Genomic DNA, 115,343 nt, shown 5'->3' with positions numbered 1-115,343 from the left:
TTGGGAGCCGGTGTTCGTCAGCCGGGCGTCGATCAGAAAGGCCCCGCCGGGATCGCGGACGAAGCTCTGCTCGAGCATCACGCCCGACTCATCGTCGGCCAGCCGGATCCTTATCGCGCAGTCGTCCACTGTCACGTCGGCCCGGCCGAATTCGACAATCAGCGCCCTGCCGTCGCGGCGCACCATAAAGGCGGCTGGTCCAAACCATCCAAGCCCGGCGACTGGAGCCGTGCACAGTGGATGATCCTCGTCGAGCGAAAAGCTCGCCGCCGTTCGCGCCATATCGAGCGTTGTGAGAGCATGCGGATCGACCCGGGCGCCCAGGTGCCGAATGAACGGGGCACCATGCTCGCGCAACTCGAGAACGAGGCTTGCCTCTTCGCTGTGCAGGGACACGACGCGCGGCATGATCAGGCCAATTTCATCGTCATTGCTGTGCCGAAAGCCCGCATCCGGAAGACAGTGGCCCGGCGCAGGCAAACAAACGCCTCAGGCGCCCAAACACCCAGATTCGTCTGCCGCCTGCAAGAAAGCGAGAGGAGCTCACAAGACGCCATCGACATCTCCCAACAGGTCGTCAGCCTTGTCTTGACCGTCCATGCCACAACCCGAGGGACCTGACAACAATCGTTTGCAATTTTCACAGTCGATGCCTCGAAACCGTCTATACCCAGGCGCCAAGGCACGGGAAATCAGGCGTTACGCGACGATTGGACAGTCGTGCGGCGGTCCCAGAGCGCTTCCCGCCCGCGCGATTGCGCAGATCATGCGCTTACCGGCTCCTGCCGCAAGGCGTCGCTCGTCTTCCAGCCCTCGCGAACCCAGAGAACAGCTCCGGCAGCAAGGAACATGCACACTCCCGAAACACGCAACACGTTCCGCGGATCGCCGCCGAGCACTTCGTTGTAGGAGCCAAGGCCGACGTGGACGAAGCCGAAGTTGATGGAACTCATGATGAAGGCAAACACCAGCATGGGGATCACGATCATCATGTTGAAGATGCCCATGTAGACCCCCACCCGTTCGGGCGGGATGGCGTTGGAAAGGATAACGTAGGGATTGCCCATGATGCTGCCCCATGCGATTCCAATGCCGATCACGGCAACGAACAGCGTCGCCTTGTCGGTGATGGACGGAAGTATCAGCATGCTGATACCCCCCGCCACCAAGGCAATTGCATGGAGCGGCCCGGCGCCGATCCGTTTGGCAATCGGCACCATCGCAAAGGCCGCAACAAAGGCGATGCCGTTGTAGAACGCTGCCATTTCGCCATTTGTCAGGACGGCTTGACGAAAGCCCGCGCTGGTCGGGTCCGACGTCGCATAGACGCTTCGACCGATAGCGTAGATGACGTAGCCCCAGTAGCCGGACATCGCGAACCACTGGAACATCATCATGATTCCCAGCTTGCGCATTGGCGCCGGCATTTCCCGGATCGCCGATCCGATTTCGCGAAACGTCGCGCCAGCGCCCTTTGGCTGACCCTGGATCCACTCGCGCTCCTTCGCGCTGAGCGGCAGCTCGGGGACCCGCAGCACGGACCAAACGATGGTGGCGAGCGACAAGGCCGCGCCGACCCAGAATACCGTGCGCACGGTGTATGGTATGTTGTTCTCGTCGACCCAGTCGCGGTCCATCCCCATCAGCACCAGTACCGACGGGGTCAGGAAGGCGAGCATCTGGGCCAGTCCCGTGAACGCGCTCTGCGTCAGGAAGCCAGTCTGTCTCTGCTCGGGATTGAGGCGGTCGGCGACATAGGCGCGATAGGGTTCCATCGTCGTGTTGTTGCCGGCGTCGAGGATCCAGAGCCAGGCAACGGCGGCGGTGATCGACGCGGAAAGTGGCATGAACAGCAAGCCGACAGCGCACATAATCGCGCCCACAAGGAAATAGGGCGTTCGCCGTCCGAAGCGCGACAGCGTTCGATCGCTCAACGCGCCGACGATGGGCTGGATGACCAGTCCCGTTATCGGCCCGGCCAGTTGCAGCAACGGCAACTGGCTCTCCTCGGCGCCGAGGAACGAGTAGATCGGCCCCATGTTGCCTTGCTGCAGGCCGAAGCTGAACTGCAGGCCCAGGAAACCGAGATTCATGCTGAAAATTTGCCGAAGCGTCAGGTGCGGCTTTCTGTTTCCGGTCATGTTTTGCCTCTCCAGTGCCAAGGCTATATCGATTTACAATCGATTGCAATGCGCGATTTCATGAGTTACGCCTTACCTCGACCAGTGTGGCTTCCCGCGACGTTCAGGCGAGAAGGCGGGCTCGCTGGCCGAACGGGAGGATCAAGGCCAAGATGCGCATCCTGTTGACTGGAGGAACCGGGTTCATCGGCAGCCATACGGCGGTCGCGCTGGTCGCTGCCGGGCATGAGGTCGTGTGCTTCGACAATCTGTCCAACAGCCGGGCCGAAGTCGCCACGCGGCTTGAGGCCATCACCGGTCGGCCAGTCCCGCTTGTCATTGGCGACATACGAAACCGGGCCGACCTGCATTCCGCGCTGACAGAGCACCTCCCGGATGCCGTGATCCATTTCGCCGGGCTCAAGGCCGTTGGTGAATCGGCGGCCCATCCGCGGGTCTATTACGACAACAATTTCGGGGGCACCCTGACCCTGGTTGAAGCGATGGAGGCGTGTTCGGTGAAGAGGCTAGTCTTTTCGTCGAGCGCAACGGTTTATGGACAGCCGCAATACCTCCCGCTCGATGAACAGCATCCTCGGGCGGCAAGCAATCCCTATGGTCGGACGAAGCTGATGATCGAGGACATGCTGTCGGATATCGCGGCGGCCGATCCGACCTGGCGCGTCGCGCTCCTGCGCTATTTCAATCCGGCAGGCGCGCATGACAGCGGCCTGATCGGGGAGGATCCCAGCGGCACGCCCAACAACCTGCTGCCCTACATCACGCGGGTCGCGGCCGGCCGGCTTGGCGAGCTATCGGTTTTCGGCGGCGACTACGACACGGCCGATGGAACTGGCGTGCGCGACTACATCCACGTTATGGACCTAGCTGCCGGCCACCTCGCGGCACTCGAAACCATCGATCAGAGGGCTGGTGGCGTGTCGACCTGGAACCTGGGGACAGGCCGGGGTTTCTCCGTGCTTGGATTGATCAGCACGTTCGAGCGCGTGAACGGTGTCCAGGTGCCTTATAGGATCGTGGGCAGGCGCCCTGGCGACGTCGCATCCTGCTATGCCAGCGTGGCAAAGGCCGAAAACGAGCTGGGATGGCGCGCGGCGTTCGGACTGGAAGAGATGTGCCGATCGGCCGCCCACTTCGAAAACGGCCGCGGGACGTCAGAAGCCCGGTAAACTACGTCAGCGCACTTCGCCCCAGGGCAATGGCACCGATCAGGCCCGATCCGTCCCCCAGTCCGGGCGGAACGATGTACTGTTCAAGGCCTGGATCCAGCCTGGGTGATTGAACATAGCCGGCAAGCCTGGATTCGGTTGCCTTGCGCAGGGCCGGGATCAGGCCCGGCGTCTTGATGACGCCACCACCGAAAATCAGTCGATCGGGCATGTGGAGCAGCACGAGGCTCGTCGCGAGCTGCGCGAGATAGCCTGCGATCAGATCGACCCTGTCTGCGCCGTCGGCAAGCTCCGACAGACTTTGCCCCCAACGTCGCTCGATGGCCGGGCCCGATGCCAGCCCTTCCAGACAGTCGCCATGAAACGGGCACGAGCCCTGGAAGGGATCGCGTGCAAGATCGTGCGGAACCGGAATGTGGCCGCTCTCGAAATGCGAAAAGCCCGCGAGCGAACGGCCGTCGTGCAGCACGCCCGAGCCGATCCCCGTTCCGATAGTGGTATAGGCAAGGGTGCGGCAATCCTGTCCTGCGCCCTGTTGCCATTCGCCTAGCGCCGCGCCGTTGACGTCGGTATCGACCACGATCGGCGCGCCGAACCGGCCGAGGACATCGTGATACCGGGCGCCCGACCAGCCGGGCTTCGGCGTGGTGGTGAACGTGCCGTAGTGCTTGGAGGCCGGGTCGATGTCGATCGGTCCGAAGCTCGCCACGCCGAACGCGTCGATCGCTCCATGGTACGCGCTCGCCTGTTCGAAGAATGCGACGATATCGGGAAAGCATTCGGCAGGAGTGCGCGTCGCGATCCGCGCCTCGGCCAGGACCGCTCCGTCCGTGCGCGCAAGTGCCAGGACGAACTTGGTCCCGCCTGCCTCGATCGCTCCGATCAGCTGTGCCACCGTCTTACCTCGCCCAATCTTCTCGACCCGATTGCACAGCGTTGCTCAGGAATGCAATCCTTTGCACACGTATTTAGTCGAAACGCCGCGTCGGTGCTGCGACTCCAGGCGAACAGTTTGCCGCGCCTGCACGATGCCGACGCGCTCCAGTCGAACGCGGCATGGATTCCTGCGATGACCGCGAGCGCTAGGCGCTTAGAACTTCGCCGAAGCCTCGACACCGAACAGTCGGCGAGCGCCAGGAGAAATGAACGATCCGCCGAACTCGATCGCCGGGATCACTTCGGCCAGATACTTGCGATCCATCATGTTGTTGGCGAATGCCGCGATCGAGAACCGGTCGGTCTGAATCCCGGCGCGCAGATTGAGTACGCCGAAGGCTTCGCGCCGCGACTGGCAGTAGTTGGCATCGCCCACGAAGCCGGGCAGCGCCAGTGCCGAGATCGGCAGGAGGCCCGAAAAGAGCGAGGGCCTTGTCTGGCACTGCACCGTGCTGAACCACGTCGGTCCGGTGACGCGGTAATCGGCCCGCACCAGAAGCTTCGTCGCTTCGCTGAGCGGTGCGGTGATCTCGGTTCCCAGGTTGATGGTGTAGTCGGCGGTATAAGGCGACTTGTTGCCGATGGTGTAGGGGCGCGAGGCATTTTTCTTGATCTCGCTGTCGGTCAGGTTGCCCGAGGCGAAGAACCGCCAGCCGTCGATCACCTTGAGGCCAAGGTTGAGCTCGGCGCCCTTGATATCGACCTGGTCGATGTTGGAGACCACGCGCAGCAGACCGAAACCACCGACGAAGAATTCGAAGAACTGCATGTCGGTAACGCGGGTGTAGTACCCGGCGAGATCGAAAGTCAGTCGGTCTTCAAACACGCTGCCCTTCATGCCCACCTCGAACGCGCTCGATTTCTCCTTGCGGTACTGATCCTGGACGGACACGCCCGCATTGATAGTGCCCAGGGTGACCCCGTCGTTGAAGTTCTGATTGATCAGCGCGGCCGAGCCCTGGTTGTTGAACCCGCCCGATTTGAACCCGATGCCCCAGGCGGCATAGAGGTTGAAGGTGTTGGACGGACGCCAGCTCAACGATACCTTGGGTTGGAGTTGGTCATAGGTGCCCGACTGCGGGACCAGCGGCCCGAAGGCCTGGCCCGGATTGATCGGTCCGCCGGTAAACGGATCGCTTGCCGTCGGCACGAGCGAACTCGATGTGCGATGCTCGCTGTCGTAGCGCAGGGCGAGCCCGACGCTGAACTGTTCGACCGGCTTCCAGTCGACCGAACCGAAGGCGGCATAGACGTTGGTGTTGAAATCGTCGGCCAGCAGCAGCGAGGTCGGGTTGACGGTATCGGGAGCATTGTAGAGCTGCTTGATCACGCCCTGACCCTCGTCCGCGCCCAGGCTGACGCCGACCGTGCGGTCGATGTGAAGGTAGTACGCACCAAGCTGCCAGTTGAACGGGCCGTTGCCGCTGGACGCCAGGCGCACTTCGCCGCTGATGTCCTTCTGGTTGCGGAGTTGGTACTGGATGCCGTCGCAGGTCGTAGGGCTGTAGGGTCCGAAGGTCGAGCCGCTCGCTGGCGCAAAGATGAAGGGCACGGGGATCGCGCCGATGAAGCCCGGCTGGTTGACCGGATATCCGGTGAGCGCAGCGGTGGAGGCGAAGCAGGCGTCGACCGACGATTGCGCCGCCGGATTCGCCGCGCTGATGTAGCGCGCGAAATCGGCCGAGGTGCCGTCAGCCACAAGGTCCTGCTTGATATCGGAAAAGAGCGCCCAGGCGGTCAGCTTCATCCCCCCGAAGTCATGCTCAAGCTTGGCCGATACGTCGAAGCTCGTCTGGTCGTTGGTAGGGCGGACGTTGCTGTAGAAGTTGAACGGATGGCGGTTGACGTCCTCGTAGAAGGCTGGGTTGACGCCCGCGAACAGCGGCAGCGCGAAGGCCGCGTTGAACGGCAGCGAGGCGCCGTGGTGTTCGCCATAGCGTGCCTTGAGGTCGAGCATTGTGTCGCTGTTCATGCCAAGAATGACCCGGCCATCGACCGACCAGCGCCGGTAGTCGTCGACCACGCTGGCGTCATCGAGGAACGCGTTCTTGTAGAAACCGTCGCTGCGATCATAGCTGCCCGACAGGACGAAGCCCGATCCGGGCATCAGCGGCCCGGCAAGATAGGCCGACCCGCCCCAGGTGTCGTGTTCGCCATAGGACGCCTTGACCCCGCCCGACAGCATATCCGTGGGTTTGAGCGTCTGGACAACAATTGCGCCGGCCGCGGCGTTGCGGCCATAGATCGCGCCTTGCGGTCCTTTCAAGATTTCGACCTGGCGCAAAGTGCCCTGATCCTGGTTCAACTGCGCGGTATTGGTCTTGAGAATACCGTCGACCACCAGCGCGACCGAGCTTTCTGCATCGCGCGCCCCGTTCATGCCACGGATGTTGATCTGCGTGTCGCCGGCTTCCGCCGTGCCGGTCACGATGGTTACCCCGGGGGTAAGCTGGACGAAATCTTCTGCGCGCGTTGCCCCGGTCCGTTCGAGCGCCGCCGAGGTCAACACCGCCACCGAAGCGGGAACGTCCTGCAAACGCTCGTTCTGGCGGCGCGCCGTGACGATGATTGCCCCTTCATCGCCATCGGTGGGGGTCGCGGCGCCGCTCGTTCCGTCCTGCGCCAGGGCGGGAGTCGCTATGACAAGGCCGGCGATCGAGGCTGATACCATCCAGTACGTGGCGCGCATTCTGGTGACTCCCTGTTGAGTGCAGGGCCGCGAAAAAAATATGCCCTCACAACCTTCGCGGCTTGCTAGGTGCCCACCTTATTGTATACAAATGGTTCAGGTCAAGCAGTTTGGGAGCGCCCATGTCACGCGCGAGTGATCGTGCCTACTCCGGAATCCGCAGCATGATCCTGTCGGGCGAACTGCCCGCCGGATCGCAGATCGGGGAAGAGGCGCTGGCCGAACGTTGCGGCGTGTCCCGCACGCCTGTGCGCGATGCCCTGCGCCGCCTGGAAAGCGAGCTGCTGGTAAAGCGGAACGAGGCGCAGCGCAGCTTCGTTGCGGACTGGTCGCTGGACGATATTGCCGATGGGTTCGAGCTTCGCGCCATGCTTGAAGGTCACGCCGCACGCCGCGCTGCCGAGCGGATCGACGATGAGACGCTACAGCGACTCCGGCGCTGCAATATCGAGATCCTCGCGGCCATTCAGACCAACCCGCCCGACGTTACCGGTTTTCTGGATGGCAACCGCGAGTTTCACGCGGTCATCCTCGAAGCCGCAAAGTCGCCCCGGCTGGCGGCTATGCTCGGGGCGCTGATCGAGCAGCCGGTGGTGTGGCGCACCGCTCAGCAGTACGGTCGGGAAGCCTTGCGCCGGTCGCACGGGGAGCATGAAGAGTTGCTGGCCGCGTTTGCCCGCCACGACGGGGATTGGGCGCAGTCCGTGATGACTTCGCACATTCGCCGTGCCTTTCACGCTTACGCCGACGCCCATCAGGGTCTGGCCGCCATCGACGCGGGAAGTGGTTCATGACTGATTTGTATACATCCAAAGTGGAAATGGTCGAGGTCTCGCCGCGCGACGGATTGCAGAACGAGAAGCGCGAGATCGCGACCGCTGACAAGCTCGAACTGATCGGCCGCGCCATTGCGGCGGGATCGCGGCGTATCGAGGTGACCAGCTTCGTCAATCCGCGCGCGGTGCCGCAGATGGCCGATGCCGAAGCGGTCTGCGCCGGCCTGCCCGAACGGAACGAAGTGACCTATATCGGTCTCGTCATGAACCAGCGCGGCGCCGACCGCGCGCTGGCGACCGGACGGATCGACCAACTGGGCGCCGTGGCGGTCGCGACCGACACCTTCGCCATGGCGAACCAGGGCCAGACCAGCGACGGATCGGTCGAAGCAGCAAAGGCGATCATCACAGCCGCGCGCAAAGCGGGCCGCACCGGCCAGGTTACCATCGCCGCGAGCTTCGGCTGCCCCTTCGAGGGCGAGGTGGATGAGGCTCGCGTGGTGGCCATGGCCAGCGCGATCGCCGCGGCAGGGCCGGTCGAGATCGGCCTTGCCGACACCATCGGCGTGGCCAATCCCGCCCATGTCGCGCGGCTGGTCGCGCAGGTGCGCGATGCCGTCGCGCCGCTGCCGGTGCGGGTTCATTTCCACAACACCCGCGGAACTGGTCTAGCCAACGTCTGGGCGGCGCTGGGAGCCGGTGCGACCATCGTTGATGCCGCGATCGGCGGGCTCGGCGGCTGTCCCTTCGCTCCGGGAGCCGCCGGAAATGTCGCGACCGAGGACGTCACCTACATGCTCGAGCGGGCGGGGATCGCAACCGGCCTTGATCTTTCGCGACTAGTTGAGACCAACCACTGGCTGGCCGGCGTGATGGATCGGCGCCTTCCGGCCATGGTTGCCCACACCCCCGCCTTTCCCGCCAGCGCTTAGGAGACTTTAGACATGCGATATCGCCTTGGCGTCGACGTTGGCGGGACCTTCACCGACCTCCTGCTGTTCGACACCGACAGCAGCGCGTTTTGGCGGCATAAGACGCCTTCGACGCCGCACGACAGTTCCGAAGGGATCCTGAACGGAGTCACGGCGATCTGCGCCGAGGCGGGCATTGCGCCAAACGCGATCGACACGTTCCTGCATGGCACGACCGTTGCCACGAATGCCGTTCTGGAGGGCAAGGGCGCGCGAGTGGGCCTGGTCACGACCGAAGGCTACCGCCACATCATGCAGATCGCACGCAGCTTCGTGCCTGGCGGTCTGGCGGCCTGGATCATCTGGCCGAAGCCGACGCCGCTCGCTGCGCTGGAAGATACCGTCACGATCAAGGGCCGGATGAATGCCAAAGGCGAGGAAGTGCGCCCGCTAGACGAAAACGACGTGCGCACCCAACTCGGCGTTCTCAAGGCCCAGGGCGTCGAGGCGGTGACCGTCAGTCTCATAAATGCCTATGCGAGCGGCACGCACGAGGCGCGCGTGGGCCAGATTGCCGCCGATGTGCTGCCTGGCATTCCGGTGTCGCTTAGCCACGAGGTCCTGCCCGAAATGCAGGAATACGAACGGACCCTGACCACCGTGGCCAACGCCGCCGTACGCCCGGTGGTGGGAAAGTACGTGTCGAACTTGCGCGCCAAGCTAGCCGACGCCGGCATGGCGGGCAAACTGTCGCTGCTTCGCTCCGACGGCGGGCTGATGAGTGCGCTCAAGGCCGAAGAGCACCCGGTCAACATCCTGATGTCGGGCCCGGCTGGTGGGGTCACCGGCGCGCTTTGGGTCGGCCGCAACGCGGGCATCCGCAACATCCTGACCCTCGACGTGGGTGGCACCAGCACCGATGTGGCCCTGATCGAGAACCTCGAGCCGCGGCGCCAGCGCACCACCGAAGTCGGCCACCTGTCGGTTCGCGCGTCGGCACTGGACGTCAAGACGGTCGGCGCGGGTGGCGGCTCGATCGCCTATGTGCCGGACCTGACCAAGGCGCTGCGAGTCGGACCACAGTCCGCGGGCGCGGTGCCCGGCCCCGTGGCCTACGGCAAGGGCGGCGAGGCGCCGACGGTGACCGACGCCAACGTGGTGCTTGGCTATCTGCCCGAGAACCTCCTTGGCGGCAGCTTCCGGCTCGATCGCAAGGGTGCGAGGAAGGCCGTGCAGACGATCGCCGATGCGCTTGGAATCGACCTGATGGCGGCGGCGCGCGGGATCATCGACATCGTCAACGAAAACATGTTCGGCGCGCTGCGCATGATCTCGGTCCAGCAGGGCTACGATCCGCGGCACTTCGCGTTGATGGGGTTCGGCGGGGCGGGGCCGCTGCACGTCAACGCGGTCGCGCGGCTGATGGGATCCTGGCCGGCGATCTCCCCGGTCAGCCCCGGCGTACTCTGTGCGCTGGGCGATGCGACTACGCGGATGCGGACCGAAACCGCGCGCAGTTTCTCGCGACTTGCCTCGACAACCGAAGCCGGGGAACTGCTCGTCATTCTCGATGAGATGGCTGCCCAGACGCGCGCCGAACTGTTGTCCGACGGCGTGCCGGACGGCGATATATCCAGCGAATTCGAAGTGGACGTGCGCTACTCCGGACAAGCCTTCGAAGTGCCCCTGACGATCACCGCAGACCAGCTGCGCGCCGACGGTGTGGAGGGCATCCTGAAGCGCTTCGACGAGGAGCACCACCGGCTCTTCACCTTCAACATGGATACCCCCCACGAAATCGTGAACCTCCGCGCGGTGGCGCTGGGTCGCTCGCTCGACTTGCCGGCCGCCGAACTGCCCAGAGGCGATGGCAACCCCATCGCAGCCAAGATGCGCGACCATACGTTGTGGATGGACGGGCGCGAACAGGCGGCGACGATCTACGACCGTACCAAGCTGCGCCAGGGTGATGTCATCCGCGGCCCCGCGATCGTCGTCGAAATGGATTCTACCACGCTGATCGAAAGCGGCTGCGTCGCCACGGTCGACGCCGTCGGCAACATCCTCATCAACCTGGCCTGAAGCGGAGACGAGAGACATGCCTGCTACCATCGTCGAAACCAGACCCGCTCCCTTCGCGAAGATCGCGATTGATCCGGTCACCCTCGACATCATCGAGAACGCGCTACGCAACGCACGGATCGAAATGGACGCCACTCTCGTGCGCACCGCCATGTCGCCTGGCATTCGGGAACAGGGCGATGCCTTTCCGCTGATCGCCGATCACACGGGCAAAATGATCGTCGGCCAGTTCGGCAGCTTTATTGGCGGCTTTCTGCAAAGCTTCGACGGGACGCTGGAAGACGGCGACATGATTTTTCTGTCGGATCCCTATTCCTGCGAAGGCGCGATCAGCCATTCGAACGACTGGCTGGTGCTGCTCCCGGTGTTCAAGGACGGGCGACTTTTGGCCTTTACCGCCATGTTCGGCCACCAGAGCGACATTGGCGGCAAGGTCGTCGGATCGATGCCGATCAACGCGCGTTCGATCTTCGAGGAAGGGGTGAGGATCCCGCCGGTCAAGATCTGGAAGAAGGGCGAATACAACGCGGACCTGATCAAGCTGGTCATGCACCAGACGCGCAAGCCCGACTGGTGCCAGGCCGACCTCAACGCGCTGATCGCTTCGTGCCGGGTCGCGGCGCGACGGGTGATCGAGATGGCCGAGCGTTTCGGCGACGACGTCTACGTTTCGGCAACGCAGGAGCTGCTGGCCCGCAACCACCGCGCCATGGCTGCGCTGATTGGCCTGGCCATAGCCGAGGAACCCGTCAGTTTCGAAGATTACATCTGCGACGATGGGGTCGGTTACGGCCCTTACAAGATCCGCTGCACGATGTGGCGCGAAGGCGAGAAAGTCGTGCTCGATTTCGCCGGGACCGATCCGCAGAGCGCTGCCTCGATCAACTTCTATCTCAATGAGAACATGTTCAAGATGTTCTTCGGCATCTACATGATCATGGTCTTCGACCCGCAAATCCTGTTCAATGACGGGTTCTACGACCTGATCGATGTGCGGATCCCCGAAGGGTCGCTGCTCAAGCCGAAATTTCCCGCGGCGCTTTCGGGCCGCACTCATGCGCTGGGTCGGATTTTCGACATCCTCGGCGGCCTGCTGGGCCAGAAGACGCCCGAGTTTCTCAACGCAGCAGGCTTCAGTTCCTCACCGCACCTGTTCTATTCGGGCAACGACACGCGGCCGGGCAAGAACGGGGAATGGTTCCAGCTGTTCCAGATCGGCTTCGGCGGCATTCCCGGGCGGCCGCTGGGTGACGGTCCCGACGGCCATTCGCTGTGGCCAGGCTTCACCAATGTGCCGAACGAGTTCCTCGAACGTTATTTCCCGATGCTGATCGAGCGCTACGAGACCGAGCCCGACAGCGGCGGCGCGGGGCTGCACCGCGGCGGCAACGGCATACACATGACATACCGCTTTCTCGCTCCCGGCACGATCTCGATCCACGACGATCGCTGGTTTGTGCCGCCGTGGGGGGTCAACGGCGGCCTGCCCGGCCAGCGCGCCCGAAAGGTGCTGGAAAAGCCCGATGGAACGCAGCACATCGTCGGCAACAAGGTCGAGGATGTCGCGGTGGAGATCGGCGATCAGTTGCACTTCATCACCTGGGGCGGCGGCGGCTGGGGCGACCCTCTGGCTCGCGATCCGGCGCTCGTCGGCAAGGAAATCACCCATGGCCTCGTCACACCAGCGGGCGCGCGCGCCTATGGCGTCGTGGCGGACGAACGCGGTGTGATCGACGCGGACGCAACCGAGACGCTACGCGCCGAGATGCGCGCCGGCCGGGGCGAGCTCAAGCTGTTCGACTATGGGCCATCGATCGATGACCTGCGCGTCCGCAGCACGTCCGAGACCGGTCTGCCTGCCCCGATCCAGCCGGTCTGGGCTTGGGCCCAAGCAGCGGAGTAGGCGGCGTGGAGAACAGGGGACCCCTGGCCGACATCCGCGTGATCGAACTGGGTCAGCTGCTGGCCGGTCCGTTCTGCGGTCAGTTGCTGGGCGACATGGGCGCCGACGTCATCAAGGTCGAGCCGCCGGGTGCGGGCGATCCAATGCGCGAATGGGGTCAAGGCGAGGTCAAGGTGCAGTGGGAGGTCGTCGCGCGCAACAAGCGCTCGGTTTCGGCCAACATGCGCGTACCCGAAGGCCAGGCGCTGGTGCGCCAACTGATCCGACATGCTGACGTATTGATCGAGAACTTCAAGCCCGGCACGATGGAGAAGTGGGGCCTTGATCCCGCCCGGCTACTGGAAGAGCAACCTGGCCTGATCATTGCGCGGATGAGCGGCTATGGCCAGACGGGGCCTTATTCACAGCGGCCCGGCTTTGGCGGAATCGGTGAGGCGATGGGCGGCTGGCGCTACATCGTGGGCGAACCGGACCGTGCGCCCAGCCGCATGGGCGTGTCGATCGGAGATACCTTGACCGCGACCTTCGGCTGCACGGGCGTGCTGGCTGCGCTACACCACCGCGACCGCACCGGCCAGGGCCAGGTAATCGACGCTGCGCTCTACGAAAGCGTGCTACAGGTCATGGAAGGGCTCGTCCCCGAATACGACCATAACGACTTCATTCGCGAGCGGTCTGGTTCGATCCTGCCGGGGATTGCGCCGTCCAACGTCTACATCTGCAAGGACGGCGAATACATGATCGGGGCTAACAAGGACTCGCTGTGGAAGCGTCTGTCGAGCGCCATGGGCCGACCAGAACTGGCCGACGATCCGCGCTATGCAACGCATCTGGCGCGCGGGGCAAATCAATCGGAATTGGACGCGCTGATCAGCGCTTGGACCGCAACACTGACGGTCGACGATGTCGATGCCTTGATGACCGAGCATTCTATCCCCGGGGGGCGCGTCTATCGTGCGCCCGAGATGTTGGCCGATCCGCACTTCAAGGCGCGCGAGGCGATCATCGAGGTAGAGACTCAGCGGTTCGGTCCGCTCAAGATGCAGGGAGCTTTTCCCAAGCTGTCGGTCACGCCCGGTTCGGTGCGGCGCCCGGCTCCGGCGATCCCGGGCCAACACAACGCCGAAGTGTATGGCGAACTGCTTGGCCTTGATGCGGCCGAGCTGGAGCGGCTTGCGGCCAGCGGGACCATCTGATGGCCGGGGATCGGTCCGACCTTACCGAAAATTACCGGGTGTTCAACGCGCACCTGCCGGCTCCCAAGCGCCCCGCTCTGCTGATCATCGACGTTGCGATGGCCTATCTCGATCCCGCTTCTCCGCTATACGCCGGTGTCGAGGGCGCGCTGTCCAGCTGCAAGCGGCTCGTTGCCGCCGCGCGCGAGGCAGGGGTGCCGGTGATTTTCACCAATGTCGAGTACGAACCCGGTGGCTTGGATGGCGGCGTGTTCTACCGCAAGATTCCCGTGCTCAGGGTGTTTGACCGCGGTTCGCCACTGGGCGCCTTTCCTCCCAGCCTGCTTCCGAAAGAAGGGGAGTTGGTCATTACGAAGCAATACGCATCGGCGTTCTTCGGCACGCAACTCGCGGCCAACTTGAACGCCATGGGCATCGACGGACTTCTCATCGGCGGCTTCTCGACCTCCGGCTGCGTGCGAGCGACCACAGTCGATGCCTGTCAGAACGGCTTCCTGCCATTCGTCGTGTCCGACGCGTGCGGCGACCGGCACGAAGAACCGCACAGGGCCAACCTGTTCGACATGCAGGCCAAATACGCTGAAGTCGTCGACGGAGAGACCGCCTTGTCCATCATTGCCGCGACGCGCCGTCGCGAAATGACAGCTTAACAAGGCAAAGGGCACCGAGCACGTCCGGCAAAATTCCGTTCCGACCTTTTACTGGGATTGCCCCGGCAAAGGCGTTGATGAGACGCGTAGTTGCCCGAAGGTAACTATAGGAAAAGCGGGGCAGGGGACACCGGCACCGGATGCCCCCTGAAAATCCAAGCCAAGCCGCCGGGCCCATTCGTCAGGCTCAACTCTTCATCCGCGGTCACTCGGCTCGTGGTGAGCAACGGAACTTGGGGAACGGATTGGCTGCATGTCCAGTGCGACGTCGACAATCATGTCCTCCTGGCCGCCGACCATCTTTCTGCGGCCCAGTTCCACGAGTATCGAGCGGGTGTCGATGCCGTAGTCGGCGCTGGAGCCGCGCGACTTCGACGGCCAGCCGCTGATCATGTATTCGCGGCAGGGCGCGGGATATTTCTACCACATTCTGCTGCGCCTGTTCGATGAAGCAGGCGTGACACCCCAATACGTGCAGCACGTGACGCAGATCCATTCGATGCTCGGGCTGGTTCGGGCCGGGCTGGCCGCCGGGAGAACCGCGCTCCTTTGGCGTGACACTGCGCGGGCGTGCGCTGCAAGGTGCGCGCCTTTCTCTTTGGCGATTGTATAGATTGCAAACACGCTAGTTGGCGCGCGGTTTGCCGCCTAGCCATTTCGGCGGGTGCAGGTGCAATGAGAGCATCGCGGCTGGTAAACCAAGAATGGTGAACGCGAAAAATAGGAGCACGCCCCAACCACCTTCCCTGTAGCCGGGTCTCAGCAGCCCAACCAACACGCAAGCAAGGGCACCGGCGGTCGTCGCCCAGCGGATCATTTCCAGTCTGCGACGTGACATTTCCTTACTCCGGCTTCTCCGGCGCTGGCTTGGCCTTCGCGATCTTCTTCAACCGCTCATCCCAGCGCACCTCGTCCGCGTCCGCTTCGTGCTCGCCGGCGGCTTGCTTGAACTTGTCGAGTTGGGTGGTTTTGGCGGCGGTCATATGCCCTCCAATCGGCTTTGTTCGGCTTCTGGCGAAACGATCTTGAGTTCGTACTAGAACGGCCCGCTCCCGCCGTCGCAAATCGATCGGCCGGCCGTTGACGGTCACAGTTCCGTGCGCCGGATCCATCCGCATCGAACCGATTTCGATAACCGGCGAGGCCTCACCGGAAGCGCGGCGCAACAGCGCGCGGATACGCGCCTCAAGCTCGATGTGTTCGAATGGCTTGAGCAGATAGTCGTCGGCGCCTTCGTCGAGGCCGACAACCCGGTCCTCGAGAGCGTCGCGCGCGGTCAGCACGAGAACTGGGGTCCGGGCACCTCTTCGCCGCAGGCGGCGCAAGACCTCAAAGCCGGAGATGTCGGGCAGGACCAGATCTAGAATGATCAGCGCGAACGGTTCAAGCTCGGCCATCATCAACCTGCTTTCACCATCTTCAGCGATATCGACACTTTACCCGGCGTTGCTCAGGAGCGCCGCCACACCGCGCGCCAGCGACGGATTGTCTTCGATCAGACGGAGACGGGCCATGGCTGTTCCTGCGCCTTCGGATGCGAATATGTCCAGATCATTCCTGCAACCTTTCCGGAGTGCTCGAACCGCTGCGCCGGCGTTGCTTCAGGCAATCAAGGCGGCGCAGCGCTTTCTGGAGCGTTCCGGGCGGCAACTTCATGAAATCGCCCTGTTGCGCGATGACGGACTGCCCCCTTCTCGACAGAAGGAAATGCGCAAACGGAAACGCGGATGCCGTTGCATGGGGATCGACCAGCATGTCGATGGTACGCAGCAGCGGATAGCGACCGCTGCGCGCAGTATCGGCCGTCGGCAGGATCGCGGGCTCCCCGTCGCGGTTGATCGCGACGACCCTTACGGCCCCTTCGACGTGGCCCAGTCCGGTGAAGCCGATCGCCTCGGGATCGGCCGCCACGCGGGCCACCACATCCTGATCGTCCCCTGTACCGGGCGCCAAGGTCCAGAGCCCGGTGCGACCTTCGCGCGACAGGACCTGGCGCCGGACGGTGAGGGCCCTTGCGGATTCCTCCTTTGACCATGCATCGCCGCCTTTGATGCGGATCGGGCGATGTCGCCAGCTGCCGCCAAGCCCGAGTTCGCCCCAGGTTCGCGCATTGGGGCCGCCATGCAGCGGGGGCGATGCGTAGATCGAATCGATCTGCCGAAAGGACAGCCGACGCAGGGGATTCTGTCGGTTTACGATGAATGCCACGGCGTCGGCATAGCCAAAGCGCTTCCAGTTGCCGCCCGCTACGGGAACGATGCAGGGTTCGCGGCCGTCGTGTCCGGCCCGATAGCGCGCGAGGTCGGCCTCGGCGATCTCGCGGGTCAGGAAGGCGAAGGCAAGCCGGCCGTCGAGGAACGCGCCGAAGTTGAGGTCCAGTGCTCCCTGCGGTGGTCCGAACGGGGCGGCGATCCGGACATCTCCACCCTGCCGGGCGAAGGCGTCGGCCCATGCTGGAGCCAGTCCGCTCATGATGGTTGGAGCACTGCCCGTCACGGCCTCATTCACGGCGGGTTGCGCGCCCGTTTCCGCCGCCAGCGCGGAAAGCGCAAAGACTGCCGCCCTGATCGACGTCCCCATGGCTTGATGCAGCTTGGTGCGGTCCATGGGCGCCGTCTGGCACTGAAGCGGCCCCCGCAACAATTCGTCATCTGTCCGCAAGGGGGTTTTGAGTCATATGACCTATGCCCCCGAGCATTCGGCGCATAGCGCCTCGCCCCGCTGTCGATCTACTGTCTGCCCGTACCGCCGGTGTGGCGGCGCAACAAAGATTGCCTTTGCAAACACACGGAGAGGAAGCATGACCCACAAACGGAAGACCAGAAAAGTCCGGACGATCCTCGCCAGTGCCGCCATCGTCGGCGTCATCGGGGGGCTTGCGAGCGTGCCGGCGTCGGCGCTCAAATACGCAAAGCGCGAGCACAACATCCATGCCGACAAGCGTATCCCGATGTGGGTGCCGGGCGCACTCGTTACCGAACCCGAGGAAGAGTTCAACGTCGTGGGCGCCGATGTCATGGACGAGATGACGCTGGGCTGGGTCAAGCTCATGCGCAAGGCCTACCCGCGCCTCAGCGTCACCATGGAAGCCCGCGCGTCCGGTTCCGGCGGTCCGGCCCTGACCAATGGCATCGCCCACGCCGCGCCGGTCGGCCGCGAATTGCTGCCGGCCGAGGCCGAGGCATTCCGCAACAAGTTCGGCTATGATGCCACGCCGTTCCGCGTGGCGACCGGCAGCGTCGGTTCGCTGGGCAAGACGGCGGCGTCGATCATCATGGTCGACAAGGCCAACCCGGTGAGCTGCCTCAGCCTGCAGCAGCTCGACTCGATGTACTCGACGACCCGCAACCGCGGCGGCCCGGACATCACTACCTGGGGTCAGGTCGGCGCGACCGGCGAATGGGCCAACCGCCCGATCCACAAGTACGGCCTGCGTTCGCCCAACGGCATCGAATGGTACTTCAAGATCAAGGTCATGGAGATGGGCGCGTACAAGAACGACATCCAGTTCGTGAAGGGCATCGGCTTCAGTCACGCGTTCAACGTGGCCGCCGATGACATGGCGAAGAAGCCCGGCGGGCTGACCTACGCTCTGCTCGCCAACCTGCAGCCCAACACCAAGGTGCTCGCGCTGAGCGAAAAGCCCGGCGGCAAGTGCGTCCTGCCGACGACCCAGTCGGTCTATGACCACACCTACCCGCTTAGCCGCTACGTCTATGTCTATGTGAACCACAAGCCCGGCACGAAGCTGGAGCCGAAGACCAAGGAGTTCCTCCGCGCGATCCTCAGCCGCGAGGGTCAGGAAGCTGCCGCGTCGGACGGCGTCTATCTCCCGCTTCAGCCGCACGTGGTGCAGGAAGAGCTCGCCAAGCTGGCAACGATGTAAGCGTCCGATCCGGATCCCACCCACCTCGGGCGCGGCGCCATTGTGCGTCGCGCCCATTTCTTTTGCCGATCACCGGCGCGCTCGCGACCGCGCAGGCGATCCGATGGGTCGGGCAAGGACCGAGGACTGGCCTTCCCGTCGTCGATCCTTGCCGAGGTGCGCAAGGGATTGTCCAAGCGAGAGGCGTCGGAGGGTGAGGGCACTCGTCACGTCTGACAGGTATCCTGGCGAGGGCCATGCCATCGGGTCTCGCGTAACTCGCACTAGTCAACATGCCGCTTTGCGACAGCATCCACAGGCACGCCCCTGAGCAGTCCTCAGCCATCTCATTGTCCGTGAAATGATGAAGGATCTATTCCGGCGCCACCCCGGCGGCGGCGAGGGTGTGGCTCGTTCGGCGCGGCAAACCCCTGAAAAAAAGAAGGGCGCCGCCGCGCGGCGCCCTTAAAGGCTCAGCAGGGAGTGCCGAACTCAGTACTTGGCGCGAACCGTCAGCGTGAGCAGGCGGGGAGCGCCCGGAACCAGCTGGATATCGCCGGTAAAGCCGGCGCTTTCGATATAGCGCTCGTCGAGAAGGTTGGTCGCCTTCAGCGTCACGTTGATGTTCTCGGATGCCTGGTAGTACATCGCGAGGTCGACAGTGGTGTAGGCGTCGAGCGGAAGCGTGCCGCCTTTGGGACGCGCATCGACTGCAGCCGTCGGCAGAAGGCCGGCGCGCTTGCCGATATACGAGACGCCGAAGCCGAGGCCGAGACCCTTGAGGCCGCCTTCCTCGACATCGTAGCGGGTCCACAGGTTGAAGGCATCGCCCGGTGCGTTGGTCAAGCGTGCGCCCGTCTGTCCCGGCACATTCGACGCGGTCACCCGGGCGTCGATGTGCGAATAGCCGGCGGTGATCTGCCAGTTCGGCAGCGGCGAGGCGCTACCTTCGATTTCAAAGCCCTTGGAGCGTTCGCCCCCGAGCTGGTTCGAGCAGGTGCCGCTGCCTGGTATCAGGTTGCCGGCCGCATCGCGGGGCGCGTTGGCGGGCACCGTGATGTTGTTGGCCGTGATGAACGCGTTGAGCGCCGCCAGGGTAAGTGGACAGCTGAAAGTGTTGATCGTGTCCTTCTTTTTGATGTCGAAATAGGCGGCGGTGAGATTGAGCCGCCTGTCGAACAGCTCGGCCTTGATCCCGCCTTCGATCGAGCTCGCCTTGGTCGGCGTGAACGGATTCAGGCCGAACACGTCCTGCTGCGCGGCCGGGACCGGCACGAACGAGGTCGAGTAGCTCGTGTAGAACGACACGTTCCGCATCGGCTGGAACAGCAGGCCGCCGAAAGGCAGCACCTTGCTGTCCTTCTTGGTCGACGGCACGAATGTCGTCAGACGCAGATCGGCTAGCGTCTGCCGTTCCTTCGAGTAGCGCAAGCCGAACATGGCCTTGAACATGTCCGAGAACTCGATGAAGTCGGATCCGTAGACACCGAGCGATTCCTGGGTGGTGTAGCGCCAGTTGAGGTTCGAGGCCTGGCCCGGGTTGAACAGAGGAAACGTCTGCGGCCCGGGATAGGTGCCATGCACCGGGTTGTTGAGCGCAATGTCGAGCCGGTTGCATCCCGTCGCCCCGCTGCCCGTGCAGTTGTAGAACTGCAGGCGATTGAGGCTCGCCGTCTCCCGGCCACCGGCCACGCCGACGAGCAGCGTGTGCGCGAACCCGAAAGTGTCGAACTTTGCGGTGAGGTTCGCGTCGCCGAAGCTGTAGGTTCGCTTGTTCTCCTGGCCGCGGGCCCGGCGCGTGATGATCGTGTTGGCGGTATCGCGGAAGCCGACTACGTCGAAGTTGCGCTGGGTGTCGATGTGATCGACGTAGCGGTAGCCCAGGTTGAGCTTGAGGTCTGGGCTGAAGCTGTGGCTCAGATATACGTTACCGATCGTGCCGCGCTCGACCAGATAGTCGCCTTCTTCCTGATAGGTGGTGTTGATCGCCGCCACGCGGGTGGCGTCGCGGTTCGGCGCGACCAGATAGGTATCGACATGCGTCTTGATCCAGCGGTATTCGCCCTGCACGGTCAGGCTGGTGTCCGGACCCACGCGCCAGGTCAGGCTGGGTGCCGCGTAGATCGGCTTCTCGTAGGAGAAATCGCGGAAGCCCTGATTGTACCCGCCTTCGCCGACAAAGCGCGCGGACAGCGCACCGTCCTCGGTGACCGGCCCGGTGAAGTCGAGCTGGATCAGGCCGCCTTGCGCGCGATCGAACGTTCCGGCGCCATGGTTGCCCTTGAGCGTTATCTCGAAGCCTGAGCGCTCGCTCGGCTTCTTGGTAATGATGTTGATGAAGCCGCCGGGCTGGGCCTGTCCGTACAGGACCGAGGTCGGACCCTTGACCAGTTCGATGTGATCGACGCCGACGGTCGGCGGCGACCCGAAGCGGACCGAAAGGCCGGGGAGGCCATCGGTCAGGATCGCGTTGCGATCGTTCCCGGATGTCTTGAACCCGCGGAAGGTGATGTCGTAGCCGGTGTTTCCGGCCCGCTGGATTCCGGTCATGTAGCGATAGAGGTCCGAAACGCTCGAGGTCTCGATCGCCTTGAGAAAATTGTTGTTGTAGCTCGCCACGCTGAACGGCGTGTCGAGAACCGGCAGGTCTAGCTTGGTGGCGGACGATGCGCCCGTGTCGAGCAGCTGGCCGGTCACGACGATCTCGCTCTCTGCCGGCGCTTCCTCCTCGGACGCCTGATCGGCCGATTGCGCCCAGCTCATTCCCGGCGTGGCCAGCAGGAGCAGGGCGAGCGCGGTTGTCGATGCTCCCGTGCGCAATCCCGTCAGGTTGGGCTTTTCAAATGACATCGTCTTCCCTCCTCATGTTTCCCGAACCCGCACAGGCGAGTCGCTCCGTTCTTGATCGTTGGTGTCTTCCGCCTCTGGCCTTGGCTGGTCCATCGGCCAAATGACGGAAGGGGCTACATGCAACTAAGTCTCTATTTTTATTGTTATTTTATATGGTCTTTAGGCTCAATGACCGGTCAGCGAGAGAGCGAGATCGCGGCTTTCCTCGACCTGGGATCCCCGCAACGGCAGATAGATGCCGTGCTGCTGCACGACGGCCTGGCCTTCGGCGCTGAGGATGAACTTGATCAGTTCGCTCATCGCCGGATTGGCCGCCGCGGGGGAGCGGGGGTTGGTGTTGAGGTAGATCACACGGCTCAGCGGATAGGCCGCGCTCGCGACGTTCTCGTAGGTCGGCGAAAGCGCAGGCGCCGTGTCCGAAACCTTCACCGGCACGATCTTGACCTCGGAATCGATCGCCGAAAGTCCGGTGTAGCCCAGCGCGTTTGGATCGTTGGCAACACGGCGCGCGACGTTGAAGAACGTCGGGTCGAAGGTGACGTGCTTGCTCCACTCGCCGCGTTTGCCCTTGGTCGACATGACGCGCTGGCGAACGAACTCTTCGAAACCGTTCCACGGCGCGATCCCGTACAAGTGGACCGGTCTCTTGGCCCATTTGCCGCCCAGACCGAGGTCTCCCCAAGTCTTCACTTCCTTTCCGCCGCGATGGCGCGTTGAAGAGAATGCCGCGTCCAGCTGGGCGAAGGTCAGTTGCTTTGCCGGGTTGCTGGGATGAACCATGATCCCAAGGGCATCGAGAAAGCCGAAGTGGCGCCAGCTTCCACCCGAGACCGGCACGGAAAACGGGTCGTAGCCGAACTTGTCGCGAAAGCCCGAAATGTCGGTCGGCTTGAGTTCGCGCGAGACGAAGACGAGATCGAGGTTGCCCTTGATCAGCTCGAGTGCGCCGAGACTTCCGGCCATGGGCCGATCGATCTCCAGCTGGAATCCGGGATGATATGCCCGGAACGCCTTCACCCAGGCCGTGACGAGCGTGGGCAGGATGTCGGACGAGCCTGCACGGAACGTGGCCCTGACCGTCAAGCCCGGCGTCGGCGTGTAGTGAGGCAGGGCAGGATCAAGCGACGGCCGAAGAAGCTCGGGCGTCGGCAGCGGACGGCCGGACTGCTGTGCCGCGGCTTTCTGTTCATCGGACGGAGCGAAGACCTCGCCAGGGGTCGGCTCGAGCCAGGTCGTTTGGCCCGGCCGCACCGGCGGGGCCGGCTTCGAAGGGCCATCGGACGCGAGGCTCGCGCCGGAAACGGTCAGTGAGAGGCAAGCACCAAGGAGGAATATGTTCCGCATCAATTTACTCCAGTGGCGGTTAGGGGTGCGGCATTGCCGTGCGGTTGAGCGTTGCCAGCTGCGAAAGTGAGGCGCTGCGTTGCCCATCCGGAAGCGGCGCGAAAGAGCCGGTCATGCGGGCCTGTCCGGCCGGGCTGAGCGCCGTGCGAACGAAGTCCAGGGCCAGCGACCGGGCGGGCCCGTCGCCGGGCGAGGCGACATAGAGATAGACCCAGTTGCCGCCGCCTCGCCTGCTGATCGTTGCTCCGACGGGAATGCCCACGGGCTGCGCCGCTGGTCCGATCAGCGAACGTTCCTGCGGCGCAAGGGGCCGGGACAGCGGCGCAAGATCGGCCCGCCGGCTGGCAAGCGCGCTCGCTGCTGCGCCGTCCCCAATCAGGACCTGTCGCACGTGAACATGTGGATGCTTCTTGTGGAACAGCGCCGTCCAGTTTCCGATCGCAGCCGTCATCGCCCGCGAACCGACGATGCGGAGATCGCCGGTCTGTTGCGTCGGCGTCGGGCCACCGCTCAGGAAGACATGGATGGCCACTGCCAGCACGGTGTTGAGCGCGCGGGCTGCAGCATTGCGCTGTACAGGGAGGGACCACGGACCGGCCATGCCCCCTTGTGAGGTGCGAATGGCGGTCCGGTCCATGCGTCGGATGGCTCATGCAGCCCTCAGATGAAGCGCTCGAGCACGCGGCCGGCAAGGTCGGACCGGCTTTCGAGCCCGGCCTTACGGTAGATGGCCTGCGCCTGCTGGCGAACGGTCCGCTCGCTGGTGCCGCGAAGCGTGGCGATCTGCTTGAGCGGCAGGCCGCGCAGCATGAACCAGGCCACGTCGCGCTCGGCGAACGAAAGGTTCCACTCGCCGAAATCGTCCTTGATGCCTTCGAGGACCACCGCCGAGCGCGCCGATTTGGCCTCTTCGAGCTTGCTCGACAATTCGCCGCAGCGCAACTTGAGGTCCTGCTCGATCCGCTGGCGTTCGCGCAGTCGGATCAGCAGCTTGCCGGCGGCGGTCGCCAGGGCCATCGCCAACCCGGCGAGTGACCACAGCAGGCCTTGCGGCAGCTGCGCCTCAGCGACGAAGACTTCGTTCCCGGTCCGCATCGGCGGATTGACCAGGGCCGGCCACCGCGACGATTCGCGGTCGATAAACCGCGAGAACGCGGCGGGATCGAGATAGGCCGGAGTCCAGTGCGACTGGGCAATCCGCGCACGCCAGGTCGATGACCGTTCCATTGCAACGATCAGGGCTGACAGCCGGTCCTGCTGCGCGATAGTGAGGCCCGGCGCGCCGAAGACGCCGCGCCAGTTCATCATCGAAACGTCGATCCCGCTTTCACGCAGCGTGGGCACATCCACTTCGGCAAAACGCCTTGGGGCGTCGATGGCGATTGCGCGAAGCCGGCCGCTTTTGAGATGGGGGGCAAATTCCGCAAACCCGCTCACCGCGACATCGGCCCGGTTCGACATGAGCATTTCCGCAGCGTTCCGCCCGCCGACCTTGCCATAATAGAGTACGTTGTCGAGCGGCACGCCAAGCTGACTGGCCATGCTCCAGACCAGCGCCTGGTCCGAGCTGCCCAGCGCGCCGCCCGACCAGCGCAGACCGCCCGGTCCCGATCGCATCGTGCGCTTGAGATCTTCGATGTCCTTGATGGGGGAGTTCGCGGGCACCGCGATCAGGCCCCAGTCGCCTGCCAGCCGCGCGACCGGCGTCACGTCGCGAAGGGAGATTGCTGCGCTATCGGTCAGGGCCGCGCCCAGCATGGTGAGACCGCCCACCAGAAGGACATCGTCCTGACCGCGGTGATGCGCGACGAACTGGGCGAGGCCGACAAGCCCGCCCGTTCCCGGATAACGGACGATTTCGACCGAGCGTACGATGCCTTCGCGCTCGAGCGAGTCCTTCATGGCCTTGGCGGTCAGATCCCAACCTCCGCCGACGGCTCCCGGGACCACCAGAGTCAGGCGTTCCTGGGGGGCACCGGCGTGGGCCGGGGAGGCCAGAAGCGACCACGCCAAGACCAGTGCGGCCAAGGCGCGCTGCAATCGGCTGGAAATGGCGAGGCCTCTCGCAAAGTACGACATGACTCTCTCCCTGCGGTTTGCGCTCCTTCTGAGCGTCTTTCGCAATTCCTGAAGGTTACGAAATGAACCTGACAACAAGCTGTCGTCGGGTCCCGTTAGGCGACGAATGGGAATACCGCCGTCGCGAGGCAGACCAGGAAGAAAACGACAAACGAGCCGATAGCCCACTTGAGCGTGAACTTCTGGTGCTCACCGAATTCGATCCCGACGAAACCGACCAGAAGGTAGGTCGAGGCGACTAGCGGGCTGAGCAGGTGCACTTGCTGGCCAACCAGCGACGCACGGCCGATTTCCGCCGCGGTGACGCCATAGTGCGCGCCGGCCTCTGCCAGGATCGGCAGCATTCCGAAATAAAACGCATCGTTCGAAATGAAGAACGTGAAGGGTGCGCTGATCACCGCCGTGATCGGCGCCATGTACGGACCCCACGAGGCCGGAATGGCCGCGATCACCGACGCCGACATCGCGTCGACCATCTTGGTACCCGACAGGATGCCGGTGAAGATGCCCGCGGCGAAGACCAGCCCGGCGACGGCAAGGGCATTGCCGGCATGGGCGGCAAGCCGGTCGCGCTGCTGGCTGAGGTTCGGATAATTCACGGTAATGGCAATGGCGAAGCTAATCATGAACAGCACCGCGAGAGGCATGGCACCGAGGATCAGCGCCATGAGCAGGCCGGCGGTCAGGGCAAAGTTGAACCAGAAGAGGCCGGGGCGGCGTGCTTCGACGTGACTGTGGCTGTCTTCGGCGATGATCTCGTCTGCGCTCGCGTCCTCGTCGATCGCTTCGGCGGGTAGCCTGGCAAGCCGCGCGCGTTCCTTGAGGCCAAAGCGATAGGCGACGAACAGAACCCAGAGCGCCGTCGCGCCCATGGCCGGGATCAGCGGTACGAAAACTTCGCCCGCTTCGAGCTTGAGGGCGCTCATCACGCGCGCCGTCGGACCGCCCCAGGGCAGGATATTCATCACGGCGCCGGCCATGATGACCACACAGGCCAGCATGCGAACGTCCATCTTGAGATGGCGATAGAGCGGTAGCATCGCAGCTGTCGTGATCATGTAGGTTGTGGCGCCGTCACCGTCGAGCGAGACGATAAGTGCAAGGACCGCGGTGCCGACGAGAACGCGCACCGGGTCACCATGAACCAGGCGCACGATGCTGCCGATCATCGGATCGAACAGACCGACGTCGATCATCAGGCCGAAGTAGAGAATCGCGAAGACGAGCATGACCCCGGTCGGTGCCAGTTCCTTGACGCCGTCCATCATCATCGAACCGAGGTCCCCGATGCCGAAGCCGCCAACAAGCGCCGCGGCAACGACCGCAAAGATGATCGGCACGAGGATCAGCGCGACGATCGCGGATAGCCGCTTCATCATAATGAGCGTCATGAATGTCGCGACCATGGCGAACGCTAGCACTGACAACATAGTCCTACTCCCAATCCATCGGATCCTTCTTGTTCACGACGCTGGCTTCGCCGATCTTGCGCCCCAAGGATCCTAATGCGTGTTCCTGACCGAACCGACAGCCACGACCTGCTCGCCGCTGCGGCCACCGAAGTCTTCCATCCTCCCCCCGGACACTGGTACCGGGAATTTCAGCACGACTAGCGGGCCTAGCTGTCACTTTGCTGTCGTGCCGGATCGGGTTGGGCTTGCGATGAAAAGGCTCAATCGTGCTAAGGGTCGCGTTGCGGGATATGGTCGTCGACGGACCGCGCCCAGGTCGGTGAGCTGCCCGCCCAATTCCGGGCAAAATACCTCAAGGTGCTCAGCCGGGATCATTCCACGCGCCAGTGGAAGTCTGAACTCGAGGCGGGAAGGCGCAATGGACCGGGCCGTCACACGCCGTAGCGCCCCACTGCGTCATCCGACCGATTGGCGAGGGGAGCCTCGATGCGCCAGAGCCATACCATGATCTCCAAAGCCATTTCCTTCGCCCTGCTTTTGGCACCGGCCGCCGCCCAGGCTTCCACTTGCGCAACCGACTGGCTGGAAAGCCGCGTTCCGTCGAGCATCGGCGATCCCGCGATGGGCCCAGCCATGGACCGCCTTCTGTCCGCCTACGCCAAGGCCAATCCCAAGCTGCGCCGGCCGGACGTATGGACGCACAAGAGCGCGGACAGCGCCATGCCCAGCCTGATGTTCGCAAAGGCCGACATGGGGCCAATTACCCGCGCGTTCAGTCCCGCCGAACTGGCGCCCTACGACCACCAGTACCGCGGCGACATGATGAAGGCGCCGTTTGTAGTCACGATCGGTCGCCTGGCGGATCGGTCCGCAACGATTGCCGTAAACAAGCGGCCCGACGCGCCGCTGCCCGAGCGTGTCCGGAAGTTCCTCGATTTCGCCTTGTCGGACAAGGGTCAGGACGCACTGGCGGGCCTGCCTGGCCTCAAGCTTCTAGGCGCCAGCGAACGCCTTGCCGAGCGCGCCAAGCTCCAAGGGTTCGTCGCTCCGCTGGATCCCGGGCTGCCGGCCTACCGTCCGGTAGCGGGGCTGAGCGGCGTGATCCGCAGCGTCGGCAGCGACGGAATGAAAGATCTTGTCGATGGGTGGGAATGCCGCTTTGCGGTGCTTCAGCCCGGCGTCTCCAAGGGCGAACGGTGGGAGCACTTCGGAACCTTGAACGGTTTCCATGCCATGCTGGCGGAGGAGGCCGACCTGGCCCCAATGGGCCGCGAATTGTGGCCGCAAGAGGCCGCAGCCTGGCGGTCGGTCTTCGCCTCGCCATCGCCCGTCGAAATCAGGGTCGCGCGCGGCGGATTCAACACGCCGCAACGCACCACGGCGCAGGCAATCTTCGTCCACCCCGACAACCCGCTCCGGGCGGTCACTCTTGCTCAGCTTCGCGGGGTTTTCGGGGCAAACCCGACTATCACGCGCTGGGGACAGCTCGGCCTGACGGGAGATTGGGCAGAACGGCCGATCGTCGTGCGCATGCCGCCCCGGGTCGCACCCAATGCGGTGTCGTTCCAGATGCTGCTGGGCATGGCCGGATGGAACGCCGCTGCCCGGGAAGCACCGATCCAGCCCACCGCACAAGCCGTGCTGGGCGACCCGGGCGCGATCGCCTTCGGCGGCCTTGAGGAAGGCCTTCCCGGTCTGCGCGCGCTGGACGTCGCCAGGGATGGCGCTCAGCCTCCGGTGGCGATGAACGCGGACAATGCGGCAAGTGGCCGGTATCCCCTGACGCGCTTCATGTACATCAGGCTGGCCAACGGCAAGCCATCGGCCGCGACCCTTCAGTTCCTGCGCTATGTGCTTAGCCGCGAAGGCCAGGAACGCGTTCGCTATTCGGGATATTTCCCCCTCACGGCTGGGGAAGCTGCGCAGGAACTTGCCAAGCTGACAGCCCTCGAAGCCGTGCCCTAGGGTGCAGGTTTCGCCGGAGCCTTGGCCAGGTAGAGCGCGGATAGCGTTACGTTGGGCACGTTTCCGCCGAAATCGCGCTCGGCGATGCGGACAATTTGGTCCATCAGCGCTTGGCGGCGCGCTGGCGGCAGCGCGCGAATGTACGAATAGCTGGCGTAGAGTGCGTGAATCTGGTCCGTGGTGAGAACACGCTCGCGGCGGAAGAGAAACGGTTCGAACCTTTCGAACCCGGCACTCTCGATCGCTTGCCGATGGTGATCCACATCGAGCGAATAATGCTGGTCCACGCCTTCGGACGGCGGCAGCTCGATCCCGGCCAGGAGCGGCGTGACGGCATCGGAGAACAGATCCCCGATTCCCGTTACGCGATAGGCGTTCCACCACAATGCGAGCGTTCCGTTCGGGACAAGCAAAGTGCGCAGGCGAGCGAAGGCGGCGCTGGGCTCCAACCAGTGGAACGATGCGGCCGAACACGCCAGTTCCACTTGCGTATCGACCGGCGCGTTGACGAAGTCGCCACAGGTTACCGTCACGCGCGGATCCGCGATCGTAACCTCGAGATGCCGGGCAAGCGCGGCATCCGCTTCGACAAGGATCAAGCGCTGGGGCGCCAGGGTTGCCAGGATCTCGCGTGTCGCAAGGCCGGTTCCGGGTCCGATCTCGAGCGCCGTCCCGAGCGGAAACCGGATACTGCCTTTGATGGCCTCGTAAAGTTCGGGAGGATAGCCGATGCGGCCGGCCTCGTAGCCCTGTGCGTCTGCGCCAAAGACCGATCTGCCGATAGTGCGGGCCAGCCGAGGGGAAGAAGCATCGCTCATGAACTGACCTTTTCGATCCGGGGGCCATCGACCCAGCGGGCTGATCGCCTGCCCATGGCCTTCCGACCTGTCAGGATGCTGTCGCGGACGGGGACTCCGGCGACTGGCGTGCCCGGCAGCAGCGCCTGACACGGCTTATCCGCGCGTCTCCAGGCAGGTCATGTCTCGAGGCTACCAGGAGGCAGGCAGTTCTTCGGGGCGTCCGCCCGATCCGCCAAGGCCGGTCGATTGCCCTGCCAACTGCAGCATGGGCACGAATGGTGTCGTAGAAAATTCGAGGACCGTCATGCCATCGCGCGCAGCCGTCCGCCGCATATAGCCCTGCTCGCCTTCCACGAATTCGGGACCCACACGGACATGGCCTACGGGCACGGCAATAGTGATGCGCGGTGTATCCAGTGCATCCGATCTCGGTCGATCCGGCCGCGCCGGATCTGTCTGACCTTGCCCCGTCTCGATCGCAGTGCCGGTCGGGGAGGCGGGACCCGCACTTTTCGTCACTTGGGCAAACGCAACCGGGGCGGCGCCAAGAACAATGAGGCCAAACGCCATGCTCCCTGCCCGAAGGAACCGGCGAAAAGGCGCTCGTCGCGCGTGCCACATGGTCATTCTCCTGCTTTCTGCTCAACGGCGTCAATTCTTCGGCAAGCGCATTCACAGAGCGCCGCTCTGCCGCTCAGCCGCCCTGGCCGAGTGACAGAGCCTGCAGCTCGAACGAAGTGCGCCTACTCGCGACCTTCCTGCCGGCATTGGCCGGGCGGGCCGCAGTTGAAGAAGTTCCTGTCGACGTAGTTCGCCACCGATTGACCAAGCAAGGCCCCGTTTACGTCGGCCCTGCGGAAGTGCAGGCCGCCCAGAATCCGCGCCTCGATCATGTCGTCGATCACATCGGTGAATCGGCTGTAGTACCGGGTCGAGCCCGTCCCGGGACCGGTGCCCGGGCTCGTTATCGAGAACGACGCCTGGTCGCTGCCGAAGAACGCCTTTGCGCTGTGCATCAGTCCGCTGAAGACGCAGTTCGCCCCAGAGGGTTCGTCAGGGTACGGCGGCACGCCGATGAGGGCGGACCAGGTCGGATCGGGTTCGGTAGCCGGGTTGCCATCGGTGCCGGCGAGCTGGATTGCCGTCGTCGGTCGCCAGAAGTTCCAATGGGCCTTTTCCGCGAAGCAATTGATCAGGCTGTCCGCCGCGGTCATGGTGGTCATGGCATAGAAGCGTGCCTCTTCAGAGATCGTCAGTCCCTTTGAAGCCGCGACCTGCCGCAGTGCCGTGTAGGTCATCGGAACCGGATGGGCAGCCGCCCAATAGGCCAGTTCGGTCTGAGCTGACGTTCGCGTGGATCCGCTTGCCGCGCCCAGCGACTTCACTTCGTTGAACTCGGCCGTGTACTGGGCGCTTGTCAGGGCTGCCGGTCCCGACGTGTGGAAATATTCCGAGCTGGGCAGAGTGAAGGGCCGCACGCTGCGGACCCATCCATTGGGATCATTGACAGGGGCGGGGCGCCATTCTCCCGGCCCGGGCACGGCGGGGACCGGAAAGCCCGGCGCGCCGAAGCGCCCGTCGCCCTGGCGATTGGCCAGCATCGCGGCTGCCGCGGCGGCGCCGACCGCGATCCCCTTGGCCTTTGCCTGGCCTGACGCAATTTCCGCTAGCGAGGCATCATACTGCGTATCGAGGCGGCCCTTGATGGCCGACTTGACGGTGGTGGTGAGAGTAGCCGTCACCGGTGCCTGATCGACGAGCGCGATCAGGACATGATGCGCCGCCGTCGCAGCAGCAGCGCCTTTGGATGCACTGGTCGCTGCCTTTAGCCCCTTAAGATACGGGTCATGCCCTCCCTTGATGGCGTTGACGGCGTCATAGACGGCGCCCTGGACTATCGCGAGATTAATGAACGCAACCGGAGGGGAAAATTGGGTGCCAGGCGTTGCCGCGGCAGGGCCATTGGTGAGGGTTTCGACCGCCCTTGCGTTCCAGAGGCGCACCGCTTCGTTCTCGTTGGCATCGGCCTGGCCCGGAGCGAACGTCACGGCGGCGAAAAGCGCGATCGCCAAGGATCCGCTGCTCCACCTGATCGAACTCTTACGTCGCTGGCGACTGTCCGAGCTGCTCGTGCCCTTCGAAGAATTGAACGAATTCAATATGCTGCCGAATTTCGAGATCATCATCGGACGTCCTCCTCGATATGTGTTTTCTGCCTCGCCATGTCGAAACTGCGCGTCGAAATTGCGCGCATGACCACAGTGGCTGACGCCTGTGTCATGGACGATTGGATTGTCTGGCTTTTCGTTTCGGCGCGGCGCGGAAATCGAGAGGGCGCGCGCGAAAACCGCTTATGGGCTTCCCGAACCCTGGCGATACCATCTCTGTGTTACGGCGTAAAGGGATGTTCCCCAGGGCCTGACCGGAGGGGCCAATTATGGGACACCTCACGCAGGCTCGCGCTCGGACGGGTCAGGCTTCGCAATCGACTGGCGTCAGCGCCAGGGCTGGACCACGATCTTGACGTCGTTGCCAGGCGAGGCCAGCCGTTCGAAGGCCGCCGCGGTCTCATCGAGGCTTACCTTGCCGGTCAGGAAGACTTCGGGGTCGATTTCGCCTTCACCCAGTGCGTGGAGGGTTTCCGCGAACTCGTCTGGCGAATAGGCGAAAACGAAACTGAAGCGCAGTTGCTTGTTGATGGCGAGGACCGGCAGGATCGTATCATCTTCCGCACAGGCGCCGACGACCACCACGTGCGCGCCCGGAGGCGCGCCTTCCATCAGCGATTGCAGCATGCCGGGCACGCCGACGCATTCGAAGATGATGGCATCGCGCAGCGTACGTCCGGCCATCTGGGCGAGGCCCATTTCGGCGAGCGTAGCCGGGACGTCGAACGACGACCAGGCCGCGTGGGGCGACGTTTCGGCGGGATCGACCACGATATCCGCACCAAGCCGTTCGGCCCTGGCGCGCCGCGTGGGCGAAAAATCAGCGGCGATGATCGGCCCGACGCCGCGGCGTTTGAGCGCGACGATCACGGCAAGGCCGATCGGCCCGCAGCCGATCACCAGGGCAACCGAGCGAGGCCCGGGATCGCCGACTGAAACCGCGTGCGTGCCGACGGCCAGCGGCTCGGTCAGCGCGGCGGCTTCCGGAGCAAGGCCGTTCGGGACCGGGAGGAGCAGCGCTTCGGTCAGCACCAGGCGTTCGGCAAAGGCGCCGCGGTACCGGGTCGAAAAGCCGATCAGTTCGGGGCCAAGCGGTCCGAAGGCAAAGGGCGTCGAGACGACCTGGGTGCCGGGCTTGAGGCGCTTGTCGGTTTCCGGCCCGTAATCGAGGATCTCGGCGCAGAACTCGTGCCCAAGGACCAGGTCCCGTGCCGGATCCAGGGTATTGGCCGCGCCCGAGCGCAGGCCCATCTCGATGCTGTGTTCGAGATGGTGGACGGCATGCAGGTCCGACCCGCAGATCCCGCAGGCAAGGGTCTTCGCCACGACCTGTCCCGCCTGTGGCACGGCTTCGGGAACATCGGCCACGTGTAGCCGGGGGCCGCGCCTGACAACTGCCTTCATCGTCTGCCGACCTTTACCGAGGCATCTCGAACGGGCGACGTTCGTCGGCCCAGTTCGGCCGGACGTCTTCCAGCGACTTGACGGTCTTGTCCCAGAACGCCTTGGTCTTTCCGAGGAAGCGGATGTCGAACGTGTCGGCGGTGCGGAATTCCAGCACTTCGACCCCTTGCGGTCCGGGCGTGTAGAAATAGGGCACATCGCTGCCGACAAAGAAGCCGTCGCCCGCGCCAAGCTCCTCGGTGCCGATCTTCAGCGAGCCGGCCACGATGTAATAGAGGCAGTCGGCGTTGTGGCTATGGAGGGGCAGGGGGAACCCGCTCTTGAACCAGGCGTAGGTCAGGCTCATCCCCGGCATCGAGAACAGTACCTTGACGAGGTTGCCCTCGTTGGCGCCGGCTGCGGTCGCCCGCTCGATCCCCTCGGCGATGATGTCGCTGACGCCAACGGCTTCCATGCAGTTGAGCTCGTCGATGTCGGGCGCCTCGGCCGCGCGATAGATCGCGAACTTGGGCGGAGTTGCAGTCGTTTCAGCAGACGTGGCCATGATCTCTTCTCCTTGGTCAGGCGGTAGCGGCGGCGAGGCGGGAACGAAGGTCGGGCTGGCCGGTGTGGGCGGTCAGGCCGCCATCGACGGGAACGGAAACACCGGTGACGTAACTGGCGTCGTCCGAACAGAGGAAGGCGGCGACGGCGGCGATCTCTTCGGGGCGGGCAAAGCGCTTGGCCGGAACGATCGCTTCCCATTCCTGCTTGAGGCCGGGGATCGCGCTTACGCCGTCCATCAGTATCGGCGTCTCGACGGGGCCGGGGCAGACCGCGTTGGCGCGGATGTTGTCCTGGGCGTGATCGATGGCAAGGCTGCGGGTGTAGTTGATCACGGCGGCCTTGCTCGCGTTGTAGGCGGTGAAGCCGAAGTCGCCGGCCATGCCCGATGCCGACGCCGTGCTGACGATCGCGCCGCCACCTCGCTTGCGCATATGGGGGATCGCGGCGCGGCAGCCATAGAACACGGCGTCGAGGTTGACCGCGATGACCCGGTGCCACTCTTCGATCGAAAGATCGGGGGTCAGTCCGAAACAGCCGATCCCGGCGTTGTTGAACAGAATGTCGAGCCCGCCGAAGCGCTCCACGCAGGCCTCGACAAGTGCGCTGACCTGGGCTGCGTCCGAGACGTCGACAACGCGGAACGCGACCCGTTCGCCAAGTTCCGCCGCCAGCGACTCACCCTTGTGCGCGTCGAGGTCGGCGATCATCACGCTGGCGCCTTCGCCATGGATGCGGCGCACGAAGGCGGCGCCGATGCCCGACGCCCCGCCCGTCACGATGCCGACTTTTCCTTCGAAACGCGCGTTTTGCGCCATTGTCCACTCTCCCGAGGATTGCCGGACAAGGCGCCTTGCGCGTTCTCGTCCCATCCGTTGCCGCCCGACTTGGCCGGGTCGTTGTCAGCCTATCAGGACAGACTTCGCAGCGAAGGTCAAGAAAAACTAATCAAGCTTGACTACTTTTTGCAGAGATCCTCGCAAACCTGCCGGTGCTGCGCCTTCATCACCTCGATCGCCTCGAGAATCATGGGGCGTTCCGGGTTGAGCTTGTGTTCGATGATGAGTCCGCGCACGCTGGCCAGAAGAAGCCAGCCATAGGGAACGAACGCCTGGGGATCGGCGACCCCGGCTTCACGGGCGAGCTTCAGGAACTCGTCCTGGATCTGCAACTCGATCTCGCTGGTGACCGGCAGCAGGGCCTGGGCAAGATCGGCATCCCACCGGGTGGCCAGCAGGATGTCGGTAACCGCCAGGCCGTGCGGATGGCTGTGATTGGCCCAGAGGTTGTCGGCATAGCAGGCGAGGCGATCGTAAGGATCGTCGATCGCCGCGGCAAAGGCGCGGCCGGCGTCCATCATCCGGCGCATGGCATGTTCGGCGCTGGCGACGACAAGCTCCAGCCGGGTCGGGAACTGATGCAGCACCGACCCGCGGCTGAGGCCGGCTTCGGCCATCACGTGCTCGACCGTCGTCGCCGCAAAGCCGGACCGCACGATACAGGCGATCATCGCGGTGACGATCCGTTCGCGCGCGTTGGCCCCGCGCTGGGTCAGCTTGCGCGGTCGAAGCCGGGGCGGCGGTGACAGGGCGACCGACATGCGCCTTGCATCGTCAGGAACTTCGTCCGCGTCAACAGTCAGCATCGTTGCACCTCCCGGTCTGTTTGCTTGCGCCATCGCCGCCCCTGTTGACATGATAGGCAAGAATAACTAGTCATAATTGACTAAAAATAACCGTGGGAGAAGAAAATGCGTTTCGAAACAATGCGATATGCGACGTCCATGCTGGCCATGTCGTTCGGCGCCCTGACCGCCGTTCCGGTGGCGGCGCAAACGCAGGACGAGCAGGCCGACCAGTCCGGCGGGATCGAGGACATCGTCGTCACCGCGCAGCGCCGCGAAGAGAACATGCAGGACGTGCCGGTGGCGATCACCGTCGCCAACGCCGAGAGCCTGGCTGCAGCGGGCGTCAACAATGTCACCAACCTCAACGCGCTGTCGCCGAGCATCTCGTTCCGCGCCACAAACATGGCGTCGAGCACGTCGAACATCCAGATTCGCGGGATCGGGACTACGGGCAACGCGCGCACTTTCGAGGGCGCGGTCGGAGTGTTCATCGACGGCGTCTACCGGACGCGTTCGGGCCAGGCGCTGTCGAACTTTCTCGATGTCGACAGCCTGCAGATCCTGCGCGGGCCGCAGGGTACGCTGTTTGGCAAGAACACCGCCGCCGGCGCGGTGCTGGTCACCAGCGTCAAGCCCGACATCGACGAAACCCGCGTCAACTTCGAGGCGTCCTACGGCAACTATGGCACCTACCTGGTGCGCGGCGCCTTCAACACGCCGCTGTCGGACAAGGCTGCGCTGCGCATCGCGGCCGTCGGTTCGGGTACCAAGGGCAACATCCGGAACCCCAACAGCGGCTGGACCAATGCCAACGATGACTGGGGGGTGAAGGGACAGTTGCTGCTCGAGCCGACCGACACCTTCTCGCTGCGCCTCATCGCCGACTATGCCAAGTCGACCGGCGACTGCTGCTATGGCACGGTCGATTACAACGCCAACGAAGCGCCGACGCAGGGCTACATCGACTTCCTGTCGCTGCAGAACGGCCTGACCCCGCCGTCGCGCGACATTTCGCGTCGCGAAGCGGTGGTCAATCCGTACACCGCCAACCTGATCAAGGACTATGGCGGCACGCTCCACGCCGATCTCGACATCGGCAACGGAACGCTGCGCTCGGTCACCGCGCTGCGTCGCTACAATGTGTCGAACGAACAGGACGCCGACTTCTCTGGCGCGACTATCATGAACAACCTGGAAACGTTCAATTCCAAGTTCTTCTCGCAGGAATTGACCTATTCGGGCGAATTCGAAGGCGGGCTCAGCGCCAAGTATGTGCTCGGCGGATTCTATTCGGACGAAAAGCTGAGCATGGACCGCGACTTGTGGCATGGGTCGCAGGCGCAGTCCTATTGGGACCTGGTGTTCGATACGGTGGTCGTCCCCGCCAGCGGCACGACCCCGGCGGTCCTGCTGCGCGACGTGCTGGGCGATCCTGACGCCAGCGGCTTCGACGGGAACGGCTTCTTCGGATCGGAACGCTTCAACGGGACAGCCCGCTCGCTTGCCGCCTTCACCCACTGGGACTTCGCGCTTGGCGATTCCTTCAACGTCATCCTTGGCGCGCGTTACACCAACGAACGCAAGACCGGGACGGCCGTGTTCCACGCGATGAACCCCGCCGATCCGCTGGCGCTGCTGGGCGTGATGCCCGGTGCGCCCTACAGCCAGGTCACGACCAACGAGGCGCTGAGCGGGACCGCAGGCGTCCAGTTCCGCCCGGCCGACGGTGCGATGATCTATGCCACCTTCAACCGCGGCTTCAAGGCGGGCGGCGTCAACCTTGACGTCAACGCGTTCGGCGTTCTCGGCAATGTCGGCGCCGATGCGACCGCGATCTACAAGCCCGAGACGATCAACAGCATCGAGGCGGGGCTCAAGCTCGACTGGCTCGACCGTCGTGCCCGCACCAACGTCGCGGTGTTCTACAACAGCATCAAGGACCTGCAGGTCGCCCAGTTCCTCGGCCTGCGCTTTGCCATCGTCAATGCGCCGAGCGCCGAGGTCTATGGCGTGGAGCTCGAACAGACCTTCAAGCTGGCGGATGGCGTCACCTTGAACGGTGGACTGACCTGGTTGCCGACCGCGAACTATGGCGACGATGCGATCATCGGCAACCTTGCCGGGCGCCGCTTCTCGACCGCACCGGAACTGGCCGGCAACGTCGCGCTGACCGGCGAGACGCCGATCACCGACAAGCTGGCGGTAACGGCGCGCGTCGCGATGCAGTATACCGGCCGGGTCTACACCAACCCGGTGACCGATCACCAGGAGCGCCCGCTGGCGCTGGTCGATGCGAACATCGGGATAAAGTCGCTCGACGCCGATTGGCGCATCGAAGGCTTCGTGAAGAACCTGTTCAACACCACCTACGTCACGTCGCACTTCAACACCCCGCTGCAGACCGGTGACATCAACGCCTATCTGGGCGCCCCGCGCACTTACGGGGTGACGCTGCGCGGCTCGTTCTGACGATCGCGAGAGCGCGAGGGAGATCCTTCGCGCTCTCGTCTCGTTGGCGGATCGATCCCTGATCGAACGGCGCCGTTCGAGCGTCCGCACCTCGCCGCACCGCTCTTGGCAAGCGATGCGACCTTGCTTATGGCTATTCTGCAAGGGCTTGAGGTCGCCATAGCGACGACCTGCCAGCGATAAGCGCAGGGGTCGGCCGTGAAGTCTGCAAGCGCGACAGGGCAGGGCTGGGGGCGCATCGCGCTGCATGTCCTGTCACTGGCCAGCGCGTCCCTGGTCCCTTCCGTCGCCGTCGCTTCGCAGGCGGGGACAGGCCAGCCAGCGATATCGGCCACGTCGGCGCCGACCGTCCCTTCTCCTCCGGCCGATGCCGTGCTGCCAGCGGTCGAGCCGATCGTTCCCGACAAGGAGTTCGACGCCGCCATTCCGCCGATCGCGCCGGAAGATGACCCCGAACTGGCCGCTCCGCTCGAAACGGTCGAAGCGTTCGAACAGCGTCTCGCCGCTGACAAGGTGGCCAGTGCCGCACCCGCGCCAGTCGCTCCCTCGGCAGCCGGCGTTTCCAGCGTTCCGCCTGCCTTGACCACGATGCCGGCGACCGACGCGCAGATCGCCGCCCCGTTGCCGCCTCTCGAAAGCTTCGAGGTGATGCCGGTAACCTTTGCCGAGGACGCGCAGGACGAGGCACCGACCGAAGTTGCCTATGCCATTTCGCTGAACGGGCTGGCCCCGGCGGACGAGGCTACGCCTGCCGATCTGCTCGACCAGTACGAGGACAGGTCTGCGCTGCGCCAGGGCAAGGGCAAGGTGGCCAACGTCGCGCAGTTGACCAGCCGGGTGAATGAGGACACCGTCCTCATCAAGAAGCTTCTCGCTGCCGAAGGCTGGTTCGATGCGCGGGTCGTCACCCGGATCGACCGTGGCACGGCCGAAGGCGCCGCGCCGCTTACCGCCGTGATCGACGTGACGCCGGGCAAGCGCTTCACCTTTGCGGCGATTGCCATCGCCGCTGATGAGACGGTGCCGCAAGATCTGATCCGCGACAACCTGGCGCTGACGCTGGGTGATCCGGTGATCGCCGCCGACGTCCTGGGGGCCGAGGCCAAGGTTGCGCTGGCGTTGCCCGAGAACGGCTACCCCTTTGCCGAAATCGGCCAGCGCGACGTGCTGCTCGATCAGGACAGCGGCGCGGCGGACTATACCCTGCCCGTCAAGACCGGGCCGCGCGGCACGTTTGGCCCGATCGTCAGCGACGGTCACGAAGCCTTCGGCGCAGACCACGTCGGCAAGCTTACCCGTTTCAAGGAAGGCGAGCCTTACGACAGTCGCAAGGTCGACGATCTGCGCCAGGCGCTGATCGCGACCGGCCTGTTCAAGGCGGTCGGCGTGGAACCTCGGCGCAGCGGAGAAGCAGGGCCCGACGGAACGGAAAAGGTGATCCTGGCGGTCCAGCAGGATGCAGGTCCGCCGCGCATTCTTGCGGCAACCGGCGGCTATGGCACGGGCGAGGGTTTCCGTGCCGAGGCGAGCTGGACCCATCGCAACCTATTTCCCCCCGAGGGCGCGCTGATCGTCAGCGGGGTTGCCGGCACCCAGGAACAAGGCGCCAGCGTGGTGTTCCGCCGCTCCAACGCGGGCAAGCGCGATCGCACCTTCGAACTGGCCGCCGAAGCGTTCCATTCCACTTACGATGCGTTCTCCGCCTACACCGGGCGTCTCGCCGGACGGGTCAGCTACGATTCGACGCCGATCTGGCAGAAGCGGCTGACCTATGCCTATGGCGCGCAGTTCATCGGCACCAACGAAAGCGTGTTCAACTTCGCTACGCTTGCGCGCGAGCGGCGAACCTATGCGATCGGCGGTCTGACCGGACAGATCGGCTTCGACACGACCGAAGACCTGCTCGATCCGGCCAGCGGGTTTCGCATTACCGCGCTGATCGAGCCGGAAGGATCGCTGCGGCGGGGCTTTGCCCCCTATGTCCGCGCCCGGATCGACGGATCGGCCTACTATCCGGTGGGCAGGAGTCTGGTCCTGGCGGCGCGCGCGCGGGCGGGGACGATCCAGGGCGTGCCGCTTGACGATCTGGCTCCTTCGCGCCGGCTCTATGCCGGTGGCGGCGGGTCGGTCCGCGGCTTTGCCTATCAGAAACTCGGACCGCTCGATCCCGCCGGCGATCCGACCGGTGGGCGCAGCTTGAACGAAGCCTCGTTCGAGGCGCGCTACCGGTTCGGCGAGTACGGCGTCGTGGCCTTTGCCGATGTTGGCCAGTCCTATGGCAGCGACGTGCCGCGCCTTTCGGACCTCCGCGTCGGGGTTGGGCTGGGCGCACGGATCTATACCAACTTCGGACCGATGCGGCTCGACGTCGCGACCCCCCTTGGGCGCCGCCCGGGCGAGAGCCGCTTCAACATCTATGTTTCGATCGGGCAGGCGTTCTGATGGCCGGCGAGGAGCCCGAGGCCGCCGTGCTGCCCGTGCGCCGGCGCTTGTGGCCGCGCGTGGCGAAGTGGACGGCGCTGACGCTGCTGGGCCTGGTGGCGCTGCTTGTCGCCCTTGTGATCGGCTTCAACAGCGGTCCGGGTCGCGATTTCCTCGGCCGGCAGTTGTCCGACACGACCTTCGCCAACGGGCTGCGCATCAAGGTCGCGCGGATCGAGGGCTCGCTCTATGGCAAGGCCAGGCTGGTCGGGGTGGAGGCGTTCGACACCCAGGGGCGCTTCCTCGTTGCCCCGGAAGTGCGGGTCGACTGGCGGCCGCTGGCCTATTTCCGGAACCACATCGACCTTCGCAGCGCCGCCGCTCCGCTGGTGACGCTGGAGCGCGTGCCCGCTTTCAAGCCCAGCATGGATCAGGGGCCGCTGCTCCCCGATCTCGACATCGACGTCGGAAGGCTGACCATCGACCGGCTGGTTTCCGAGCCCGCGGTGAGCGGCGAGCGGCGCGTGCTACGCGTCGACGGCAAGGCTCACATTGCCGACCGCCGCGCGCAAGTGACCGCGCGGGTGGATACGATCGCTGCGCCGGGCGGGCAGGGCGGCGACCGGCTCGACCTTGTTCTCGACGCCGTGCCGGACAAGAACCGGCTGGCGCTTGACCTTCAGGTCGATGCACCCAAGAGCGGCGTGATCACGGCACTGGCCGGCCTGCCCGACGCCCTGCGCCTGTCGGTCGTGGGCAAAGGGGACTGGGCGGCCTGGAACGGGCGGATCGATGCCCGCCTTGCCGGTCAGCGACTAGCCGCGCTTGCGGTCACCGCGCGCAATGGCACGATCGGCCTCAGGGGACCGGCCGAACTGGGCCGCGTGCTGCGCGGGGTTCCCGCGCAGCTGTTCGATGCGACGACCCTGCTCGACATGACCGCCGTGCTTTCGGGCCGCCGCGCGAGGCTTAGCGGGGCGCTGCGTTCGGATGCGCTGGCGGTGATGCCCGACGGCACGGTCGATCTGGCCGCCAACCGCTTCGACGATCTGAAGCTGGCCGTGGTCCTGACCCGACCCGGTGCGATCGCGGCCAACGTTTCGGGCCGGACGCTGCGGGCCGACCTGACGCTCGATGGCGCCTTTGCCGCGCCCCGGGTCGACTACGTGCTGACCGCCGCCATGCTGGCACTGGACGACACCGTGCTTGAAGGCCTGCGCGCGCGCGGCGCGGTGCGGGTCGATCCCGACCGCCTGGTCATTCCGGTCGAGGCCAGCGTCGCGCGGATCGGCGGGCTCGACACGGTGGCCGGCGGGTCGCTGGTCAATGTGCGGCTCGACGGCGATCTTGCGGTATCGGGGGCGCGCATCCTGTCGGACAACCTGCGCATCCGGTCCGACCGGATCGATGCCAAGGCGGTGCTTCTCGCCGATACGGCCAGGGGTTCCTACACCGGCGCGCTCGAAGGCCGGGTGGACAATTATCGCATCGACGGCGTCGGCACCTTTGCCTTCACCACCACGGCCGATCTCAGGCAATCGGGAAGCGGTTTTGCCCTGACCGGCACGATCCGCGGCCGCTCGCTCCGGCTCGACAATGCGGGGGTGCGCGATTTCCTCGGCGGCAATGCCACCGCGTCGAGCGTGATCGCCTATTTCACGGACGGGGTGATCCGCTTTTCGAACCTGCGCCTTGCCGCGCCGCTGCTGACCGTGACCGACGGGCGCGGCAGCTATGTGCCGGGCGGGGCGATCGCGATCACCGCCAATGCCCGCTCGACCAGGTACGGCGCCCTGGCGGTCGAATTGAACGGAACGCTGGAAGCGCCGCGCGCGGTGCTGGTGGCGAAGAACCCGGGCTTCGGCATCGGCCTTGCCAACCTGCGTGCGACGATCATCGGTTCGCAGGGCTCCTACCGCTTCGATGCGAAGGGCGACACCGACTACGGGCCGCTCAGCGCCGATGTCACGCTTGTACAGGGACGGGGAATGACCTTGCAGGTCAATCGCGGCGACCTTGCCGGGATCGGCTTCAGGGGGCGGTTGCAGCGGTCTGCCGCCGGGCCGTTCACAGGGCGCCTCGATGCCGAGGGGCAGGGCCTTGCCGGCGTCGTGCGGCTCAATGGCGCCGGGCGATATCAGGAAGCGCTGGTCAACCTTCGCGCCAGCGACACCATCCTGCCAGGCCCGGCAAGGCTCGCCATCGGCAGCGCCATCGTCGATGCGCGCGTCGTGCTGTACGAGCGGCCCTGGATCGTCGCCGACGTGCAACTGGCGCAGACCAGGCTGCGGAATTTCAACCTGACCGCCGGGCGCGCCAGGGTCGACTACCGCGACGGGCGCGGTGCGGCGCAGTTCCTTGTCGAAGGCATTTCGGGCGTGCCCTTCCGCGTGGCCGGCAACGCGCAGCTTACGCCGACCTTGTGGCGCGCCGCGCTCGATGGACGGGTACGCGGGATTGCCTTCAGGACCGCCAGTCCGGCGCGGATCGTACCGGGCCAGGACGGTTACGAACTGCTGCCCACGCGCTTCGATTTCGGCCAGGGCAACGTGCGGCTGGCGGGCAAATATGGAGAGGGCTTGACGGTGCAGAGCCGGCTCGACCGGATGGACATGGCGATCGTCAACACGTTCCTCCCGGGCTACGGCATCGGCGGGCGGGCGACCGGCAGTCTCGATTTCGCGCAGGCCAGCGCAAATGCCTTCCCGACCGCCAAGGCCAGTCTCTCGATCAACGATTTCACCCGCACCACGGCGGCCACTCTCAGCCAGCCGGTCGACGTGAACCTGGTCGGCCGGCTCTTTGCAACCGGAGGCGATGCGCGCGCTGTGATCCGCCGTCGCGGTGCGGTAATCGGGCGGCTCGTCGCCACGCTCCAGCCATTGGGGCCGGGTGCGGGATCGTGGGTGCAACGGATCAGCGCCGCGCCGCTGGGTGGCGGGATCCGCTACAACGGCCCGGCCGAGACGCTGTGGTCGTTCGTCGGTCAGACGACACAGACCCTGTCCGGTCCGATCGCGGTCGGCGCCGACTTTTCAGGCCGGCTGCAGAACCCGCAACTGCGCGGTATCGTGCGCGGCGAAGGCCTCGCCTATGACAACCAGACCTATGGCACCCGGCTGACCGGCATGACGCTTTCGGGCCGTTTCGCCGGGGATCGCCTCCAGGTCGAGCGGCTGGCCGCGACCGCCGGTGCCGGCAAGATCGACGGACAGGGCTTCATCAGCCTGTCGAGCGCCGCGGGCTATCCCATGGACATGACCTTCGCGCTCGACGACGCGCGGCTGGCGCGCAGCGATGCGCTGTCCGCCTCGGCGACCGGGCAATTGCGGCTGAGCAAGGCGGCGGGGGCCGACGCCGTACTGTCCGGCGCCCTGCGCTTGCCTGAAGCGCGCTACGAACTGGTCCGCCAGGGCAGCGCCGAACTGCCCGAATTGACCGGCGTGCGATTCAAGCCGCCGCGAGGTCGCCCGCGCATCACCGGAAACGAACCGGCGGTGCCCAGCGGCGGCTTGATCGATGCGCTGCGCCTCGACATCGCGCTGACCGCGCCCAACCGGCTCTATGTCGGCGGCATGGGCCTCGACAGCGAATGGAGCGCGGACCTGCGCGTTGGCGGCACCAGCCGCGATCCACGGCTGAGCGGCGCGGTCGACCTGGTGCGCGGTTCGCTGGGCTTTGCCGGTCGACGCTTCGAATTGCAGGAAGGGCGCGTTCTGTTCACCGGCGGGGCGAACGCCGACCCGCAGATCCAGCTGAGCGCGACCGAGGACATAGACGACGTCGCAGTGACGGTGACGGCCAGCGGCCGCGCGCTGAACCCGCAGATTGCCTTTACCGCGAACCCCAGCCTGCCCTCAGACGAAGTACTCTCGCGCATCCTGTTCGGCAATTCGGTCGGCCAATTGTCGCCGCTACAGGCGGTGCAGCTCGCCGCTTCGCTCAATTCGCTCAGCGCGACGGGCGGCGGGCTCAACCCGCTGGGCAAGCTGCGGGCCGCGACCGGCGTTGCGCGGCTGCGCATCCTGGCCCCTGACGAAGCGACCGGGCGCGGTACGGCCGTCGCGGCCGGGCGCTACATCACCAACAACATCTACGTGGAACTGATCACCGACGCGCGCGGGTTTACCGCGACCCAGCTCGACATCAGCCTCAGCCGCACGTTGTCGATCCTCAGCCAGGCCGGCGGATCGGGCGCCAACAACTTCAACCTGCGCTATCGGAAGCGCTACTGATGCTGCGCTACGCCATCCTTGGCGCGCTCATCGCCCTCAGCGGCTGCCAGCGCGAGCCCACGTTCGACGAGGCTTTCAAGGCCAACGAGGCCGATCTAGCGAGCAAGGCCGCCGCCATCGATGCCGAACTGGATGCCGCGCAGTCCGACGCGGCGATGGCCGAGGAGACGGGGGCAGGCGAAGCGCCGGCCGATTGAACCATCGCGCTGGCCGGGATGATGGCCCGGCCCGCGCGCGCAATCGTTCAGGCGGTGGCCCTGACGATCAACTGAGGCGGTAGGACCAGGCTTTCGGTGTCCTCGCCCTGCAGGCGGCGCAGCAGAAGGTCGACCAGGCCGCGGGCCCCGCCGGCGATGTCCTGGCGGATCGTGGTCAGCGGCGGCATGGTCTCGGCGGCGATCGGCAGGTCGTCGAAGCCGACCAGGCGTACCTGTTCGGGAACCCGCACGCCCCGCTCGTGCAGTCCCTTGAGGCAGGCCACGGCAAGCGAGTCGGTGGCGGCGAAGATCGCGTCGAATTCACCCAGATGGTGATCGAGATGCGCTGCAATTTCCTCTGCCGTGCGATCGGCGGACAGGTGCGTGGGATAGGCTTTGATCGACACGCCCATTCGCCGCGCGACGTCGCTCGCCCCGGCAAAGCGAGCCGCAAACTCGATCGGCTCGGTCGCGCCGAAGAAGGCTAGACGCTTCGCCCCACCCGCGATCAGGCGCTCGGCGGCGAGCTTTCCGCCCAGCCTGTTGTCCGAGCCGACCACGCAATGGCGCTGACCTTCGCTATGGTTGCCCCAGACGACCATCGGGCGATAACCGTCGGCCACGTCCTCGATGCGCTCGAACTGGTCGGACTGTCCGATCACGATGACCCCGTCGATCATGCCCGAACCGATGAAGCGGTCGAGCCAGTCCACGTCCCGGTCAGGCAGCACGCGTCGCAACATCAGGTCGTAGCCGCGCTCGGTCAGCTCGTCGGCCAGATAGCCGAGCAGGGTCATGAAGAAGACGTCGGAGATCTGCTGGCGACGGTCGTGGCCCAGCGGAATGGCGACACCGATGACGCCGGTGCGCTGGCGGCGCAGGTTGCTGGCTACCTGGTTCAGCTGGAAGCCATGTGACCGGGCGAGGTGCTGGATGCGTTCGCGGGTCTTCACGTTGACCAGCGAATTGCCGGCCAGCGCCCGCGACACGGTTCCCGCCGAAACCCCCGCCAGCCGGGCAAGGTCGGTGATCGTGCGGACCGGTCCGCTTTCTGCTTCGACGTCTACGCGCTCGTCCTTGCTCATGGCTTCATGCGACAAGGATGGGTTTGGACATGCAGCGTGGTGTGGTTCTGGATCAACATCGGAACCACACTGAACATGCGGACGACGCTCATGTAAATACTGTTGCGTTCCGGCGGCATGAAATCGACCGGCGTGGCGATGGCAGACCGTCGCATTCGGACCAGTCCGAAAATCGTCCTGTCCGAGGAACCTTTTGCCTGCTCCTGCGTATCTGCACGATAAGCGGTAATCCGTATCGGGATTTCCGTCGCTGCAAAAGCGGGCAGATCTCGCCCGTTCGAGCGTTTGGTCGGCCCGGTTCGGGTGAGTGGGGAAAGTCAATTGCGTCAAGAGTTGGGGGGCCGTTTCTGGACGGTCGTGGGTCTCGTTACCGGACTGGCGTTCTTTCTGGTCAGCGGTGCCCTGTCGTGGACGAATATCCAGCTTCTTCGCAACGCCGATCGGGAGGTTCGCGAAACGCACGAGGTGCTGATCGCCCTCGACAGCCTGATCTCGACCTTGAAGGACGCGGAAACCGGCCAGCGCGGCTATCTGCTGACCAAGCGAGAGGCTTACCTCGAACCCTATACGACAGCCGCAGCGCTGGTCCCGACGCGGCTTGCGAAAGTTGAGCAACTGGTTGCGGACGATGCCTTCCAGACCGCGAACCTCACCGACCTCAAGCCGCGCATCGCGGCCAAGTTGGAGCTGCTACGGAAAGGGCTGGATGTCCGTCAGGACGAGGCGTCCGGCCTCGATCAGAACCTGGCCTTGGGCGACCGTGGCAAGATCGAAATGGACGCGATCCGCAACCAGATCAGCATCATGAGTCGCGAGGAGCTGCGGCAGCGCCAGCTTCGCATCGCCGAGATGTCCGTCGCGTCGCGCAGCGCGCTGACCAGCAGCGTGGTCATGGCGCTGATCGGTGCGGCGCTGACGATCGCGATCTTCCTCCTGGTGCGTCGCGCCATGGGCCAGCGGCGGCGGCAGGACTGGCTCAGTGCGGGCCTAGTCGGCCTTGTCACGGCGACACGCGGCGACAAGACGATCGAACAGATCGGCCATGACGTCCTGGTCTACCTGGCACAGTATCTTGGGTTCGAGGGCGGCGCCGTGTTCAAGGGCGAGGGCGGGACCTTCCGCCGCATTGCCACCTTGGGCGTGCCGGCCAGCGTCGTCATGCCCGACGCCTTCGGATACGGCGACGGGCTGCTCGGCAAGGTCGCCGAAAGCAACCGGGCCGTCGTGCTGAGCGATGTGCCCGAGACTTATCTTTCGGTCGGCTCCGCCTTCGGCAGCGCGCAGCCGCGCCATATCGTCATCGCCCCCGCAACCGCCGACGGGACGGTCAACGCGGTGATCGAACTTGGCTTTTTCAGGCCGGTTCCGGAGGACACGCTGGCCTTGCTCGAACAGGCGTCGGACAGCCTTGGCATCGCGCTTCGTTCGGCGCGGTTTCGCGCACGGTTGCAGGATGCACTTGAGGAAACGCAGCGCCAGGCGGCCGAGCTCCAGGCGCAGAGCGAGGAGCTCCGCGTTTCGAACGAGGAGCTCGAGGAGCAGGGTCGCGCGCTCAAGGAATCGCAGGCGCGGCTCGAGCAGCAGCAGGCCGAACTGGAACAGACCAACAGCGAACTCGAAGAGCAGGCCCAGCTTCTCGAAACGCAGCGCGACCAGCTGGAGAAGGGGGCAGGAGCCCTGGCCGTCAAGGCGCGCGAACTCGAACAGGCGAGCCAGTACAAGAGCGATTTCCTTGCCAACATGAGCCACGAATTGCGCACCCCGCTCAATTCGCTGCTGATCCTCTCGAAGCTCCTGGGCGACAACGGCGAGGGCAACCTGTCCGACGACCAGGTCAGGTTCGCACGGACGATCGAATCCTCGGGCAACGATCTCCTCACCCTCATCAACGACATCCTCGACCTCTCGAAGATCGAGGCCGGCCATGTCCAGATCCAGCCCGAAGTGGTGTCGTTGCAGCGGCTGACCGCAGATCTCGAACAGGTCTTCGCCCCGGTGGCCGACCAGCGCGGCGTCGCGTTTGCCGTCGAGCTGCAAGGCGGATTGTCCGACGCGGTCGAGACCGACCGTCTGCGGCTGGAGCAGATCCTGCGCAACCTGTTGTCGAACGCGTTCAAGTTCACCGAGCAGGGCAGCGTGAAACTGCGGATTGCGACGGTGGACGAGGGCAGGCTGGCCTTTGCGGTGGAGGACACTGGCATCGGCATCTCGCGCGAGCAGCAGCAGTCCATTTTCGAGGCGTTCCAGCAGGCCGACGGGACGATCAGCCGACGCTTCGGCGGAACCGGGCTGGGCCTGTCGATTTCGCGCGAGCTGGCGCGTCTCCTCGGCGGTGCGATAACGCTGGATAGCACGCCGGGCAAAGGCAGCACCTTCACCCTTACCGTGCCGGTCAACTACGATCCGTCGAAGGTGGCTGCCCGTACTGCCGTGCCCGTGGCGCCGGTCGCCATTCCGGCGGGGCCGCCCGCCGCGGCAAACCTTTCCACCACGCGCCAGCCGCGCAAGGTCGTTCGCGACGATCGCAACACGCTCGACCCCTCGCGCCGCATTCTGCTGGTGATCGAGGACGACGCGGACTTCGCGTCGATCGTTGCCGACCTGTCGCAGCAGATGGGTTTCCAGTGCATCGTCGCCAGCACTGCCGAAGAAGCGGTTCGGCTGGCCGGTGAGCATCGGCCGAGCGCAATCGTCCTCGATCTCGGTCTGCCCGATCAATCCGGCCTGACCGTGCTCGACCGGCTCAAGCATGACGAAGCCACTCGCCACATTCCGGTCCACGTCATTTCCGGAAGCGATTACAGCCAGACCGCGCTGTCGCTCGGCGCGATCGGTTATCACATCAAGCCGATCCGGCACGACGACCTGGCCCAGGTGCTGGGCAATTTGCAGGACCAGCTTTCGACCACGATGCGGCGTGTGCTGATCGTCGAGGACAACGAGGTCCAGCGCGAAGCCGTGCGCGAGCTGCTCGGTTCGGACGAAGTCGAGACCGTCGCCGTGGGGACTGCCGCGGAATGCCTCGACCAGCTCGGTCAGCAGACATTCGACTGCATGGTGCTCGACCTGAACCTGCCCGATGCTTCGGGATTCGACTTGCTCGAGACGCTGAGCAGCCGCGAGGATCGGAGTTTTCCGCCGGTCATCGTCTACACCGGCCATGACCTTGGCCCCGACGACGAGCAGCGCCTGCGCCGCTATTCCAGCTCGATCATCATCAAGGGTGCCAAATCGCCCGAACGTCTGCTCGACGAAGTGACCCTGTTCCTCCACCGCGTGGTGGCCGATCTGCCGCCTGAACAGCGACAGATGATCCAGAAGGCACGCTTCCGCGACGCGGTGCTCGAAGGCCGGCGCATCCTCATCGTCGAAGACGACGTGCGCAACGTGTATTCGCTGACCAGTGTTCTCGAGCCGCGCGGTGCCGCCATCGCCATCGCCCGCAACGGTCAAGAGGCGATCGAAGCGCTTGCCGCTTCGGCGAACGATCCGGGCAAGGCCATCGACCTGGTGCTGATGGACGTGATGATGCCGATCATGGACGGCCTTGCCGCTACTCGCGCGATCCGCAAGGACGCCCGCTGGCGCGACCTGCCGATCGTCATGCTGACCGCCAAGGCCATGCCCGACGACCAGGAAAAGTGCCTCGATGCCGGTGCCAACGATTACATGGCCAAGCCGATCGATGTCGACAAGTTGTTGTCACTGGTTCGCGTCTGGATGCCGCGTTAGGGCCATGACCATCTCCGCACCCGTCGAGGATATCGAGATCGAGCTGCTGCTCGAGGCCTTGAACCAGCGCTATCACTACGATTTCAGGCACTACGCGCGTGCGTCGATCCGGAGGCGGCTCACCCAGGCGCGGATTCAGCTGGGCTTTGCCAGCCTGTCGGCCATGCAGGAGGCGCTGCTCCACGATGCGGCCCTGTTGCCGCGGCTGCTCAATTACCTGACCGTGCAGGTCAGCGAAATGTTTCGCGATCCCGGTTATTTCCGGGCGCTGCGCGAACAGGTGGTGCCCCACCTCAAGACCTATCCGTCGCTCAAGGTCTGGGTGGCGGGCTGCAGCAATGGCGAGGAGCTCTATTCGCTGGCGATCCTGCTGCGCGAAGAAGGACTTTACGATCGCACCCTGTTTTATGCCACGGACATCAACCCCAACGCCTTGGTTGCGGCGGAAACCGGGATCTATTCGCTCGACCTGATCCGCCGCTTTACCGAGAACCACCAGAAGTCGGGTGGGCGATCCTCGCTGTCCGACTACTACCGCGCCGATCATGGCCGCGCTGTCTTCGACCGGACCCTGCGCGAACGCGTGGTGTTTTCCGATCACAGCCTGGTTACCGATGCCGTCTTTTCGGAAATGCACCTTATTTCCTGCCGCAACGTACTGATCTATTTCGATCGCGACCTGCAGGACCGCGCCGTGGGTCTGTTCCGGGATTCGCTAGTCCGGCATGGTTTTCTCGGGCTGGGATCGAAGGAGAGCCTGCGCTTTTCGGCCCACTCTGCCGCTTTCACGGAGTTCGTTCGCGACGAGAAGATCTATCTGAGGCAGGGCGCATGATCCCGGGGCCGATCCGCGCGGTGGTCGTCGGCGCCTCGGCGGGGGCGGTCGAGGCGTTGCTGACGATCCTGCCGCAGCTGCCCGATGGCTATCCTGCGCCGGTCTTGGTTGTCGTTCATGTGCCCCCGGATCGGGATCATGCGCTGGTAGCGCTGATGGATCCGCGCTGCCGGGTGAGGGTCAAAGAGGCCGAAGACAAGGAGCTGGCAGAGCCTGGTACGGTCTATTTCGCACCGGCCGATTATCACCTGCTGGTCGAAACCGAAGGGACTCTCGCGCTCTCGTCGGACGAGCTTGTCAACTACAGCCGTCCGGCAATCGACGTCCTGTTCGAAAGCGCCGCCCACGCCTTCGGCCCCGACCTTCTGGCCATCGTCCTGACGGGCGCCAACGAGGACGGCGCGGAAGGGTTGCTGGCAGTCTGCCAAGCCGGGGGAACGGCGCTTGTCCAGGATCCTGCCAGCGCGATGGCGGCGACCATGCCCCAAGCCGCGCTGCGCGCCTGTCCCTCGGCGCAAATTGCCGACATGGATGGCATTGTCGCGGCCCTGCGTGCCGCGGGAGGGGCGGCATGATCGCGCAGGGTCCGATCCATTTCCTGCTGGTCGACGACCTTGAGGAGAACCTGCTCGCGCTCGAGGCGCTCCTGCAACGCGAGGGCCTCGTCTGTCTCAAGGCACGGTCGGGAGAAGAGGCGCTCGAACTCCTCCTCGTTCACGATGTCGCGCTGGCCTTGCTCGATGTGCAGATGCCCGAAATGGATGGCTTCCAGCTCGCCGAATTCATGCGCGGCAGCGATCGCACGCGCCACGTGCCGATAATCTTCCTGACTGCTGGCAGCGCCGACCGCCAGCGCCGCTTTCGCGGCTACGAGGCCGGCGCGGTCGATTTCCTGCAGAAGCCGATTGAAGCCGATATCCTGCGCTCGAAGGCTGCCGTTTTCTTCGACATGTTCGAACAGCGTCGCCGCATCGTCGCCCAGCGCGACGAGCTCGACCGTTTGACCGGCGCGCTGAAGGAAGCCGACGCCAACAAGAACCGTTTCCTTGCGGTTCTAGGCCACGAATTGCGCAACCCGGCAACCGCCCTGGGGGCCGGGCTCAACCTCCTCGAGAAGCGCGAAGGTACCGGTGACGCGCGAGAAATCCGCGTCCAGATGCGACGCAGCGTCGATCATCTGTCGCGGCTGGTCGACGATCTGCTCGACATCGCGCGGATCGACCAGGGCAAGATTTCCCTGCGCCTTGGCACGATCCTTCTTGCCGAACTGGTCGACTTTTCGGTTTCGGCTGCTTCGCCGGCGATCGAGGCGCGCCGCCACCGGCTGACGGTCGACCTGCCGCATGACCCGGTCGAGCTGACCGGCGACCACGCCCGCCTCGCGCAGGTGCTGATCAACCTGCTGAACAACGCGGCCCGCTATACCGATAGTCCGGGCACGATCGCGTTGTCGGCGCGGCAAGAGGGCGATGCGGTGACGATTGAGGTGAGCGACAGCGGGGTGGGCATTCCCGCCGACCAGCAGGACGCGATCTTCACGCTGTTCGCGCAAGGCCCGGCCGCCAGCGGCAATTCGCGCGACGGGCTGGGGATCGGCCTTGCCCTGGTGCGGCAACTGGTCGAACTGCACGGCGGCACGATCGAACTGGCGGCCAGCGCGCCCGGCAAGGGCAGCACCTTCCGCGTCACCCTGCCGCTTTCCGGCCCGGACTGACGCGGCAGGGCCTGGCGCGGGCTAGCGGGCCACAGCCTCGCGAATCTCGCGCCAGGATACGAGCTTGAAGTTCTGCGCGGCGGGCTGGTTGTGCCCATCCTGTGCAACGAACAAACCTTCGGGATAGAAAGGGCCGAAATTGCCGAGTGCCAGGTCGATTCCGTCGGTCTCCTCAGCTGCGCCTACACTGCCGGGCGCAATGCGAAAGCGTCCGGCCGGTTCCAGACCCGGAAGACGGAACAGCGCGTAGGCGTTGTCGCCCTGGCTCGAGGCGATCAGCCAGCCGCCGTCAGAGCCTTCCGGTGCCAGGGCGAGACCTTCGACGTCGGCGACCAGTTGCCGGCCGTCGACCGCGGCAACCAGCCTGCCATCGGCCGATCCTTGCCGCCTTGCGTCGAAGGCCCAGATGCCGCGATCTTCTTCGCCCACGAAAAGCGTGCCGCTGCGCACGTCGGCCACGCAGCCTTCGGTCTGTGTGGCGAGCTTGAGGCTGCGCACGATCGTGCCGGTTGGCGCGGTGCCCGTGAGGTTGATGGCGATCTGGTGGACGTCCCCGGCCTTGAGCACGGAAAAGGCGTAGAATCCGCCGTCACCGTGCATCAGGCACACACCATAGCCTTCACCCGCCCCGCCGCTCACCGTGCCGAGCGAGGCCAGCCTGCCGGTCCCGGTGTCGAGCCGGTAGAGCCGCAGGCGCGCTTCGACCGGATCATTGCGATCGCTCGCGACGACGATCACGCCTTGCTGCCCCAGATCGATAAGGTCGACGTTGTTCAGTCGGCCCGCCGCTTCGAACGAGCGCACCGCGCCGTCGAGCCCGTAGACATAGAGGCCCGCCTTCTTGTCGGTTGCGACGATAAGGCTGCGCGCCGGATCCGCCGAATTGCGCCAGATCGCCGGATCGTCGGCAGCGTCGGCCTTGTCGGTGCCCACCGGAGCGGTTTCGGCGGCTGCCGTCACCGTGCTGGCAGGCGGCCGGATCGGCGACGGGACACTGGCGCATCCCGCCAGCAGGGCCGCCGCCATGATGGCCGCTCGGCGCATCAGAACGCGAACCGCGCTACGACCTGGAAGACCGGGCCGGCGGTTTCGGTTTCGAGCTCGTATTCGTCGAAATCGCGGGCGATCTGGCTGGGGATGGTGGTGAATTTGTTGAAGGCCTCGTCCTTGCTGGCGTTGAGCAGGTTCGATCCGACGCCGCGGATCGTGAAGCTCTTGCCGAAGCGCTTTTCGATGAACACTTCAAGATCGGCGCCATAGGTGGTGCGGATCTCTTCGCCGACGATGCGATCATAGGCCGGGCCCTGTTTGCGGTAGGTCGCACCGAAGCTGGCACCAACCGAGGGGAGATTCTGGATCACACCGAAGTTGTAGACGTAGGACGATTGGCCGTTGAAGCGCCGCGATCCGAACACGTCGGCGACCTTGCTGTCGATCAGGCTGAGGTTGCCGAACACGCCCGTGTTCCTGAGGCCGAAGGCGCCGAGGCTGGCCGAGAGGTCGAACTCGACGCCCCATACCTCGCCGGTGCCGGCGTTCCGCGGCTGGAGGACGAAAGTGTCGACGTCGGCCGGATCGCTGTTGGCCGATCCCGGTACCGGATTGCCGCTCGCGTCGAGCACGGTCGCCAGTTCGATGAGGTTTTCGACCCGGCGATAGAACAGGTTGACCCCGATAACGCCGGTACGGCCGAGGCGGTATTCGTAGCCGAGGTCGCCGCCCCAGGCAGATTCGGGCTTGAGCGCAGGATTTCCTAGGAAGTCGTTGTCGCCGTACTCCTCTTCCAGCGTTGCCGGAACGAGGTAGTCGAGGCGCGGACGGCGCACCGTGCGCGCCGCCGAAGCGGTGATCCGTCCATCGCCAAGCTGCAGCTTGAGCGAGGCGGAGGGCAGGAGGTAATTGTAGTCGGTGTCGATCGTCGCGGGCGCCGCCAGGTCAGTGATCGAGACGTCGGTGTTTTCCCAGCGCAAGCCAGCCTCGAACAGCAGCGCGCCGGTGCCGCCTTCGACCAGGGCGAAGAGATCGCGGCGATCCTCGGCAATGCGGTTCAGCCCGCCCGGAATCGCAACCGAGGTGCCTGCGCTTGTCACGTAGTCGTCGGGCACGTTGTTGGCGACCGAATAGGCGTTGCGGATGGTGTTGCTGATCGAGACGCGATTGCGCGGGTATGACGGGTTGTCGTTGCTGCGCAGGTCCGTGTCGCGATCCTTGTTCTGGGCAAAGCCGCCGAATGCCAGGCTCAGTCCGTCCGACAGCGGCACCTCGTGCGACAGTTCGAGCGAAAGCTCCTCGTCGCGGAAGCGGCGATCGAAGGTGTCGGCCGTCAGGCGCGCGGTCGACCGGTCGAAGTCGATCTCGTTCTCGAATTCATCCTGGGCCTCGTCGAAGCGCGCGAAGCCGGCCTTGAGCTTCGTTTCGCCCAGGCTCCATTCCTTCGACAGCTTGCCGGAAACCGACCAGCTTTCCTGGTCGATGGCGTTGACGTTGTGGTTGTCGGTCAGGAGATTGCCCGGCACGGTCGCGCGGACCGGGCCGTTGACCGCGGTCAGGCTGTTGTATTCCTGCGAGCGTTCGTCCTCGACCCGCTCGGTCTTGACGTAGTTCCCGGCAATCTCGAACCTGGTGGTCTCGCCCTCGATCGCGTAGCTGAGGTTGCCGGCATAGTCGGTGCCGTTGCGTACGTCGGACTGGTCCTCGCGGTTGACGAAGGCGCCGTTCGGCGCGGCATAGCGCAGGCTCTTTTTCACCTTGGGATTGTAGCGACCCTGGACGTTGACGCCCCCCAGCACGCGGCCGGGACCAAGCGGGCCGCCGTAATAGAATCCGCCGTTGGGCTTCGTCTTGCCGTCGTCGAAGAACAGCGCGCCAGCCTTCACATAGCCCCCATCCATGGCAAAGGCATCGCGCAGCACGATGTTGAGCGAACCTGCGACAGCGTCGCCGGTGCGCCGCGCCGAGGACGAGCGCACGATCTCCACCTGCTTGATCAGTTCGGCCGGAATGCGGTCGAGGAAGAAGGAGCGATCGGCCTGCGATCCGGGCACCTTGTCGCCGTTGATGAGGATCTGGGTGTAGCCGGGCTCAAGCCCCCGCAGCCGGGCCCCGTCGCTTTCGATGACGTCCGACAGGAAGGTGACCGAGGGCACGCGCTTCAGCGCGTCGCCGGCGGTCAGCGGTTCGAAGCGCTGGAAATAGGTCTCGTCATAGACCAGCACGGGTTCGACCGCGTCCTCGTCGCGGTTGCCATAGCCGATCTCGGCCTGGACGACGATCTCGCTTGCCGATCGGGTCTGTTCGTCCTCAACCGCTTCGACCTCCGCAGCTTCGGCGGCGAAAGGCAAGGTGGCGCCGATGCCGCAGAGCAGCATGGCACGAAGCGAGCGGAAGCTGGCCGAGTGGTCGCGTGAAACAGACATGAACAATTCCCTGTTGGCGTGTGACGTTGCGTCGGAGGCCTAGGGAGCGATCGTGACTGCCTCGGGTCTGTTTCTTGACCGCGGCGCGGCACAACGGTGAAGGTCCTGTGTCCGTCATGCTGCCAAAGTGCCTGCAATCTGCGACCAGCCTTCGCTGCAGTGCGGCATGGGGACCTGACGAAGCCGCCTGTTTCTGCTATTCGAATCGCGATGACCACCGAAAACATCGTCCGCGACGTCAGCGTGCACGAGGCTCTGGCTCGCGCGGCCCGCGCCAAGGCGGACGGCAGCACCGATGCCGATCTGGCGCGCCGCCTGCGCGAGGCGGCGATCAAGCACGAACGCATGGCCCGGCGCCTGCGCCGCCAGCGGGCCGAACTGGGCGGCTCGAACGGACCCGAAGCGGGCTGATTTCGAGCCATCACTGCGCAAATTCACCCGCCGACTATCGTCAATCTCTTTGACATGAACCTGCCGATCCCTAGAACGCACTGCTGAACGCATCGGACGACAGCTCCGCAAACACAGTGGTCCAGACAGGCGGGCAGGGCAGGGGGTAAATCGATGGTCCGTATCGTCGAAGTGCGCGAAATCGCGGTCCGGTTCGACCGCGCCATTGCCAATGCCGTGGTCGATTTTTCGCGCCACACCGTCTCGCTGGTCGCGCTGATCACCGACCAAGTGCGCAACGGCCAGGCGGTCGCCGGGGTGGCTTTCAATTCGATCGGCCGCTTTGCCCAGTCGGGCCTGCTGCGCGAACGCATGATCCCGCGCCTGCTGGCCGCCGATGCCGAAGACTATGGCGACGGCCAGGGTCGGATCGATCCCGCGCGGGTTGCGGCGGTGGCCATGCGGGACGAAAAGCCCGGTGGCCACGGCGACCGGGCGGCGGCCGTGGGCGCGCTCGAACTCGCCGCGTGGGATCTCAGGGCACGTCTGGCCGGGGAACCGGCGTGGCATGCGATAGCGCAGGCTTTCGGATGCGAACCACTGCGCGACGTGCATGTCTATGCTGCCGGCGGCTATTACCATCCTGAAGACGGGCTTGGCCGGTTGTGCTCCGAACTGGCCGGCTATCGCCAGGCCGGCTTCACCCACGCCAAGATCAAGATCGGCGGCACCGATTGGGCCAGCGACGCGGCACGGATCGAGGCCGCGATTGCCGAACTGGGCTCCGGTGCAAACCTGGCGGTCGATGCCAACGGTCGTTTCGCGCGCGATCAGGCCATAGCGGTGGGCAGCAAGATCGAGCCTTATGGTTTGCGCTGGTACGAAGAGCCGGGCGATCCGCTCGACTATGCGTTGATGGCCGATCTCGCTGGGCGCTATGGCGGCCCGCTGGCGACCGGCGAAAACCTGCTCTCGCGCCAGGACGTGGTCAACCTCCTGCGCCATGGCGGGATGCGGGCCCGTCTGGACGTGTTCCAGATGGACGCGGGGCTAAGCTACGGCCTCACCGAATATGCCGCGATGATTGCCGCGCTCGAGGCGGCCGGACACCGGCGCGAGCAGGCTCTGCCGCATGGCGGGCACCTCATAAACCTGCATATCGTGGCTGGGCTGGGGCTGGGCGGATGCGAGGCCTATCCCGGCGTGTTTCAACCGTTCGGCGGCTATCTGCCCGACTTGCCGGTTGAGGACGGACGGATTGGCCTGCCGCAGCATCCCGGCTTCGGGCTTGAGCGCAAACCGGGTCTTGCACCGCACATCGCCCAGCTGCTGGCCTGAAGCATCAGCGCTGCGCCGCTTCGTGCTGGCGCACCAGGGCCGCGAGGGTGCGATTGACCGGTGCGGCAAGCCCGGCCCTCTCCGCTTCGCGGGCAACCGCTCCGTTGATGAAGTCGATCTCGCTGGGCCGTCCGGCCTCGATATCCTGGAGCAATGACGGCTTGGCCCCGGCGACCCGTTCGGCAAAGGCGCGGATGTGTGCCTCGGGGTCCTCGATGGCGATCGCCACGCCAAGGCGCCTGGCGACCGTCCACGCCTCGCGCCCCGCGGCAAGGCAGACCGCGCCAAGGTCCTTGTCGGCCAGCGCCGCGCCCACGGTCAGCCCGCTGAGGCCGCAGGGAGCGCTGAAGCTGGCGTTGCAGATCAGCTTTTCCCACTGCATCGTGAGGATGTCGTCGGCCGCTCCGGCGGCAAAGCCGGCCTCCTGCCACGCCTCGACCGCGCGCAGCAGCAGAACCTTGGGAAGGTCGCCATAGGCGCCCAGCCTGATCGCTTGCATCGCCTTGTGTTCGCCTCGGCCCGGACCGGTCAGCTGCGCGCCAAACGCCGCCGCGATGCCGATGACGAGCTGGTTTGCCGGCAGCGACAGCGCAATCAGGTCGGCCGCGCCGATGCCGTTTTGCATCGCGACGATGACCGTCTCTGGGCCGATCAGGGGACGCAATGCGCGCGCCGCGGCTGCGACCTGTGTGGCCTTGGTTGCGATCACCACCATGTCATGCACTTCGGCGGGAGGCACGGCTTCCGCGCGCAAACGATGCCTGCGCTCGCCATCGGGCCCTGCCAGGTTCAAGCCGTGCGCGCGGATCGCGTCGAGATGCGCGCCTTCGCGCTGGATCAGCAGCACCGCGTGACCGGCTTCCGCGAAATGGACCGCGAAGACCGATCCCATGGCGCCCGCTCCAACGACGGCGATCTTCATCACGCGCGCGACTTGATCCAGTCCGCCATCAGGTCGGCGGCGCGGTTGCGCACGGCAGGGCCGTCCTCGAAATAGTGTTCGCCCGGGATCAGTTCGAGCGCCTTTTCGTTCGATCCGATGAAGGCGTGGATGGCGTGGGCATCGGCGGGGAACACACCTGTATCGCCCAGGCCCTGGATCACCAGCGAGGGGATGCGGAACTTTTCGAGGTGCGGCTTGCCCTGACATTTCGAAGTTTCGAGGCTCCACATCGAAAGCCACGTCTTGCAGAAGTTGACCCGACCGATCGATGGGGTGCGATTGGCGACGCGCGGCTCGCCGCGGTAGCAAAGGTTGGGCTTGCGGTCCGACGGATCGATCGCGGGATCGATCATGCGCAGGTCCGCCCAGCAGCGGAACAGCGGGAACAGCCGGTCGGGCACGCCGTGGCTGTTGAGCCGTTCCAGCTCCGCCTTGGCAAAGGCGGTGATGCGCGCGTTCCGCGCCCGCTGCGCCGCGCGGTACTTCGCGATGAAGGCAGCGGAATAGGGCGGCCCGTTGTCGGGATTGAAGGGATCGAGTTCGGGATCGGTGGCGACGGGATCGGTCTCGTCGATCACCGAGGGGTCCATCCAGTCGGTCAGCACTTCGGGCCGTCCCTGGTGCGCGTTCAGCGAGATGTAGAGATCCGCGCCCGGCAGGCTGGCAAGCACCTCGCCTCCGGCACCCTTTACCCCGGCGGACAGCGTGGGGGCCGTCGCCTCACCCTGATAGGCGCCCATCAGCGAGCCGCCGCCAGAATTGCCGAGGATCACCACCTGCTCGACTCCGGCTTCCTCGCGCAGCCACTTCATGCCGACCGAGATGTCGATCAGCGCGTGTTCGAGCAGGAACTGGTCCTCGAAACCGCGATACCGCGTGTTCCAGCCGAGGAAGCCGATCCCTCGCCGGGCGAAGTAGGGGGCCAGGTAATGTTCCGAAAAATCGACGTTGTAGTGTGTCGCGATGACGGCGACCTTCGGCCGCGATCCGCGTTCGGTCCAATAGATGCCCTGGCACGGATGGCCGCCGGCCATGATGCGCGGCGCGGTGGCAGATGTGCGGCCGATGAACTGGGCGTCGAGGCCGTCTATCCTGTCGTCGTCATGCATTTCTGGCATCTCCCTTGTCCGGCTGCCCGGCCACGTCGAACGGCAGCGTGTAGCCGGTCAGGCCGGCGCGGATTTCCTTCTTGTCGATCTTGCCGGTCGGGCCGAGCGGGATCGACGGCACGATCAGCACGTCGTCGGGCATCCACCACCGCGCGATCTTGTCGCCAAGCCATTCGCGGAACTCGTCCGGTCGGGCACTGACCCCGTCGCGCAGCTGGACCAGAAGGATAGGGCGCTCGTCCCACTTGGGGTGGGTAACGCCTATCACCGCAGCCAGCGCGACCTTGGGATGGCCGGCAACGATATTTTCGACGTCGATCGAACTGATCCATTCGCCGCCCGACTTGATCACGTCCTTGGCGCGGTCGGTGATCTGCATGTAGCCTTGTTGGTCGAGCGAGGCGATGTCCCCGGTGTCGAAGAACCCTTCGCCGTCGAGCGCCGATCCGGCCTCGTTGCCGAAGTAGGCAGAGCAGATCGTCGGGCCCTTGATCATCAGTCGCCCGGGTGTGCGGCCGTCGTGTGGCAGGCGCGCTCCCTCGTCATCGACGATCTTGAGATCGAGCCCGGAAAGCAGCCGCCCCTGCTTGAGCTTGTAGGCAAGCTGGCCCTGCTGATCGAGCGCGGCGACCGCCGCGTTGGGGATCGAGACCGTGGCCAGCGGACTGGTTTCGGTCATGCCCCATCCCTGGATCACGTCGACACCGTAGCGATCGCGGAACGCGGTCACGATCGCTTCGGGCAGGGCCGATCCACCGACGACCACCCGTTCGAGCTGGCCGAGGCCGAGGCCAGTTTCGTCGAGATGGGTAAGCAGCGATTGCCAAATGGTCGGCACCGCGGTCGAATAGGTGCAGCCTTCGGCAACGATCTGTTCCTGCAAAGACGGCCCGTCGAGCTTCTGTCCTGGGAGGACCAGCTTGGCGCCGACGGCCGGCGCCGAATAGACGATGCCCCAGGCGTTGGCGTGGTACATCGGCACGACCAGCAGGATGCTGTCGCGCGCGTTCAGCGCCAGCGCATCGCGCTGCAGCGTCATCAGCGCGTGCAGGTAGTTCGAGCGGTGCGAATACAGCACGCCCTTGGGATTGCCGGTGGTTCCGCTGGTGTAGCACAGCCCGCAGGCGGTGTTCTCGTCGAACTCGCCCCATGCTGCTTCACTCGCCTCGCCAGCGATCCAGTCGTCGAAGGCGATCCCCTGGGCGGTGCCCGCCGGCAATTCTTCTGCAGCGCAGAACCAGATCACGTCGCAAATCGAGGGGGCCAGCGGGAGAAGCTGGTCGACGAGATCCGCGACTGATGGATCGGCGATCAGCATCCTGTCGCCGGCGTGGTTGGCGATGTAGGCAATCTGTTCGAGGAACAGCCGCGGGTTGAGCGTGTGGCAGACCGCACCCATCGACTGGATTCCGTACCAGGCCGCCAAGTGGCGCGCGCCGTTCCAGCCCATCGTCGCCACCCGGTCACCGGGCTGAACGCCCATGCGGCGCAGCGCATTGGTTACCCGCTTCGCATCGGCGTGAACCGCGGCATAGGTCGATCGCGTTGTGCGTCCTTCGAAGTCACGCGAAACCACTTCGGTATCGCCGTGCCAGCGCGCTGCGTGATCGATCAGTTTGTCGACCGTCAGCGGCCAGTCCTGCATCAGTCCAAGCATCCCCGTCCTCCAAAAGCGCTGGAAACATTGCGTCCGGGACTTGCTTTCGCGCGCCTCGCACCCCACGAGCGGGCAATGATTGCACCTTCCTGCAGACCGACGGAATGACGCCTGCTGCGCTCGAACTGATGCCGCGGATCTTCCAGCGCCTCGTCTGGCTGGACGAGGGGCTGCAGAAGCGGTTGCACGACGCCGGCTGGCCCGATGTCAGCCGCGCCCAGTCGATGGTCATGCTCAACGTCACCAGCGGTAATGTTCGTCCCGCCGACATCGCGCGCAGCCTCGGCGTGTCGCGCCAGGCCGTTCATGTCACGATCGGCCAGATGAGCGAACTGGGCATCCTCACCCTTGTTGCCGATCCCGCCAACGGCCGGAACAAGCTGGTGCAGCTGACTGCCTTTGGCGAAGAGATGCGCCATGCCGCACAGAATGCGATGACCGGGATGCTGGCCACGTTGGAAGCGCGGATCGGCGAAGGCCGCCTCGCCGCGCTGACCGACGCGCTGAACGCGGACTGGGGCCCCAACGACTAGGACGGCAGGATTCACGGTCGGAGCCTTTCGGCAAGATCGACGAGGCTGTCGCAGGCAAGCGCGATCTGTCCGGTAAGCGCATCGGGCACGTCACCGCCGAACACCGCAAGGGCATTGCCGACGCGCAGTTCGATCGGCAGCGCCAGCATCTGCAGGGCCTGCACGATCTGGCGCAAGTGGCCCAGCACGCGGATGCCGGCGCCAGGGCCCGGCGTGGCGCTGGCCAGAAGCACCGGCTTGCCGCGAAAGGCACTGACCGCCAGCGCCATTTCGTCCCCGGTCGAGCGCGAGGCCCAGTCGAGCGCGTTCTTGAGCAGCGGCGCGACCGATGAATTGTATTCGGGAGATACCAGCACAAGCGCATCGCAGGCGGCGATACGCTGCTTTAGCGCCAGCGCCGCCGCGGGGAAGACGGTGCGTTCAAGATCACCGTGAAAGATAGGCAGGTCGAGGTCGGCATGCGACGCCTGCCAAACCGCTTTGCCGCCTTGGGCAAGTCGTTCCGCGATGAGCTCGGCAAGACGGACGTTGAGCGAGCCTTCGCGCGCGCTTCCGGCTATAATTCCGATCGTGGTCGCCACCGCTCTCTCCCGAATTGCTTAGTATACTAAGCGTATCACTAACGGATTCGTCAACCCCTTTGACGGATGATCAGGCCGAGACGTCGTTGAGATCGGGCAGCTTGCGCTCTTCATCGACCAGGTTGGCGTGGACCCGGCGCAGAAGGTTCTTAAGCGTTTCGACCTCGGCGTCGGACAGGCCCGCGGTGGCGATGTCATGGACCTCGGCATTATGCGGATTGAGTAGGGTTTCGAGCGCCCGGGCGTGGTCGGTCAGGAAGATGTGCGTCTTTCGCCGGTCGTCCACACTGCGTTCGCGGCGGATCAGGCCGGCGGCTTCAAGGCTGCGCAGGGCGACCACGGTGGTCGGTTCGCGCATTCCGACCTTGTCGCTCAACTCGCGCTGGGTCAGTCCGTCCTCGACCCACAACTGGCGCAGGAAGCGCCACTGGCCGGCCGAGACGCCGTGTTCCATCGTCCGCCTCTCGAGCACGCGCGAAAAAGTGCGGAAGACGATCCGGCTCAGGTAGCCGATGCTGTTTTCCGGCCTGGCGTAATGCTCGGGCGGGTGGCGTGTCGTCATGGGCTTTTCGGTCTCCCGTTCGTGCAAGGCGGGTCTGTCCCGCGCGTCTGCCCCATCGGCAGGGGATGGACAACTGCCCGTCCCGGCAATAGTTAGTATACGAAGGATACAAGGGAAAGGGTGTTGCCGCAATGACCGCCGCCGTCGATCGTCCTGTGGAGGCGCGGGTACACGTGGCCCTGTTCCTGCTGGTGCTGACCGGCGCCTTGAACTTCGTCGACCGGCAGATTGTCGCGGTGCTGATCGAGCCGATCCGGGCCGAACTGCATTTCTCCGATGCGCAGTTCGGGCTGCTGACGGGATTGGCCTTTTCGCTGTTCTACGCGCTGTTCGGACTTCCCGCAGCGATGCTGGCGGACCGCTGGAGCCGCATCCGCCTGATCGCAGCTGCCTGCGCGGTGTGGAGCCTGTTCACCGCGCTGACCGGCAGCGTGCGCTCGTTCGGCGAGATGGCGGCCGCGCGGTTCGGGGTCGGGGTGGGCGAGGCGGGCGGCACCGCGCCTTCGCTCTTTCTGCTGGCCGACTGCTATCCGCCGCAGCGCCGCCCATTGGTGATTGGGCTATTTACCCTCAGTGGTCCGATCGGGGTCTTCGCCGGGGCGGCCTTTGGCGGTTGGGCGGTCGAAGCGATCGGCTGGCGCAACGCCTTTGTCGTGCTCGGCGTTCTCGGGCTGGTTCTGGCGCCATTGCTGCTGGTGGTGGTGCGCGAACCGGCGCGCGGAACCTTCGACGCCGGCGGTCCGGTCAAGGTCGAGCCGCTGGGCAAGACCTTTGCCCATTTCGTGCGCGATCCCTCGTTGCGGCTGCTGGGCATTGCCAGCGGGCTGTCCTCGTTCCTCAGCTACGGGATGCTCAACTGGATTCCGGCCTACCTGATGCGGGTCGAGGCCATGCCCATTTCGGCGCTGGCGACCTGGTTCGCACCCGCCGCGGGCATAACCATGGGCATCGGCATGGTGACGGGCGGCTGGCTGGTCAACCGCTTCATTCGCCGCAGCGCGGCGGCCTACGCACTGATCCCCGGCCTTGCCACGGCGGTGTTGATACCGATGTTCGGCGCGGCCCTGCTGGTCGAGGGCTGGGCGCTGTCGCTGACGCTGATGCTGGTGCCCATGGTATGCTGCACGATGTTCACGCCGGCCTCGCTCGCCCTTGCGCAGGAGCTTGGCCACGCCGGGGCGCGCGCCACGGTCACCGCGATCCTGCTGCTGATGTACAACATCGTCGGGCTGGGTTGCGGACCGCTGTTCGTGGGCGTGGTCAGCGACGCGCTGGCTCCGGTCCACGGCAATGACAGCCTGCGCTATGCGCTTGGCGCTCTGCTGGTCCCCGCGCTGTTGGCGGTCGTCGCGCATCTGGTTCTGGCACGGCGACTGCCGACGGTCTTTGCGCGCCGGGCTGCTGCTGTCGGCTGATCTGGTCAGTCGGCGGCGTCGCCCAGCCAGCGGCGCAGCACCTCGTCAGTATCCTGGCCGATCCTCGCCGGGGCGGGACGGCGGATCGCCGATGGCGTGCGCGACAGGCGCGGCACCGGAGCCTGCATCGGCACCGGTCCCAGCACCGGGTCGTCGACCGTCACGATCGACTGGCGCGCGGCAAAATGGGGATCCGCCAGCATCGTTTCCGCATCGAAGATCCGGCCGGCCGGCACGGCGTGTTCGATCATCAGCGCTTCCAGTTCGGCCACCGTCAGTCCCCTGGTCCATTTGCCGATCAACGTATCGAGTTCGTCCTGGTTGCGTCCGCGCGACAGATGGTCGGCATAGCGCGGGTCCTTGGCCATTTCAGGCCTGCCCATGGCATCGCACAGCCGACCGAACACTGCGTCCTGGTTGGCGCCGATCAGGTATTCACCGTCCGAACAGGGATAGACGTTCGAGGGGGCGATACCGTCCAGTTTGGACCCGCTGCGACGGCGCTTGTGGCCGTTGATGGCCCATTCGGGGACCATGCTCTCCATGACCTGCAACACGCTCTCGTAAAGCGTCGCGTCGATAATCTGGCCCTTGCCGCTGTGCTGGCGTTCGTTGAGCGCGGCCAGCGCGCCCATGCAGCCATAGGTCGCGGCCAGGGTATCGCCGATCGACACGCCCATGCGCGATGGTGGGCGGTCGGGATCGCCGACGATGCCGCGCCATCCGCCCATCGCCTCGCCGATCCCGCCGAAGCCGGCGCGCCCGGCATAGGGTCCGGTCTGGCCGTAGCCCGAGACGCGAACAACGATCAGCCGCGGGTTCTGGCGGCACAGTTCGGCAGGATCGAGGTTCCAGCGCTCAAGCGTTCCGGGGCGGAAGTTCTCGATCAGGATGTCGGCCTTGGCGATCAGCCGGCGCACACGGTCCTGCCCTTCGGCAGATCGCATGTCGGCTTCGACCGAGTATTTGTTGCGGGCGATCACGCGCCACCAGGTCGGCGTCTTTCCCTGGCCCCAGTCGCGCATAGGATCGCCGGTGCCGGGGGCTTCGATCTTGACCACCTCGGCGCCCATATCGCCGAGCAGTTGCCCGCAGAAGGGACCCGCGATCAACTGACCCAGTTCGACGACGCGAATTCCGGCGAGCGCACCCTGGCGCCCTGCGCCCGCGTTCGTCCCATCACCCATCGCCATCCACCCCGTCCTGCATCTATTGAATGCAATTTGCGCGAACTGGTGCGGTTGGCAAGCTCAAAATGCCATAATTGCATCCACAGACGGCTAATGTGGCGCGTGTTGACGGTCCCCCCACAGGATCGAGCGATGCTCATCGGTGAAGCCGGTCAGCCCCCCTTCGACCGTTTCGGCACGGGCCACGCCCGCTGCCATGCCCGTCCGTACGGCCGGTCGCTCCAGCATCGCGGCGGCCCAGCGCTCGATCCCGGGATAACGGCCCGTCTCCTCGATCAGCTTGCGGCGCAGATAGGGCAGGGTGGCCATGTCGGCAATCGTATAGCTGTCCCCGGCCAGCCATTCGGCTTCGGATAGCCGCTGGTCGAGGACGCGCAGCAGCCGCGAGACCTCGCGCGAGTAGCGCTCGATCGCGTAGGGGTGCTTTTCGGCGGCATAATGGGTGAAGTGCACCTCCTGCCCGAACATCGGGCCGATGCCCGATACCTGGAACATCAGCCACTGCCAGGCAACCGCGCGCCGGGCCGGATCCGCTGGCATGAAGTGGCCGGACTTTTCGGAAAGGTAGAGCAGGATCGCGCCTGTTTCCCACAGAACGAAGCGGCCACCCGGCCCGTCGCTGTCGACGATCACCGGGGTCTTGTTGTTGGGGTTGAGGGCAAGGAACTCGGGCGTCAGCTGATCGCCGGCCAGTATGTCGATCGGCACGAGTTCCCAGGCGAGGTCCATCTCCTCGAGCGCGATGGCGATCTTACGGGCGTTGGGCGTCGGCCCGCCATAAAGCTGGATCATGTCTGCTTCTCCCTGATCTTGTTTCGCACGGTGAGCGGCGGACCCCAATCGCGGCGCAGCGCAGCGCTCAGACCGGCAACGGAGTCCTTGCCGATCCGCTGTTCCAGTTCGTCCACGAGCCGGGTCATCGCCGCGCGCGAATCGGCGCGGCGGCGTTCGCCTTCAGCACTGATCCGGACGATCTTGGCGCGCCGGTCGTCGGGGTCGGTGGTCAGTTCGATGAGGCCCGCCGCGACCATTTCGGCAATCGTCGCGCCGGCTGACTGGCGGGTGATGGCCAGCGTACGGGCAATTTCGGCAGGGCGCGCGATCCCCTGGCCGACAGCGATCAGCACCATGGTTTGCGGGCGGGATACGGCATCCCATCCGGCCTCGCGGAGGAGCGTCTGAAGGCCTTCGTCGAACCAGGCAAAGGCCCAGAACAGCGGGATCAGGATTGTTTCGCCCTGGTCGGTCATTGTGCTCCCAGCGTCAGTGCGGTTGACAGATATTGTCAGGTAGACTTACTAATTCGCAACGACAAGGGAGATTTTGCCATGGCGCTGCGGTTCGGCACGTTCCTCGCCCCCTATCACTCGCATCGCGAAAATCCGACGCTGGCGCTCGAACGCGACATGGAGCTGATCGAGCATCTCGACCGGCTCGGATACGATGAGGCCTGGATTGGCGAGCACCATTCCGGCGGATCGGAAATCATATCCTCGCCCGAACTGTTCATCGCCGGGGTCGCGCCGCGCACGCGGCGGATCCGCTTCGGTACCGGGGTCAATTCGCTTTGCTATCACCATCCGCTGATCCTGGCCGACCGCATCGTCCAGCTCGATCACCAGACGCGAGGCCGGGTGATCTTCGGGGCAGGGCCGGGGCAATTGCCGACCGACGCCTACATGCTGGGGATCGAACCGGCCAATCAGAGGCGGATGATGAACGAAGCGCTCGAATGCCTGATCGACCTGTTCGAAGGGCGGAGCGTCGACCGCCAGACCGACTGGTTCACGCTGCGCGACGCGCGGCTGCAGCTGCTGCCGTTCAAGCGTCCGCGGATGGAGATGGTCGTGGCCTGCGCGGTGACGCCGTCAGGTCCGGTGACCGCCGGCCGGCTGGGGCTCGGCATGCTGTCGCTGGCCGTGTCGACTCCGATCGGTTTCTCCGCGCTGGGCGACCACTGGGGCGTCTACGAGGAAGCGGCGCACAAGGCGGGCCATGCGGTGTCGCGCGACAGCTGGCGGGTCGTCGTCAACATGCACCTTGCCGACACGCGCGAGCAGGCATTGGCCGATCTCGAATGGGGGATCATGGACAACGTCGCCTACACCCGCGCGCTGCGCGGCCTTTCTCCGGGCGACGGCAATGTGCTGTCCCGGATCGAAACCGCCAAGGACGCGGTCAGGCTGATGACCACTGAAGGCCTCGGCGTGTTCGGCATTGCCATGGCAGGCACCCCTGACGACGCCATCGCGCATATCGAGCGCCTGCGCGACAAGGCCGGCGGGTTCGGCACCGTTCTGTTCATGGGGCAGAACTTTGCCGACCAGGCGGCGACGCGGCGCAGCTACGAACTGTTCGCCCGCTACGTCATGCCGCATTTCAGTGGCGCGACCGCGCCCATGCAGGCGTCGATGGACTGGTGCCGCGAGCGCAGCGGGACCACTTACACCGGTTTCGTCGCGGCGATGCAGCAGGCGATCAAGGACCATGCCCCCGGCTGACGCTGGCTGTCAGGGGCGGCCCGGCACCGCCGAGTGCATCCTGTCGCCGAACATGTTGGACCATTGCGCGGAGCTGAGCCTTGCGTTCAGCTGCATGTACTTGTCGGGGAAGGCCTTGTCGGCGCTGCGACCGCGCTGGACGGCAGGGCGCGCGGCGATCGCCTGGTACCAGCGGTGGGTGTTGGGAAATCGCGCCAGGTCGATCCCGACGACCCCGGCAGCCGACCGGCCCGGCCAGATCGCGATGTCGGCAATCGAGAACTCCGCCCCGGCGAGGTACTCTGCCTGGCCCAGCCGGTTTTCGAGCACCTGCATCAACCGGTCGAGTTCGCGCGAATAGCGTTCGATCGCATAAGGAATAGGCTCGGGCGCATAGCGGCGGAAATGCGAGGCCTGCCCGCCCATCGGGCCGAGCCCGGCGACCTGCCAGGTCAGCCACTGCAGCGCCACCGAACGGGCGCGGGGGTCGTCGGGCAGCAGCATGCCGGTCTTATCGGCCAAGTACTGCAGGATCGCACCGGATTCGAACACGGCGTGCGGCTCGCCGCCGAACGGCGGATCGTGATCGACGATGGCTGGCAGCTTGTGGTTGGGATTGATCCGGTCGAATTCCGGGGTGAGGTGATCGCCCTCGAAGATGTCGTAGGAGATCAGCCGGTAGTCGAGACCCATTTCCTCCAGCGCGATCGATATCTTCTGGCCGTTTGGCGTGGCGCTGAAATGAAGATCGATCATCAGAAGGCCTTTCCTTGCCCGCAGGGGCGTTCAGTCGGATGTGCCGCGCATCAGGGTCTGGCGCGCGGAGCGAATGTGGGCGGTCATCACCGCATTGGCCCAGCCGCCGTCGCGGGCCTCGATCGCATCGACCAGTTCGCTGTGCTGGATCGCGCTGCGGCGCAGTTCGTCGCGCGAGTAATTGCGGAAGGTAACGAGAACCAGGGGCATCTCGGTCAGCGATCCGATCAGCTCGCGCAGGCGGCTGTTGCCGCAGGCTTCGAGCACGGCGCGGTGGAAGCGACTGTTGATCTCGGCGATCTGGCCGTGATCGAGTTGGTCCTTGTCCACCGCCTCGGCCATTTCGCGTGCGAGCGTGCGTAGCTCGGCAATCTGGTCATCGCTGGCACGGTCGGCTGCGGTCTGGGCCGCAAAAGCTTCGAGCAGGATGCGAACCTCGTAGATCTGCTCGATCTCCGCCCGGGTCCAGCGCGACACGAAGGCACCGCGATTGGGAATCAGACGGATCAGCCCCTCGGCGTCCAACCGGCGCATGGCCTCGCGCACAGGGGTGCGGCTGAGTCCGCTCGATTCCGCGAGTTGCTGCGCGGTAAGATGCGAGCCCTGCGGAAACTGCCCGCTGACAATGCCGTCACGGATCGTGCGATAGGCGTTGTCGACCGACTTGCTCATGTCCCGGCTCATCCTGCTGCTGCTGTGCCAGTCGTTCTATGGGCCGGGCCGCAGCGGGTCAAAGTCCCTCGGTCAGGATTACCCGATAATCTGCCGATCCCTGGCGCAGCTTGGCCGCCTCCTGGTAGGCGGGCGAGTGGTACCAGGCCCTTGCGGCATCCATGCTTTCGAACTTGATGATCGCGACGGCATCGGCCGGTTCGCCCTCGACCGTCTCGCTGGGATTGTAGAACACGATCGGTTCAAGCTTGTGATCGCCGCGTGCCGCGCGGGCTGCGGCACCATAGGCGTCGAACCCGTCCTGGTCCTTGATGCTGTTGCGGATGAAAACGGCATAGGCAGGCATCGTTCGGTCTCCCCGATGTATCTTGTCTGCCCGGATAGGTCGGAGCCAGACGATTGGCAATCGGCAAATGCCAAATCGTATGCAAAAAGCCTAGCACACTAAGTAAAATGCTGACATGATCGTGCCGGGTACGAGGACCACGGAAGGAATTGCTGCATGACGCCGGTTGGCAAGCATGCCCTGATTACCGGAGCGGCAAGCGGGATCGGGCGGGCCACCGCGCTCCGCCTTGCCGCGGCAGGGGTGGGGCGGTTGACCTTGCTCGACAGGGATCGGGCCGGGATCGACGAAGTGGCTCGTCTCGTCGCTGCGGCCGGACCGCAGGTGGCTTCACTTTCCTGCGACGTATCCGACGTGGCAGCCCTGACGGCCGCGTTCGACGAAGCCGCAGCCAGCGCCCCCATCGACATGGTCTTCAACAACGCGGGCGTCGTTACCGGCGCACCGTTGTTTCCGGCCGCCACAACGCAGCGAATCGCGCAGGTTTTCGCCATCAACGTAACAGGCGTGGTGCTGGGCACCCAGCTGGCGATCCAGCATATGAGCGGGCGTGGCGGCGTGGTGATCAACACGGTGTCGACATCGCACGACAACGCCGGATTTCGCGATGTCCTCTACACGACGTCGAAGGCCGCGGTGTACCAGTTCACGCGGGCCTGCGCCCAGTTCCTCGAGCCAACGGGTGTGCGGGTCTGCGGCATCAGCCCCGGACTTGTCGATACGCCCATCCTCGATACCACCGGCGGTGATCGGCGGGCGGAATGGATGACGCCGATCCTGGCCAACAATGTCGCGCTTGCGCCCGGGGCGATCGCCGACGCTGTCCTGGAGGCTTGGCAGGACGACAGCTTCATCGGCGAGGTGCGCGCGGTGCGGGCCGAATAGAACGGTCGCCCAGACGAACCGCTTGCATGATTGCATGCAAATATGTAGCTCACTTCGGCTGATCCGCAAGCCGGTGTCGAATGAAGGACGGGAGAGAAACGGGTCATGACGCAGATCCACGACAAGACGGCATTCGTGACCGGCGGGGCAAGCGGCCTCGGCCTCGCCATGGCCACGGCACTGGCGAAGGAAGGCGCGCGCGTGATCCTTGCGGACTGCGACCGGGCCGGCGCGGAACGCGCAGCGGCAGCACTGCGGAACGCCGGCGTTGATGCGATCGGCCTGGAACTTGACGTGACCGACGAGGCGGCCTGGGCACGGGCGGGCGAGGAGGCGCGGGCCTTCGGTCCGGTGCGGCTGCTGGTCAGCAACGCCGGGGTGGGCGGCGGCGCGGGATCGTTCGAGACCTATGACACCGAGGTGTGGCGCTGGAACTATGCGGTCAACGCCCACGCGCATCTTTACGCCTGCCGCACGTTCCTCGGCGAGATGAAGGCGAGCGGCGAAGCCTCGCACCTGCTGCTGACTTCGTCGATGGTGGCAATCGTGCCACCGCCGATCTCGGTCGCGTACATCAGTTCCAAGTACGCGACCCTCGGGATCGCCATGGCGCTGCGCAACGAACTGGCGGAAACCTGCGTCGGCCTGTCGGTGCTGATGCCGGGGATGACTGCGACGCGGATCGTCGAGACGACCCGCAACCTGCGCCCGGGCGAAAGCGAGCAGGGCGGCGCGGCCGCGACCTCGCAGGCGATGCAGGGCGTGCTGGCCGGCGGGATGCCGCCTGAAAAGAGCGCGGCGATGGTCGTCGAGGCAATCCGCGACGACCGGTTCTGGATCTTCACCCACCCCGAATGGAAGCGGATGGCCGAATTGGTGACCGCCGACATGCTGGCGGGCTTCGGCGCGAGCGCCGATCCCGACTATCGGGGCGATGATATCGATGCGTTGATTGCGGCCAATGGCGGCCGGATGTTCGGCGCCCAGGCTGCAAGAGGATGACCATGACCCAGGACGACGATGCCATCCGTGCGATGGCCAAGCGATTCTTCGACGCGATCGAGCAAGGCGATATCGCCACCATGGGCGCCTGCTTCGCGCTCGGTGCCGAGATCTGGCACAACACCGACGAACTGACCGTCACGGTCGAGCAGACCAAGGCCACACTGGCCGGGATGGTCGAACGGATCCGCGAGCGTAGCTATGCCGAACGCCGGCTGCAGGTCTTTCCGGGCGGTTTCGTCCAGCAGCACGCACTCGAAGGCGTGCGGGTTCACGATGGCGAGAAGGTGCGCCTGCCCTGTTGCATCGTCTGCCAGGTGAACGGCAACCTGATCACCCGCCTCGACGAATACTTCGATTCCGCCCACGTCGCGACCTTCCGCAAGTTCGCGTCCGCCTGAAAGGATTGCCCATGCCCGTTTTGCGCCAGGTTCCCCGCTCCGAAATCACCGACGACGTCATCAAGGCCTATTTCCAGCGGCTGTTCGGCGACAAGGATCCTATCAAGGAGCCCGGCACCGCAACCGGCACGCCGGGCGACTGGTGGAGCGTGTTCGCGCTGTGCCCCGATATTTTCCGCCACGCGGTCGACGGGTTCGCGCTCTACCGCAGCCCCTCGCGGCGGATCGACCCGGTGCTGCGCGAGCTGGGCCAGACCCGCGCTGGTTGGAACAAGGGCAGCCAGTTCGTCTTTTCGCAGCACTGCAAGTCGCTGCGCGGCCTTGGGGTAAGCGAGGATAAGATCGCCGCCGTTGCCCACTGGGCCGTGGCCGATTGCTATGACGACCAGGAACGCGCGGTTCTCGCCTATGCTGATTGCCTGACCCAGGCGAACGGTCGCACGCCGATCGAAGTGTTCGACAAGCTGCGCACCTTCTGGGACGATCAGCAGATCTTCGAGTTCACCTACATTACCACGCTTTACGACATGCACGCGGTGATCACCCGCGCGCTGCGCATGGAGTTCGATGACCGCGACGAACCGATCGTCGAGGTCGCGGCGCCCGAAGGCTTCGTTGCCGCAGACTTCCTCAGCGCGCCGCGACCCGCCAAGACCTGAAGCGGAGCGCGGTCGATGGAACTCAGCCAGATGCTGCGCCGGGCGGTGCAGGTCAACGGATGCGGCATCGCCACGATCGAAGGCGGGAACCGCCGAACCTGGGCTGAGGAGGGTGACCGGGTCGCGCGGCTTGCCGCCGGCCTTGCCGCGCAAGGCGTGAGCGAGGGCGACCGGGTGGCGATCCTCGCCGGCAATTGCGTCCACTACTGGGAGGCCCTGTTTGCGCTGTTCCAGTTGGGCGCCGTAGCGGTTCCGCTCAACACCCGGCTGACGCGGGCCGAGCTTGCCTACCAGCTGGACGATGCGGGTGCGATCATGCTGTTGGCCGGGGCAGGCTTCGGCGATATGGCGCAGGCGCTGCGCTGCACAACGCTGCGGACGCTGATCGGGCTGGAAGACCAGCAGCTCGACGCCACGATCGAGAACCTGATTGCCTCGAGCGAACCCCGGACCGCCTTCGTCATGGGGGATGATCGGCTGGCCGGCATCTACTACACCGGCGGCACTACCGGGCTGCCCAAGGGCGTGATGCTCAGCCACCGCAACCTGGTCGCGATGGCGAGCAACCTGATCATGCACCTCAAGGTCGATTGCCGGTCCGTGGTGCTGCATTCGGCGCCGATGTTTCACCTCGCCGATTTCGCGATCTTCGTGGCGACGATGGTCGCCGGCACGCACGTTGTCATCCCGCGCTTCGATGACGAGACGATGCTCAAGGCCATCGCCGACGCCCGGGTGACGCACAGCTTCACGGTTCCGCTTATGATCGACCGGATCGCCCGCCATCCGCGATTGACCGAATTCGACATTTCTTCGCTGCAGGTGCTGGGCTACGGCGGCGCGCCGATGCCGCGCGGGACCTATGAACACGCCCGCGCGACACTGCCGCAGATCGAGTTCTGCCAGGGCTTTGGCATGACCGAGATGCCTGCGCACACGTTTCTCGACATGGAGGCGCACCGCGATCCGTCGGATTCGCCGCGGCTGCGGTCGGCGGGGCAGGCGGGTTATCTCTACGAAGTGCGGATCTGCGATGCCGAGGGGCGGACGCTTCCACCGGGTGAATTCGGCGAGATCGCCGGTCGCGGCGACAACGTTATGATGGGGTATTGGAACAAACCCGACGAAAGCGCAGCGGTACTCCACGACGGGTGGATGTTCACTGGCGACGCAGGCTTCATGGACGAACAGGGCAACGTCACGATAACCGACCGGTTCAAGGACATGATCGTCACGGGCGGCGAAAATGTCTGGACGATTGAGGTCGAGAATGTCGTGTCGCGGTATCCCGGCGTGCTCGAATGTGCCGTGATCGGCCTGCCCGACGAGCGCTGGGGGGAGCGCGTCCACGCCATCCTCGGGCTGGCTCCCGATGCCGATTTCGATGCGGCCGCCTTTGACGTCTACTGCCGTGACAGGCTTGCCGGATACAAGCGCCCCCGTTCGGTCGAAGTGGTGCGCGAGCCCCTGCCGCGTTCGGGAGCGGGCAAGATCCTCAAGCGCGACCTGCGCGCGACCCGGCAGAACGTCAACTAAGACTGACAAGATTGGCAACCGCGCGCCAGCAATCGCGTGATTCGCCTTGATTGTATGCAGATATGGCAAAGTGACGGTTTTTTTGGTCCGGCCAGGGAAATTGCGGGATTGCATAGTCGAGTTGGTCATCAATCCGCAGAAAGTAGCGCATTTTCAGTATATTATGGTGGCCTCGGATTGAGTCGATATCCTCGCGGACAAATCGTCAATCCAGTTGACAGAGAATTCGATTGTGTGCAAACTTGCCCAACAACAGATGGGAGGATGCAATGCGCGACACACGTGCAGGATTGCTTGGAGGGACTGTTCTGGCCTCGCTGATGGTGGCGAGCGTGCCGGCGATGGCGCAGGATGCCGGCGACGCCGATACTGCCACCGGCGCCGAAATCGTGGTCACCGCCACCAAGCGCGAAGAGAGCGTGCAGAACGTTCCGATCTCGATGTCGGTGGTCAGCGGCAAGCAGCTTGCCGACTTCCAGGCGACCGACGTCAAGTCGATCATGAATTCGGTGCCGAACGTTTTTGTCCAGCAGACTGCGGGCAACGACGTCGTCTACATCCGCGGCTTCGGCTCGCCGCCGTCGAACTTCTCTTTCGACCAGTCGGTGTCAATGTACATGGACGGCATCTATGCGGGCAAGATCCGCCAGGCGCAGGCTCCGTTCTTCGACGTCGGCCGCGTTGAGGTGCTGCGCGGGCCGCAGGGCGCGCTGTTCGGCAAGAACACGGCTGCCGGGGCCATCAGCATCGTGTCGGCCGGACCGACCAAGGAACTGGAGGGCGGCGTGACCGCGCTCTACAATTTCGATGAACCCGGCTTCGACGTTACCAGTTACGTTTCCGGCCCGATCAGCGACACGCTGTCGGCTCGCTTCGCCGTGCGTTTCCAGGACCAGGACGGCTACATCAAGAACCTGTTCAACGAAAAGGACGAGCCGCACAGCGAGATGTTCATGATGCGCGGTACGCTCAAGTGGGAGCCGAGCGAGCGCTTCGACACGACCGCAAAGTTCGAATATGCCAATCTCGAACGCACCGGCGGTTACAACTCATCGGGATCGGTGACCGCGCGCGAAGAGCCGCGCTACACCCGCTACAGCACGCAGAACCCGATCGGCCCCGAAGGGATCACCAACCGTTCGGTCATCGCGTCGAACACTGCCAACGTCTATTTCGGCGAACACACGCTGACCAGCGTTACCGGCTATTCGTGGTATGACGGTGCCGTGGTCAACAACTTCGACCAGCTTGTGCCGGGCACCACGACCACGGTCGCTAACTCGGTCTACAACAGCTATCCGGAGAACTTCCGGCAGTTCTCGCAGGAATTGCGCCTGCTTTCGCCAGCGGGCAAGATGATCGAATACATCGTCGGTGCTTATTACGACAACAGCAAGTACCAGCTCGACCAGCTTGGCGGGTTCAACATCGCGTCGCTGAGCTACTTCGGCCTTCTCCACACGACCTACAAGCAGAAGGCGCACAGCGGCTCCGTGTTCGGCCAGGTCACCGTCCGACCGGTCGAGCGCGTGCGGGTGATCGGTTCGCTGCGCTACACTTCCACGCACAAGGAAGGCGACTTCCGCGGCAAGCTGGAATATGGGCCCTATGCGCTGCGCCCGGTCAACACGGTCGCGGTTGACGAGTTCACCGAAAGCAACACCGACCCGTCCATTACCCTGCAGGTCGATGCGGCCGAGGGCGTAATGCTCTATGCCACCTATGGCCGGGGGTCGAAGTCGGGTGGTTTCGTGTCGAATACCTACGGCACCACCAACGCGACATTCCGCTACCTGCCCGAACGGTCGCGCAACTATGAGGCGGGGGTGAAGTTCACGCTGCTCGACCGCCAGCTCGTCGGCAACATCTCGGCCTACAACACGCAGTTCAAGAACCTGCAGGTGTCGGTCTACAACCCGACGATCTCGACCTATGTCACCGGCAACGCGGCCAGCGCGACCTCGAAGGGCGTGGAAGGGGCGCTGTCGTTCCGGCCGTCGCGCCACTTCGACTTCACGCTGACCGGGGCCTATCAGGATATCAAGTACGACGATTATCCGGGTGCATCGTGCCTTGCGACGCAGCCGGTTTCGGTCTGCAACCCGGGCCAGACCGATACGACGCAACCTAATCATCCGCGCTTCAACAACCTCGCTGGATACCGCCCGCCCTACACCTCGAAATGGACGGGTTCGGCGACCGTGCACGGTCAGCTCGACCTTTCCGACACGATGCGGCTCGACCTGACCGGCGTCGCGGCGGGGCGCTCGTCCTACAACGCGTCGGACAACCAGGACCCGATCTTCGGTTACCAGCCGGGCTACGTTAAGATCGATCTCCGCGCGCAGATCGGGCCGGAGGACGGCAAGTGGCACTTGGCCGTGGTCGGCAAGAACGTGACCAACGAGAAGACGATCGGCAGCGCCTTCCGCCTGCCGTCGCCGATCACCAGCGTGCCGCGCGCGATCAAGTACCTCGAACCGCCGCGCAGCATCGCGGTCGAGGCCGGGTTCAAGTTCTGACCTTGCCGCTTGTCACGGGCGGGCCGGAGGCTCTGGTCGTCGGCTACGCCTGCGCGCTCGACCAGCGCGACTGGGCCGCCTTCCGTTCGCTGTTCGGCGAGAGGGTGCGGCTCGATTACGGGGCGATCGGTTCGGTTGTCGGGCCGATCGCCGCCGATCTGTGGACCCAGCGGTGCCGCGCGCTCGAGGGGTTCGACGCCACCCTGCACCGCATCACCAACATGCGGGTTACCCGGGCCGGCGATACCGCGGTCGTCGACAGCTATGTCGATGCGCTGCATTTCATCACGATTGGCAGGGTCGAGCTGGTCGGGCAGCTTGCCGGCACCTATCGTCACGAACTGGTTCGCGCCGCTAAGGACAGGTGGCAGATCGCCGCCTGCACGATTCGGGCGGCGGGCTTTCCCGGCGGACGCGTCGCCTTCGACCGCGCCTTTGCCGCTGCCCGCGCACGCAATTCCGGAGTTACCGCATGATCGACCTGCATTTCGTGCCCACGCCCAACGGCCACAAGATCTCGATCATGATGGAGGAAGTGGGACTGCCCTACACGGTCAAGGCTTACGACATGCTGGCGGGCGATCACCTGAAGCCAGAGTACCGCGCGATCAATCCCAACGCGCGCCTTCCGGCCATCGTCGATCTGGCGCCTGCTGATGGGGGCGAACCCTTCGCAGTGTTCGAAACCGGCGCAATTCTCGAATACCTTGCCGAAAAGACCGGGCAATTCATTCCGACGGACCTGCGCGGCCGCAGCCTGTGCCAGCAGTGGCTGGCCTGGCAGATCTCCGGCTTCGGGCCCAGCCACGGCCAGGCGCACCACTTCATCCGCTATGCCCCTTTGGGGCAGGACTACGGCGTAGCCAGATACCGCAACGAGGCGGAGCGCCTGTTGCACGTGCTCGACCGACGGCTGGGCGAGGCCGAATACCTTGCCGGGGACTATTCGATCGCCGACATGGCAACCTGGCCCTGGGTTCGCGCCACCCGCGCGATCGAGCTTAGCCTCGAACCCTTCGCCAATGTCCGGCGCTGGTTCGACGCGATCGGCCAGCGACCGGGCGTTCAGCGCGGGACTTCGATCACCAACGCGCCCAATCTGTCCAGCCTGCGGCCGCAGCTGAACGAGCAGCAATGGTCCAATCTCTTCGGCGAAAACATGCTGGCCAGTGCACGCGACGCTTGATCGTCAATCAAATTGACAGTATAAGCGCGGTCAAGAGAGGAGATTTGCCATGAGTGCCAATCGCAACGAAGTCTTCGAAATCCGCGGAGTCAACCATCTTGCCCTGGTCTGCAAGGACATGGCCCGGACGGTGGAGTTCTACCGCGACGTGCTCGGCATGCCGCTCACCAAGACGATCGACCTGCCGAACGGCAAGGGCCAGCACTTCTTTTTCGACATCGGCAATGGCGACAGCCTTGCCTTCTTCTGGTTCCCCGATGCGCCCGAAGCCGCACCGGGCGTGGCGGCCCCTTCTGCGCTGCCGACGCGCGGCAATATCGCCAGTGCGCACGGTTCGATGAACCACATCGCGTTCGACGTTCCGGTGGAGAAGTTCGACGAATATGCCGCTCGCCTGAGGGAGCGCGGGGTCGATGTGACCGACGTATTCAACCACGACAATTCGGAACGGCAGGCCTCGCCCGATGTGACCGACGACGTGTTCGTGCGCTCGATCTATTTCTTCGATCCTGACGGGGTCTGCCTCGAATTTGCGGCCTGGACCCACGCGCTGGGGCCCAAGGACATTGCTCATGACCCGGTTCGGGCCGACGGGACCAAGGCTGTCGGGGTGATCCTCAAGGATGCGATCACCGCCGAATGATCGCGAGGCGGCGGCGCCTAGAGCGTCGTTGCCAGCAACGCGAGAAGCGAACCGCCCGCGATCAGGAACAGGCCGATCACTTCGGCGCGCAGCGGTCGTTCGCCCAGCATGAGGTGTGACAGGACCACGGTAAAGACCAGCTCGATCTGGCCGAGCAGCCGGACCAGCGCGACCGGGGCCAGCGCGAAGCCGGTGAACCAGCAGGCCGAACCGACCGCCGAGAGAAATCCCACGACGCTCGATTTGCGCCAGGCCCCGACGACGGCGATCAGCGTTGCCGGCTCGCGCCTGGCGATCCAGCTCCCCTGCATGACGGCCTGAAGCGCCAGAACCACCGTCAGGGTGTACAACGCGGCGCCCAGCGGGTCGGCAATCCCGCACGCGACGGTCGCCGCTTTGACCAGAACGGCGGTCAGCGCAAAGGCCGTGGCAGCTCCAACGCCAAGGCGGGCGGCCGGTTCGGACAGCAGGGCCAGCGTCAGCGGACCCGATGCCTTATCGCGCAGGCTCAACGCCATCATCAGGATGCCGGTGACGCCCACGACGATGCCCAGCCAGGCCAGCGCCGGCAGACGTTCGTGGAGCAGAATGGCCGAGGCGATCGCGGCGATCAGTGCCTCGAGCTTGGACAGTGCCGTCCCGAACACGAAGCCGCGCCGGTGCGATGCAGCGATGAGCATCTGCGTTCCGAAGATCTGGGCGAGGCCGCCAAGCGCCGCGTAGCCCCAGAAAGCCATGTCCGGCCGGGGCAGCGGTGTGCCGGTCGTCAGGAACCACATCGTTGCCATCGCCATGGCAAAGGGCAGCGCATAGACATAGCGGATCAGTCCGGCCCCGTTGATGGTCAGCGATTGGCGTAAGCCGACCTGGATCGAACTGCGCAGCGCCTGGAATATCCCGGCGAGCAGCGAGGCCGGTATCCAAAATGCCGTCAGGCTCATCGCAACCAACCCACTCCAGTGGAGCCTCTCTCACTCCTGGTGCGATTCATTAGAAGGCTAAGTATTCTGCGCAAGTGGTTTCGAGCGCAGAGACGTGCCGTTCGTCAATTTGGTTGACAAGGCGGCGGCCATGACCAGACTGATCCCCAATCAGGACGGAACGGGAGAAATGCCGATGGGCGACGTGACGCTCGACATGGAAGTCGTGGCCGAAGGGCTTCTCTTTCCGGAAGGTCCGATCGCCATGGCCGACGGCAGCGTCCTCCTGGTCGAGATCCAGCGCGGCACGCTGAGCCGCGTGGATCCCGATGGGAAGGTAACCGTCGTGGCCGATCTCGGCGGCGGGCCGAACGGAGCGGCGCTGGGGCCGGACGGCGCGGTCTATGTCTGCAACAACGGCGGCTTCACCTGGACCGAAATCGCCGGAGCGCTGATCCCCAACGGCACCCCGGACGAATACGTGACCGGGTCGATCCAGCGGGTCGATCTCACCACTGGCGCAGCCAGCGTGCTGTATGACAAGGTCGACGGGCGGCCGTTGCGCGGGCCCAACGATCTGGTGTTCGATGCCCATGGCGGCTTCTGGTTCACCGACCATGGCAAGCCGCGCGCGGATCATTCGGAACACGGTGCGATCTGCTATGCCAGGGCAGATGGTTCGGCGATCGAACTGGCGATCGATCATCTCCACGGACCCAACGGCATCGGTCTCTCGCTCGACGGGACCACGCTTTATTGGGCCGAAACGCCGACCAGCCGCGTATGGTCGCGGCGGCTGACGGCACCCGGCAAGCTCGCGCCGCCCGACAACCCGCTGATGCCCGGCGAACTGGTCTTCGCGATGCCCGACTACCGTCTGTTCGACAGCCTGAAGATCGAACAGGGCGGGGCGGTTTGCGTCGGTTCGCTGGTCCAGGGCGGTATCGCGGTGATCTGGCCGGGCGGAGACTGGGACTTCGTCGCCTTGCCCGAAGTGGCGGTGACCAACCTGGCCTTCGGCGGCGGCGATCTGCGCACCGTCTGGGCCACGGCCTCGACCTCTGGCCGGCTTTATCGGATGCGGTGGCCGCGTCCCGGTCTGCGGCTCGAACATCAGGCAACCTGAACAGGCGCGCTTGTTGGCGCAGATTTGCGGATCGGTTTCAAATTCTGCATTCCACCGCAAATTGTGGTCAAATAAGTTGACAAACTACGTCAATCTAATTGATGTTCTTTGTACGGCTGAAGCCGGAAGCAAGCGGACCCTTCGATCAAATGAGGGCCGCTGGAGGAGAGGATACTATGCGCAAGCCGATGTTGCCGCACGCCTCGGTCACGACCCTGGCCATCGCCACCGCCCTGTTCGCGTCGACGGCCGTGTCCGCCGCGGCCCAGGATGCCGCCCGGGCCGACCCGGCTGCCGACGATTCCGATCAGGTCGCCGACATCATCGTTACGGCCCAGCGGCGGGAGCAGCGGCTGCAGGACGTCCCGGTTTCGGTCACGGCGTTCGATTCGGGCGCCTTGGAATCCCAGGCCGTCCAGAACCTGACTGACCTCAACGCCAAGACGCCCAACGTGGTGCTCGCGCCTGTCGGCGCCTATCCCTATGCCAGCGCCTTCTTCATTCGCGGGCTGGGTTTCGCCGACGTTGAATCGACCTTCGAACCGGCTGTCGGGGTCGAAATGAACGGCATTTACCTCGCCCGCAATTCGGGCGCGCTGCAGGACTTCTTCGACATCGAGTCGGTCGAAATCCTGCGCGGCCCGCAGGGTACGCTCTATGGCCGCAATACGATCGGCGGGGTGGTGTCGGTGCGGACCAAGCGCCCGGGTAAGGACGCCGGTGGGCAGATTATGGCGACGGTCGGCGATCACGGCCGCCGCGAACTGCGCGCTGCCCTCGAAACGCCGGTGGGCGATACCTTCGGCGTGCGCGTCTCGGGACTCTACAAGAACTACGACGGTTACAACTACAACGCGACGACCCAAAAGCGGGTGGGCGACAATGAGGTGTTTTCCGGCCGGGTGACCTTCGTTGCCGAGCCGAGCCCCGATTTCGAAGCCGCGCTGGTCATCGACTACGACCGCGAACGCGGATCGGGCGCGGCGTTCCGCAACGCGTCGCTTCCCGGCAACGTCTATTACCACTTCAGCCCCGACACCGGCACGCCGACCCCGGTGGTTCCGGCAGGCAACTCGGATCCTACCGACCCCTACACGATCTATTCGAACACGCCGCTGTTCGCCAAGCTCGACACCTGGGGCCTGGCCTTCAACGCGGACTGGCACCTGGGCGGAGCGACGGTGACCGCGGTTACCGGCTACCGCGAGTTCTACGACAAGGTTCAGAGCGACTACGACGCCAGCGCGCTCAACTTCTTTTCCGCCTATCGCGAACAGGATCACAACCAGTTCAGCCAGGAAGTGCGCATCGCGTCGGACGGCGCCAACATGATCGACTATGTGGCCGGGGTCTATTTCCTCAACCAGAGCTACGCGATCACCAACACGCAGACGGGCATAATCTATGGCGGGGCGGTCGTCCCTCAGATCGCCAGCCAGGCCAACAACGCCTATGCTGCGTTCGGCCAGATCGACGTTCACCCTGTCGAGGCGCTGACCCTGACCGCGGGCGGGCGCTACAGCTACGAGAACAAGACCTTCACCAACCGTCCCCTGTTCTTCCCAGTGGCGCGAACCTACAAGGCCAACTGGGACAATTTTTCGCCGAAGCTGGGCGTCAGCTACAAGGTTTCGCCCGACGTGATGGTCTATTCCAGCTGGTCGAAAGGGTTCCGCAGCGGCGGGTTCAATGGCCGCGCGGCCAGCTACACTTCGGCAGGTCCCTACGCGTCGGAAACCGTGTCGAGCCTCGAGGCCGGCTTCAAGTCGGACCTGCTCGATCGCCGCGTGCGCTTCAATATGGCGGCCTTCCGCGCCACCTACAGCGACATGCAGGTCGGTTCGCAGGGGCTGACCTCGGGCGGGGTCTACGAATCCATCGTGACCAATGCCGGCAAGGCGCGGATCGACGGGGTCGAAGCCGAAACCCAGATCGTGCTTGGCGCCGGCTTCCGCATCAACGCGAACGCCGCCTGGCTTAACGCGCGGTTTCTCGAGAACATGACCGACCTCACCAGCGACGGGGTCGACAACCCCACCGACAACAGCGATTTCCCGATCGCCTATGCCCCCAAATGGTCGGGTGCGGTCGGGCTGATGTGGGATCACGAAACCGGGTTCGGCAAGGTCAACGGGTCGGTCAACGCGGTCTATCAGGATGACCAGTACACTTCGGGCGGCGCGGCCAACCGGACCTCCAACGTCCAGATGCGCCCAGCAAACGTGCTGGTCGATGCGGCGCTGGGGATCGACCTAGCCGCGGGCATCCACATCGGCGGGTGGGTCAAGAACCTGCTCGACAAGACGGTGATCAACAACACCTTCGGTCTCGGTCCGCTCGGCTTCCTGCGCATTTACGCGCCGCCGCGCACCTTCGGTGTCGACGTCGGGTTCAAGTTTTGAACGCGATTCCGACCACGCGCGGATCCGGTAACTCCCATACCGGATCCGCGCTGACTCCACCGTCGCCGCGCGAGCGGCGCTGGGCGCTTGCCCTGCTGCTCGCCGTGGCGACGGTGGCCTTCATCGACCGCACGATCCTCAACACCGTCGGAGAAGCGGTGAAGCGCGACCTGCAGCTGACCGATCTTCAACTCGGCATCCTCGGCGGGGCGGCCTTCGCCCTGCTGCACGGCCTGCTCGGCATTCCCGTGGCCCGCCTGGCGGAACGCAAGAGCCGCGCGAAGATCATCGCCGTTGTGGTCGGCCTGTGGTCGGGCATGACCGCGCTGTGCGGCGTGGCCAGCGGCTTTGCCGGCCTGCTTGCCGCGCGCATCGGCGTCGGCATCGGGGAAGCCGGGGCGGGGGCGCCCTCGCAGTCGCTCCTGGCCGACTATTTTCCGCCCAACCGCCGTGCCACAGCTTTCGGGATTCTCGGGCTGGCAACGCCGCTCGGCATCATCATCGGCGCGATCGGCGGAGCAATTGTGGCCGAAGCGTTCGGCTGGCGTGCAGCGTTCCTGATCGTCGGCTTGCCTGGCCTCGCGCTGTCGGCGCTGGTCTGGCTGACGCTGAAGGAGCCGGCGCGCGGCCTGTCGGACGGCAAGCTGGCCGCCGAGGAAGCGCCGCCGCTCCGCGAGGTCGTGCGCACGCTGGCCGCGAGCCGCGCGTTCCGCTGCATTCTCGTGGCGGGGACGGTGGTCAACTTCGTCGGCTTTTCGGGGATGAGCTTTGCCCATCCGTTCTTCGTGCGCACCTTTCCCGTGGGCTATACCGAAGCGGCGGTGGCCTTCGCCCTGATCAACAGCGTGTCGCTCGCCGGCGGCTATTACCTCGGTGGCGCGTTGACCGACCGCCTCGGCAAGCGTGACGTGCGCTGGTACGGCTGGCTGCCGGCCGTCTGCATGATGCTGGCGGCGGTGACCTATGTCGTCGGTTTTTCGCAGACGACCTGGCTTGCGACCATCGTCCTCCTGACCCCGCCAGGTCTGTTTTCGGGCATGTTCTATGCGCCTACCTTCGCCATCACCCACAACCTGGTCGGGCCGCGAATGCGGGCTTCGGCCACCGCGATCCTCGCGCTGACCATGTCGATCGTCGGCATGACGCTGGGTCCCATCGCGACGGGCCTGCTGAGCGATGCCTTTGCCGCCGGCGCCTTTGCCGGTGATTATGCCTCGGCCTGTCCCGGCATGGGGACTGCCCTTGAAGCCGCGTGCAAGGTGGCCTCGTCGCACGGCCTGCGCCTGGCACTGATCTCGGTCTGCGCGTTCTATGTGGTCGCAGGGCTTGCCTTCCTCCGCGCGGCAGGCAGCCTGTCGACGGAACTGGCACATATGAAGGAGAGCGCGGCATGAGCGAGGAGAGCACGGTCCTGGCCGTGGCCGAACGGTTCTTTGCCGCGGTCGAGGCAGGAGACGCGGCGACGGTGCGCGACAGCTATGCACCCGACGTGGTGATCTGGCACGGCCACACCCGCCAGCAGCAGGACCGGGAAACCAATGTCGACACGCTGACCCAGTTCATCGCCCTGACCGGTGATCGCCGCTATACCGACCGCAAGCTGCGGTTCTTTCCGGGCGGCTTCGTGCAGCAGCACCTGCTTATCGCTACCAGCAACGGTGGCGCCGTGCTGGAGCTGCCGGCGGCACTGGTCTGCGAAGTCGCGGACGGGCGCATCACCCGGCTTGAGGAATATTTCGACAACGCGGCCGTGATAGAATGGTCGCAGGCCCCCAATTTCGCATGACAGGGAGTTCGGTGCGATGAAGACAATCGGCATCAACCACGTCGCGCTGGTTGCGCGCGATATGAAGGAAACGGTCCGTTTCTATACCGAAGTGCTACAGATGCCGCTGACCAAGACGGTGGAACTGCCGGGCGGCGGGCAGCATTTCTTTTTCGATTGTGGCGGCGGTTCGGCGATCGCCTTCTTCTGGTGGAAGGATGCGCCGCCGGCCGCTCCGGGCATCGCTTCGGTCAGGAAGTTCCCGAGCGATGACAAGACGGCGGTGGGATCGATGAACCACATGGCGTTTCACATGGCGGAAGACGAACTCGAAGCTTCGATCGCCCGGCTGAAGGAGCACGGGGTCGAGGTCATCCCGGTGGTCGTCAACCACGACGACAGCGAGCGTACGGTCTCGGCGGAAATGCACGACGGGGTGTTCATCCGTTCGGTCTATTTCACCGATCCCAACGGGATCATGATGGAGTTCGCCGCCAACACCAAGGTGCTTGGACCCGAAGACGTACGGCACGAGCCGGCGACGCTCGACGCTGGCTGACGGCCGGCGCTGCCGGTCAACGCTTGACCGGCACCACCGGCGGGCTTCCCCAGTCCATCTCGAAAGCTTCGCGCAGTGCGCGTACGCGGCGCTTGCCGATCCGCGCCTCCAGTTCGGCGACAAGCCCGTCGACGATCGCGTTGGCGTCGTTGTGCATCGCCATGCCCCGTTCGGCGAGGACGAGAATCTTGATCCGTCCGTCCTCGGGATCATCGACCCTTGCAAAAAACCCGGCCTCGACCAGCCCGTCGATGGTCGAATGCACCGCCTGGCGTGACAGCCGCAGCGCGCGGGCGATGTCGGCCGGGCGGTTGGTCCCGGTCAGGACGTGCATGATGACCATCGATTCCGAACGCGTCACCGGGGCCCATCCGGCTGCCTTCAAACTGCTCTGCAAGCCGTCGTCGAACCATTCGAACCCCTCCATCAGCGGGGTGATCAGATAGCGCGTCGGCTGCAAGAGCGTCTCCTCGAAGTCGTTTGCGCCGCGGCGCAGGTCTGGGCGACTTGTGCATCCTCGAACGCCGCTGTCAAAGCCAGATTGTCGTCGTGGTCCGTTCTGGTCAGCAGCGCAAAAGTCGTGATACGTTTCCCCAATCCGCTACGTACCTTTGGCGTGAGGGACGGGTTCGACACTTGAACACATGGGCAGGCGATGCAGGACACCTATCTAGGCACCCGGATCGATTTTTCCGGACCCTTGGGCGAACCGGCCCTGCTTGCCCCCGATTCCGTCCAGTGGCGGATCTACAAGAACCAGATCGCGCTGGGCATCGGCGGCATCGCCGCCGTCCTGCTGGAGTTTGCAGACGCGCGCATCCGTTCGGGGGTGTGGGATCATTCGACCTACAAGGCCGATCCGATCGGCCGATCCCGCCGCACCGGCACCGTCGCACTGCTGGCCTGCTATGGCCCGGCCAGCGCGGCGAAACAGGTGATCGGGATGGTCAACCGGATGCACGGCAAGGTGAAGGGCGAGACGCCTTCGGGCGAAAGATATCGCGCGCTTGACCCGGCCCTCCTCGACTGGGTGGCGGCGACGGCATCCTATGGCTTCCTCTCTGCCTACGACCGGTTCGTCGCCCCCTTGTCGGATGCCGACAAGGACCGCTTCATGCGTGACAGCGAGGCGATCGGCCGCGAATTCGGTGCGCGCCGCACACCCGCCTCGATCGCAGAGTTCATGGCAATGCTCGAAGAGCTCGAGCCGCGCTTCGAACCTCATCCGATCATCTTCGAATTCCTGGCCATCATCCAGTCGGGCGAGGCCGCACCAAGCATTCCGCGCTTTCTCCATCGCGCCGTAGCCCGCGCCGCGGTGTCGCTGTTGCCGCCATCGGTGCGTCGGCGGCTCGAGCTGGGCCGCGAATACGACCTGACCTGGCTCGACAACAGGATGCTGCGGCTGGCGGGCCTTGCGGCCGATCGGCACCGCGACCCCAATGGCGCACCCAGTCAGGCCGCCGTGCGGCTGGGGCTGCCGGCCGACTTCCTCTATCGCAGCGAACGCGAACAGCGTCGCCTGCTGGCCGCCGCAGGATAGGCCGAGCCAAAAAAATACCACGCCGGACCGGATGGTCGGCGTGGCGGGAAAGGTAGAAGACTCAACTGTCTTCGGGTCGCAGGAACACCATTACACCCAGGCCGATGCCGGCGCGAGCGCCGATTTCTGCTCATCCCGTAGCGGGACGGCTCCGGCAAATCCGGTTAACGCTTGGCGGCCAAGGGGGACGAGCGTTTGTATCGCACTGTTACAAGATATATCTTGAAACGGTCTATGTTTCTCTCTATTTCACCTTCATGACAATCAGACAGGAGAAAACCACGATGCGTGGATGTCACCGGGGCCGCAATCCGGCCCGTATCGCAGCCCTTGCTGCGGCTTTTGCCGCCGGCGGCGGCTTCGAGGGCCGCAGTCGCGGCAGGCATGGCGGCTTCGGCGGGCCCTTCGGCGAAGGTGGTGGCCGGCGCGGCAAGCGCTTTTCGGGCGATGAACTGCGACTGTTGGTGCTGGGACTGCTCGCGCAGGACGCGCCGCAGCACGGCTATCAGCTGATCCGCAGCTTTGCTGAGCGAAGCGGCGATGCCTACAGCCCCAGTCCGGGCGTGCTCTATCCGCTGCTCACCTTGCTGGCCGACATGGACCTTATCGCCGAACAGACCGACGAAGGCAGCGCTCGTCGCGCCTATGCGCTGACCGCCGCGGGCAAAGCGGAAGTCGCCGAAAAGCAGGCTGAAATCGACACCGCCTTTGCTCGCCTCGCAGCGATGGCCGACCAGGCGGGACGGGCCGACCCGGCGCCGGTGCGGCGGGCAATGATGAACCTGCGCACCGCAGCGGTCCAACGGATGACGACGGGCAGTGCCGATGCCGAAACGGCCTTTTCCATTGCCGAGATCCTGGACGAGGCGGCGCGGAAGATCGAACGGCTGTGAGCATGGCAACAAGCAGCACCGCTATCGTGCCGACCGATAAGGCCAGCCGCTATCTGCAGCAGTTGTGCAAGCACTGGGCCCACAACCTTGCCGTGACTTTCGACGAAACCCACGGCGAAGTGATTTTCCCCGGGAATGCTCGTGGGGCCGACTGGCCCGGCGACGCACGGTTCACGATGGACGCTGGCGACGGCGCCTTGACCTGCCGGATCGCGGCCTCGGCCCCGGGACAGCTCGACGGGCTCAAGGGCGCGGTCGAGCGGCATCTAGATCGCTTCGCCTTCCGCGAGGGCGAACTGGTCTTTGACTGGCAGGACGCCTGAACGACACCGAATCGGGCTTGATCAATCGGCCGCGCCTCCCGATCATGGCGCAAATGACGCGACAGGGAGTGGATCTGCGTGGCCGAAATCATCCTGCATCAATACGATACGTCGCCGTTTTCGGAGAAGGTCCGGCTGTGCCTCGGGATCAAGGGGCTGGCCTGGCGCGCGGTCGATCAGCCGGTCGTCATGCCCAAGCCCGATCTGGTCCCGCTGACCGGTGGTTATCGGCGCATCCCGGTGCTGCAGATCGGTGCCGACGTCTATTGCGACAGCGCCCTCATCGTGCGCGAAATCGACCGCCGCTTCGCAGGGCCGCCACTTTACCCAAAGGGATGCGAAGGCTTCACCGGAACGGTCGAGTTCTGGGCCGACAAGGGCCTGTTCCAGGCGGCGGTCATCGCCATTTTCGGCGCACTTGGCGACGCGGTCGATCCAGCCTTCATCAAGGACCGCGAAGCCTTGAGCGGACAGCCTTTCAACGTTGCGGCGATGAAAGCCATGGTGCCTCATGCCCTGTCCCAGATCCACGCCCATGCAGCGCTGCTGGCCCGGCAACTGGACGATGACCGTCCCTTCCTTGCAGGCGAAGTGCCCAGCCTGGCCGATGCGGCGGCCTTCTACAATTTCTGGTTCATCCGATCGTTCAGCCCGGGCGTGGCCGACAGCTTCCCGGCTTTGCCGCAGATCGATGCGTGGTACGACCGGGTGTCGGCGATCGGCCATGGCCAGCGTTCCGCCATGAGCCGGGACGAGGCGCTGGAGGTTGCTCGCACCTGCGAACCTGAAGCGCTCGGCGTCGTTGAAGGTGACAGGGGGCTGGTGGGCATCCCAGTCACCCTTTCGGCAACCGATTATGGCCGCGATCCTATTGCCGGCGTTTTCGCCGGATCGACCGCCTACAGCATGACGGTCCTGCGCGATGATCCGCAACTGGGCCGGATCGCGGTGCATGTGCCGCGCCTGGGCTATGCACTGAACGCCGGATAGCACCCCTCTTTTGCGATTGGCGACTGGAACGCCAGGGCAAGCCGCACTAGGGCGGTGGCGACAACAGGCAGAGTGGAGCAGGATACATTCCATGACCATCGAAGTAACCGCCACCAGAACCGGCCATATCGGCGAAATCCGCTTTGCAAAGCCGCCGTTCAACTATGCCTGCCCCGAACTGCTGCGCCAGATCGCCGACCGGATCGACGCCTTCGACGCCGATCCCGACGTGCGCTGCCTGCTGCTCTCGTCCGAGGGCAAGAGCTTCTGCGCCGGGGCCGACCTTGCCGGCGACGAGAGCATTACTGCGGCCAACGGGATGGATTCGATCTCGGATCTCTACAGCCAGGCGCTGCGCATCTTCGCGCGCAGGAAGCCGATGGTTGCCGCGATCCAGGGTGCCGCGATTGGGGCCGGCCTCGGCCTTGCGATGAGCGCCGATTTCCGCGTTGCCGCACCGGCCGCGCGCCTTTCCGCCAACTTCGTCCGGCTGGGCTTCCACCCCGGCTTCGGCCTTACCCACACGCTGCCCCGCGCGCTCGGCCAGCAGCGCGCGGCCTGGCTGATGCTGTCTGCCACCCGGGCCAAGCCCGACGATGCCCTGGCCTGGGGTCTGGTCGATCGCTTGTCGGGCGACGCCGACCTTATGGAGGTTTCGCGTGGCTTTGCCGGCGAGATCGCGGACAACGCGCCGCTCGCGCTTGTCTCGGTGCGCCAGACACTGCAGGCCGGCCTGATCGAGGATCTGCGCAGGACCCTGGCCCACGAACACCACGAACAGACCATTCTCAAGGCGACGGCCGACTATGCCGAAGGCGTCGCTTCGGTGTTCGAACGCCGCGAGGCCAATTTCACCGGCACGTGAGCAGGGCACCCGCCGCGCCTGGTTTCACGCCTCGAGCGGTTCGGTGGCAAGCCCGAGTTCGGGGATGGTGACCGAGCGACGGCCGCTGAAGTCGGTGCGGACCACGATCAGCCCCGCCTTCTCGTAGTGATCGAGCAGGCGGCGGATGCGGCCGGGCGAGCTTGTGCCATAAATCCGCGCCAGTTCTTCGTCGTCAGGGCAGGGGAGGCCCTGCTGCGCCGCGCCGGCGATGGCCAGGAACGGGGCAAGGAGATCGTCGGCCAGCGCCTTGCCGACGCGCAGGATGTCGCTCCACGGCGCCTTGTGCGGATCGCTTACGCCGGCCACGGCCATGGCGAAGCGGCGGCGGAACTGTGCCATGTCGACCTGTCCCGCGGTCAGTCGCTGCATCCGGCAGCGCACCGCAAAATCCTGAAACAGCGTGGCGGCGGGCTGAAAGGTGCAACCTTCTTCCGCGGCCATGTCGGCCAGGATACGGTCGACGGCAGCATCGATTTCGGTTTTCGAGGGACCGAACAGGACGGGCTGCTCGACCTCTTCCTCTTCCACATCGTGCGCGCTCGCCATTCGATCGATCAGTTCGTCCGCTGCGGGCTGGGGCGACGGCGGCGAAGGTTCGGGAACGTCCTCGTCCAGATGTAGCCCTGTATGGAGCAGCGCGTGAAGATCGTCGGCCGAGGCGGTCGGCGGCGGGCCCAGCTTGGGCGCGGCGGTCTTCACCCCGGTGCGCACCGTGCCGATCCTGACCGCCACCGGGCGGCGGCTGATCGCCGGACCCAGGCCCAGGAACTCGCCCCGGGCCAGGTCGCGGATCTGTTCGGCCTGGCGGCGTTCCATGCCGAGAAGGTCGGCGGCGCGGGCCATGTCGATGTCGAGGAAGGTGCGCCCCATCAGGAAGTTCGACGCTTCGGCCGCCACGTTCTTGGCCAGCTTGGCAAGGCGTTGGGTGGCGACGATCCCGGCCAATCCGCGCTTGCGCCCACGGCACATCAGGTTGGTCATGGCCGAGAGACTGAGGCGGCGCGCTTCGTCGCTCACCTCGCCGGCCACGGCGGGGGCAAACATCTGCGCTTCATCGACGACCACGAGGGCAGGAAACCACTGCTCGCGGGGGGCATCGAACAGCGCGGAGAGGAATTGCGCCGCGCAGCGCATCTGCGCTTCGATCTCGAGACTGTCGAGCACCAGCACGACCGAGGCGCGGTGCTCGCGCACTCGCCGGGCCAGCCGGGTCAGCTCGTCTGCCGAATAGGCCGCGCCGTCGACCACGATGTGGCCGAACACGTCGGAGAGCGACGCGAAATCGCCTTCGGGGTCGATCACGACCTGCTGCACGATCCCGGCGCTTTCCTCGAGAATCCGGCGCAGGAGATGCGACTTGCCCGAACCGCTGTTGCCCTGCACCAGCAGGCGGGTGGCCAGCAATTCCTCGATGTCGATGGTGACCGGCTTGCCGCGTTCGTCGGTGCCGATTTGGATCAGTGCGCTCACGCGGCCGGGATTACCGGTGGCAGGCCCATCCGTCCAAGCGCGCCAGGCGGGTTTTCCATAGATTTGGGCAGGCCGCACTTCTATTGCGTCAGGGCAAGGAAGAAGATGACACGGTGACTACCGGACCGCGACTGGACGAGATTTTGGCCGCGCACGCGGGGCGCGACGGCGCCTTGCTGCCGATCCTGCATGACGTGCAGGCGGCATTCGGCTGCGTCGATGCGGGGGCGGAGGCCGAGGTCGCCAAGGCGCTGAACCTCAGCAGGGCCGAGGTCCACGGCGTGGTCAGCTTCTATCACGATTTCACGCCGTCGCCCGATCCGCGCCCCGAGGTGCAGATCTGCCGGGCCGAGGCCTGCCAGGCGCGCGGAGTCGAGGCTCTGGTCCTGGCCGCCGAGGCGGCGGCGGGATCGCGGGTGCGGTTGAAAACGGTCTATTGCCTGGGCCTGTGCAGCGTCGGGCCCAGCGCGCGAGTGGGCGATACGCTCCATGCGCGCCTGGACGAAGCGGCGCTGGTCGCGCTGGTGCGCGGCGCATGACAGTGGTGCGGATCAGCGACGACGCGCTGGCGCTTGCCTGCGGGGCCGATGCCGTGGCCGAGGCCTTTGCCAAGGCCGGGTGCACGGTGGAGCGGGTCTCGTCGTGGGGGATGCACTGGCTCGAACCGCTGGTCGAGGTGGACGGGCTGGGCTTCGGCCCGGCGACGCCTGTCGACGTTGCGGCGATCCTTGCCGGCAGCAGCGCCAAGGCGATCGGGCCGATTGCCGATCATCCCTTCATTGCCAGGCAGCAGCGGCTGACCTTCGCGCGGGCGGGGCGGACCAGGCCGCTCAGCCTCGACGACTACGCCGCGACCGGCGGCTGGGCGGGGCTGGATCGGGCGCGCCGAATGCCTGCGGCCGATGTCGTGGCAGAGATAATGGGGTCAGGCCTGCGCGGCCGAGGCGGGGCGGGCTTCCCTGCGGGGATCAAGTGGCGGACCGTCGCCGAGGCGCCCGGTGCCCGGAAGTACGTGGTCTGCAACGCCGACGAGGGCGACAGCGGCACCTTTGCCGACCGGATGCTGATGGAGGGCGATCCCTTCGCCTTGCTGGAAGGCATGGCGATCTGCGCCCATGCCGTGGGGGCTAGCCGCGGCTACATCTACGTGCGCAGCGAATACCCCCATGCCATAGCCAAGCTGAACGCGGCGATCGGGCTTGCCGCCGCGCGCTTGGCGCCCTTCGTCGTCGAGGTGCGCGTCGGCGCGGGCGCCTATGTCTGCGGCGAGGAAACCAGTCTGCTCAACTCGATCGAGGGCAAGCGCGGCGAGGTGCGGGCCAAGCCCCCGCTGCCGGCGCTGGAAGGGCTGTTCGGCTGTCCCACCGTCGTCAACAACGTGCTGACGCTGGCCGCCGTGCCACATATCCTGCACGAGGGCGGTGCTTCGCTTTACGACAGCCTCGGCGTTGCCCGCTCAAAGGGCACCATGCCGATCCAGATCGCCGGGAACGTCAAACGGGGCGGCCTGTTCGAAACCGCCTTCGGGATCACGCTGGGCGAGCTGGTCAACGACATTGCCGGCGGCACGGCATCGGGACGACCGGTCAAGGCGGTTCAGGTCGGCGGGCCGCTCGGCGCCTATCTCCATCCCGACCAGTTCGGCTTGCCGTTCGACTACGAGACCTATGCCGCAGCCGATGCACTTGTCGGCCACGGCGGGATCGTGGTGTTCGACGACAGCGCCGACATGGGCGCCATGGCGCGCTTCGCCTTCCAGTTCTGCGCGGCGGAAAGCTGCGGCAAGTGCACCCCCTGCCGGATCGGCGCGGTGCGCGGCGCCGAACTGATCGATGCGATCCGCAGCGGCAGTCCGCGTGGACCCGATGCGGTCGAGCGCGCCCCCCAAATGCACAACGCGCCCAAGGCCGGGCGGACACGGGCAGAGCAACTTGGTCTGCTCGAGGATCTGTGCGACACCATGCAAAGCGCCAGCCTTTGTGCGCTGGGCGGGTTTACGCCCTATCCGGTGCGCAGCGCGCTGAAGCACTGGCCAGAGGATTTTGGCGATGGGCTATGAATCGCAGGCTGATTTCGGCACGCCCGAAGCGGCGGGCACACCGGTCACCCTGATGATCGACGGGCGCGCGGTGACCGTACCCGCCGGCACCAGCGTGATGCGTGCGGCAAGCGAATGCGGGGGCTCGATTCCCCGGCTCTGCGCCACCGACAGCGTCAAGGCGTTCGGATCGTGCCGGCTGTGCCTGGTCGAGATCGAGGGGCAGCGCGGCACGCCCGCCAGCTGCACCACGCCGGTGGCCGACGGCATGGTGGTGCACACCCAGACCCCGCGGCTCGACAAGTTGCGCAAGGGGGTGATGGAACTCTACATCTCCGACCACCCGCTCGATTGCCTGACCTGTTCGGCCAACAACGACTGCGAATTGCAGGATGCCGCCGCGCAGGTCGGCCTGCGCGACGTGCGCTATGGCTATGAAGGGGCGAACCACCTCGGGCTCGCCACGGATACCTCGAACCCCTATTTTGACTTCGACCCGTCGAAGTGCATTGCCTGCTCGCGCTGCATTCGCGCCTGTGACGAGGTGCAGGGCACCTTCGCGCTGACGATGGACGGGCGCGGCTTTGCCTCGACGATCAGCGCGGGCCAGGCCGGCGACGATTTCATGGCAAGCGACTGCGTAAGCTGCGGCGCCTGCGTCCAGGCCTGCCCGACCGCGACGCTCAACGAAAAGGCCATGGCCGCGATCGGCAAGCCCGAGCGCAGCGTGGTCACCACCTGCGCCTACTGCGGGGTGGGTTGCACCTTCCGCGCGGAAATGCGCGGCGAGCAACTGGTGCGGATGGTGCCGTGGAAGGACGGCAAGGCCAACCGCGGACACTCCTGCGTCAAGGGGCGCTTTGCCTGGGGCTATGCCAACCACCGCGACCGCATCACCACGCCGATGGTGCGCGACAGCATCGACCAGCCGTGGCGCGAGGTAAGCTGGGACGAGGCGCTGGGCTTTGCTGCGGAACGGCTCAAGGCGATCAAGGCGCAGTTCGGACCAGGGGCGCTCGGCGGGATCACCTCCAGCCGTTGCACCAACGAGGAGACCTACCTCGTCCAGAAGCTGGTTCGCGCCGGGTTCGGATCGAACAACGTCGATACCTGCGCGCGGGTGTGCCATTCGCCGACCGGTTACGGCCTCAAGACCACCTTCGGAACCAGCGCCGGGACGCAGGACTTCGACAGCGTGATGGCGGCCGATGTCATCCTGGTGATCGGCGCCAACCCCACCGACGCGCACCCGGTCTTCGCCAGCCGGATGAAGCGGCGCCTGCGCCAGGGGGCCAGGCTGATCGTTATCGACCCGCGGCGGATCGACCTGGTCAAGAGCCCGCATGTCGAAGCGGCGTATCACCTGCCGTTGCAACCCGGCACCAACGTCGCGGTGCTGACTGCCATGGCCCACGTCATCGTGACCGAGGGACTGGCCGACGAAGCGTTCATCGCGGCGCGCTGCGATGCCGACGAATACGGCGACTGGGCGGCCTTCGTCAGCGAGGTTCGGCATTCGCCCGAGGCTCTGGAGCCGGTCACCCGCGTGCCGGCGGCCGACCTGCGCGCGGCGGCGCGGCTTTTCGCCACCGGTGGAAACGGAGCGATATATTACGGGCTGGGCGTCACAGAGCACAGCCAGGGCAGCTCGACCGTGATGGCCATCGCCAACCTTGCCATGGTCACCGGCAACATCGGCCGGCCGGGCGTCGGCGTGAACCCGCTGCGGGGTCAGAACAACGTCCAGGGCGCCTGCGACATGGGCAGCTTCCCGCACGAACTGCCGGGCTATCGCCACATCTCTGATGCCGAAACCCGAGCGCTGTTCGAGAGGGACTGGGGCGTCACGCTCGATCCCGATCCCGGGCTGCGCATCCCCAACATGCTCGACGCGGCGCTCGATGGCTCGTTCCGTGCGCTCTACGTGCAGGGCGAGGATATCCTGCAGTCCGATCCCAACACCCGCCATGTCGCGGCGGGCCTAGCGGCGATGGATTGCGTGATCGTCCACGACCTGTTCCTGAACGAAACCGCCAACTACGCCCACGTTTTCCTGCCCGGCAGCACCTTCCTCGAAAAGGACGGCACCTTCACCAACGCCGAACGCCGGATCCAGCCGGTGCGCAAGGTGATGGAGCCGGCCAACGGCATGGCCGACTGGGAAGTGACCCAGGCGCTGGCCAACGCGCTGGGCCTTGGCTGGGCTTACACGCATCCGGCGGAGATTCTCGAGGAAGTCGCGCGGCTTACACCCAGTTTTGCAGGCGTGTCCTGGGAACGGCTCGACCGCGTCGGATCGCTCCAATGGCCGGTCAACGCAGCCTTCCCGGATGGCGCGCCGGTGATGCATGTCGATGGCTTCGTGCGCGGCAAGGGCAAGTTCGTCGTCACCGAATATGTGCCGACCGACGAGAAGACCGGCCCGCGCTATCCGCTGCTGCTGACAACCGGCCGCATCCTCAGCCAGTACAACGTCGGCGCGCAGACCCGGCGCACCGACAATATCGTCTGGCATGAGGAGGACCTGCTCGAAATGCATCCGGCCGATGCCGAGAACCGCGGCCTCAAAACGGGCGACTGGGCGCGCCTCGCCAGCCGCACCGGCGAGACGACGCTGCGCGTCACGGTCACCGAGCGGGTCGCGCCGGGCGTGGTCTACACCACGTTCCACCATCCCGCGACGCAGGCCAACGTGGTGACCACAGACTATTCCGACTGGGCCACCAACTGCCCGGAATACAAGGTCACCGCCGTCCAGGTCCTGCCCAGCAACGGGCCTAGCGACTGGCAGGAAAGCTATGCCAGCTGGTCCGAGAAGAGCCGCCGCATCGTGGCCGAGCCGGCCGAATAATGGACGAGACCAAGCTTGTCCGCATGGCGAACGACATCGCCCGCAACTTTGCCGCCCAGCGGCACGAGGACGCGGTCGCGGCGGTGGCCGATCACATCACCATGTTCTGGGAACCGCGTATGAAGGCTGGGCTCTATGCTGCTGACCGAAAGGCACTTTTGCCCTTGGCGGCCGAAGCCGTGGCGCTGCTTGAACGCGGCGCAAAGGTTCCGTCCCAGACCCGAGCGACGCGATTCAACGCCGCCGACGAAAGCCACCGCTCCGACGGGGCCTGAGCCGTCAGCCGAGAATCCCCGGCAGGTCCAGGCCCTTGTCGCGCGCGCAATCCCTGGCGATGTCGTAGCCGGCATCGGCGTGGCGCATGACGCCGGTGGCGGGATCGTTCCATAGCACCCGTTCGAGCCTCCGGGCCGCCTCGCGGGTGCCATCCGCGACGATGACCATACCTGCGTGCTGCGAGAAGCCCATGCCGACTCCGCCGCCGTGATGGAGCGACACCCAGGTCGCGCCGCTTGCGGTGTTGAGCAGCGCGTTCAGGAGTGGCCAGTCGCTCACCGCATCGCTGCCGTCCATCATCGCTTCGGTCTCGCGGTTGGGGCTGGCGACCGAGCCGGAATCGAGGTGATCGCGCCCGATCACCACCGGCGCTTTCAACTCGCCCTTCGCGACCATCTCGTTGAAGGCAAGGCCGAGCCGGTGGCGGTCGCCAAGGCCGACCCAGCAGATCCGCGCCGGCAGGCCCTGGAACTTGATTTTCTCGCGCGCCATGTCGAACCAGTGGTGGAGGTGCGCGTCATCGGGCAGCATTTCCTTCACCTTGGCGTCGGTCTTGTAGATGTCTTCGGGATCGCCCGACAGCGCGGCCCAGCGGAACGGGCCGATCCCGCGGCAGAACAGCGGGCGGATATAGGCGGGAACAAAGCCGGGGAAGGCAAAGGCATCGGCCACGCCCTCGTCGAAGGCGACCTGCCGGATGTTGTTGCCGTAGTCGGTGGTCGGAACGCCCGCCCGCTGGAAATCGAGCATCGAGCGGACATGGACCGCCATGCTGGCCTTGGCCGCTTTGGCCACAGAAGCCGGATCGCTTTCGCGCGCCGCGATCCACTGGTCGACGCTCCAGCCGATCGGCAGGTAGCCGTTGACCGGATCGTGGGCGCTGGTCTGGTCGGTCAGCAGGTCCGGGCGAATGCCGCGGCGGTACAGCTCGGGCAGCACCTCGGCCGCGTTGCCGAGCAGGCCGACCGAGATCGGCGTCTTCGCCGCGCAGCTTTCCGCGATCAGGTCCAGCGCATCGTCGATCGAGGTCGCTGCCTTGTCGAGGTAGCCAGTGCGCAGGCGCATCTCGATCCGGCTCGGCTGGCATTCGATCGCCAGGCACGAGGCGCCCGCCATCACCGCCGCCAGCGGCTGCGCGCCGCCCATGCCGCCAAGCCCGGCGGTCAGCAGCCACTTGCCAGCAAGGTCGCCGCCGTAATGCTGGCGGCCCATTTCGACGAAGGTCTCGTAGGTGCCCTGCACGATCCCTTGCGTGCCGATATAGATCCATGAACCGGCGGTCATCTGGCCGTACATGGCCAGGCCCTTCCTATCGAGCTCGTTGAAGTGCTCCCAGGTCGCCCAGTGCGGGACGAGGTTGGAATTGGCGATCAGCACGCGCGGGGCATCGGCGTGGGTGCGGAACACGCCGACCGGCTTGCCCGACTGGACCAGCAGGGTTTCGTCATCGCCGAGGCGGCGCAGGGTGTCGACGATCCGGTCGAAACTTTCCCAGTCGCGCGCGGCGCGGCCGATCCCGCCATAGACGACCAGTTCCTCGGGCCGTTCGGCCACGTCGGGGTGCAGGTTGTTCATCAGCATCCGCAACGCAGCCTCGGTCAGCCAGCTTCTGGCGGTACGCTCGGTGCCGATGGCGGGCCGGATCACGCGGCTGTTGTCGAGTCGGGTCATGCGGAGCCTTTCGCGAAATCGAGGCACGCGGTCAGCACCGCGCGAAGGGTGGGGAGTGCCGGAGGCAGGTCGAGCAGCGGGGCCGGCCAGTTGTCCGGCTTCACCGTGGCGGGTTCGGCCATGTAGCCGCGCATGGCCAATTCCATCTGGATGGCGTGGACGCCCCGGTCAGGCTGGCCGTAATGGCGGGTCGTCCAGCCGCCCTTGAAGCGTCCGTCGACGACGCTGTCCTGACCGCAGCAGGCGGCGACGGTCTCGGCCAGTTTCGGCGAACAGCTTGCCCCGGAATTGGTCCCGATGTTGAACTGCGGCAGTTCGCCATCGAACAGGCGCGGGATGCGACTGCGGATAGAATGGGCGTCATAAAGCACCACTTTTCCGTGACTTGCACGCAATCGTTCGAGTTCGCCGGCAAGTGCGGCATGATAGGGGTCGAAGAAGGTGCGGCGGCGCCAGGCGATCTCGTCCTCCTCGGGATCGTAGGCGCGGTAGAGCGGCTCGCCGTCGAAGGTGGTGGTCGGGCACAGTTCGGTCGTCGCCATGCCGGGGTAAAGCGAGGCACCCGAGGGATCGCGGTTGACGTCGATCACGCTGCGGCTGACGGCGGTTGCCACCGTGGTTGCGTCCATTTCGCGGGCGAAGGCATAAAGTTCCGCGATCCACCAGTCGGCGTCGCGGCGGGCCAACCAGGGCGAGACGAAGCGGTCCTCGATGCCGCCCAGTTCGGTCCCGCCATGTGGAAAGGCGATGACCAGCGGTGCCTCGCCGCGCTGGACCGTCAGCCAGTCGCTCACGCCACACCCGGCAGGCTGGCGACCGCCGCGACCAGCGCGCCGCTGCGCACCAGGGCACAGGCGGCTTCGATGTCGGGGGCGAAATGGCGGTCCTCGTCGAGCGCGGGTACGGCGCCGCGGAGCAGTGCGTGGGCCGCCTCGAGCGTATCGCTTGAGCGCAGCGGGCGGTGGAATTCGATCCCCTGCGCCGCGGCAAGCCATTCAAGCGCGATGACGGCCTCCACATTGGCGGCCATCGCGTGCAGCCGTCGCGCGCCGTGAGCGGCCATCGAGACGTGGTCCTCCTGATTGGCGCTGGTCGGGATCGAATCGACGCTGGCCGGGTGCGCGAGGCCCTTGTTCTCGCTGACCAGGGCGGCGGCAGTCACCTGCGGGATCATGAAGCCCGAATTGAGGCCGGGGTGGGGGGTGAGGAAAGCGGGCAGGCCCGACAGCGCCGGATCGACCAGCATGGCAAGACGCCGCTCGCTGATCGAGCCGATCTCGCACAGGGCGATCGCGATCATGTCGGCGGCAAAGGCGACCGGCTCGGCGTGGAAGTTTCCGCCCGACAGCGCTTCGCCGGTGTCGGTGAAGATCAGCGGGTTGTCGCTGACGCCGTTGGCCTCGGCCTCGAGCGTCGCGGCAGCCTGGCGCAGCAGGTCGAGGCAGGCGCCCATCACCTGCGGCTGGCAGCGCAGGCAATAGGGATCCTGCACGCGCAGATCGTCCTCGAGGTGGCTCGCGCGGATCGCGGAGGCCGTCATCAGGCAGCGCAGCGCCGCCGCCGTCTCGATCTGGCCAACGTGCCGGCGCAACGCGTGGATGCGCGGGTCAAAGGGAGTGTCGCTGCCCTTGGCGGCCTCGGTCGAAAGTGCGCCAGTGACCAGCGCCGATTGCAGCGCGCGTTCCGCCGCGAAAAGGCCGGCCAACGCGTTGGCGGTCGAGAACTGCGTGCCGTTGAGGAGGGCGAGACCCTCCTTGGGGCCAAGCTCGAGCGGCTTGAGGCCAATGCGGGCAAAGGCCTCGGCCACGGCCATGCGCTCGCCCTTCAGCCACACCTCGCCGACTCCGATCAGCGGCGCGGTCATGTGGGCCAGCGGAGCAAGGTCGCCGCTGGCGCCGACCGAACCCTGACAGGGCACCACCGGGATGACGTCATGGGCCAGCATCGCCTCCAGCAGAGCGATGGTCTCGGGCCGCATGCCCGATGCCCCCTGGGCGAGGCTGGCGAGCTTCAGCGTCATCATCAGGCGCACCACGGGGGCGGGGCTGGGATCGCCGGTGCCGGCGGCATGGCTCAGCACGATATTGCGCTGGAGCGCGGCGAGATCGGCGGCCGCGATCCGCACCGAGGCGAGCTTTCCGAAGCCGGTGTTAATCCCATAGACGGCGTCGCCGCGCGCCAGGATCGCCTCGACGGTTGCGGCGCTTTTCGCGATCGCCCCGGCCGATCCCGGATCGAGGGTGGCCTGAGCTCCGTGATAGATCGCCCGCCAGTCGGCCAGCGACACCTGGCCGGGTGTCATCACGATCATAGTCATTGTCCACTCCACACACGGGCATGGAGCGGGTTGAAGCCCATGCGGTAAACCAGTTCGGCGGGCATCTCGACGTTCCAGATGGCAAGGTCGCAGCGCTTGCCGGCTGCAAGCGTGCCAAGGCACTCGGAAAGGCCGAGCGCGCGCGCGGCCTGGACCGTCACGGCGCGCAGGCATTCCTCGACCGTCAGGCGGAACAGGGTGGCGCCCATGTTCATCGCCAGCAGCAATGAAGTCAGCGGCGAAGTGCCCGGATTGCAGTCGGTGGCCAGCGCGATCGGCACGCCGGCGTCGCGCAGGGCGTCAACCGGCGGAAGTTTGGTTTCACGGCAGAAATAGTAGGCGCCGGGCAGCAGGACGGCTACGGTTCCGGCGTTGGCCATGGCCTTGACCCCCGCCTGGTCCAGATGCTCCAGGTGGTCGGCCGACAGCGCCCCGAACCGCGCGGCGAGGGCTGCCCCGCCAAGGTTGGAAAGCTGCTCGGCGTGAAGCTTGACCGGAAGGTTCGCGGCGCGGGCAGCAGCGAAGACGCGCTCGATTTGCGGCGGCGTGAAGCCGATCCCCTCGCAGAACCCGTCAACCGCGTCGGCCAGGCCATCTGCGGCGATGCGCGGGATCAGGTCATTGCAGAGCATGGCAATGTAACCATCGGCATTGTTAGTATATTCCGGCGGCAAGGCGTGGGCGCCAAGGAATGTCGTGCAAACGGTCACACGGCGATCCTTCGCCATGCGCCGCGCCGCGCGGAGCATGGCGATCTCGCTTGCCGCGTCGAGCCCGTAGCCCGACTTGATCTCGATGGTGGTGACCCCTTCGGCGATCAGGGCGTCGAGCCGGGGCAGACTGTGTGCAACCAGTTCGTCCTCGCTTGCAGCGCGGGTCGCTTTCATGGTCGAGACGATCCCGCCGCCGGCGCGTGCGATTTCCTCGTAGCTGGCGCCGGCAAGCCGCAACTCGAACTCGCGCGCGCGGTTGCCGGCATGGATCAGATGGGTGTGGCAATCGATCAGCCCCGGGGTGATCCAGCGTCCCTCGCAGTCGATGAATTCCGCGCCCGGTGTCGGCGGCAACGCATCGCGCGGCCCGGCATAGGCGATCGTTCCGTCCGCGCTGGCAATCGCGCCATCTTCGACCACGCCAAGGCCGTCGCCGGTCATCGTGGCGAGGCGGGCGTTGGTCCAGACATGGTTGATCATGGGCTGCGACTCCTCTCGCTGCCGACTATTGCAGAGGTACCATTTAATGTATAGACATAATTGAATTCGAGAGGATCGCAGCCATGACCCACGCCGTCCATGCCGCTTCGGCTCTGTTGCCCCGGGGCTGGGTCGACAACGTCCGGATCGAGGTTGAGGGTGGTCTGATTGGGCGGATCGCGTGCGGCGTCGCGGCCGAACCCGATGACGAGCGGGCCGACTGGCTGATCCCGGGCATGCCGAACCTCCACAGCCACGCCTTCCAGCGCGCCATCGCCGGCCGGGGCGAGATGCGCGGGCGCGGCGAGGACAGTTTCTGGTCGTGGCGGCAGGCGATGTACCGCTTCGTCGAGAGGCTCGACCCCGAGGCGATGCAGGCGATCGCCGCCATGGCCTATGCCGAAATGCTCGAAGGCGGCTTCACCCGGGTTGGCGAGTTCCACTATCTCCACAACGCCCCGGACGGCGCATGCTATGCCGATCCGGCGACAATGGCCGCGGCGCTTGTCGCGGCGGCGGACGAGACCGGCCTCGCGCTTACGCTTCTGCCGGTATTCTACGCTCACTCCGGCTTTGGCGCCCAGCCGCCACAGGCCGGGCAGGCGCGGTTCGTGAACACGCTGGATAGCTTCGCGCGGCTGCACGAGGCCTGCGGCGCGGCGCTGTCTGCCTTGCCCGATGCCCAACTCGGCGTCGCACCGCACAGCCTGCGAGCGGTCGCCCCGGACGAGCTAGCCGCGCTAACGGCGCTGGCGGGTGAAGCCCCGATCCACATCCACATCGCCGAACAGGTGGGCGAAGTCGAGGACAGCCTGGCGTGGAGCGGCCAACGCCCAGTCGACTGGCTGCTCGATCATGCGGAGGTCGGGTCGAACTGGTGCCTGGTCCACGCGACCCACATGACGCCGGACGAAACCGCCCGTCTTGCCTCGAGCGGAGCAGTGGCGGGGCTGTGCCCGATAACCGAAGCGAACCTTGGCGACGGATTGTTTCCTGCATCCGCCTACCTCGGCGCGGGCGGCGCGTGGGGTGTCGGAAGCGACAGCAACGTGCGGATCGACATGTTCGAGGAGCTGCGCTGGTTCGAGTACGGCCAGCGTCTTGCGCTGCGTAAGCGCAATGTCGTCGCATCCGGAGAAGGGCAGTCGACCGGGGCTGCGCTGTTCGACCAGGCCGGGCAGGGCGGGGCCCGGGCACTGGGCGCGTCGTTCGGCCTGGCGCCGGGACACTCGGCGGACTTCGTCAGCCTCGATTCCCGCCACGGCGCTTTTGCTGCAATGCCCGAGGCCCTGCGCGTCGATGCTGCAGTCTTCGTCGCCGGGCGTGAGGCGATCGACGGCGTCTGGCGGCGCGGCCGCAAGATGGTCAGCGAAGGGCGCCATCATGCGCGTGCGGAAATCGCGGCGCGCTATGCCGCGACACTGGCGCGGCTGGTGGTATGACCCGTCCGCTCGGCGACAGGATTCGTGTGCAATTCGAACGCCAGATCCTGTCCGGTGACCTGCCTCCCGGCGCGCGACTGCCGACCGAACAGGAGATCATGGCGCGGTTCGGCTGCTCGCGCATGACCGTCAGCAAGGCGCTGTCCGCCCTGGCGACCGCCGGGCTGATCGAGCGGCGCAAGCGGGCCGGCACCTTCGTCGCGCGGCCGCGCGTTCATTCGATGGTGCTCGAGGTGCCTGACCTTGCGCCGCTCATTGCGGCGCGCGGGCAGACCTATGCCTTCCGCCTGGACCGAAGCGAGGAATTGGCCGTGCGCGAAGGGCACCTCGCCGGCCGGCCCGCGCGGCACCTGGTCGGGGTCCACTTCGCCGATAGACAGGGCATAGCAGTGGAGGACCGCCTGGTCAGCCTGGCGGCGGTGCCCGATATCGCCCGTGCCGACCTGGCGCGCGAAGCGCCCGGAACCTGGCTGCTGCGTCACGTGCCCTGGACCGAGGCCGACACCCGCATCACCGCCGTGGGCGCGGCCCCGCAGGAAGCGTCGCTCCTGGGCCTGTCGCCAGGCGATCCCTGCCTGTGCGTCGAGCGCAGGACATGGCGCGGCCGCGATCCGATCACTTTCGTGCGCCAGGTTTTCCGCGGCGACAGCTACGAACTGGTCGCTCATTTCGGTCCCGGGGCGTCATAGCTGTTGCCAAGTTTAATTGAGCGGTTAAATGTCTCTCCAAACAGGTGTGGAGAGGAATCATGGCAATCAGGACGCGCATTACCGACATGCTGGAGATCGAGCATCCGGTCGTCCAGGGCGGGATGCAATGGGTGGGCGTGGCCGAAATGGCCAGCGCCGTGTCGAATGCGGGTGGCCTCGGCATCCTGACCGGCCTGACCCAGCCCGACGCCAAGGCGCTTGCCGCCGAGATCGAGCGCTGCAAGAGCATGACCGACAAGCCGTTCGGCGTGAACATGACCGTGTTTCCGACGATCAATCCGCCCGATTACAAGGCCTATACCCAAGCGATCATCGATTCCGGGGTGAAGATCGTGGAGACGGCCGGCACCCCTGCGGTGCGCGAACTGTGGGAAATGATGAAGCCCCACGGCATCAAGATTCTGCACAAGTGCACCGCCGTGCGGCATGCGCTCTCGGCTGAGAAAGCCGGGGTCGATGTGATCAGCATCGACGGCTTCGAATGCGCCGGCCACCCGGGCGAGGACGATATTCCCGGCCTCATCCTGATCCCCGCCGCAGCCGACAAGGTCAAGATTCCCTTGCTTGCGAGCGGCGGCTTCGGTGACGGGCGCGGCCTTGCCGCGGCGCTGGCGCTGGGCGCCGACGGCATCAATATGGGCACCCGCTTCACCGCCACGGTCGAAGCGCCGATCGCCCAGGCCTTCAAGGACCTGATGGTCGCCAACGACGAACGCTCGACCGACCTGATCTTCCGAACCTATCGCAACACTGCACGCGTCGCCAAGAACGAGATCAGCCAGCAGGTCGTAGCAGCCGAACGCGAGGGCAAGCCGTTCGAGGAGGTTGCCTACCTGGTCAAGGGCGTGCGCGGCCGCGAGGGCCTCCAGACCGGCGACACCAACCATGGGATCTGGTCGGCCGGGATGATCCAGGGCCTGATCCATGATATTCCGACCTGTCACGACCTGGTCACCCGGATCGTCGCCGATGCCGAAGCCATCATCCGCCAGCGCCTGACCGGCATGCTGGTCTGACCCCCATTTTCGAAGGAGACCCTCCCATGTCCGAAGCCTATATCATCGACGCCGTCCGCACCCCGCGCGGGATCGGCAAGCCCGGCAAGGGCGCGCTGTCGCACCTGCACCCGCAGCACCTCGCGGCGACCGTGCTCAAGGCGATCAAGGAGCGCAACAACCTCGACACGACGACGGTCGACGACATTATCTGGTCGACCAGCAGCCAGAACGGCAAGCAGGGCGGCGACCTGGGCCGGATGTCGGCGCTGGCTGCAGGCTATGACATTTCCGCCAGCGGCACCACGCTTGACCGCTTCTGCGGCGGCGGGATCACTTCGGTGAACCTGGCCGCGGCAACGGTCATGTCGGGCATGGAAGACTGCGTCATTGCCGGCGGAACCGAGATGATGAGCTTCACTTCGGCCTATGGCGCCGAACTGGCCAACGCCGGGATCAAGCCGCTGGGCATGGGCGCGGGCAACCCCGAGCTCGATGCGCTGCACCCGCAGAGCCACCAGGGCGTGTGCGGCGATGCGATTGCCGCGCGCGAAGGGATCGACCGCCACGCGCTCGACGCGCTGGCGCTGGTCAGCCAGGAACGTGCCGACCGGGCAATCCGCGAAGGCCGTTTCGACAAGTCGGTGGTCACCGTCTACAACCCCGACGGCACCGTCGCGCTGGACCGCGAGGAGTTTCCGCGCCCCGAAACCACGATGGAAGGCCTGTCGAGCCTCAAGGCCAGCTTTGACGGGATCGCCGATTTCGACCTGGGCGGCGGGACCACCTTCCGCAAGCAGATCACTCGCCGCTATCCCGAACTGGAATGGAAGGGCGTGCATCACGCCGGCAACTCGTCGGGCGTGGTCGATGGCGCCGCGGCGCTGCTCATTGCCAGCCCGGCCTATGCCGAAAAGCACGGGCTCAAGCCGCGCGCGCGGATCGTTGCCTATGCCAACCAGGGCGATGATCCGACGCTGATGCTCAACGCCCCGGTTCCGGCGGCGAAGAAGGTGCTGGAAAAGGCTGGCCTCAAGAAGGACGATATCGACGTCTGGGAAATCAACGAGGCTTTCGCCGTGGTCGCCGAAAAGTTCATCCGCGACCTCGAGCTTGACCGCACCAAGGTCAACCCCAACGGCGGCGCCATGGCGCTGGGCCATCCGATCGGGGCGACCGGTTCGATCCTGATCGGCACCGCGCTGGATGAACTGGAACGCACGGGCGGCCGCTACGGCCTCGTCACGATGTGCGCGGCGGGCGGCATGGCCCCGGCGATCATCATCGAGCGCATCGAAGCCTGACAAGGGCCTGCAGGAGGGCCTGACATGAGCGCCATGACCTACGCCGTCGCCGATCACATCGCGACCATCACGCTCAACCGGCCCGAGCGGATGAACACCATTTCGTCCGCGATGCTCGACGAACTGACGCAGACCCTGGTCCGCGCCAACGAGGATGACGACGTGCGCGTGGTGATCCTCACCGGTGCGGGCCGGGCGTTCTGCGCCGGGCTCGACCTCAACGAGGCGTCTGCCGGCGAAGGGATCGGTGGCGGGCAGCGCAAGGCGCCGCCGACGCTCGATCTCCGAAACACGCCGCCTACCGTGCTGTTCGCGATGGACAAGCCGGTGATCTGTGCGCTCAACGGATCGGCTGCGGGGTACGGCATGGACCTCGCGCTGGGCTGCGACATTCGCATCATGGCCGCCGACGCGAAGTTGGCCGCGGCCTTCGTCAAGCGCGGCGTGCTGCCCGAAAGCGGCGGAACCTGGTTCCTGCCGCGGATGCTCGGCTGGGCCAAGGCGGCCGAGATCATCTTTACCGGCCGCACGCTGACGGCCGAGCAATGCCTGGCCGAAGGGCTGGTCAATTCCGTCGTCCCGACCGACCAGGTGGCGGGTGCGGCGCTGGCCATGGCCCGCGAGATCGCCGCCAACGCGCCGATGGCCGTGCGCGCGGCCAAGCGCATGATGCGCATGGGCATGGACGAAACCTTCGATACCCACGTGCAGCACGTTTACCTGCAACTATTACCGCTGTTCGCCAGCGACGACTTCAAGGAAGGTGTGACGTCGTTCCTCGAAAAGCGGCCAGCTGCCTTTACCGGTCGCTGATCGACCGAAGCCCGTTCCGCTTCCCCCTTGCAGTGCGGGGTTTGCGCTTTATGGCCCGGTGAATGGATGGAGGATCGGCAGGCCATGAAGTTTGACGTCGTGATCGTGGGTGCGGGGCAGGGTGGTGCGGCCGCCGCGATCCAGTTGCGCCAGCAGGGCTTTGCCGGCAGCGTCGCCATGATCGGACGCGAAAGCGAACCGCCCTATGAACGCCCGCCGCTGTCGAAGGAATACCTCCTCGGGGATAAGACCTTCGAACGGCTCTATGTTCGTCCGCCCGAGTTCTGGCCGGGCAAGGACATCCACCTGATCCTGTCGACCGAAGTCACCGCGCTCGATCCCCGGGCGCATGAGTTGACCCTGTCGAGCGGCGAAACCGTAACCTACGGCCATGTGATCTGGGCAACCGGCGGCGATCCACGCCGGCTGATGATTCCCGGTGCGGAACTGGCGGGCGTCCACGGCGTGCGCACAAGGGAGGATGCCGATGCGATCCTCTCCGCGCTTGGCGGGGTGGAACGCGTGGTCGTCGTGGGCGGCGGATACATCGGGCTGGAAGCCGCCGCAGTCCTGCGCAAGCTGGGCAAGGCGGTGACCTTGCTCGAAGTCCTGCCGCGCGTGCTGGCGCGGGTCGCCGGACCGGAACTGTCGGCGTTCTACGAGGCCGAACACCGCGCCCACGGTGTCGATCTGCGCACCGAAACCGGGATCGACGCGATCCTCGGCGAAGGTCGCGTCACGGGCGTGCGGCTGGCCGATGGCAGCGAGATTGCCTGCCAGATGGTCATCGTCGGTATCGGCATCGTTCCAGCGGTGGGCCCGCTGCTGACGGCGGGCGCGGCCGGGGGCAATGGCGTCGATGTGGACGAACTGTGCCGCACCAGCCTGCCCGACGTCTTCGCGATCGGCGACTGCGCCGCCCACGCCAACCGCTTTGCCGATGGCGCGGTGATGCGGCTGGAAAGCGTCCAGAATGCCAACGACCAGGCCGTGACTGCGGTCAAGGCGCTGCTTGGCGGGAGCGAACCCTACAAGGCGACGCCGTGGTTCTGGTCGAACCAGTACGACCTGAAGCTGCAGACGGTCGGTCTGTCGACCGGCTACGACACCGAGATCGTGCGGGGCGACGTGGCCAGCCGCAGCTTTTCGGTGATCTACCTGAAGCAGGGCCGGATCATCGCGGTCGACGCGGTCAACGCGATCAAGGACTACGTTCAGGCGCGCAAGCTTGTCGAAGAAGGGGCGTCGATCGCGCCCGCGGACCTCGCCGATGCGAGCCGCCCTCTGAAGGAACTCGACCGGCTCTAATTCCCGTCGCGGTTGTAGCTCGGCAGCGCCAGTCCCCGCGCGATGGCGAGGCCGCGCAGGGCAAAGCCGGCCAGCGCGGCCACGATCCACACCGGCGGACGCGGCAGGTCGGCGAGATTGCCAGCCACGACGATCGCCGATGTCAGCGCAGCGGCGGTGATGTAGATCTCGGGACGGATGATGATCGACGGCCGCGCGGCGAGCACGTCGCGGATCACCCCGCCGACGCAGCCGGTGATCACCCCCATCATCATCGCCGGGACCGGAGCAACGCCAAAGGCCAGCGCCTTGGCTGTTCCGAGCACCGCATAGGCGGCCAGCCCTGCGGCGTCGGCCCATTCCAGCAGTTGGCCCTCCCACCAGCGGTGCGGGGTAAACCAGGCGACCAGGGCTACGCCCAGGCAAACTGCGGCCACGTAAGGATCGCGCACCCAGAACACCGGCGCCCCGATCAGCAGGTCGCGAACCGTCCCGCCGCCGACCCCGGTGACCAGCGCGAAGAAGGCCATGGTGACGAACGTCTGCCTGAGGCGGGCAGCCAACAGCGCTCCGCTCAGCGCGAAGATCGCCGTTCCCGCAAGGTCGAGGACCGGCGGCAAGCTTGGCAAGGCGGCGGGTTCCATCGACAGTACCGGCAGGCGGGTCAGTCTTCGATCAACTCTTCGAGCCTGGTCTTGACCGCCAGGATGCGCTGGGCCGCTTCGGTGAAGGTGGCCACTTCCTCGCGGCGGTTGTTGCCGCGCGCTTCCTTGGCGGCTTCGACATAGCCTTCCATGTCGGCTTCGAGGGCGTCGACAAGAATCTCGATCTCGTCGCTGGACAGTTTGATGGTGTGCGTATCGGCCACGGGGCGCTTCCTTTGTCGGCAATTCGGGTTTGGCGCCCTTCATAGTGTCCAGCGCCCGCCGGGAAAGGGGAAAGGCGACGAAATGCCGGGGAAAGCGCGTCAGTGCAGCACGCGGATCGCCGCCGTTCCCGTGCCCCAGACCGGCAGGTAAAGCCCGTTCCCCGCCGCTTTGAGCGATCCGGTTCGCACGTTGTCGATCCGCGCCTGGATGGCCAGCTTGCCTTCGCGCTTGTCATCGATCGCGCGGCTGATCTTGCCGAGCAGTTCGTTGTAATCCCTGGTGAAGTTCTGGGCCAGCGCTTCGGCAATGGTTTGCGAAAGCGCCGGCGAATTGGCCAGCTTGAGCAACAGGTTGGTACCGGTGCTGTCGGTGGCGCCGCTGACCTTGACGTCGGTGAACATGACCTTCTGCGTGTTGGGCGGGTTGATCGGCAGTCCGGTGAGCCATACGGTGCCCTTGGCGGCTTCCTTCCCGCTGGCCGCGTCGGCGGCGGCGAACTGCAGTCCCACGGCAATCCGCCCGTCGGTTGTGCCATAGGCGGTGACCTTGCCGAAGCTGGCGTTCACCGGCCCGTACCCCGGAATGTCGAAGGGGCGGTCCGACCGCTTGACCAGCGCTTCGGAAATAACCGGCTCGAGCTCGGCATAGTCGGCGATCACCGGGATGAAGAATTGCAGGCTGCCGGTATTCGCATCGAGCGGACGCACAGGGGGCAGGGGGCTGCTTGGCGGGTCGGCCGGACGATCGCCGACGAAGGTTTCGGTCTGGGCCTTCATGCCGAGCCTGAGGGTCAGCTTCGTGCCCGTCAGGTTGTATCCCCCATACTGCAGTTCCTGGGGAGTGATGCGCATCCAAACCGGCGGGTTGTCGCGGTTGAGAGGGACCGAGGTAAACGCCTCGCCCCACGCCTTTTCCACCTGCTGACGGAAGCCCAGCTTGTTGATTTCCACAGGCACGGTGCGTTCGAGACTGGCGACAACGCCGGCAAGCTTGTCGTTCGCCGTATGGGTGAGGTCGATGGTCTGGCCCAGGAACTCGACCCCCGGCTGCTTGGTCCAGGCATAGTTGATGTCGACCTTGCTGCGCGGGTTCCAGTCGCTGGCCAGGTCCATGCGGACCGCGATGCGGACCTGAGCGCGGGCGGTGGCGGTTTCCTGTTTCAGGATCCCGCCGATGTCCTGTGCGCGAATCACGGCGCTGACCGGCATGGTGACGATCAGGTCGCGTCCCGAACCGCCGATCGAGAGCGCGCCGCGTGTCACCTGGCCGACCAGGCGGCACTTCAATGTCGGGGTCTTGATCTTGACGACCAGCACCTTGACCTTCTTGGACGGCACGCAGACCTGGTCCGGCTTGTCGATGGTCCACAGCTGACGCGGCACCTCGCGTTCCAGCGCGGCGCGCAGGGCGCCGATATCGGCCTCGATCGGGACGGCGATGATCGAACTTTGCGGGGGAGATGTGATTGCGTCAGTCGCGCGCGGCGGCGCGCCATCACCGGCGCTGCGATTGCACGCGGAAAGTCCGCCCACGGCGGCAATGGCCAGCGCGGCGCCGGCAACCTTCTTGAACGTCGTCATTCGCGCCCCCTGTCTGCGCCGGTGAAACGCAAACGAAGGGGCGGAAGATCAGTTCCTTACATGTGGATCGGCTTGCCGGTCACGGCCATGGCCGCTTCCTTGATTGCCTCGCTGTGCGTGGGGTGGGCGTGGCAGGTGTAGGCGATGTCCTCGCTCGTCGCGCCGAATTCCATCGCCTGTGCGGCCTGGGCGATCATCGTGCCGGCAACGCTGGCGATGCACCACACGCCCACGACCCGGTCGGTCTTCGCATCGGCGATGACCTTCACGAAGCCATCGGGTTCGTGATTGGTCTTGGCGCGGCTGTTGGCCAGCATCGGGAACTTGCCGACCTTGATCTCGCCCTGTTCCTTCGCCTGGTCCTCGGTCAGGCCGACCCCGGCGATTTCAGGCCAGGTGTAGACCACCGACGGGATCACCGCGTGGTTGACGATGCCAGTCTGCCCGGCGATGTTCTCGGCCACGGCGATGCCCTCGTCCTCGGCCTTGTGGGCCAGCATCGGCCCCGGCACGACGTCGCCGATGCCCCAGATGCCTGCGACCTTGGTGCGGAAATCGTGGTCGATCTCGATCTGGCCGCGAGCGTTGACATCCAGCCCCGCCTTGTCGAGCGCGAGGCCGTCAGTGTTCGGACGGCGCCCGATCGACACCAGCACGCAGTCGGCTTCCAGCGTTTCGGTCGCGCCGCCGGCAGCGGGTTCGAGCGTCAGCGTGGCCGTGTTGCCCTTGACCGCAACGCCCGTCACCTTGGTCCCGAGCTTGAGCGTCATGCCCTGCTTCTTGAAAATCTTGGCCGCTTCCTTGCGCACGTCCATGTCCATGCCGGGCAGCAGCGCATCGAGGAATTCGACGACGATCACCTCTGCGCCCAGACGGCGCCAGACCGAACCGAGTTCCAGTCCGATCACGCCGCCGCCGATGACGACCATCTTCTTCGGCACCTTGGGCAGTTCGAGCGCGCCGGTGCTGTCCACCACGACCTTCTGGTCGATCGTTACGCCCGGCAGCGGGGTCACGTTTGAGCCGGTAGCGATGACGATGTTCTTCGCGCGATAGCTCTTGCCCGCGACCTCGACGGTGTCGGCGGTGGTGAACTGGGCATAGCCCTTCAGCCAGTCGACCTTGTTCTTCTTGAACAGGAATTCGATCCCGCCGGTCAGCTGCTTGACCGCGTCGCGGCGCTGGGCGTGCATGGCTTCAAGGTCGAGCTTGGGCTCGACCAGGACGCCCATCTTCGCCATCGAGCCGTTGGCGGCGGCATCGAAGTATTCGCTTGCGTGGAGCATCGCCTTCGACGGGATGCAGCCGACGTTGAGGCAGGTGCCGCCAAGCGTGTCGCGCCCTTCGACGCAGGCGGTCTTGAGGCCAAGCTGCGCCGCACGGATCGCCGCGACATATCCGCCGGGGCCCGCGCCGATGATGAGGACGTCGTAATCGTAATCAGCCATTGGTCTATCCTCAGAGATCGATCAGTAGACGGGTCGGATCCTCGATCGCTTCCTTGATCGTCTTCAGCGCGGTCACTGCCTCGCGTCCGTCGATCAGGCGGTGGTCGTAGGACAGTGCCAGGTACATCATCGGGCGGATAACGATCTCGCCGCCCCGGACAACCGGGCGGTCCTCGATCCGGTGCAGGCCCAGCACCGCCGACTGCGGGGGATTGATGATCGGCGTGGACATCAGCCCGCCGAAGATCCCGCCGTTGGAAATGGTGAAGGTGCCGCCCTGCATGTCCGCCATGGTCAGCGTGCCCTCCTTGGCGCGCTTGCCAAGGTCACCGATCGCCTTTTCGATATCGGCAAAGCCCATCTTGTCGACGTTGCGGACCACCGGCACGACCAGACCGTTCGGAGCCGACACCGCGACCGACAGGTCGACGTAGGGGAAGTAGACGATCTCCTCGCCCTGGATCTGGGCGTTGACGCCGGGAAAGTCCTTCAGTGCAAGGCAGGCCGCCTTGGCGAAGAAGCTCATGAAGCCAAGCTTCACGCCGTGCTTCTTCTCGAAGCTGTCCTTGAACCTCTCGCGCGCGGCCATGACGGCCGACATGTCGCAGTCGTTGAAGGTGGTGAGCAGGGCGGCGGTGTCCTGCGCTTCCTTGAGCCGCCGGGCGACGGTCTGCCGCAGGCGGGTCATCTTGACCCGTTCCTCGCCGCGGTCGCCCGCCGGAGTGGCGGGTGCGGGCGCGGCCGGAGCGGCGGCCGCAGGCGCCGGTGCCGCGGTTTTCGCCTGGGCGGCGGCAAGCACGTCCTCCTTGGTCAGGCGGCCGTCCTTGCCGGTGCCCTTGACCGAGGCGGGGTCGATCCCGTGTTCGAGCACGGCGCGGCGCACAGCCGGCGACAGCGCGGCTGCGGCATCGGCACTGGCGGGCGCCGCGGGCGGAGCAACCGTGTCCGAGGCGGGAGCGACCGGCGCTTCCTTGCGTTCGGCAACCGGTTCGGCGCCGGCGGACGGCGAGCCATCCTCGATCGTTGCGATCACCGCGCCGACGGCGACGTTGTCACCGACCTTTGCGACATAGTTGCCCATCACGCCTGCGACCGGCGCGGGAACCTCGATGGCAACCTTGTCGGTCTCCAGGCTGGCGATCGGTTCATCCAGCGCGACCGCTTCGCCCGGCTTCTTGAGCCATTCGCCGATCGTTGCTTCGGCAACGGATTCGCCCAGGGTGGGAACTTTGACTTCGGTGGACATGGCTTTTCCTCAGGCCTTCTTGCGGCGGCGGATTTCGGAGCGGACCGAAAGGCCCAGGGCATTGCCGAGCAGCGCGCCCTGTTCGGCTTCGTGCCGCTTGGCGAGGCCCGTTGCCGGCGAAGCGCTGCCAACGCGGCCAGCATAGCGCGGGCGGGTGACATTCCGCTTGGCTGCGATCAGGGCTTCCTCGATGAACGGTTCGACGAAGAACCACGAGCCGTTGTTGCGCGGCTCTTCCTGGCACCAGACGACCTCTTCCAGGTTCGGCATCTTCGAGAAGCGCAGGGCCAGCGGCTCGCCCGGGAAGGGGTAAAGCTGTTCGAGCCGGACGATCTGGGTGTCGGTGATCTCGGCGGCGTCGCGGGCTTCCATCAGGTCGTAGGCGACCTTGCCCGAACACAGGATGACGCGCTTGGTCGCCTCGTCCGGCGACCCGTTCCGGTCCGACAGGATGCGCTTGAAGTGCGCCTCGCCGACGAATTCGCTCGCCTCGCTCTTGGCCATCGGGTGGCGCAGCAACGACTTGGGCGTCATGATGATCAGCGGCTTGCGGAACGGACGGTGCATCTGCCGGCGCAGCACGTGGAAGTAGTTGGCCGGGCTGGTGATGTTGCACACCTGCATGTTGTCTTGCGCGCAGAGCTGCAGGTAGCGTTCGAGCCGGGCAGAACTGTGTTCCGGTCCCTGGCCTTCGTAACCGTGCGGCAGCAGCAGGACGAGCCCGTTGGCGCGCAGCCACTTCGATTCCGAACTTGCGATGTACTGGTCGATCACGATCTGCGCGCCGTTGGCAAAATCGCCGAACTGCGCTTCCCACAGCACGAGGCTCTTGGGATCGGCGCTGGCATAGCCGTATTCGAAGCCGAGCACGCCGTATTCGCTGAGCGGGCTGTCATGCACTTCGAACTTGCCGTGCGGCACGGTCGACAGCGGCACGTACTTGTGCTCGTCGGTCTGGTCGACCCAGACGGCGTGGCGCTGGCTGAAGGTGCCGCGGCCCGAATCCTGGCCCGACAGGCGCACCCCAAAGCCTTCGGAAAGAAGTGAACCGAAGGCAAGAGCCTCCGCGGTCGCCCAGTCGAAGCCCTGGCCCGAGGTGAACATCTCGCGCTTGGCGTCGAGCACGCGGGTCAGGGTCTTGTGGATCTGGACGCTGTCCGGAACCGTGGTCAGCGTGCGGCCCAGGCTGTCGAACAGCTTCTGTTCGATCCCCGTGTGGATGTTGCGGCGCGCCGTTTCCGGATCAGCCGGGGCGTGCAGCCCGCTCCACCGTCCGGCGAACCAGTCGGCTTCGTTGGCCTTGTAGCCCTTGGACGCATCGAATTCCTGTTCGAGCGTCTGGGTGAAGCGCATCTCGACTTCGGCGCCATAATCCTTGTCGATCACGCCCTGCTGGATCAGGCGCTGGGCATAGAGCGCGCTGACTGCGGGATGCTTCTTGATCTGGGCGTACATCAGCGGCTGGGTGAACGACGGTTCGTCGCCCTCGTTGTGGCCGAAGCGGCGGTAGCACCACATGTCGACCACGATGTCGCGGCCGAAGGTCTGGCGGTAATCGATCGCCAGCTTGCAGGCGAAGGTCACGGCTTCGGGATCGTCGCCGTTGACGTGCAGGATCGGTGCCTGGACGCCCTTGGCGACGTCCGAAGGGTAGGGTGATCCGCGGCTGAACTGCGGGCTGGTGGTAAAGCCGATCTGGTTGTTGATGACGAAGTGGATGCAGCCGCCGGTGTTGTAACCCTTGACGCCCGAGAAGCCGAAGCATTCCCAGACGATGCCCTGGCCGGCAAAGGCCGCGTCGCCGTGGATCAGAACGGGCAGGACCTGCTTGTGCTTGCCCTGGCCGATGTCGTCGCGGAACGCCTGCTGCGCGCGGGTCTTGCCCAGCACGATCGGGTCGACAGTTTCGAGGTGACTCGGGTTGGGCTGCAGGCTCATGTGAACCTTGATCCCGTCGAACTCGCGGTCGGTGCTGGTGCCGAGGTGGTACTTGACGTCGCCCGATCCGCCGACATCCTCTGGATTGGCGGTGCCGCCCGAAAACTCGTGGAAGATCACCCGGTAGGGCTTGGCCAGCACGTTGGCGAGAACGTTGAGGCGGCCCCGGTGGGCCATGCCGTAGACGATCTCCTTGACGCCTAGCTGGCCGCCGTACTTGATCACGGCTTCGAGCGCCGGGATCATCGATTCCCCGCCGTCGAGGCCGAAGCGCTTGGTGCCGACGTACTTCTTGCCGAGGAACTTCTCGTACTGTTCGCCGCGAATGACCGCGCCGAGAATGGCTTTCTTGCCTTCGGGGGTGAAGTCGATCGACTTGTCGCCGCCTTCGATCCGGTCCTGGATGAAGCGACGCTCCTCCACGTCGGCGATGTGCATGTATTCGTAGCCGACCTTGCCGCAGTAATTGCGCTTCAGGACGTCGACCAGTTCGCGCACCGTGGCCCACTCGAGACCGAGCGTGCCGCCCATGTAGACCTTGCGATCGAGCGCCGCGCCGGTGAAGCCGTGGTAGGCCGGGTCAAGGTCGGCCGGCAGGTTCTGGTGACTCAGACCGAGCGGGTCGAGATCGGCCCCAAGGTGACCGCGCACGCGATAAGTGCGCACCAGCATCATCGCGCGGATCGAATCCGCGGCCGCTTCCTCGATCGCCTTGGGATCGGACGGCGCGCCGGCCTTGCCGGCCGCAGCCTTGACCGCGACCTGCATCTGCGTCGGATCGAGCGCGGCCGTCAGGTCGTCTGCGACGCCGCGCCAGTCCGGGCGGCCCCAGCTCGGACCCGGCTGGGGATCGTCGGGGAGGAAATCGTGTGCTTCGTTGCCCATCGTGCCTGTCCTGGGGAGGGAAGGCCGGGCGGAACTCCAAAGTTCCCGCCCGGGTGTCCGGATTCAGCCCTTGAGCGCTTCGGCGAGTGTTTCGCCGAGCAGGCTGGGCGAGGAGGAGACGCGGATGCCCGCTTGTTCCATCGCCGCGATCTTGCTTTCGGCATCGCCCTGGCCGCCCGACAC

At 65.5% G+C, this 115,343-nt stretch carries 98 protein-coding genes and 2 pseudogenes (1 of these 100 running past the window's edge); 52 read left to right on the top strand and 48 right to left on the bottom strand.

Annotation, left to right across the window (positions count from 1 at the left end):
• Window positions 1-408 carry the beginning of an alpha-galactosidase gene (locus B0I00_RS16185; protein ID WP_100868445.1) on the bottom strand. It extends 1,692 nt beyond the left edge of the window, so the window shows 408 of its 2,100 coding nt (coding positions 1-408); the start codon lies at window positions 406-408; the stop codon falls past the left edge of the window.
• Window positions 409-764: 356 nt separating this feature from the next.
• The gene (locus B0I00_RS16175) at window positions 765-2,141 is read right to left on the bottom strand and encodes an MFS transporter (protein ID WP_408635259.1); all 1,377 of its coding nucleotides are present in this window, start codon (window positions 2,139-2,141) and stop codon (window positions 765-767) included.
• Between the two features lie 152 nt (window positions 2,142-2,293).
• Between B0I00_RS16175 and galE the strand changes: the two genes are divergently transcribed.
• Window positions 2,294-3,310: a UDP-glucose 4-epimerase GalE gene (gene galE / locus B0I00_RS16170; RefSeq protein WP_100868443.1), complete on the top strand. Its 1,017-nt coding sequence runs from the start codon at window positions 2,294-2,296 to the stop codon at window positions 3,308-3,310.
• A gap of 1 nt (window position 3,311) precedes the next feature.
• Here galE and B0I00_RS16165 read toward each other — a convergent pair whose 3' ends face one another.
• Window positions 3,312-4,205, bottom strand: coding sequence for an ROK family protein (locus B0I00_RS16165; RefSeq protein ID WP_100868442.1), 894 nt, complete (start codon window positions 4,203-4,205; stop codon window positions 3,312-3,314).
• Window positions 4,206-4,400: 195 nt separating this feature from the next.
• On the bottom strand, window positions 4,401-6,935 hold the full coding sequence (locus B0I00_RS16160) for a TonB-dependent receptor (protein ID WP_100868441.1): 2,535 nt from the start codon (window positions 6,933-6,935) through the stop codon (window positions 4,401-4,403).
• Between the two features lie 122 nt (window positions 6,936-7,057).
• On the opposite strand from B0I00_RS16160, the gene B0I00_RS16155 reads away from it, so the two are divergent.
• Genes B0I00_RS16155 through B0I00_RS16130 form a run of 6 tightly spaced genes read left to right on the top strand, consistent with a single transcriptional unit; the run spans window position 7,058 to window position 14,453 of the window.
• Window positions 7,058-7,729, top strand: coding sequence for a GntR family transcriptional regulator (locus B0I00_RS16155; protein ID WP_100868440.1), 672 nt, complete (start codon window positions 7,058-7,060; stop codon window positions 7,727-7,729).
• A complete protein-coding gene (locus B0I00_RS16150; RefSeq protein ID WP_100868439.1) occupies window positions 7,726-8,643 on the top strand; it encodes a hydroxymethylglutaryl-CoA lyase in 918 nt (305 codons plus the stop codon). Before B0I00_RS16155 ends, B0I00_RS16150 begins: the two co-directional genes overlap by 4 nt.
• Before the next feature lie 12 nt (window positions 8,644-8,655).
• Window positions 8,656-10,704: a hydantoinase/oxoprolinase family protein gene (locus B0I00_RS16145; RefSeq protein ID WP_100868438.1), complete on the top strand. Its 2,049-nt coding sequence runs from the start codon at window positions 8,656-8,658 to the stop codon at window positions 10,702-10,704.
• Window positions 10,705-10,720: 16 nt separating this feature from the next.
• Window positions 10,721-12,607: a hydantoinase B/oxoprolinase family protein gene (locus B0I00_RS16140; RefSeq protein WP_100868437.1), complete on the top strand. Its 1,887-nt coding sequence runs from the start codon at window positions 10,721-10,723 to the stop codon at window positions 12,605-12,607.
• Between the two features lie 5 nt (window positions 12,608-12,612).
• Entirely contained in the window at window positions 12,613-13,803 is a 1,191-nt protein-coding gene (locus B0I00_RS16135) for a CaiB/BaiF CoA transferase family protein (protein WP_232730319.1), read from the top strand.
• Window positions 13,803-14,453 (top strand): isochorismatase family protein, encoded by a 651-nt coding sequence (locus B0I00_RS16130; protein WP_100868436.1) that lies wholly within the window; start codon window positions 13,803-13,805, stop codon window positions 14,451-14,453. Before B0I00_RS16135 ends, B0I00_RS16130 begins: the two co-directional genes overlap by 1 nt.
• A gap of 195 nt (window positions 14,454-14,648) precedes the next feature.
• Here B0I00_RS16130 and B0I00_RS16125 read toward each other — a convergent pair.
• Window positions 14,649-14,813, bottom strand: a pseudogene (locus tag B0I00_RS16125) (4-hydroxy-2-oxovalerate aldolase); the annotation flags it as partial.
• A gap of 31 nt (window positions 14,814-14,844) precedes the next feature.
• On the opposite strand from B0I00_RS16125, the gene B0I00_RS16120 reads away from it, so the two are divergent.
• Complete coding sequence (locus B0I00_RS16120) at window positions 14,845-15,066, top strand: type 2 periplasmic-binding domain-containing protein (protein ID WP_232730318.1); 222 nt, start codon at window positions 14,845-14,847, stop codon at window positions 15,064-15,066.
• A gap of 229 nt (window positions 15,067-15,295) precedes the next feature.
• Here the strand turns inward: B0I00_RS16120 and B0I00_RS16115 are convergent, their stop codons facing one another.
• Both B0I00_RS16115 and B0I00_RS16110 read right to left on the bottom strand, forming a co-directional pair.
• Entirely contained in the window at window positions 15,296-15,880 is a 585-nt protein-coding gene (locus B0I00_RS16115; protein WP_269800249.1) for a response regulator transcription factor, read from the bottom strand.
• Window positions 15,881-16,004: 124 nt separating this feature from the next.
• A complete protein-coding gene (locus tag B0I00_RS16110; RefSeq protein WP_100868434.1) occupies window positions 16,005-17,060 on the bottom strand; it encodes a PstS family phosphate ABC transporter substrate-binding protein in 1,056 nt (351 codons plus the stop codon).
• Between the two features lie 193 nt (window positions 17,061-17,253).
• Here B0I00_RS16110 and B0I00_RS16105 point away from each other — a divergent pair, with 193 nt between their 5' ends.
• On the top strand, window positions 17,254-18,339 hold the full coding sequence (locus B0I00_RS16105; protein ID WP_100868433.1) for a PstS family phosphate ABC transporter substrate-binding protein: 1,086 nt from the start codon (window positions 17,254-17,256) through the stop codon (window positions 18,337-18,339).
• Between the two features lie 471 nt (window positions 18,340-18,810).
• On the opposite strand, the gene B0I00_RS16100 is transcribed toward B0I00_RS16105, so the two are convergent.
• From B0I00_RS16100 to B0I00_RS17220, 6 genes are all read right to left on the bottom strand, one after another.
• Window positions 18,811-21,168 carry a TonB-dependent siderophore receptor gene (locus B0I00_RS16100; protein ID WP_100868432.1) on the bottom strand — a complete coding sequence of 786 codons (2,358 nt, stop codon included), beginning with the start codon at window positions 21,166-21,168 and terminating at the stop codon, window positions 18,811-18,813.
• A 165-nt stretch (window positions 21,169-21,333) separates the two neighbouring features.
• Window positions 21,334-22,512: a PstS family phosphate ABC transporter substrate-binding protein gene (locus B0I00_RS16095; protein ID WP_157812609.1), complete on the bottom strand. Its 1,179-nt coding sequence runs from the start codon at window positions 22,510-22,512 to the stop codon at window positions 21,334-21,336.
• Between the two features lie 19 nt (window positions 22,513-22,531).
• A complete protein-coding gene (locus B0I00_RS16090; RefSeq protein ID WP_100868430.1) occupies window positions 22,532-23,113 on the bottom strand; it encodes a hypothetical protein in 582 nt (193 codons plus the stop codon).
• A 59-nt stretch (window positions 23,114-23,172) separates the two neighbouring features.
• Complete coding sequence (locus B0I00_RS16085) at window positions 23,173-24,591, bottom strand: tripartite tricarboxylate transporter substrate-binding protein (RefSeq protein ID WP_100868429.1); 1,419 nt, start codon at window positions 24,589-24,591, stop codon at window positions 23,173-23,175.
• Window positions 24,592-24,686: 95 nt separating this feature from the next.
• On the bottom strand, window positions 24,687-26,021 hold the full coding sequence (locus B0I00_RS16080) for a CitMHS family transporter (protein ID WP_100868428.1): 1,335 nt from the start codon (window positions 26,019-26,021) through the stop codon (window positions 24,687-24,689).
• A gap of 413 nt (window positions 26,022-26,434) precedes the next feature.
• On the bottom strand, window positions 26,435-26,638 hold the full coding sequence (locus tag B0I00_RS17220; RefSeq protein WP_198519281.1) for a hypothetical protein: 204 nt from the start codon (window positions 26,636-26,638) through the stop codon (window positions 26,435-26,437).
• Here B0I00_RS17220 and B0I00_RS16075 point away from each other — a divergent pair.
• On the top strand, window positions 26,637-27,968 hold the full coding sequence (locus tag B0I00_RS16075) for a PstS family phosphate ABC transporter substrate-binding protein (RefSeq protein WP_198519280.1): 1,332 nt from the start codon (window positions 26,637-26,639) through the stop codon (window positions 27,966-27,968). The two genes, B0I00_RS17220 and B0I00_RS16075, sit on opposite strands and share 2 nt — an antisense overlap.
• On the opposite strand, the gene B0I00_RS16070 is transcribed toward B0I00_RS16075, so the two are convergent.
• From B0I00_RS16070 to B0I00_RS16040, 7 genes are all read right to left on the bottom strand, one after another.
• Complete coding sequence (locus B0I00_RS16070; RefSeq protein WP_100868427.1) at window positions 27,965-28,786, bottom strand: class I SAM-dependent methyltransferase; 822 nt, start codon at window positions 28,784-28,786, stop codon at window positions 27,965-27,967. The genes B0I00_RS16075 and B0I00_RS16070 overlap by 4 nt on opposite strands.
• Before the next feature lie 171 nt (window positions 28,787-28,957).
• Entirely contained in the window at window positions 28,958-29,338 is a 381-nt protein-coding gene (locus B0I00_RS17110; RefSeq protein ID WP_157812607.1) for a hypothetical protein, read from the bottom strand.
• 173 nt (window positions 29,339-29,511) lie between these two features.
• A complete protein-coding gene (locus B0I00_RS16060; protein ID WP_157812606.1) occupies window positions 29,512-30,840 on the bottom strand; it encodes a vanadium-dependent haloperoxidase in 1,329 nt (442 codons plus the stop codon).
• Between the two features lie 423 nt (window positions 30,841-31,263).
• The gene (locus tag B0I00_RS16055; protein WP_232730317.1) at window positions 31,264-32,304 is read right to left on the bottom strand and encodes a zinc-binding dehydrogenase; all 1,041 of its coding nucleotides are present in this window, start codon (window positions 32,302-32,304) and stop codon (window positions 31,264-31,266) included.
• Window positions 32,305-32,353: 49 nt separating this feature from the next.
• Window positions 32,354-32,884, bottom strand: coding sequence for a cupin domain-containing protein (locus tag B0I00_RS16050; RefSeq protein ID WP_100868423.1), 531 nt, complete (start codon window positions 32,882-32,884; stop codon window positions 32,354-32,356).
• Between the two features lie 16 nt (window positions 32,885-32,900).
• The gene (locus B0I00_RS16045) at window positions 32,901-33,701 is read right to left on the bottom strand and encodes an SDR family NAD(P)-dependent oxidoreductase (protein WP_100868422.1); all 801 of its coding nucleotides are present in this window, start codon (window positions 33,699-33,701) and stop codon (window positions 32,901-32,903) included.
• A 140-nt stretch (window positions 33,702-33,841) separates the two neighbouring features.
• The gene (locus B0I00_RS16040) at window positions 33,842-34,528 is read right to left on the bottom strand and encodes a TetR/AcrR family transcriptional regulator (RefSeq protein WP_157812605.1); all 687 of its coding nucleotides are present in this window, start codon (window positions 34,526-34,528) and stop codon (window positions 33,842-33,844) included.
• Window positions 34,529-34,633: 105 nt separating this feature from the next.
• On the opposite strand from B0I00_RS16040, the gene B0I00_RS16035 reads away from it, so the two are divergent.
• The 4 genes from B0I00_RS16035 (at window position 34,634) to B0I00_RS16020 (ending at window position 43,832) form a co-directional block, all read left to right on the top strand.
• The gene (locus tag B0I00_RS16035; protein WP_232730316.1) at window positions 34,634-36,979 is read left to right on the top strand and encodes a TonB-dependent receptor; all 2,346 of its coding nucleotides are present in this window, start codon (window positions 34,634-34,636) and stop codon (window positions 36,977-36,979) included.
• A gap of 198 nt (window positions 36,980-37,177) precedes the next feature.
• Window positions 37,178-39,421, top strand: coding sequence for a BamA/TamA family outer membrane protein (locus B0I00_RS16030; RefSeq protein WP_232730315.1), 2,244 nt, complete (start codon window positions 37,178-37,180; stop codon window positions 39,419-39,421).
• Complete coding sequence (locus B0I00_RS16025; protein ID WP_100868420.1) at window positions 39,421-43,635, top strand: translocation/assembly module TamB domain-containing protein; 4,215 nt, start codon at window positions 39,421-39,423, stop codon at window positions 43,633-43,635. Before B0I00_RS16030 ends, B0I00_RS16025 begins: the two co-directional genes overlap by 1 nt.
• On the top strand, window positions 43,635-43,832 hold the full coding sequence (locus B0I00_RS16020; protein WP_100868419.1) for a hypothetical protein: 198 nt from the start codon (window positions 43,635-43,637) through the stop codon (window positions 43,830-43,832). Before B0I00_RS16025 ends, B0I00_RS16020 begins: the two co-directional genes overlap by 1 nt.
• Window positions 43,833-43,879: 47 nt before the next feature.
• Here the strand turns inward: B0I00_RS16020 and B0I00_RS16015 are convergent, their stop codons facing one another.
• Window positions 43,880-44,917: a LacI family DNA-binding transcriptional regulator gene (locus tag B0I00_RS16015; protein WP_100868418.1), complete on the bottom strand. Its 1,038-nt coding sequence runs from the start codon at window positions 44,915-44,917 to the stop codon at window positions 43,880-43,882.
• Window positions 44,918-45,274: 357 nt separating this feature from the next.
• On the opposite strand from B0I00_RS16015, the gene B0I00_RS16010 reads away from it, so the two are divergent.
• Genes B0I00_RS16010 through B0I00_RS15995 form a run of 4 tightly spaced genes read left to right on the top strand, consistent with a single transcriptional unit; the run spans window position 45,275 to window position 51,198 of the window.
• Window positions 45,275-48,649 carry a response regulator gene (locus B0I00_RS16010; RefSeq protein WP_232730314.1) on the top strand — a complete coding sequence of 1,125 codons (3,375 nt, stop codon included), beginning with the start codon at window positions 45,275-45,277 and terminating at the stop codon, window positions 48,647-48,649.
• 4 nt (window positions 48,650-48,653) lie between these two features.
• Window positions 48,654-49,484, top strand: coding sequence for a CheR family methyltransferase (locus tag B0I00_RS16005; protein ID WP_100868417.1), 831 nt, complete (start codon window positions 48,654-48,656; stop codon window positions 49,482-49,484).
• On the top strand, window positions 49,481-50,059 hold the full coding sequence (locus B0I00_RS16000; protein ID WP_100868416.1) for a chemotaxis protein CheB: 579 nt from the start codon (window positions 49,481-49,483) through the stop codon (window positions 50,057-50,059). Before B0I00_RS16005 ends, B0I00_RS16000 begins: the two co-directional genes overlap by 4 nt.
• On the top strand, window positions 50,056-51,198 hold the full coding sequence (locus B0I00_RS15995) for a hybrid sensor histidine kinase/response regulator (RefSeq protein ID WP_100868415.1): 1,143 nt from the start codon (window positions 50,056-50,058) through the stop codon (window positions 51,196-51,198). Before B0I00_RS16000 ends, B0I00_RS15995 begins: the two co-directional genes overlap by 4 nt.
• Before the next feature lie 21 nt (window positions 51,199-51,219).
• Here B0I00_RS15995 and B0I00_RS15990 read toward each other — a convergent pair whose 3' ends face one another.
• Together B0I00_RS15990 and B0I00_RS15985 are read right to left on the bottom strand one after the other, a co-directional pair.
• The gene (locus tag B0I00_RS15990) at window positions 51,220-52,224 is read right to left on the bottom strand and encodes a phytase (RefSeq protein WP_232730313.1); all 1,005 of its coding nucleotides are present in this window, start codon (window positions 52,222-52,224) and stop codon (window positions 51,220-51,222) included.
• Window positions 52,225-52,241: 17 nt separating this feature from the next.
• Window positions 52,242-54,614: a TonB-dependent receptor plug domain-containing protein gene (locus B0I00_RS15985; protein WP_100868413.1), complete on the bottom strand. Its 2,373-nt coding sequence runs from the start codon at window positions 54,612-54,614 to the stop codon at window positions 52,242-52,244.
• A 210-nt stretch (window positions 54,615-54,824) separates the two neighbouring features.
• Between B0I00_RS15985 and B0I00_RS15980 the strand changes: the two genes are divergently transcribed.
• Together B0I00_RS15980 and B0I00_RS15975 are read left to right on the top strand one after the other, a co-directional pair.
• Entirely contained in the window at window positions 54,825-55,025 is a 201-nt protein-coding gene (locus B0I00_RS15980; protein WP_100868412.1) for a hypothetical protein, read from the top strand.
• Between the two features lie 153 nt (window positions 55,026-55,178).
• Window positions 55,179-56,342: an enolase C-terminal domain-like protein gene (locus B0I00_RS15975; protein ID WP_100868411.1), complete on the top strand. Its 1,164-nt coding sequence runs from the start codon at window positions 55,179-55,181 to the stop codon at window positions 56,340-56,342.
• Between the two features lie 4 nt (window positions 56,343-56,346).
• Here B0I00_RS15975 and B0I00_RS15970 read toward each other — a convergent pair whose 3' ends face one another.
• The 3 genes from B0I00_RS15970 to B0I00_RS15960 are packed head-to-tail and all read right to left on the bottom strand — an operon-like array spanning window position 56,347 to window position 60,051.
• Window positions 56,347-57,264: a ketopantoate reductase family protein gene (locus tag B0I00_RS15970; protein WP_100868410.1), complete on the bottom strand. Its 918-nt coding sequence runs from the start codon at window positions 57,262-57,264 to the stop codon at window positions 56,347-56,349.
• Window positions 57,264-58,394, bottom strand: coding sequence for an alpha/beta hydrolase family protein (locus tag B0I00_RS15965; RefSeq protein WP_100868409.1), 1,131 nt, complete (start codon window positions 58,392-58,394; stop codon window positions 57,264-57,266). The genes B0I00_RS15970 and B0I00_RS15965 overlap by 1 nt, the downstream gene beginning before the upstream one ends.
• Window positions 58,387-60,051 (bottom strand): long-chain-fatty-acid--CoA ligase, encoded by a 1,665-nt coding sequence (locus B0I00_RS15960; protein ID WP_100868408.1) that lies wholly within the window; start codon window positions 60,049-60,051, stop codon window positions 58,387-58,389. The genes B0I00_RS15965 and B0I00_RS15960 overlap by 8 nt, the downstream gene beginning before the upstream one ends.
• 104 nt (window positions 60,052-60,155) lie before the next feature.
• Here B0I00_RS15960 and B0I00_RS15955 point away from each other — a divergent pair, with 104 nt between their 5' ends.
• Window positions 60,156-60,584, top strand: a complete 429-nt coding sequence (locus tag B0I00_RS15955; protein ID WP_100868407.1) for a MarR family winged helix-turn-helix transcriptional regulator — start codon at window positions 60,156-60,158, stop codon at window positions 60,582-60,584.
• 11 nt (window positions 60,585-60,595) lie between these two features.
• On the opposite strand, the gene B0I00_RS15950 is transcribed toward B0I00_RS15955, so the two are convergent.
• Both B0I00_RS15950 and B0I00_RS15945 read right to left on the bottom strand, forming a co-directional pair.
• Window positions 60,596-61,165 (bottom strand): NADPH-dependent FMN reductase, encoded by a 570-nt coding sequence (locus B0I00_RS15950; RefSeq protein ID WP_157812604.1) that lies wholly within the window; start codon window positions 61,163-61,165, stop codon window positions 60,596-60,598.
• 70 nt (window positions 61,166-61,235) lie between these two features.
• The gene (locus tag B0I00_RS15945; RefSeq protein WP_100868405.1) at window positions 61,236-61,727 is read right to left on the bottom strand and encodes a MarR family winged helix-turn-helix transcriptional regulator; all 492 of its coding nucleotides are present in this window, start codon (window positions 61,725-61,727) and stop codon (window positions 61,236-61,238) included.
• A gap of 131 nt (window positions 61,728-61,858) precedes the next feature.
• Here B0I00_RS15945 and B0I00_RS15940 point away from each other — a divergent pair, with 131 nt between their 5' ends.
• Window positions 61,859-63,142: an MFS transporter gene (locus tag B0I00_RS15940; RefSeq protein ID WP_100868404.1), complete on the top strand. Its 1,284-nt coding sequence runs from the start codon at window positions 61,859-61,861 to the stop codon at window positions 63,140-63,142.
• A 5-nt stretch (window positions 63,143-63,147) separates the two neighbouring features.
• Here B0I00_RS15940 and B0I00_RS15935 read toward each other — a convergent pair whose 3' ends face one another.
• The 3 genes from B0I00_RS15935 to B0I00_RS15925 all read right to left on the bottom strand — a co-directional run bounded on the left by B0I00_RS15935 (window position 63,148) and on the right by B0I00_RS15925 (window position 65,582).
• The gene (locus tag B0I00_RS15935; RefSeq protein ID WP_100868502.1) at window positions 63,148-64,329 is read right to left on the bottom strand and encodes a CaiB/BaiF CoA transferase family protein; all 1,182 of its coding nucleotides are present in this window, start codon (window positions 64,327-64,329) and stop codon (window positions 63,148-63,150) included.
• Window positions 64,330-64,422: 93 nt separating this feature from the next.
• The gene (locus B0I00_RS15930) at window positions 64,423-65,124 is read right to left on the bottom strand and encodes a glutathione S-transferase family protein (protein WP_100868403.1); all 702 of its coding nucleotides are present in this window, start codon (window positions 65,122-65,124) and stop codon (window positions 64,423-64,425) included.
• Window positions 65,121-65,582, bottom strand: coding sequence for a MarR family winged helix-turn-helix transcriptional regulator (locus tag B0I00_RS15925; RefSeq protein WP_100868402.1), 462 nt, complete (start codon window positions 65,580-65,582; stop codon window positions 65,121-65,123). Before B0I00_RS15925 ends, B0I00_RS15930 begins: the two co-directional genes overlap by 4 nt.
• A 78-nt stretch (window positions 65,583-65,660) precedes the next feature.
• Here B0I00_RS15925 and B0I00_RS15920 point away from each other — a divergent pair, with 78 nt between their 5' ends.
• Window positions 65,661-66,833, top strand: a complete 1,173-nt coding sequence (locus B0I00_RS15920) for an LLM class flavin-dependent oxidoreductase (protein WP_232730312.1) — start codon at window positions 65,661-65,663, stop codon at window positions 66,831-66,833.
• Window positions 66,834-66,842: 9 nt separating this feature from the next.
• Here B0I00_RS15920 and B0I00_RS15915 read toward each other — a convergent pair whose 3' ends face one another.
• From B0I00_RS15915 to B0I00_RS15905, 3 genes are read right to left on the bottom strand one after another with little or no spacing between them, the layout of a single operon-like run.
• Window positions 66,843-67,568, bottom strand: a complete 726-nt coding sequence (locus B0I00_RS15915) for a glutathione binding-like protein (protein WP_100868401.1) — start codon at window positions 67,566-67,568, stop codon at window positions 66,843-66,845.
• A 30-nt stretch (window positions 67,569-67,598) separates the two neighbouring features.
• A complete protein-coding gene (locus tag B0I00_RS15910; protein ID WP_100868400.1) occupies window positions 67,599-68,240 on the bottom strand; it encodes a GntR family transcriptional regulator in 642 nt (213 codons plus the stop codon).
• 58 nt (window positions 68,241-68,298) lie between these two features.
• Window positions 68,299-68,586 carry a DUF1330 domain-containing protein gene (locus B0I00_RS15905; RefSeq protein ID WP_100868399.1) on the bottom strand — a complete coding sequence of 96 codons (288 nt, stop codon included), beginning with the start codon at window positions 68,584-68,586 and terminating at the stop codon, window positions 68,299-68,301.
• 156 nt (window positions 68,587-68,742) lie between these two features.
• Between B0I00_RS15905 and B0I00_RS15900 the strand changes: the two genes are divergently transcribed.
• From B0I00_RS15900 to B0I00_RS15860, 9 genes are all read left to right on the top strand, one after another.
• On the top strand, window positions 68,743-69,471 hold the full coding sequence (locus tag B0I00_RS15900; RefSeq protein WP_100868398.1) for an SDR family NAD(P)-dependent oxidoreductase: 729 nt from the start codon (window positions 68,743-68,745) through the stop codon (window positions 69,469-69,471).
• Between the two features lie 105 nt (window positions 69,472-69,576).
• A complete protein-coding gene (locus tag B0I00_RS15895; protein WP_100868397.1) occupies window positions 69,577-70,473 on the top strand; it encodes an SDR family NAD(P)-dependent oxidoreductase in 897 nt (298 codons plus the stop codon).
• Complete coding sequence (locus tag B0I00_RS15890; RefSeq protein ID WP_100868396.1) at window positions 70,470-70,874, top strand: nuclear transport factor 2 family protein; 405 nt, start codon at window positions 70,470-70,472, stop codon at window positions 70,872-70,874. Before B0I00_RS15895 ends, B0I00_RS15890 begins: the two co-directional genes overlap by 4 nt.
• Window positions 70,875-70,885: 11 nt before the next feature.
• A complete protein-coding gene (locus tag B0I00_RS15885) occupies window positions 70,886-71,533 on the top strand; it encodes a carboxymuconolactone decarboxylase family protein (RefSeq protein WP_100868395.1) in 648 nt (215 codons plus the stop codon).
• 15 nt (window positions 71,534-71,548) lie between these two features.
• Window positions 71,549-73,069, top strand: a complete 1,521-nt coding sequence (locus B0I00_RS15880; RefSeq protein WP_100868394.1) for a class I adenylate-forming enzyme family protein — start codon at window positions 71,549-71,551, stop codon at window positions 73,067-73,069.
• Window positions 73,070-73,338: 269 nt separating this feature from the next.
• Entirely contained in the window at window positions 73,339-75,591 is a 2,253-nt protein-coding gene (locus B0I00_RS15875; protein ID WP_100868393.1) for a TonB-dependent receptor, read from the top strand.
• Between the two features lie 2 nt (window positions 75,592-75,593).
• The gene (locus tag B0I00_RS15870; RefSeq protein WP_157812602.1) at window positions 75,594-76,067 is read left to right on the top strand and encodes a nuclear transport factor 2 family protein; all 474 of its coding nucleotides are present in this window, start codon (window positions 75,594-75,596) and stop codon (window positions 76,065-76,067) included.
• Complete coding sequence (locus tag B0I00_RS15865; RefSeq protein WP_100868391.1) at window positions 76,064-76,777, top strand: glutathione S-transferase N-terminal domain-containing protein; 714 nt, start codon at window positions 76,064-76,066, stop codon at window positions 76,775-76,777. The genes B0I00_RS15870 and B0I00_RS15865 overlap by 4 nt, the downstream gene beginning before the upstream one ends.
• 49 nt (window positions 76,778-76,826) lie before the next feature.
• The gene (locus B0I00_RS15860) at window positions 76,827-77,420 is read left to right on the top strand and encodes a VOC family protein (RefSeq protein WP_100868390.1); all 594 of its coding nucleotides are present in this window, start codon (window positions 76,827-76,829) and stop codon (window positions 77,418-77,420) included.
• A gap of 17 nt (window positions 77,421-77,437) precedes the next feature.
• Here B0I00_RS15860 and B0I00_RS15855 read toward each other — a convergent pair whose 3' ends face one another.
• Window positions 77,438-78,361 carry a DMT family transporter gene (locus tag B0I00_RS15855; RefSeq protein ID WP_232730311.1) on the bottom strand — a complete coding sequence of 308 codons (924 nt, stop codon included), beginning with the start codon at window positions 78,359-78,361 and terminating at the stop codon, window positions 77,438-77,440.
• A gap of 130 nt (window positions 78,362-78,491) precedes the next feature.
• Between B0I00_RS15855 and B0I00_RS15850 the strand changes: the two genes are divergently transcribed.
• From B0I00_RS15850 to B0I00_RS15830, 5 genes are all read left to right on the top strand, one after another.
• Window positions 78,492-79,466 carry an SMP-30/gluconolactonase/LRE family protein gene (locus tag B0I00_RS15850; protein ID WP_332870778.1) on the top strand — a complete coding sequence of 325 codons (975 nt, stop codon included), beginning with the start codon at window positions 78,492-78,494 and terminating at the stop codon, window positions 79,464-79,466.
• Between the two features lie 176 nt (window positions 79,467-79,642).
• Entirely contained in the window at window positions 79,643-81,868 is a 2,226-nt protein-coding gene (locus B0I00_RS15845) for a TonB-dependent receptor (protein ID WP_198519279.1), read from the top strand.
• Window positions 81,865-83,262, top strand: coding sequence for a spinster family MFS transporter (locus B0I00_RS15840; RefSeq protein ID WP_100868388.1), 1,398 nt, complete (start codon window positions 81,865-81,867; stop codon window positions 83,260-83,262). The genes B0I00_RS15845 and B0I00_RS15840 overlap by 4 nt, the downstream gene beginning before the upstream one ends.
• Window positions 83,259-83,654, top strand: a complete 396-nt coding sequence (locus tag B0I00_RS15835) for a nuclear transport factor 2 family protein (RefSeq protein WP_100868387.1) — start codon at window positions 83,259-83,261, stop codon at window positions 83,652-83,654. The genes B0I00_RS15840 and B0I00_RS15835 overlap by 4 nt, the downstream gene beginning before the upstream one ends.
• A 16-nt stretch (window positions 83,655-83,670) precedes the next feature.
• A complete protein-coding gene (locus B0I00_RS15830) occupies window positions 83,671-84,192 on the top strand; it encodes a VOC family protein (RefSeq protein ID WP_100868386.1) in 522 nt (173 codons plus the stop codon).
• Between the two features lie 16 nt (window positions 84,193-84,208).
• Here B0I00_RS15830 and B0I00_RS15825 read toward each other — a convergent pair whose 3' ends face one another.
• Window positions 84,209-84,652: a MarR family winged helix-turn-helix transcriptional regulator gene (locus B0I00_RS15825; RefSeq protein WP_100868385.1), complete on the bottom strand. Its 444-nt coding sequence runs from the start codon at window positions 84,650-84,652 to the stop codon at window positions 84,209-84,211.
• Window positions 84,653-84,847: 195 nt separating this feature from the next.
• Between B0I00_RS15825 and B0I00_RS15820 the strand changes: the two genes are divergently transcribed.
• From B0I00_RS15820 to B0I00_RS15800, 5 genes are all read left to right on the top strand, one after another.
• Complete coding sequence (locus tag B0I00_RS15820; RefSeq protein ID WP_100868384.1) at window positions 84,848-85,735, top strand: oxygenase MpaB family protein; 888 nt, start codon at window positions 84,848-84,850, stop codon at window positions 85,733-85,735.
• Window positions 85,736-85,992: 257 nt separating this feature from the next.
• A complete protein-coding gene (locus B0I00_RS15815; RefSeq protein ID WP_198519278.1) occupies window positions 85,993-86,628 on the top strand; it encodes a PadR family transcriptional regulator in 636 nt (211 codons plus the stop codon).
• Between the two features lie 2 nt (window positions 86,629-86,630).
• A complete protein-coding gene (locus B0I00_RS15810; RefSeq protein ID WP_100868382.1) occupies window positions 86,631-86,951 on the top strand; it encodes a DUF2218 domain-containing protein in 321 nt (106 codons plus the stop codon).
• 78 nt (window positions 86,952-87,029) lie between these two features.
• Window positions 87,030-87,941, top strand: a complete 912-nt coding sequence (locus tag B0I00_RS15805; protein WP_100868381.1) for a glutathione S-transferase family protein — start codon at window positions 87,030-87,032, stop codon at window positions 87,939-87,941.
• Window positions 87,942-88,032: 91 nt separating this feature from the next.
• Window positions 88,033-88,806, top strand: coding sequence for an enoyl-CoA hydratase/isomerase family protein (locus B0I00_RS15800; protein ID WP_100868380.1), 774 nt, complete (start codon window positions 88,033-88,035; stop codon window positions 88,804-88,806).
• Between the two features lie 24 nt (window positions 88,807-88,830).
• On the opposite strand, the gene B0I00_RS15795 is transcribed toward B0I00_RS15800, so the two are convergent.
• A complete protein-coding gene (locus B0I00_RS15795) occupies window positions 88,831-90,297 on the bottom strand; it encodes an ATP-binding protein (RefSeq protein ID WP_100868379.1) in 1,467 nt (488 codons plus the stop codon).
• 113 nt (window positions 90,298-90,410) lie between these two features.
• Between B0I00_RS15795 and B0I00_RS15790 the strand changes: the two genes are divergently transcribed.
• From B0I00_RS15790 to B0I00_RS15775, 4 genes are read left to right on the top strand one after another with little or no spacing between them, the layout of a single operon-like run.
• Window positions 90,411-90,836 (top strand): NAD(P)H-dependent oxidoreductase subunit E, encoded by a 426-nt coding sequence (locus tag B0I00_RS15790; RefSeq protein ID WP_100868498.1) that lies wholly within the window; start codon window positions 90,411-90,413, stop codon window positions 90,834-90,836.
• On the top strand, window positions 90,833-92,356 hold the full coding sequence (locus tag B0I00_RS15785; RefSeq protein ID WP_100868378.1) for an NADH-ubiquinone oxidoreductase-F iron-sulfur binding region domain-containing protein: 1,524 nt from the start codon (window positions 90,833-90,835) through the stop codon (window positions 92,354-92,356). The genes B0I00_RS15790 and B0I00_RS15785 overlap by 4 nt, the downstream gene beginning before the upstream one ends.
• A complete protein-coding gene (fdhF, locus tag B0I00_RS15780) occupies window positions 92,346-95,186 on the top strand; it encodes a formate dehydrogenase subunit alpha (RefSeq protein ID WP_100868377.1) in 2,841 nt (946 codons plus the stop codon). Before B0I00_RS15785 ends, fdhF begins: the two co-directional genes overlap by 11 nt.
• Complete coding sequence (locus B0I00_RS15775; RefSeq protein WP_232730310.1) at window positions 95,186-95,461, top strand: formate dehydrogenase subunit delta; 276 nt, start codon at window positions 95,186-95,188, stop codon at window positions 95,459-95,461. Before fdhF ends, B0I00_RS15775 begins: the two co-directional genes overlap by 1 nt.
• Before the next feature lie 4 nt (window positions 95,462-95,465).
• On the opposite strand, the gene hutU is transcribed toward B0I00_RS15775, so the two are convergent.
• The 4 genes from hutU to hutI are packed head-to-tail and all read right to left on the bottom strand — an operon-like array spanning window position 95,466 to window position 100,643.
• Entirely contained in the window at window positions 95,466-97,133 is a 1,668-nt protein-coding gene (gene hutU / locus B0I00_RS15770) for a urocanate hydratase (RefSeq protein ID WP_100868376.1), read from the bottom strand.
• Window positions 97,130-97,927, bottom strand: a complete 798-nt coding sequence (gene hutG / locus B0I00_RS15765) for an N-formylglutamate deformylase (protein WP_100868375.1) — start codon at window positions 97,925-97,927, stop codon at window positions 97,130-97,132. Before hutG ends, hutU begins: the two co-directional genes overlap by 4 nt.
• Window positions 97,924-99,450, bottom strand: a complete 1,527-nt coding sequence (hutH, locus tag B0I00_RS15760) for a histidine ammonia-lyase (RefSeq protein ID WP_100868374.1) — start codon at window positions 99,448-99,450, stop codon at window positions 97,924-97,926. Before hutH ends, hutG begins: the two co-directional genes overlap by 4 nt.
• Entirely contained in the window at window positions 99,447-100,643 is a 1,197-nt protein-coding gene (gene hutI, locus B0I00_RS15755) for an imidazolonepropionase (protein ID WP_100868373.1), read from the bottom strand. Before hutI ends, hutH begins: the two co-directional genes overlap by 4 nt.
• A gap of 83 nt (window positions 100,644-100,726) precedes the next feature.
• Between hutI and B0I00_RS15750 the strand changes: the two genes are divergently transcribed.
• From B0I00_RS15750 to B0I00_RS15725, 6 genes are all read left to right on the top strand, one after another.
• Window positions 100,727-102,085, top strand: coding sequence for a formimidoylglutamate deiminase (locus B0I00_RS15750; RefSeq protein ID WP_100868372.1), 1,359 nt, complete (start codon window positions 100,727-100,729; stop codon window positions 102,083-102,085).
• Window positions 102,082-102,774, top strand: coding sequence for a UTRA domain-containing protein (locus tag B0I00_RS15745; protein WP_100868371.1), 693 nt, complete (start codon window positions 102,082-102,084; stop codon window positions 102,772-102,774). Before B0I00_RS15750 ends, B0I00_RS15745 begins: the two co-directional genes overlap by 4 nt.
• A 59-nt stretch (window positions 102,775-102,833) precedes the next feature.
• Window positions 102,834-103,811, top strand: coding sequence for an NAD(P)H-dependent flavin oxidoreductase (locus B0I00_RS15740; RefSeq protein WP_100868370.1), 978 nt, complete (start codon window positions 102,834-102,836; stop codon window positions 103,809-103,811).
• A 26-nt stretch (window positions 103,812-103,837) separates the two neighbouring features.
• A complete protein-coding gene (locus B0I00_RS15735) occupies window positions 103,838-105,094 on the top strand; it encodes an acetyl-CoA C-acetyltransferase (RefSeq protein ID WP_100868369.1) in 1,257 nt (418 codons plus the stop codon).
• Window positions 105,095-105,118: 24 nt separating this feature from the next.
• On the top strand, window positions 105,119-105,907 hold the full coding sequence (locus B0I00_RS15730; protein WP_232730309.1) for an enoyl-CoA hydratase/isomerase family protein: 789 nt from the start codon (window positions 105,119-105,121) through the stop codon (window positions 105,905-105,907).
• Between the two features lie 84 nt (window positions 105,908-105,991).
• Window positions 105,992-107,215, top strand: a complete 1,224-nt coding sequence (locus tag B0I00_RS15725) for an NAD(P)/FAD-dependent oxidoreductase (RefSeq protein ID WP_100868495.1) — start codon at window positions 105,992-105,994, stop codon at window positions 107,213-107,215.
• Here the strand turns inward: B0I00_RS15725 and B0I00_RS15720 are convergent.
• The 7 genes and pseudogenes from B0I00_RS15720 to B0I00_RS15690 form a co-directional block, all read right to left on the bottom strand.
• Window positions 107,212-107,838, bottom strand: a complete 627-nt coding sequence (locus B0I00_RS15720) for a trimeric intracellular cation channel family protein (RefSeq protein WP_100868368.1) — start codon at window positions 107,836-107,838, stop codon at window positions 107,212-107,214. The two genes, B0I00_RS15725 and B0I00_RS15720, sit on opposite strands and share 4 nt — an antisense overlap.
• Window positions 107,839-107,858: 20 nt before the next feature.
• On the bottom strand, window positions 107,859-108,062 hold the full coding sequence (locus B0I00_RS15715; protein ID WP_100868367.1) for a hypothetical protein: 204 nt from the start codon (window positions 108,060-108,062) through the stop codon (window positions 107,859-107,861).
• Window positions 108,063-108,161: 99 nt separating this feature from the next.
• Entirely contained in the window at window positions 108,162-109,643 is a 1,482-nt protein-coding gene (locus B0I00_RS15710) for a DUF4403 family protein (protein ID WP_100868366.1), read from the bottom strand.
• Between the two features lie 56 nt (window positions 109,644-109,699).
• Window positions 109,700-111,091, bottom strand: a complete 1,392-nt coding sequence (gene lpdA, locus B0I00_RS15705) for a dihydrolipoyl dehydrogenase (protein ID WP_100868365.1) — start codon at window positions 111,089-111,091, stop codon at window positions 109,700-109,702.
• 10 nt (window positions 111,092-111,101) lie between these two features.
• Window positions 111,102-112,337 (bottom strand): 2-oxoglutarate dehydrogenase complex dihydrolipoyllysine-residue succinyltransferase, encoded by a 1,236-nt coding sequence (odhB, locus tag B0I00_RS15700; RefSeq protein WP_100868364.1) that lies wholly within the window; start codon window positions 112,335-112,337, stop codon window positions 111,102-111,104.
• 9 nt (window positions 112,338-112,346) lie between these two features.
• The gene (locus tag B0I00_RS15695) at window positions 112,347-115,160 is read right to left on the bottom strand and encodes a 2-oxoglutarate dehydrogenase E1 component (RefSeq protein ID WP_100868363.1); all 2,814 of its coding nucleotides are present in this window, start codon (window positions 115,158-115,160) and stop codon (window positions 112,347-112,349) included.
• A gap of 63 nt (window positions 115,161-115,223) precedes the next feature.
• Window positions 115,224-115,343: pseudogene (locus B0I00_RS15690) on the bottom strand (succinate--CoA ligase subunit alpha); the annotation flags it as partial.

The sequence above is a fragment of the Novosphingobium kunmingense genome, assembly GCF_002813245.1.
GTDB lineage: Bacteria > Pseudomonadota > Alphaproteobacteria > Sphingomonadales > Sphingomonadaceae > Novosphingobium > Novosphingobium kunmingense.
The sequence above is the reverse complement of the archived record's forward strand: the minus strand, read 5'-3'. Positions and strand labels throughout refer to the sequence as shown.

Coding starts and splice junctions, on each gene's coding strand:
- B0I00_RS16175 (WP_408635259.1), bottom strand. CDS start 2,141: ATGACCGGAAACAGAAAGCCGCACCTGACGCTTCGGCAAATTTTCAGC.
- galE (WP_100868443.1), top strand. CDS start 2,294: ATGCGCATCCTGTTGACTGGAGGAACCGGGTTCATCGGCAGCCATACG.
- B0I00_RS16160 (WP_100868441.1), bottom strand. CDS start 6,935: ATGCGCGCCACGTACTGGATGGTATCAGCCTCGATCGCCGGCCTTGTC.
- B0I00_RS16155 (WP_100868440.1), top strand. CDS start 7,058: ATGTCACGCGCGAGTGATCGTGCCTACTCCGGAATCCGCAGCATGATC.
- B0I00_RS16150 (WP_100868439.1), top strand. CDS start 7,726: ATGACTGATTTGTATACATCCAAAGTGGAAATGGTCGAGGTCTCGCCG.
- B0I00_RS16145 (WP_100868438.1), top strand. CDS start 8,656: ATGCGATATCGCCTTGGCGTCGACGTTGGCGGGACCTTCACCGACCTC.
- B0I00_RS16140 (WP_100868437.1), top strand. CDS start 10,721: ATGCCTGCTACCATCGTCGAAACCAGACCCGCTCCCTTCGCGAAGATC.
- B0I00_RS16130 (WP_100868436.1), top strand. CDS start 13,803: ATGGCCGGGGATCGGTCCGACCTTACCGAAAATTACCGGGTGTTCAAC.
- B0I00_RS16120 (WP_232730318.1), top strand. CDS start 14,845: ATGTATTCGCGGCAGGGCGCGGGATATTTCTACCACATTCTGCTGCGC.
- B0I00_RS16110 (WP_100868434.1), bottom strand. CDS start 17,060: ATGGACCGCACCAAGCTGCATCAAGCCATGGGGACGTCGATCAGGGCG.
- B0I00_RS16105 (WP_100868433.1), top strand. CDS start 17,254: ATGACCCACAAACGGAAGACCAGAAAAGTCCGGACGATCCTCGCCAGT.
- B0I00_RS16100 (WP_100868432.1), bottom strand. CDS start 21,168: ATGTCATTTGAAAAGCCCAACCTGACGGGATTGCGCACGGGAGCATCG.
- B0I00_RS16095 (WP_157812609.1), bottom strand. CDS start 22,512: ATGCGGAACATATTCCTCCTTGGTGCTTGCCTCTCACTGACCGTTTCC.
- B0I00_RS16090 (WP_100868430.1), bottom strand. CDS start 23,113: ATGGCCGGTCCGTGGTCCCTCCCTGTACAGCGCAATGCTGCAGCCCGC.
- B0I00_RS16085 (WP_100868429.1), bottom strand. CDS start 24,591: ATGTCGTACTTTGCGAGAGGCCTCGCCATTTCCAGCCGATTGCAGCGC.
- B0I00_RS16080 (WP_100868428.1), bottom strand. CDS start 26,021: ATGTTGTCAGTGCTAGCGTTCGCCATGGTCGCGACATTCATGACGCTC.
- B0I00_RS16075 (WP_198519280.1), top strand. CDS start 26,637: ATGGACCGCCTTCTGTCCGCCTACGCCAAGGCCAATCCCAAGCTGCGC.
- B0I00_RS17220 (WP_198519281.1), bottom strand. CDS start 26,638: ATGGCTGGGCCCATCGCGGGATCGCCGATGCTCGACGGAACGCGGCTT.
- B0I00_RS16070 (WP_100868427.1), bottom strand. CDS start 28,786: ATGAGCGATGCTTCTTCCCCTCGGCTGGCCCGCACTATCGGCAGATCG.
- B0I00_RS17110 (WP_157812607.1), bottom strand. CDS start 29,338: ATGGCGTTTGGCCTCATTGTTCTTGGCGCCGCCCCGGTTGCGTTTGCC.
- B0I00_RS16050 (WP_100868423.1), bottom strand. CDS start 32,884: ATGGCCACGTCTGCTGAAACGACTGCAACTCCGCCCAAGTTCGCGATC.
- B0I00_RS16045 (WP_100868422.1), bottom strand. CDS start 33,701: ATGGCGCAAAACGCGCGTTTCGAAGGAAAAGTCGGCATCGTGACGGGC.
- B0I00_RS16040 (WP_157812605.1), bottom strand. CDS start 34,528: ATGCTGACTGTTGACGCGGACGAAGTTCCTGACGATGCAAGGCGCATG.
- B0I00_RS16035 (WP_232730316.1), top strand. CDS start 34,634: ATGCGTTTCGAAACAATGCGATATGCGACGTCCATGCTGGCCATGTCG.
- B0I00_RS16025 (WP_100868420.1), top strand. CDS start 39,421: ATGGCCGGCGAGGAGCCCGAGGCCGCCGTGCTGCCCGTGCGCCGGCGC.
- B0I00_RS16020 (WP_100868419.1), top strand. CDS start 43,635: ATGCTGCGCTACGCCATCCTTGGCGCGCTCATCGCCCTCAGCGGCTGC.
- B0I00_RS16015 (WP_100868418.1), bottom strand. CDS start 44,917: ATGAGCAAGGACGAGCGCGTAGACGTCGAAGCAGAAAGCGGACCGGTC.
- B0I00_RS16005 (WP_100868417.1), top strand. CDS start 48,654: ATGACCATCTCCGCACCCGTCGAGGATATCGAGATCGAGCTGCTGCTC.
- B0I00_RS16000 (WP_100868416.1), top strand. CDS start 49,481: ATGATCCCGGGGCCGATCCGCGCGGTGGTCGTCGGCGCCTCGGCGGGG.
- B0I00_RS15995 (WP_100868415.1), top strand. CDS start 50,056: ATGATCGCGCAGGGTCCGATCCATTTCCTGCTGGTCGACGACCTTGAG.
- B0I00_RS15990 (WP_232730313.1), bottom strand. CDS start 52,224: ATGGCGGCGGCCCTGCTGGCGGGATGCGCCAGTGTCCCGTCGCCGATC.
- B0I00_RS15985 (WP_100868413.1), bottom strand. CDS start 54,614: ATGTCTGTTTCACGCGACCACTCGGCCAGCTTCCGCTCGCTTCGTGCC.
- B0I00_RS15980 (WP_100868412.1), top strand. CDS start 54,825: ATGACCACCGAAAACATCGTCCGCGACGTCAGCGTGCACGAGGCTCTG.
- B0I00_RS15975 (WP_100868411.1), top strand. CDS start 55,179: ATGGTCCGTATCGTCGAAGTGCGCGAAATCGCGGTCCGGTTCGACCGC.
- B0I00_RS15970 (WP_100868410.1), bottom strand. CDS start 57,264: ATGAAGATCGCCGTCGTTGGAGCGGGCGCCATGGGATCGGTCTTCGCG.
- B0I00_RS15965 (WP_100868409.1), bottom strand. CDS start 58,394: ATGCATGACGACGACAGGATAGACGGCCTCGACGCCCAGTTCATCGGC.
- B0I00_RS15960 (WP_100868408.1), bottom strand. CDS start 60,051: ATGCTTGGACTGATGCAGGACTGGCCGCTGACGGTCGACAAACTGATC.
- B0I00_RS15955 (WP_100868407.1), top strand. CDS start 60,156: ATGACGCCTGCTGCGCTCGAACTGATGCCGCGGATCTTCCAGCGCCTC.
- B0I00_RS15945 (WP_100868405.1), bottom strand. CDS start 61,727: ATGACGACACGCCACCCGCCCGAGCATTACGCCAGGCCGGAAAACAGC.
- B0I00_RS15940 (WP_100868404.1), top strand. CDS start 61,859: ATGACCGCCGCCGTCGATCGTCCTGTGGAGGCGCGGGTACACGTGGCC.
- B0I00_RS15935 (WP_100868502.1), bottom strand. CDS start 64,329: ATGGGTGATGGGACGAACGCGGGCGCAGGGCGCCAGGGTGCGCTCGCC.
- B0I00_RS15930 (WP_100868403.1), bottom strand. CDS start 65,124: ATGATCCAGCTTTATGGCGGGCCGACGCCCAACGCCCGTAAGATCGCC.
- B0I00_RS15925 (WP_100868402.1), bottom strand. CDS start 65,582: ATGACCGACCAGGGCGAAACAATCCTGATCCCGCTGTTCTGGGCCTTT.
- B0I00_RS15920 (WP_232730312.1), top strand. CDS start 65,661: ATGGCGCTGCGGTTCGGCACGTTCCTCGCCCCCTATCACTCGCATCGC.
- B0I00_RS15915 (WP_100868401.1), bottom strand. CDS start 67,568: ATGATCGATCTTCATTTCAGCGCCACGCCAAACGGCCAGAAGATATCG.
- B0I00_RS15910 (WP_100868400.1), bottom strand. CDS start 68,240: ATGAGCAAGTCGGTCGACAACGCCTATCGCACGATCCGTGACGGCATT.
- B0I00_RS15905 (WP_100868399.1), bottom strand. CDS start 68,586: ATGCCTGCCTATGCCGTTTTCATCCGCAACAGCATCAAGGACCAGGAC.
- B0I00_RS15900 (WP_100868398.1), top strand. CDS start 68,743: ATGACGCCGGTTGGCAAGCATGCCCTGATTACCGGAGCGGCAAGCGGG.
- B0I00_RS15895 (WP_100868397.1), top strand. CDS start 69,577: ATGACGCAGATCCACGACAAGACGGCATTCGTGACCGGCGGGGCAAGC.
- B0I00_RS15890 (WP_100868396.1), top strand. CDS start 70,470: ATGACCATGACCCAGGACGACGATGCCATCCGTGCGATGGCCAAGCGA.
- B0I00_RS15885 (WP_100868395.1), top strand. CDS start 70,886: ATGCCCGTTTTGCGCCAGGTTCCCCGCTCCGAAATCACCGACGACGTC.
- B0I00_RS15880 (WP_100868394.1), top strand. CDS start 71,549: ATGGAACTCAGCCAGATGCTGCGCCGGGCGGTGCAGGTCAACGGATGC.
- B0I00_RS15875 (WP_100868393.1), top strand. CDS start 73,339: ATGCGCGACACACGTGCAGGATTGCTTGGAGGGACTGTTCTGGCCTCG.
- B0I00_RS15865 (WP_100868391.1), top strand. CDS start 76,064: ATGATCGACCTGCATTTCGTGCCCACGCCCAACGGCCACAAGATCTCG.
- B0I00_RS15860 (WP_100868390.1), top strand. CDS start 76,827: ATGAGTGCCAATCGCAACGAAGTCTTCGAAATCCGCGGAGTCAACCAT.
- B0I00_RS15855 (WP_232730311.1), bottom strand. CDS start 78,361: ATGAGCCTGACGGCATTTTGGATACCGGCCTCGCTGCTCGCCGGGATA.
- B0I00_RS15850 (WP_332870778.1), top strand. CDS start 78,492: ATGACCAGACTGATCCCCAATCAGGACGGAACGGGAGAAATGCCGATG.
- B0I00_RS15845 (WP_198519279.1), top strand. CDS start 79,643: ATGCGCAAGCCGATGTTGCCGCACGCCTCGGTCACGACCCTGGCCATC.
- B0I00_RS15835 (WP_100868387.1), top strand. CDS start 83,259: ATGAGCGAGGAGAGCACGGTCCTGGCCGTGGCCGAACGGTTCTTTGCC.
- B0I00_RS15830 (WP_100868386.1), top strand. CDS start 83,671: ATGAAGACAATCGGCATCAACCACGTCGCGCTGGTTGCGCGCGATATG.
- B0I00_RS15820 (WP_100868384.1), top strand. CDS start 84,848: ATGCAGGACACCTATCTAGGCACCCGGATCGATTTTTCCGGACCCTTG.
- B0I00_RS15815 (WP_198519278.1), top strand. CDS start 85,993: ATGACAATCAGACAGGAGAAAACCACGATGCGTGGATGTCACCGGGGC.
- B0I00_RS15810 (WP_100868382.1), top strand. CDS start 86,631: ATGGCAACAAGCAGCACCGCTATCGTGCCGACCGATAAGGCCAGCCGC.
- B0I00_RS15800 (WP_100868380.1), top strand. CDS start 88,033: ATGACCATCGAAGTAACCGCCACCAGAACCGGCCATATCGGCGAAATC.
- B0I00_RS15785 (WP_100868378.1), top strand. CDS start 90,833: ATGACAGTGGTGCGGATCAGCGACGACGCGCTGGCGCTTGCCTGCGGG.
- fdhF (WP_100868377.1), top strand. CDS start 92,346: ATGGGCTATGAATCGCAGGCTGATTTCGGCACGCCCGAAGCGGCGGGC.
- B0I00_RS15775 (WP_232730310.1), top strand. CDS start 95,186: ATGGACGAGACCAAGCTTGTCCGCATGGCGAACGACATCGCCCGCAAC.
- hutU (WP_100868376.1), bottom strand. CDS start 97,133: ATGACCCGACTCGACAACAGCCGCGTGATCCGGCCCGCCATCGGCACC.
- hutH (WP_100868374.1), bottom strand. CDS start 99,450: ATGACTATGATCGTGATGACACCCGGCCAGGTGTCGCTGGCCGACTGG.
- hutI (WP_100868373.1), bottom strand. CDS start 100,643: ATGATCAACCATGTCTGGACCAACGCCCGCCTCGCCACGATGACCGGC.
- B0I00_RS15750 (WP_100868372.1), top strand. CDS start 100,727: ATGACCCACGCCGTCCATGCCGCTTCGGCTCTGTTGCCCCGGGGCTGG.
- B0I00_RS15745 (WP_100868371.1), top strand. CDS start 102,082: ATGACCCGTCCGCTCGGCGACAGGATTCGTGTGCAATTCGAACGCCAG.
- B0I00_RS15740 (WP_100868370.1), top strand. CDS start 102,834: ATGGCAATCAGGACGCGCATTACCGACATGCTGGAGATCGAGCATCCG.
- B0I00_RS15735 (WP_100868369.1), top strand. CDS start 103,838: ATGTCCGAAGCCTATATCATCGACGCCGTCCGCACCCCGCGCGGGATC.
- B0I00_RS15730 (WP_232730309.1), top strand. CDS start 105,119: ATGAGCGCCATGACCTACGCCGTCGCCGATCACATCGCGACCATCACG.
- B0I00_RS15725 (WP_100868495.1), top strand. CDS start 105,992: ATGAAGTTTGACGTCGTGATCGTGGGTGCGGGGCAGGGTGGTGCGGCC.
- B0I00_RS15720 (WP_100868368.1), bottom strand. CDS start 107,838: ATGGAACCCGCCGCCTTGCCAAGCTTGCCGCCGGTCCTCGACCTTGCG.
- B0I00_RS15710 (WP_100868366.1), bottom strand. CDS start 109,643: ATGACGACGTTCAAGAAGGTTGCCGGCGCCGCGCTGGCCATTGCCGCC.
- lpdA (WP_100868365.1), bottom strand. CDS start 111,091: ATGGCTGATTACGATTACGACGTCCTCATCATCGGCGCGGGCCCCGGC.
- odhB (WP_100868364.1), bottom strand. CDS start 112,337: ATGTCCACCGAAGTCAAAGTTCCCACCCTGGGCGAATCCGTTGCCGAA.
- B0I00_RS15695 (WP_100868363.1), bottom strand. CDS start 115,160: ATGGGCAACGAAGCACACGATTTCCTCCCCGACGATCCCCAGCCGGGT.